Raw genomic sequence first — 115,343 nt, forward strand, 5'->3', positions numbered from 1 at the left:
TCAACGCCAGCGTGAAGCAGAGGCAGAAGCTCAACGTCAGCGTGAAGCAGAGGCAGAAGCTCAACGTCAGCGTGAAGCAGAGGCAGAAGCCCAACGCCAGCGTGAAGCAGAGGCAGAGGCCCAACGTCAGCGTGAGGCAGAGGCAGAGGCCCAACGCCAGCGTGAAGCAGAGGCAGAAGCTCAACGTCAGCGTGAGGCAGAAGCTCAACGCCAACGTGAAGCAGAGGCCCAGGCGCGTGAAGCTGAAGCAGCAAGACAGCGTCAGTTAGCGGGAGAAGCTGAAGCGGCCGCTAATGCCCAGCAGGCTCAACAAGCGGCAAATAGTTTTATCAACATTGTACGCCGCGCAGTCGAGCAAGCTTGGTTAATACCGGCGGGTGCAGGTAACTCCATGACTGCTACGATACAAGTTAGGCTCGGCCCGTCTGGCGAGGTGTTATTAACATCTGTTGTCACCTCCAGTGGCGATAGTGCATTTGACCGATCTGCTATGCAGGCTGTTGAACATGCTGCACCGTTTGGCGAGCTACGGGATTTGCCTGCGGAACAGCAGCGCAACTTACGTCAATTTAATCTGCGATTTACCCCGGGGGATGTTCGCTGATGCAAACCTTGAGCAAAGTATGGCTATTATGTGTGCTGCTTTTTATGAGCAGTTATGCAAGTGCAAACCTAACCATTGAAATAACACGTGGGAGTGACCAAGCACTACCCATAGGGATTGTGCCCTTTGAAGGTGGCGAAAATTTACCTGAAGATGTTGCACAAATTATTCACGATAACCTGGAACGGAGCGGCTACTTTTCACCGCTTGAACGCAGTGCGATGTTTGATCGGCCAAGCCAGGCAGATGACGTTGAATTTGGTACTTGGCGGTCGCTTGATGTTCGTTATTTGGTTGTCGGGCGGGCGCAACAAAGTGGAGACGGCTACCAGTTACAGTTTGAGCTGATGGATATCAGTGGCCAGCGCCGAATGATAGGTGAAACCGTCACCGCAAACGCCAACAACCTGCGTGCCGCTGCTCACTATATTAGTGATCAGATATTTGAAGAAATTACTGATATCCGCGGCGCTTTTTCAACACGCATTGCGTATGTCACCGCCCGAGGTTTAGGCGATAACATGCAGTTTGGTTTATACGTAGCGGATGCGGATGGGCGTAATAGTCGGGAAGTTTTAACCTCTGACCAGCCCATTATGTCGCCTGCATGGTCACCTGACGGTGGAAAGCTCGCTTATGTCTCTTTTGAAACCGAGCGTCCTGCGATCTATATTCAAGACGTTTCTACGGGGCAGCGAGTCCAGGCAACCTCCTTCCAAGGCATTAATGGCGCACCAGCCTGGTCTCCAGATGGTCGACGTATTGCCATGTCACTTTCGAAAGATGGCCAGCCAGAAATTTATATTTTAGATATTGCCAACCGTTCTGTAGAACGTATCACGCAAAATAGCAGCATTGACACTGAGCCAGCTTGGGCGCCCGATGGCCGTAGCCTATTATTTACCTCTGACCGTAGCGGCGGACCACAAATTTATGAGTATTCGTTAGCTAACGGAGAAGCGAAACGGGTCACGTTTACCGGCAACTACAATGCTCGCGGACGCTATTCACCTGACGGTGAGCAGATCTTTTTGATCCACCGTTCTAGCCGTGGGTACCAAGTGGCAAGACAAGATCGTGATGGTGGTCGCCTTGTTGTACTTAGTGAATCAACAAGAGATGAATCTCCTAGTGTTGCACCGAACGGTACCATGGTAATCTTCGCTACCCAGCAGGGTGGTAGTGGGGTGCTGAGTGCTGTTTCGGCTGATGGCCGGTCGTCATTTAGATTACCCGCAGCACAGGGTGAAGTACGCGATCCCGCGTGGTCACCTTTTTTAAATTAATGATGAAAAGTCGTAATTTTCTGTTTTCAGGCAAGGAGTCTGATTATGCAACTTAAGCCGTTGGCTCGCTCATTGGCAGTAGCGTTATCTATCGTAGTTATCGCTGGCTGTTCCAGCACCGGCGGAACCCAGGATGGCGACGCACATGGTAGTCAAACTGGTAGCACCACGGGGACTGGCACCTCTGGTGCTGGTACTGGTCAGTACGGTTCTACGACTGGTCTCGGCACTGGGTCTGGTGTCGGCGCGGGTCAGCAGGCTGACTCTCGTATTCCGGAAGTGCGCACCATTCATTTCGATTTTGACCGCGATACCATCAAGAGTGAGTACGAGTCGGTTGTAATGGCACATGCCCGCTATTTACGCGCCAACCCGAATTCGCGTGTTGTCCTGCATGGACACACCGATGAGCGTGGCACACGTGAATACAACATGGCTCTTGGTGAGCGTCGTGCTAACGCTGTACAGCGTTTCTTGAATATCCAAGGCGTATCACCGTCTCAAATGAGCGTTGTGAGCTATGGTGAAGAGCGTCCGGTGGCTAGCGGTCAAAGCGAAAGCGCCTACGCTCAGAACCGTCGTGTTGTCTTTAATTACTGATGGCATTGGCGCGCGCAGCGCGCCAATCCTTAATGTTCGGAGTCATCATGATTCACAGTCTCAAACGTTATTTTGAGAGGCTGTGCGGTGCGGGAGCCATAGTGCTCCCGCTGTCCGTATTGCCTTTAACAGCCTTTGGTCAGCAGCCATTAGTGCATGACTTATCATCGGGGTCAGGCGGGTTTTATCAGGAAGCTCAGCGCCATGAAGCTTCTGGTGGTAATTTAGTACTATTTAATCAGGTACAAGAACACCAGAAGGAGATTCAACAGCTACGTGGTCAAATAGAAGAGCTGCGCCATCAACTGGAACAGCTTCGCCGCCAATCGCAACAACAGTACTTGGACATTGAGGACCGCTTGATGAATAGCGGTTCCAGTCAGATTGAGCAGTCGACTCCTGCGGTGGAGCCAGAAGCTGCTGAACAGGTCGTGAATGCGCCTTCTAGCCGAAATGTGAGTGAAGATGCCCAGTCAGATTATCAAGCGGCATTTGCTCATGTGCAGGCGCGACGCTTCGGAGATGCCATTGACGCGTTTAAAGCCTTTGTCAGTGACCATCCCGATACTAGCTTAACGGCTAACGGTCACTATTGGTTAGGTGAACTCTATGCGGCTGAAGGCGAATTAAGCGCTGCAGATGAGTCGTTTAGCCGTGTTATTGAAGAGTACAGCGGTAGCAGTAAAGTACCCGATGCACTTTATAAGCTTGGGTTAGTAAAAGCGCGCCAAGGCGAAGCCGAGCGCAGCCGTGAACTCTTGGAACAAGTACGTGATGATTATCCTCAGAGCAGCGCGGCAGGGCTCGCAAACGACTTCTTGCGCCAATCTGCTGGATAGTTCCGCTTGATAATCCTGCATGATAGTCCCGTTCTAAACTTTCGTATCAAGGAAACCTCATGAGCTGTAAAATCGACTATCAGCCAGCGCCCAAGCTTTTGGAAAATCGCGTTGTGTTGGTAACCGGTGCTGGTGACGGCATTGGTCGTGCAGCGGCGCTCAGCTATGCCCATCATGGTGCTACCGTGATATTGCTTGGCCGCACTATTGCAAAGCTCGAACGTGTTTATGATGAAATTGAAGCGGCAGGTGGGCCTCAACCCGCCATTTTTCCGCTTAACTTTGAGGGTGCAACCCTAAAAGATTTTCATGATATGGCGGAAACACTGGATAAGGAGTTCGGTCGTTTAGACGGGTTACTGCATAACGCTGGACTATTGGGGCGTATAACACCTTTTGAGCAATACAACCCAGAGCTCTGGGAGCAAGTCATGCAAGTCAACATCAATGGGCCGATTTGGATGACCCAAGCCTTGCTGCCACTGCTTCAGCAGTCTGACGACGCATCTGTTATTTTTACGTCATCAAGCGTCGGGCGTAAAGGACGGGCTTATTGGGGAGCATACTCAGTCTCAAAGTTTGCAACTGAGGGCTTCGTTGAAGTGCTGGCCGACGAGCTTGAAAACCAACCCAATGTTCGCATTAACACGTTAAATCCTGGTGCCACCCGCACTCAGATGCGCCGCTCGGCTTACCCAGGCGAAGATCCTTCTACACTGCGTACACCGGAAGATATCATGCCAACTTATTTGTGGCTGATGGGGCCAGATAGTAAAGGCACCAGTGGTCAAAAGCTTGACGCTCAGCCACCGCGTGCCTAAAACACGCTAGTTTTGAATACTGCCCCCTGTCCATTCAAACTCGTATAAACTCTGACGCTGAGATGCTCTAACTGCCTCTTGAAGATTTCATAACGTTGACTATCAATGAAATTCAGTTAGGGCATCGACTAATTCGCCACATGTTTCAAACCAAATGTCAGCTGGCCATTGTTGATAATCTTCTTCTTCACTCATGTATCCATAGCCCACCGCGATAGCGGTCATGCCTGCCGCTTTAGCCGCCTCAATATCCCTAATGTGATCGCCAATGTACCAGCACGCTTCTGGTGCCACCCCCAAACGACGTGCGGCCTCCCAGAGTGGCTCCGGTGCCGGCTTTTTTACTGCTAAATCATCGGCACATAACAGCGCCCCTGGCGTGAGTGCTAGTGCATCCAATAACGGGAGCGTGTAGCGTCTTGGCTTATTCGTGACGATTCCCCACGCACGTGCCTCTGAATGCCAGCGTGACAACCATTGATCAAGTGGCTCAAACACGCGGCTATGAACAGCGACGGCCTGCTCATAAGCATCTAACAAATACTGCCGAGCAGTATCATGCTCTAAAGAGCCACTTGGGAGACCAAGCGCCAGCGTTACTAAAGCGCTACCTCCGTTGGACACTTGACCACGAATCTGTTCGTAGGGCAGCGATGTTAGCCCATGACGCCGCCTAAGCGCATTAGTGGCTTCGGCAAGATCAGGTGCTGTATCTACCAGCGTTCCATCTAAATCAAACAACACTGCTTCAGGTATTGAATTCGGCATTTACTGGTTCACCTTACGGCAGTACATCATGTAGTTAACTGAGACATCGTCAGCCACTAGCCGGTATCGGCGGGTCAATGGGTTATAGGTAAGCCCTGTTTGTTCATGAATCTCTAGATCTGCGTTTCTTGCCCAATTTGCCATTTCAGAAGGGCGAATGAACTTTGCATAATCATGGGTGCCACGCGGGAGTAACCGGAGTACGTACTCAGCGCCAAGAATCGCAAATGCATAGGATTTAGGTGTGCGATTCAGGGTAGAAAAAAATACGTAGCCACCTGGGCGGACTAACGCACTGCAAGCACGAATCACCGAGGCAGGGTCGGGCACATGCTCCAACATTTCCATGCATGTCACGACATCATAGTGCCCTGGCTGTTCGGCAGCTAAAGCTTCTACACTCACACAACGATAATCAACCTGAATACCACTTTCCTCGGCATGCAAACGGGCAACGCCAAGCGGTGCCTCACCAAGGTCTATCCCAGTCACGTGAGCACCGCGATGTGCCATCGACTCGCTTAATATACCGCCGCCACAACCAACATCTAAGACCCGCTTACCTGCCAATCCTGATCGAGCATCAATAAAGTCAAGACGCAGCGGATTGATCTCATGAAGCGGCTTAAACTCGCTGTCTGGATCCCACCAGCGGCTAGCAAGTGCTTCAAATTTAGCAACTTCCGCAGCGTCAACGTTGTCGTGAATGGGATGAGTGGTGCTATCCTGAGGTATTGCTTGCATGCTTTGACTCCCATTGTCGGTAAGTTGACGTAATGTTGACATTTTGCGCTTGGTTGATGACATGCATTTTCCGAAGTCGTGCAACGTGGCATCCAACCAGCTATTACGCATATGTCATTCTAACCACTCCTGGAGCGGAGCGCATGGAAAGGAATTCAATATGATCTTTAACCTCCTCTTTTCGCGACTTTTATTCTCTCAGGGAGCCTGATGAATGCGAGTGTTACTTCATGGTAGTGAACTCAGTGCTGCCACTGCTGCCGCAGCGTTAGCATGGGTGGGGCATCAAGTGGATTGGTTGTTGCACGAAAGCGCGCCATGGTCTGTGCTTTCAAATGCAGATTGGTTACGCCGTGAACCGGAGTTGATGACCTATATTGAACAAGCGCTAGCCAGTGGAACACTCCAAATTATAGAGACATATGAGCATCTCAACCCACCGGATGTGGTGTGGCTGGCACTATCGCCTGACCAGCGCCAGTCGGCTAATGCGCTACTTGAAACATCTATGTTTCAACATCACCATGGCGCTGTGTTGATCAATAACTCTACTTTCCCCGTGGGTGAGACGGAGCGACTGCATGCGCTTATGGGGCAACAACATAGCAGCGTTGCACTACCTGACACGCTAGAAGAGGGGCGTGCTTGGACAACCTTTACTCGACCTTCGCGCTGGCTGTTAGGCTGCGATGATGAGGTAGGAGAGCAAGTAGCTAGAGAATTATTGAGGGCCTTCAATCGACGTAACGATGTTTTCCAACAAATGCCTCGCAGGGCCGCTGAGCTTACTAAACTTTCCATCAATGGCATGTTGGCAACACGTATCAGTTATATGAATGAAATAGCAGGGCTTGCTGACACGCTGGGCGTCGACGTTGAGCATGTGCGCCAAGGAATGGGAGCCGACAGCCGGATTGGCTATGAGTATCTATATCCTGGGTGTGGCTTCGGTGGGCCAAACTTTTCTCGCGACCTGATGCGTTTAGCAGACGTTCAATCCGCCAGCGGTCGCAATTCTGCACTGCTTGAGCAAGTGATGGATATCAATGAGCAGAAAAAAGAAACGCTGTTTAGAAAATTGTGGACGTTCTTTGAAGGCGACTTGGCAGGTAGAACTATTGCCATTTGGGGAGCTGCGTTTAAACCGGGGACTGCGCGAATTGATCATGCTCCGGTATTAACGCTGTTGGAAGCATTATGGGCGCAAGGCGTTAATATCAACCTGCATGATCCTGCAGCCACCCCAGCACTTCATGCAGCTGTTGGAGATCGAGATGACCTGACAACGTTTACATGCGACCCTTACCAGGCATGTGAGGGTGCTGACGCGCTAATGCTGGTAACAGAATGGAAATCTTATTGGAACCCAGACTGGCATCGACTCGCTTCGCTGTTAAGCGCTAAATTAGTATTAGACGGACGAAACATCTACGATCCGGCATTCGTAGCTAGCTGTGGTTTACGATACAGGGGGATCGGACGTCGCGCCGACCCGACAACGCATTGAGGAAAAATCATGCCCAACACCACTGCGACTCCCCGCATTGTACCTGATGTGGGTCAGAGCATGACCGCACAACATCTGCGTCATCGCAAAGGGCCTAAATTATGGCCTTTATGGATAGTTTTGATGCTGGTTATCATTCTGCTTGGTGCTGCAGCGGTAGGCCTTTGGTATGAAAGAGAGCGCTTGTTAAGTGAATTTAATCGGGTGAGCGGCGAAGTTTCCAACCTTCATGCAAGAATTGACTCAGGCAGTACAGATGCACAGGATGCGATAACTCTTGTACAAGCGCAAATGGCGACGCTTTTTCAAGAGCAGGAGCATCTCGCCGTTTCCGTAACTAACACTCGTGAAGAGTTGTACGGGCTATTAACCGCTAATGAGGAACTTGTCACCACCGATTCGCTTAGCGGTTTTGCTGAGACTATTAAGCAGCTGGAAGATCAGGCAGCACTTCGGGATAGGCAGTTAGCCGCGATAAGATCATCGCTTGATTCGCTTGAACAAACGGGATTATCCGGCAGGCAAAATCTAGCAGAAGAGGTTACCAACCTCGACGAAATGATGGCACAACGTTTATCTTCTATTACTAGTCAATTAGACCGTATCACCCAGCTTGAAAATGCGAGCACCGAATTGGAAACAAAAGTTACAGCTTGGCAAGAAGAAGTCGATCAACGTTTCATTGAGGTAAACTCAACCATCGACAATCTTAGCGATGTAGACTCTTCTGTTACGCAAGAAACCTTAGAGACACTAGAAGAGCAGTTGGCGCAACGTATCGGCACATTAGAAAGCGATATCCGGCAAGTCCGACAAGCCCAACTAGCCTTTAGTGCGCAGATGGAAATGCTCCGACAGTAAGTCTGGAAGCATTGTAATCGGTAACAAAGCTACCGAGTCGCTGATTTGGTTAGGGATGAACTTGATGGAAAGACAACGGCGATGGCCCATAGCTAAAAAAGCGGCATGTAGTGTGGCATTGCCACTCCTCGTATTGGCGGCCAACCCTGCGTGGGCGTTAAACGCCTCAATCAGCGGCGTTAGCGACGAAGTAGAGGATAATATTGATGCTTACTTACAAACGATTGACGAAGAGCTATACACAGATGTTCGTTTAGAGGGGAAAATACGTTTACGCACCCAAGAAGCGATGAGGGTATATGGTTATTACGAGCCCAAGATTACCGTCGATCTGCAGCAGACCCCTATAGAGTTGCGTATCACTCCAGGCCCTCAAGTTAAAATTGACGTTCTTTCTATCAATATTGAAGGCGAAGCTAAGGATGATCCGCCATTTCAGGCTGCGTTAGATAGGTTTCCATTACGGGAAGGGGATGCTCTTCGGCACGCCCCCTGGGATCGGTTACGAAATCAATTCTCGGGGTTGGCGCTTGAGCGTGGTTATTTTGATTGGGGCTTTACGGATCGACGGATGGAAGTCAGACCCTATCTGGAAAGCGCACGCCTCTACATGGACTTCAATAGTGGTCCCCGCTACCAGTTTGGCAATACTTCCATCACTGGGAGTCATATTGAGCCAGACCGGTTGCGGAAAATGCAAACATTTGAAGCAGGTGAGTCTTATCTCGCTGAATCTTTGGCTCTTTATAACCAGCGCCTGGCAGAAACAGGCTGGTTTAGTTCGGTATCAGTTCGTCCAAGGCTTGATACTGCCCAAGAGCTAACGATGTCGCCACCCACCGGCGGATCTCCTTGGTGGGATGAGGCAACGGCGTCTCAGCCACAGCGTCCTCGACTTTCCAGCGCTGCATTTGCAAGTGCGCTTAGTATTAGCAAAGGCGATGATACGACCCTACCTATCGACGTAAATGTTGAACCTGCTGATCGCCACCAGTTTGAAGTTGGTATCGGCTTCGCGACAGATGTAGGTCCGCGTATGCGGTTTGGCTGGAACCAGCCATGGATTAACCGTTTTGGTCATAGCTTGGAACATGACCTGTATATTTCGGCACCCGACCAGCGTTTTACGGGCACTTACAATATTCCGTTAGATGATCCCCTACGCGATAGCTATCGTCTGCAGTATGGCGTGCGTAACCTGGATGATGGCGATACACGGTCGTTAGAAGCCACGGTAGAAATCGCTCGTCGCTGGGAATTTGAAAACCGCTGGGTGCAAACGCTTTATTTCCGCACCACATATGAAGACTTTACTCAAGGCGGTGTATCAGATCAGGTTCTGCTTTATTATCCAGGCATACAATGGTCTCGCACGCGTACACGCCCTCAGCGCTTTCCGTTGTGGGGGGATCGCCAGCAGCTCTCGATCGAGTACTCTGACACCATATGGGGCTCTGATGCTCAGTTCGCGCGGTTAACAGGCGACACCGAGTGGATTCGAACCATTGGAGATGACAATCGATTTTTGGCAAGACTGAGTGTTGGCGCCATCGAAACAGACGATTTTGATAAGCTGCCTCCGTCATTGCGCTTTTTCGCAGGTGGTGACCGAAGTGTGCGCGGCTATTCCTTTGAAAGCCTATCACCTAGAAATGCAGAAGGTCGTTTGCGGGGTGGCCAGCAAATGCTCACCTCAACATTAGAGTACCAGCGCCGAGTATCCGGCGACTGGTGGGGTGCGACGTTTGTAGACAGTGGCGATGCGTTTGACAACTGGGGCCCTGAAGACTTAAAAACCGGCGCTGGGGTAGGGGTGCGCTGGGTTTCTCCCGTCGGCCCTATCCGTTTAGACGTTGCGCACCCCTTTGATCATGAAGACGATTGGCGGCTGCACTTTTCCATCGGACCGGAATTCTAGGAGAGCATCTTGGCTAAGGTTGAAAAATCGGCACCCTCCAAGCGAATAATGCTCTCATCAAAACACCGCATTGGGTTGTTTTTGTGGAGCTTAGTTAGGCTAGTTATTGTGCTGCCCCTTTGGTTATTTGGGCTGGTGGCACTACTACTTGGTGTTGCACTTTCTCCCTGGGGAACAGGTTTGCTGTTCTCTCAAGGAGAGCAGAGAGGATATTTTACTTACGAGCATCAAGAAGGCGCTTTGCTTGATAGCTTCGCCTTGCAAGGGTTTAATCTGGTGATGGGCGAAACGCGCATCAACATTGACAATGTTGAGCTAGCTTGGGCTGAGGATTGCCTGTTATCAGGCCGGCTTTGCCTTGATAAGTTTCATGTGGCAGGCGCTGACATACAGCTGGGCAGTGGCTCTGAAGAAGAGCAAGCGCCTTCCGAACCCACTGAGCAAACTAGAGTAAAGCTCCCATTCCCAATTGAGCTGCGTTCAATTGAGCTAAATGATATTCAGTTACAGCTAGCTGATGGAACGCGTGTCGCGTGGGATGCATTTTCAACCTCCATTGCAGCTGAGCAACATCAGGTCAATATCGCACCTACTACGCTGTTGAGACCAACACTTTATTTACCACCTTCCCCAGGTATCCAACTAACGGAAGGGGTCCAGACGCCGCTACTTGCAGAGAGTATTGACGGTGCCGTTTTGGCGACGCAAGCCGCCATAGAAGACCATGAGCAGGCTGTCGAAACGTTAGCAGAGCGGGAGCGAATTGAGCTACCTGAAATAATGCTCCCTATTGATATTGAGCTTGCATCTTTGACGGTAACTGATTTCTCCGTGTCTGGAGCCGTTGATTATGAGGTGGAGCGCTTGGCGCTAGTCGCTAGTGCTCATGAGAATCAGGTCTCCGTTAGCTCACTAGAGCTACTAACACCTGACGCCCATGCAAGCTTATCGGCCAATGCCACGTTGTCAGGTGGTTATCCCTTAGATGCACGACTAACGTCAACCTTGTTTCTACCCGAGATTTTCCCTGAACTAAGCGGCGAAGAAGTCGTGCTTGAACTGTCGGGGTCCCTTGATGATTTATCCGCTAACCTCGAGGCCACAGGTGTTGTCAATGCAAGGCTTAGTGGCCGAGTCGATGCACTAGCGCCAACCTTGCCTTTCGAGGTGCAGCTACAAAGTGATCGTCTGCAATGGCCATTAACCCAGCCACAAAGCGACGATCAAGTAGCCGAAGAGCCCTATATCGCTGAAGGCCTTGATGCCACCGTTAGCGGAAGCCTGGAAGCGTATGAAATAACGCTTGCACTGAATGCCCAGGGGCCACAAGTGCCCTCAACAGATGTGTATCTAAGTGGTGAAGGCGATCTCTCATCGTTTCGCTGGACACCTCTCACGCTGAACATTGAGGAGAGTTCGTTGCGCAGTGAAGGTGAAATCAATTGGGATTCTCCTTTACAAGTTAATACGACGATACGACTGGATCAATTCGACCCTTCACACTTTGTCGATGAGCTCAATGGCAGCCTGAACGGCGATATCACACTTAATGTGCAGCAAACTGGTGACTTGTGGGAAATCAGTCTTCCGACGCTAGCCATTGATGGCGAGCTTCAGGAGTACCCGCTCACGCTGCAGGCATCGCTAGATGCCAACAGTGAGCTTGAAGTTGATATTCAAGAGCTGCTTTTCACCCAGGGAGATAATCGTCTAACAGCTTCTGGGCAAGTCAGTGAGCAAGCAATGTCACTGGATGCAGAGATTGCTCTGCGTCAACTACAAACTCTGCATCCAGACTTAGCAGGCACGTTAACAGGGGATATTCTTGCCAGAGGGAGTCTTGAACATCCCAATATAGCGGCAGATCTAACAGGCAGTAATCTGCGTTTTGCTGATAACCGTATTGAGTCACTGACATTGGTTAGTAATGTCGAGGGAATCGAAGACCCCTTGTTAGAGATTGAACTTGCCTTAGCGCAAGTAAACGCAGGGGGTCAGGCGTTTTCTAATATCGCGCTAGAGTTAGATGGGCGGTTATCGCAACATGTACTTTCCGTTAGTGCCGACGGCGAAGCTAACAACATGCTGCGCCGTGCGCTTATATCTCTAGACGGGCGCTTTGACCAGCAGGCTCAGCAGTATCAGGGGCAGTTGACACCCCTGGAAATAGATTCTGAATTTGGCAACGTGCGCCTAGAATCACCATTAGATCTTCGCTATAACCTTGCTAATGGACAAGCACAGCTCTCACCGTTTTGCTTGCGACGTGAAGAAGGAGGGGTTGTTTGTTCCGACGAGCCAATCTCAGCGTCGTCGGAGCAGGGCAGCGCTGCCCTTAGTATCAGAGAAGTACCGATGGAAGCCCTAGAGCCTCTATTACCCGAGGAGTGGAGCTTTGAGGGTGACACTACTGCCGATATTGTGGCAGCGTGGCGTCAAGGAGGCGCGCAGTGGCAAGCAGATGTTCAACTGCTAAGCGAGCTGGCGATTACGGCGATTAACGATTTTGGTCAACCAGTAGAGCTACCGACCATTCGCTTAAACACACAGTTGGAAGCCAACCAGGCGCAAGCGGATGCGGATGTAGTACTGTCGTTTGATGATGCCGGAGAACTAGCGCTGAATCTCACCATCGATGACCCCCTCGGACGCGGCGGCCTAAACGGTGAATTGCGAGCACAGCAACTCACTTTATCACCCTATCGGCCGCTGGTAGTAGATATGGACCGCTTAGAGGGTGACGTGAGTGGTAACGTTCAAATAACCGGCACGACAAATCAGCCAGACTTGCAGGGACAGCTCGCGCTTCGCAACCTACGCATTCATGGCCCTGATATTCCCATCGATATCCAAGATGGACAGCTCATCGTTGGTTTTGACGGCGAACAAGGCAATATCGATGGCTTTATTGGTGCTGAACGTGGTCGGTTGAATATCACAGGCGATGCTTACTGGCCCACAGATGATGACTGGCGAATTGGTGTGGATCTCAACGCAACTCAAGACCCATTATTGATTGTTCTACCTCAATTTGGGCGCCTGGAAGCAGCGCCCGATATTCGCGTTCGCATAACACCAGAGCGCTTACAAGTGCGTGGCAATGTTGATATCCCATGGGCACGTTTAAGCGTGGGTGACTTGCCTGCCTCTGCGGTTAGTCCCAGCAGTGATGAAATCATCATTACCGAACGTGATGATCGTGAAGCGGAAAGGCTGGCTCAGCAACGAGCAGCCTCTGGAGAGCCAAGCGCTGCAGATGAGCTAGCACAGTCAGGAATGGCGCTTGATGTGCTGATTACCTTAACGCTGGGTAGAGATATGCAAATCTCCGCTTATGGCCTTCATTCAGGCTTAGGGGGAACGCTAGAAATTCGACAAGACAGTGGGGCACTTCAACTATTTGGCGATGTCAATCTGGTAGACGGTCGCTTTCAAGCCTTTGCCCAGGATCTGTTGATTCGTCGTGGCCAGTTAATCTTTAGCGGCCCGCCAGGACTTCCAGTGCTCGATTTCGAAGCGATACGTAATCCCGACATCACCGAAGATGAGGTGATTGCAGGTCTTCGGGTGAGTGGCAATGCAGAAGAGCCCAATGTGGTGATTTTTTCTGAGCCCGCCATGAACGAGACACGAGCACTTTCGTATCTTTTGCGGGGACGAGCACCCGATGCTGATGGTGGAGGAATCGACAGTGCGCTGGCCACAGCATTAATTGGGATGTCGTTAGGACGAACGGGAGGAGCCGTTGGCTCTATTGGCGAAGCGTTTGGCATCAGCGATTTAACCCTTGATACAACAGGTGCCGGTGATGATAGCCAAGTCGCGTTGAGCGGACAGCTAACCGATGACCTTCGTATTAGCTATGGTGTCGGGATTTTCTCACCTATTGCAGAGCTTACTCTGCGTTACACGCTGTGGCGTAACTTATACGTACAGGCAGTGTCAGGCGCCAGCCAAGCAGTTGACTTAATTTATACGTTTAGCCGATCTGGTGATCCTACTATTTACCCAGCTCAATAAGAGAGCGTTATGACACTATTTTCTAAAGCCATATCTGGCCGTGAAGCGCCTATTGATACCAGTCACACGCACGCCGTGACTAACCATTCACTTCACCCTCCTTTTCCTGCAGGGTGTGAAGAGATCGTACTAGCCATGGGTTGTTTCTGGGGAGTCGAGCGCCTGTTCTGGCAAGAGCCAGGCGTCTACGTAACTGCCGCTGGGTATGCAGGCGGACACACACCGAACCCCACCTATCAAGAAACCTGTACGGGCGATACCGGCCACACAGAAGTTGTCAGGGTCGTTTATGATCCAAGCCAAATACCATTAGAACGCTTATTAAAGATTTTTTGGGAGCAGCACGATCCTACCCAAGGAAACCGTCAAGGTAACGACGTAGGCAGCCAGTATCGTTCGGCAATTTTCACTACAACGGATGCACAGCTGATCGCTGCTGAAAGGAGTGCCGATGCCTATCAGCAGGCGCTCGACAAAGCAGGCAAAGGCGCCATCACCACAGAAATTAAGCCGCTAGAAGCTTTCTACTATGCCGAGGCTTATCACCAGCAATATTTGCATAAAAACCCCAATGGTTATTGTGGGTTAAAAGGTATAGGTGTTACTTGTCCTATCGGTCAGCGTTAATAATGGCGCGACTAAACAAACCCATTAGGTTAATCACATGTCACAGCGTTCTAAACATCAACGGCTGACACGCTCTGCCTGCGCCTTGATCATTTCTGGCGCGTTTTGTGTATGGGCAGTCGCTGAAGACACAACTCCACCGATGCCTCAATCGGTTGAAGAGACGCCCTTTGCAAGTGAGCGAGAGGCCGTTATGTGGCGTCAGGATGAGCTGAAAGACTTAGAACGTTTAGTGCGACAGCTTCGCTTTGATCTGGTTAATAACCGCGATGCCCGAGGTGCCGCCCCACGCTTAGCGGAGTTGAAAGAGCGAGCGACACAAACTCATTTTTTACCTGCCTTTATTAGTGGAACCCACGGACGCGGCTCGGATGCCCGCCCACAAATATGGGATGAATGGGATGAGTTTGCCGCCGGTTTCACCGACCTTGAACAAAAAGTCGAGGCACTCATTGAGGCGGCAGAGCAAGAGGACTATCGAGCTGCGACACAGATGTTATCCGAGGTTGGCCTAAGCTGTCGCAGCTGTCATCGCGCCTACCGATACGACTAGAATGAGCAGGCGCAAGTCACATCAGTCCCCTTGTTGAAGGCAATCAATACGGTAAAGCGTTTCGACCTGCTCTAATCCAGTAATGGTGCAGTTCAGGTCCTTAACGCGGCCATCATCTAACCCGTAGACCCACCCATGCACTGAAATATTTTGTCCTCGTTGCCAAGCACGTTGCAATATTTTGGTCCGGCACAAGCTGTTAACCTGCGCTTTGACATTCAGTTCGCACATACGGTTTATTTGATCTTCCATAGGAAGATGCTTAAGCGAATCACGGTGATGGTTGTATTGTTCGCGAACAGAGTGAAGCCAATAATCTACAACACCGCATTCGCCACCTGTCATGGCAGCCTTGATACCACCACAGCCGTAATGCCCCACAATCATTACGTGGCTGACCTTGAGCACATCCACTGCAAACTGAACAACGGATAATGCGTTCATGTCGGTATGGTGGAGTAGGTTAGCGACGTTACGGTGTACAAAGACTTCGCCCGGTGGAAGGGCGATGATCTGATTGGCGGGGACGCGGCTATCTGAACACCCAATCCATAAATAGTCTGGATTCTGCTGGTTAGAAAGGCGTTTAAAGTACTCCGGGTCTTCCTCACACATACGCTCAGCCCAGGCTCGGTTATTATCCAGAAGCGTCGCAATTGAATTTGACATTGAATCTCCGTAACTGGTTAGGGGCAGGTTGGTCCAAGATGTAAAAAACCAGGGCACACTGAAGGGGAGTTTTTAACCTTCTCAGAATGTAAGGTCAATCTTTGTGCTTAGTCCCATTAACGCTAAGCACACGCAGTTGTTCGGGATAGGAGCCAAACATGGCCGCAAAATTGGAATATGAGTTCGATCTATTAGTAATAGGCGCGGGATCAGGTGGCGTACGCACCGCAAGAATGGCAGCTGCAGCTGGAGCTAGGGTCGCCGTAGCAGAAGACCGCTACCTGGGAGGAACCTGCGTCAACGTAGGATGCGTCCCTAAAAAACTGTACTCCTATGCTGCCCATTTTCACGACAGCTTTGATGATGCCGTTGGCTTTGGCTGGTCTCTACCAGGCCCAGCAACGTTTGACTGGTCGGTATTACGCGATAACAAAACCAGTGAAATTAAGCGCCTGAATAGCATATACCAGCGCATGTTAAATGAGGCTGGTGTCACGCTGTTTAATGCACGTGCAACGCTGAAGGATGCCCATACGGTCTGCTTAACGTCAGCAGAAGGCGATACCCAGGTCACGGCACAAAAAATTCTACTCGCGACGGGGGGGTGGCCATGGGTGCCTGATTTCCCAGGCAGCGAATATGCGCTTACCTCAAATCAAATATTTGATCTAGAAACATTTCCTGAGCGCTTCTTGGTCTTGGGCGGCGGCTACATTGCAGTTGAGTTTGCGAGTATTTTTAACGGCCTGGGTAGCGAAACGCACTTAATTTACCGTGGTGACCTGTTGCTAAAAGGGTTTGATGAAGAAGTACGTGCATTTACCCGTGATGAAATGAGCAAAAAAGGCGTCAACCTCCATTTTAATACCAATGTCGAGCGCATCGAACCAAATGGTTCTGCCTTCAATGTACATCTAACCAGTGGCGATATACTGGAGGTAGATGCCGTTCTTGCAGCAACAGGTCGCAATGCCAACACTCAAGGCCTCGGCCTTGAAATGCTGGGGATCCATCTTGAAAACGATGGCAAGGTGCTGGTGAACGAGCATTATGAAACGTCGTTGCCTTCGATTTTAGCACTGGGTGATTTAACTAAAGGACCAGAGCTTACGCCGGTTGCTTTGGCTGAAGCGATGCAGTTAGTAGATATCCACTTTAATAAAGCAGCACCGAGACCGCTGGATTACAGCACCATTCCTACTGCTGTTTTTTGTCATCCTAATATCGGCACCGTTGGGCTCTCAGAGGAGGCCGCCAGAAAAGCTTTTGCCAACATTCGTGTTTATCGTGCCGACTTCAAAGCCATGAAGCACACGCTTTCTGGCAGCCAAGAACGCACGTTAATGAAGCTTATTGTAGACGACGCGACTGACGTAGTCGTGGGTGCCCACATGGTGGGCGACGAAGCAGGTGAGCTAATACAAGGTATTGCAATTGCCGTTAGAGCTGGGCTTACAAAACAAGATTTCGATCGCACAATAGGCATTCATCCAACGGGTGCTGAGGAGTTTGTGACCATGAGGACACCTACTCGCAGTTAATGACATAAATTTCATATTTCAAGGCGAGCACTGGCTCGCCTTTTTTTATCTCTCGTCTATGTGAGATTGATCTAAACTATTCAAACAGCCCCATTTTATAGGCGCTTATCAGCAAGCCAAGCTCTTTCGATAACCTAAAATTATGGAAGTAACCCTAATGAATAATATGGTTTTTGAATTGCTCATAATCAGCTGTTATAATGACCACCAAATTCGCTACAGCGAAGCATAAACATGAGTACGCCAATAGCACCATTTACCCCCTCGGCAGAGTTAGCTCGGCCAACCGTCGCAGATGCTGTTGTGGGGCATGCATCTACACCGTTGTTTATTCGTAAACCCAATGCAGATGATGGCTGGGGCGTCTATGAGTTAGTTAAAGCGTGCCCACCTCTTGATGTTAACTCAGCTTATGCCTATTTGTTGCTAGCAACACAGTTTCGTGACACCTGTGCAGTTGCTACCAATGAAGAGGGCGAAATTGTCGGTTTTGTATCTGGCTATGTGAAAGATAATGCACCGGATACCTATTTTCTCTGGCAAGTTGCAGTCGGTGAAAAAGCTCGCGGTACGGGGTTGGCTCGCCGCCTAGTCGAAGCCATCATGTCACGGCCTGAGCTTGATGACGTACATCATCTGGAAACCACTATTACCCCAGATAATTTAGCGTCGTGGGGATTGTTTCGTCGTCTTGCTGCCCGCTGGCAAGCCCCCCTTAATAGCCGTGAATATTTCTCTACGGAACAGCTCGGTGGAGAGCACGATCCAGAAAACCTAGTTCGTATAGGTCCATTTCAAACAGACAGCATGTAATAAAGCTCACCGGCTATTGCCAGCATGACCCTTGCTCTCAATATGTTGGCTTACGGTTTTTTAATTTCTGCTGTTTCCGCCAGTTTGTCACACGCTTGGCTCAATGATCAAAAAGGAGGTCGCGAATGCAGACCCAAACGCTTGAACGCATGGAATCCAATGTACGTACCTATTCACGTTCATTCCCTGTCGTTTTTACCAAAGCTCAGAATGCTCGCCTAACGGATGAAAATGGTCGTGAGTACATTGATTTCTTAGCCGGTGCAGGCACTCTCAATTACGGTCATAACAACCCCCATCTCAAGCAAGCAATGATCGACTACTTGGCCACAGATGGTATTGTTCATGGCCTTGACATGTGGACCGCAGCAAAGCGCGATTATCTAGAAACCCTAGAAGAGGTTATCTTCAAACCGCGCGGTTTAGACTACAAGGTGCATCTGCCTGGCCCAACAGGGACGAACGCAGTAGAAGCGGCCATCCGTTTGGCCCGTGTTGCTAAAGGTCGCCATAACATTGTGACCTTTACCAACGGCTTCCACGGCGTCACCATGGGAGCACTGGCTACCACGGGTAACCGTAAGTTCCGTGAAGCGACCGGTGGCATTCCCACACAGGGCGCAAGCTTTTTACCCTTTGATGGTTATATGGGTGAGCACGCGGACACGCTGGATTACTTCGAAAAATTACTTAACGACAAATCTGGCGGCCTTGACATTCCCGCGGGTGTTATTGTGGAAACCGTGCAAGGCGAGGGCGGTATTAACGTGGCAGGCATTGAATGGCTCAAGCGTTTAGAGAGTATCTGTCACGCCCATGATATCTTGTTGATTATCGACGACATTCAAGCGGGCTGTGGCCGAACAGGTAAGTTCTTCAGCTTCGAGCACGCGGGCATTACACCTGACATCGTGACCAACTCAAAATCTCTTTCTGGGTTTGGGTTACCATTTGCCCATGTACTGATGCGCCCTGAGCTTGATAAGTGGAAGCCTGGCCAGTACAACGGCACGTTCCGTGGTTTCAGCCTAGCAATGGTGACGGCCACGGCTGCACTCAAAAAATATTGGTCAAACGATGTTTTTGAACGTGATGTTCAGCGCAAAGCGCGTATTGTAGAAGAGCGTTTCCAAAAGCTAGCAGCCTTGCTCAGTGAGCATGGTATGCCTGCCACCGAACGTGGGCGTGGTCTCATGCGTGGCATTGATGTTGTCTCTGGCGATATTGCTGACAAGATTACTAGTAAAGCGTTTGAGCACGGCCTTATTATCGAGACCAGTGGCCAAGATGGCGAAGTAGTGAAGTGCCTATGCCCACTGACCATTAGTGATGAAGACTTGCTGGAAGCGCTGGATATTCTAGAAGCCTCAGTCAATGCTGTTATCCAAGCGTGATTTAGGGTTAGGCTGCTTTCGTAGTCGTTTTAGTGAGTAGCATCGATTCAGTCCTGGGCCGCTTGGTAATTAAACCAAGCGCCTCATAATGGAGCACTTCTATGATCGTTCGGAATATTGATGAAGCACGCAAAACAGACCGTCTAGTAACAGCGGAGAACGGTAACTGGGATAGTACGCGCTTGGTGCTGGCCAATGACGGCGGAAACTTCTCGTTCCATATCACACGCATCTTTGAAGGTACCGAGACACATATTCATTATAAGCACCACTATGAATCCGTTTACTGCATCGAAGGCGAGGGAGAAGTAGAAACGCTCGCAGACGGCAAAATCTGGCCAATTAAGCCAGGCGACATCTACATCCTGGATCAGCATGATGAACACCTATTGCGCGCCCATAAAACCATGCATTTAGCGTGCGTGTTTACGCCACCCATCACTGGCACCGAAGTACACCAGGAAGACGGCTCTTACGCACCTGCTAGTGGGTAATAAGCCCAACGTTAGCTTTTTCTGATAAAACAGCCTGCTTGATAAAGCAGGCTGTTTTTTTATAGAAGGCTGCCTTTGTCGTTCACGAATCAACTTGCTCGAAAACTAAGGTTATTTCACCTAGAGTAAGGCCAAATTTACGCATCGCGGTACGATTGATCAAACGGCCATCGGGTTGCAAATACATCCAGTCATCCATGGTGAAGCGGATAGTGCGACCGCTTACCTCGATATCAAGCGGGTAGCGCATATGGAAGGCGTGCCCATACTGACGAGCATCTACTTGGCCCTCAACATCATTGGCAGTGCCAACCCAATGGTGGTCGTCAACGCGCTCGAACATCCATACTCGATGATCTGCCTCGCCGTCCGCAAACAAAAAGGTTTCATCAAGCGTTAGCGTATTATTTTTATAAGTACCTACAATATCGACCGTAAAACGGCGCTGCACTTCGCCAGAGTAATCTTGCACCATGCCCCAGGCGCGAGTATTACCAGTGAAGTACTCAGCGATATCTAAACGCGGCGTTGTGTCGGCATAATCTTCAACCTCGACATTGGCACATCCCACTAGCACAAACAGGGCAGTGATTAATAAGAGTTTACGCATATTGATCATTAGATATTTCCTACATAGCGAATAAAAATCGTATAGCTATTGTAGGAGAATTTTTCTTGGTACAGTACTCATTTACAGGAAATCTTCATAACCACGTGGGTTCGCATAATATATATTATGTTAAATCAAATGGAGCGGTGATAGGTGCGCCTGTAAAGCTTCTAGTTGACCTCACTGTCATCTTTGAGTGGAAAACAAGTATCCAAAAAATGGAGTTGATCCCTCACCAATTCTTGGAAGCCACTCCCCTGATAGGCACCAAAATGATCGATATCATACGTCTTGACCGTTGCCTGCTCCCCAATTCGTGCTGCCGCTTGATAACCAGACTTGCGTGGCGTGATCTCATCAAATAGACATAGCTGCAGTAACACTGGGCAGCGAATGCGGGCAATTCGCCGAATAGGACGATAACATCCTAGTGAAAGAAGGATTCCAGGAGAGATTGTATTGACGAAATGATCTGGGGCTATCGAGTGGAAGCTATCGAGCGCTCCTGGCGTCGTCATAGCCGCTAAACTGCTTGGTTTACCCACCATCGGGATGAGTAATGGATCCCGTGCAAACCACCCGCGAGCCAAATCCCACAGGCCTGTTTTTGCGACCTCAAAACCCTGCAAGAGACCTTTACTTCGCCACAGCGAGCGTACCGAGGCAAACCCATCAATGATAGGGTTAGAAGCAATGACGGCTGCAATATCGCTTCGCTCAGTAGCTATTGATAGTGCATGAGCGCTGGACAGAGCAGCCCCCCACAGCACCAGTGGGACGCTTGGCTCAAGCTTTTGGGCATAGGTTAAGGCAGCTCTCCAATCAGTCAGTTGATACTGAATGGATGTAAACTGGCGTGGTTTGCCGTTAGATTGGCCAAAAAAGCGGTAGTCAAATGCCAGCACTTTTATGCCTGACTGCGCTAAGCGCTCAGCGAAGCTGGCTAAACCAGAATCTACAGTGCCGCCCAAGTCAGGTGCCATCACCAGCATGGCGCGGACTTGCCCTTCCGGAGGCGAAAAGAGACTGCCTCGACATACCGTACCCGCGCTAACAAAAGCAGCATCGGATATCGTTACGCATGAGGACTCGGCCTTTAAAACATCCCTATCCCTTCCTTGAGGAAAAACCAACGTCAGGGCCATGGTTATGCCTCCGTGAATCATATATATACTAGTATCTCGGTTCGTCGCTCTTGGCCGAATCCTATGGAACTAGCAGCAATATGCTTATTAATAGAAAGTTACAGGGATAAACTATTGTCAAAGAGTAGTGCTTCTTATGTTGCTCTTCAAGCGTTAGCATGTCGGCGTCCTCGTTATTAAGAGGCAAGAGTGACTTTTGGCTCGTCAAGTTCAGTATTATCTAGCTGGTAGACAGCGTCTTTTAGCCCCATAGGCTTGCCCAGCTGGCTCATCTCCAGTATTCCCCTTTTGGTCTGCTTCATTGAAGTAGCAAGTTCAGGTGATGCCTGCATGGCATGTGCTAAAGACTCAAGCGACAACGGCTCACTGCCTCGCTGCATGCTTGTTTTACTGGTTAGGCGCCGAACGGCGAACCTTCTGTACTCAGCCCAGCAAATAAATGTGAGCAATAGGCTGCCCGACATCAGAGGCAGCAACATCAGCACCCCCTTTGCTGTCGGCAATGCTGATAATGATAGAGCGAGGCTCAAGCTATTGAGTTGGAGCCATTTAGTGATAAGAACAGCGAAAGGATACAGTAGATAGCCGTATCCGAGCCAAGCGCATAACGTAAAGAAGCTATAACCAAGCATGATAGCTGTGCTTTGGCGGTGTGGCAGCGTAATAATAGTGTTCATTCTTTATACCCCCGATCCGTACTAGTCCACGTCGCGAATTTTCCACGTCGACGAAAGAGTGTTTTCGGAAACGCCACTAATGTTGTGAGCATGCTGAGAAGCCAATAAACAATTGGGTACCAAATCAACCAATAGTAATGACGACCCACTTTAGGCTCGTAACGCGAGTCAATGAGCAAACTGACACAGAACTGCGTCAGGCAGATAAGTGCAAGTAGCAAACCGTAGGAGCGAGGGTAAGGCCCCTTTAACGTCCACTCCTCTGGCAATATACCGAACAGACCGACGCCCCATAGCAGCAAAAGGCTGACCATGACATAGGCCCATATCACACTGACCAGATACTCTAGATATAGTGGCCACATACGCAATTGCGTGGGACGAATAATCCGACGAAAATAGCGCAGCACCACTTCAGTACCACCTTGGGCCCAACGTAGACGCTGCTTCCAGAGCCCTTTAAGTGTCTCAGGCATTAAGATGTAACAGAGTGCATGAGGCTCATAGTAGAGTCTCCACTTGGCCATCTGCAGACGCCAGCTAACATCGATATCCTCAGTCATCATATCGGTAGCCCAATAATCAATTTCATGAAGGGCTTGTTTACGAAAAGCACAGATCACGCCAGAAATGGTGAACAGTCGACCATAGGCCTGCTGAGCGCGCTTAATCATGCCAATGATTGAAGAGAACTCCCCCACCTGTAGCTTGCCAAGCAAGGTAGAGCGGTTGCGGATACGTGGATTGCCTGTTACTGCACCGATGCGAGGATTTTCAAGCAACGGGGCTACCAACCAAGCAACTGCATCGGGATGCAATAGTGCATCACCATCAATACATACAAGATATTCCGAGCGGGCCGCCAAGGCCCCCATACGTAGCGCGTTCGCTTTGCCAAGATTTCGGTCCAGGTGCACGGCACGGACTTGATCATGTTTCTCGGATAACCGATCTAAATACTCAGCTGTGTCGTCAGCACTGCCATCGTTGATCAGCAAGATCTCAAACATCGGGTAGTGTTGCAGTAATAGTGTCTCCACTACTTCTTCGATATTGTCGCCCTCATTGTGGCAAGGCACTAAGATCGATACCAAGGGCTGGTTCTTAAGCAAGGGAGGCGAATCTACGCCTGGAGAATGCCTCTCGTTGCGCCAATAATAGTAAAGCCCCCCTCCCATCCAAAAGATGGCCATGACCGCAGGATAGAGAAAGGTAAATGCCTGCATGGACTTGATCGCGTCGCTGATCATGGACCTAATCCTTTAGGTAGGGGAAATTGTTTCTAGAGATCACCTGTCGAATGCTAGAGAGTGGTGGCATATCGAGAATGAAATCATCAGGATAGTACCCAAAATGACGCACCCCCTTGGTTTCTAGAAAGCGCAATAACTCGGGCAACTTATCACCAGGAACTCGGCTTCCCGAACGCCAATCGACTGTCTGCAGTTGGAAGATTGTCTTATCCATTGCCCCCGGGTGACGACGCACGGCATCCGCTAGCTCTTCCAGCCACTGTTTCGGGGCGTCACTGCCCTCGAACCAAGGCATCGCCATTAATGCGGTGTAGTCATAAGCCGACACGAACTGATCAATATCCTGAGCAAACCAGGCGCGACTCTCCGGCTCTAGTACTGGCATAGAGTAAAGGTTACGCGATGTTTTTAACGTGGATCGATTACGCTCTGCAGAGCGTTTTAGTTCTAAGGTAAAATCAACCAGGTATTGACTGCGCGCCTCAGAATTACCGGGGTAGAGTTCGGGAAGTTCCGTCTCGCGCAGCATCGCATCATCATGGAAATGCAACCCACTTAACCAGCTGGCGGCCGCAAGATCCTCGTAAATCTCACTAATAATGCGCCGCGCTTCAGGGTTAGTTGGATCAAGCCTGAATACCTCGCCTGGTTCGGGATTGGGTAGCGCTAACGCCTTACGTTGATCCAGATCCGGTAGTTGCCAGGCCAGCACAGGCATCCAGGCAAAAACCTGAACACCTGCACGTGTATAGAGTTGCCATGCCACGCGGCTAAAAAGATCGGCACGCATGGGTAAATGCCGATTGGGAAAATACACGGCGTCAGCGGCGTCATCACCATCTGGATCGGCAAACGCTTGTAAAAAAACGTAATCAGGTTTGAGGTCATGCATACGGCTTACCAGAGCGTCTAGGTTCCGTTGCTGCTGCTCTGGATCCTCGTCATAAACATAATCAAGGTCGAGCTGAACCATCCGACGAACAGGAGGAGTTGGTGGTATCCGTATAGTATCCACCAGGTCGGCTAGCGTCGGATTATCGAAAATCAGATAACGGTCTAGTCCTAATAACGGCATCCCCACCTGCAGCGGCTGGGGTGGGTTTTGCAGGCCGAAGGTGATCGGCATGCCCGCGCGCACGGACATCTCGTCACCAACCTGGTTGTAAGCGCCATAAGGCCACACCATCGCGCGCGGCGCGGTGCCGGTGTGTTCTTCGATCAACTCAACACTACGCGTTAGGTCATCAAGTACCCGTTGTTGATAGCTCTCATCGCTTTCATACTGGCCATCTTGCTCGTTATATTTACGGGTGACCGCCGCTGCCATGGTATTGCCTTGAGGATTACCCAGCACTCCGTGATGCAGGTTATGGGAGTGGGAGGCAATTTCTACCAATCCAGAGTCGCTCATTTCACGAATCTGCTCCCAGGTGACAAACTCCTCTGCTGTCAGTTGCTCAGAACCGTACTGCACCTGAATCTGTGGGTTCTCTATCCAGCTGGTAACCACCGCCACGATAGCGGGATAGTTATAAGCCTTAAGGAGTGGAAAAAGTTTCGTGTAGGTGCTTTTCAACCCATCATCAAACGTCAGCAATACTGGGTTCTCGGGTAGCTCCTCCCTTCCCTCACTAGCCGCGATTACTTGATCAAGACTAATGACGTTGAACTCGCTCTCTCGAAGCCAATCAAAATGAGCAACTAGCCGCTCAGTGCTAACGGCGTAGGGATCTGCATCACCACTGTCAGCGACTTGGTCACGGATGTCGTGATAAGCAAAAATGGTTAGCATAGGCTGCTCAGCAGCGTTCGCCACCGAAAGAGCCCCCGCCAACACGGTGCCAGCCATAAGCATTATATTCATCACGCAATGGGCGATCTTATCCATAATCGTTACTCTCCCCAGGTAATACCAATATCAAAGCTAAGCTGAGTCTCACGGTTGCCATCGTAAACAGGCCGTGACCAGGAAAGGCCGTACTTGAGGTCTCGCCCATTACCGACTGCCCAGCGGTGATGATACGAAAGGCTCGGAATCCAGCGAGTGCCAAATTCCTGCTGCCAGGACTGGCCAACGCTGGCACCAACGTCTTGGATGAAGGAGTGTTCGTAATGGCGCCAGTTGCGTACTTCCCAGAGCGCTCCAAGCTCCCAGGAGGCGCTGGCCTCGGGGTTGTAATAGGGGACATCGAGATCGCTGGCTTGCCCCGCGTAGAGTCCGGCATTCAGACCAAGTGCATGGTCGGGGTTATCAATCACTCGTTGCCATCCATTCAGCGATAGACTTTCTCGATGGTTGCCGTCTGAATAGTCCAACTGTGTAATGGACGCTTGGTAGCTATGACGCTCATTTGGTGACCAGCTAAGCCCAACCAGGGCCTGATCGGCGGTTATCCCCGACGAGCGTGCCTGCAATGAGCCATCGCGGCTATGCGTGGCGTAGCGTGCTCTGGCATCCACGGTTTCATTGACCCGCCAGCTTAGCTCGGCCATTACGGAGGTGTTACGAGCGAAGTCATCGACACTGCGTTCTAGACGAGTTTCTAGTGATAATCGATCATAAGCGTAACGAAGTCCCACTCCTCCACGAGTGTCATGGACACGCTCCTCGCGAAATTCACTAAAATGTTCACTTCCTAGGATTCCCAGTCGCCAGCGATCATCCAGCACAGGAGACCACGCGGAAAATTGATGGTGCTGCTCATCAAAACCTGCTGGCGAGTCCACATCGTTCGGTGCTTCACTACGCCCTGCATAAGCTGAAGCGCTAACCTGCCAGCCAGTGCGGGTCTGCCAATTTTGTTGCATCTTTTCGACGCGCGGCGAGTCGGGTGCCAATAGCACCGCTTGTGCCATCGCTTCGCGGGCATCGCCCAAACGTTGTTGATTAGCCAGAGCATCAACCTGGCCGATCCAACCATCCACGAGACGTGGGTCAAGACGCGTCGCAACCTGAAAGCGCGTCAATGCTTGCTCATCCCAGCCACGCTGAAGATAGACGCTGCCCAGATTAGCCTGTAACCCCGCATTGCGAGGAGCAATCTTCGCCATGGCTTCAAGAGCTTCTTGAGCCCCTGGTTGATCGCCTGTATAGCCGCGGATCATTGCCAATGTCGCGTCTAGGAAATAACGGTTCCAGTTGCTGTGTGGCTGCTGAGCATTGTCCTCCCACAGCCACGCACGTTGCTGTTCGGCCTCAACCTCAAGGAGCTCAATTGCTTCTCGCCAGCGCCCCGATTCTAAATAGGCATAGGCGCGTATTATGTGGTCATTGGCCACTGCAGCACCGGATTCGGCTACCTGCTCCATTAGCGCAGCAGCTTCTTGCGGTTTTTTAGTGGAGAGCAACGAGTCCCCAATAATGCGCATAACATAAGGCGGTAGCTCGATATCTTCTGCTTCTAGCTGGCGAAAGATAGCGACAACTTCCTCGTGGCGCTGCATCCCATTAAGAATGTAAATGTTGTCAAAGCGTTGCCGTAAAGGGACTTCACCCTCTTGCTGGGCTAGGAATGTGTCTTGTGCCATTAAGGCACGCTGCATATCATCCTTAGATGACTGAGAACTTAAATTCGGTAGTGTTCCCCACACTGCGAGTCGCGCGATGTAATCCTGCTCAAAACCACTCGCCTCGTCGGCGTTAAAGAGGTCTGGACGGCGCTGGTAGTAATGCCAAGCCAAACCAGCACTGCCTTGCAGTGACAAGGTGATGGTGCGCTCGCGATATGCAGTGTCATTGGTTGGGTCTATGCGCAGGGCGCGCTCATAGAGCGCAAGTGCCGAGAGCCATTGATGTTCACGGCGCTCGGCGACAGCTTGGTCAAACAATTCCTCCAAATGCGGAGTATTGTTTGCCATGGTGTCCTCCGAGGTAAAAAACACCAAGCCACATGTCAGAGCAACGGCTCCGACACTCCTGGCTAAAAAGCCTTTTCCTTGTAGAGTTACATCCATTTGTACAGTCACATCCGAGTGAATTGGATTAGCCCTTCCTTGTGGGCCCTATATTTGGATTAGCCCTTCCTTATGGGCCTCATATTTGGATTAGCCCTTCCTTGTGAGCCTCATATAATGTTCATGGAAATTAAGAGCTCATTAGTACTGGCTTCTTAGTCAAAATCTTATGCAAGATGTTTTGTGCCTACTAATTAAGCAACTGCACATACTTTAGTTTACATTAAGCTAATTACCTTGATTTTTATAATGAACAATGGTTAAGGGGTTGTCGCTAATACGGCGGCTGCCTTCTAGGGCAACGGTGCCACGACTCTGAATTGGGAATATGGTCAATTAGAAGGTCGCAACGCCTGCCCAATGGACATGTTTTACAAGATCCCGACTCAACGCCTGAGCGAGAAAGGGTTAATCCGCCTAGATTGTCATCGAGTCATGGCGAACTTCCCCCCTTAAGCCTACAATCTCTGCGGCTCTAATACTGGGTCCAAGCTGTCCAAGATCTGTGGCAATGTGCTGATCGACAAATTTTGTGCGGCTCGCAAATAGGTATGACTATAAAATGGAACATATAAAGACGCATAATATAACGTTCAGATTGGACAGCGTGCCGCCTTTCTCCTTATCATTCATTGTCTTATTGCTTGAGGATATCCCTTGTTATGCGCCCAGGTGTATTGTGGCTTATGGTCGGTTTGTCGCTTTCATTTGCCGGCTGTGCCGTCACGCAGCCAGAATCAAATGAACCGCCGCCGTTAAGCGAAGCGTCGTTCAACAGTCGTATCCTTGAGCTTGAAACGTCTCTCGCTCAGCAGTGCGGGGACGCATCCATTTTTTATGAACAGCAACGCAATCAACAGCAAGCATTAACGGCAGATATCCGCGAAGTAGGCAGCTTACTTCGCCGCCTGCGTCAAGACGTAGCCAGTTTAGAGGCACGCGATAAAGACCCTGTGATCATTCGCGAAGAGTGCGAAGTGAACGAGGTTCAGGACAGCAAAACGCTACTCGGACGTAGCGAATGGATTGGTTTGCCTAGCATTGGTACCTACTTAAAAGCTAGGGTTGATTCTGGGGCAAACACTTCCTCGCTCTCTGCGTCTGAAATTACCCGCTTTGAGCGTGATGGCGAAAACTGGGTACGCTTCAAATTGGCACTAAATGACGATGACGTGGTCGTAGATCGCGTGCGGAACGAATGGATTGAGGCGCCCATTATTCGTCGAGTGCGTATTGTCCAAGCATCGGGCGAAGAGTCTCGTCCTGTCATTTCACTATTAATGACCCTCGGCCCTATCCGTGACAACGTTGAGTTCACGCTTAACGACCGTACCCACCTAGATTACCCAGTACTATTGGGTCGGCGTTTTATGATGGATATTGCGACAATCGACGTTGCTCAGACCTACCTTCATCAGCGGCCGGAATTTCCAGGTGGTGAACCTGCTGACCAAGCCGCTGACGATGAAGCGGTAGACCAAGACGATACTGAAGATTAATAGTTCTCCCCTGCCGCTTTACGTTGAAAGGAATCACCATGTCACGGTTGCCGTTTTATTTCATTGTCGGTTTATTACTAATAGTCGGGATTGCCGCCAGTGTTCAAAGGCACATACAGTTTGAAATCCCCTGGATACCAGGCGAGCAGCGTCAAGTGTGGGAGATCGAAGCGGTCATAAGCTTTAATGCCCAAAACGGCCCTGTGCAGGTTGACTTAGCCCTCCCTTCTCACCAAGCCGGTTATCGCGTGTTGACAGAAAACACAGCATCATCTGGCTATGGTTTGGCATATCAAGCCGATGAGTGGGGACGGCAAGCGCAATGGACGATACGTAATGCCGCTGGCAGTCAGCAGCTCTACTATTCGGTGCAAATGCTGGTCTCTCCAGATGCACGCTCTCCAGTCCAAACACCACCTGACCTGAATTCCGTGACACCCTGGGAAAGCCCTTACGACACCGCGGCAAATCAATTAATTGAGCGCGCCTGGTCGCGCAGTGCTAACAATGCAACATTTGCTAGAGAGCTCATCGTTGATATTAATGGCGAACGCCAGGGAGAAAACGCACGCTTACTATTAACCCAGGCACAACCATCAGCGCTGATTGTCCGCCTTCTCAATCAAGCGGGCGTTCATGCACGAGAAGTCAGCGGCTTGTTGTTGGAGGATGGCCGACGGCGGCAGACACTCAGCAGCTGGATTCAGGTATTCGACGAATCCGCTGAGACATGGACACTATTTAACCCTGCCACCGGCGAGCAGGGAAAACCCGACAACCTTCTACTTTGGGAAACGGGTGGTCGCGCCGTACTGGAGGTTCAGGGCGGCACCAACTCGCGCGTCACGTTTTCAATGTTGACGCACTACCAGCCTGCGTCAGCCGCGGTTCGCAATCATTACTCAGACGACACACTGCTCAACTTCTCTATCCATAGCCTTCCTTTAGAAGAGCAGGCACTGTTCCAAACCATTCTACTTATCCCTATTGGCGCGTTAGTCGTGGTTTTCTTACGGGTACTCGTAGGCATTAAAACCTCGGGCACCTTTATGCCCGTCCTGATTGCCTTGGCATTTATTCAAACGACGTTGCTCACTGGTTTGATCGGCTTTCTGTTAATCGTGGCGATGGGCTTGATTATCCGCAACTACCTTTCCTACCTTAATTTACTGCTGGTAGCGAGGGTGTCTGCCGTCATTATTACGGTCATTGCGATTATCTCGATTTTCACTGTGCTGGCTTACCGGATGGGACTAAGCGCGGGGTTAACCGTTACCTTCTTCCCAATGATCATATTAGCGTGGACAATTGAGCGGATGTCGATTCTTTGGGAAGAGGAAGGCCCTAAGGAAGTATTAATCCAGGGAGGTGGTAGCCTGCTAACGGCAGTATTAGCCTTCCTTGCGATGAATAATCCCTGGGTTCGCCACATCACATTTAACTTCCTTGGCGTCCAGTTCATTCTAATGGCTTTGATTTTATTGCTGGGTAATTATACGGGCTACCGCTTACTGGAACTTCGTCGCTTCAAGCCAATTACCGATGACGAGACGCCCTCATGAGCTGGCTGAAAAACTGGACGTGGCCTACTCGGCTTAGGGATAAGGGGATCATTGGCATGAATCGGCGCAATATTCGTTATATTGGCCGCTATAATTCACGTCGCCTATACCCGCTTGTTGATGACAAGCTAAAAACCAAGCTGCTGGCCCAGCGCTATGGCATTACCACGCCCGAGCTCATTGGCACTGTGACGACCCAGTTTGGCGTTAAACATATCGACGACATGCTAGCTGGGCATAATGGGTTTGTTATCAAGCCCGCCAAAGGGAGTGGCGGTAAAGGCATTCTCGTCATTGAAAAGGTGCAAGATGGCGCTTTTATTAAACCGAGCGGCGCACAGCAGTCAATTAGTGATATTGAACGTCACGTGTCTAACATTCTTTCAGGGCTGTACTCGTTAGGAGGGTCACCTGACGTTGCCGTCATTGAAACACTTATTAATTTCGACGAAAGCCTGATGGCTTACACCTATGAAGGCGTGCCAGATATCCGCGTTATCGTTTTCAAAGGATATCCCGTCATGGCCATGATGCGGCTTTCGACTGCTGCCTCAGATGGCAAAGCCAACCTTCACCAAGGGGCTGTCGGCGTTGGTCTAAATATTGCCACAGGCGAGGCCTTGCGCGGGGTTCAATTCGATAGGCCTTGTTACAGTCACCCAGACACGGGGCATGATTTAGCAAGCCTAGTAGTGCCCCAGTGGAACACTTTGCTCCACCTTGCCGCAGGCTGCTACGAAATGACGGGGCTTGGCTATCTGGGTACCGACATGGTACTAGACCGCCAACATGGCCCCATGCTGCTAGAACTAAATGCACGCCCCGGGCTCGCCATTCAAATGACTAACGGCGAAGGGCTTCGTCGTCGGCTTGATCTGATTGAACAACAACCCGACGGCGTTCCCGTCGCTGAGCGGGTAGCGTTTGCTCAGCACCACTTTGCCCGACAAAGCGAACTCGTAGAAACGCCTGACACCTCATTGACGACGGCGTAGACTAGGCATATCCCGTTCAACGAGAGCCCTAATGACAGAAGCTAATACGCTATTACAACAAGCAGAGTCCCAGTGTCATACCCGCGGCGTGAGGTTTACGCCTATTCGTAGGCGGGTACTGGAACTGATTGCTGAGAATGGTGGCGGACTTAAAGCGTATGATCTGCTAGACCAATTGTCGACTGAGCATGCTGCTGCACGCCCTCCTACGGTCTATCGAGCACTCGATTTTCTTATCGAACAGGGCTTAGTGCATCGTATTGAATCTCAAAACGCGTACGTGGCCTGCGCGTGCCCAGAGCATGTGCACGGTTTTCAGCTATTGATTTGTCGCCATTGCGGTTATGTGGAAGAGCTGCATCTTGACGAAATTAGCCATCAGCTAGCCGCCCTTGCCAAGCGCCAAGGATTTAACGTCGAGCGCCAAACGATAGAGCTTCAAGGCTTGTGCCAAAACTGTCGACCTGCGAGTAATAAGTAATGTCCCGCTTTAACCAATTAGCCCCACGCGACCTATTCAAGGCCTTAGAATCGGCCAACCCTTCCGACACCTTACCCAATTTGGAAACATTGCTAGACGCGGTGCATTTTAATAAGGACGGCCTACTTCCTGCCATTGCCCAGCAGTTTGATTCGGGCGAAGTATTAATGATGGCATGGATGAACCGCGAAGCGCTCGAAGAAACGCTAACAACGCAGCGTGTTTGCTACTACTCCCGCTCACGCCAAAAGCTCTGGCGCAAAGGTGAAACCTCTGGCCAACAACAGCAGCTGAAAACCGCCGCTCTCGACTGTGACGGCGATACACTGCTACTCCAGGTCGACCAAACGGGGCCCGCCTGCCATACGGGTCGGCGCAGTTGCTTTTATGTATCGCTCAGCAGTGAGCATGCCACTATTACGAGCGAACCGCTTATCGACCCTGCGACGCTCTACGGAAAGAAATAGTGCTACGCCTGCTAACCTCAGCAAAGCGCGGGGCTTCGAAAGCACTTGCCATGGTGATGATTGGCTTTATCAAAGTGTATCAATACACCATTAGCCCCCTACTGGGGCCACGCTGCCGGTTCTGGCCTAGCTGCTCTTCCTATACCGTTGAAGCCATCCAGGTGCATGGCCCTATCAAAGGTGGCTGGATGGCAATAAAGCGCATTATAAGATGCCATCCAGGCAGCGCTGGTGGTATCGACCCAGTACCCGGCGGTAGAAGCGAGCAGCTATGCAAGGAAGATCCTGACCTAACAATGCCGCCGCACTCAAAGTGCGATCATCGACACTGAGGTGTTATGAGTCTTGTTTTGCGATCTGATAGATGCGCTCTAACATGGCATTAAGGCCGTTGCTTCGCGTAGGAGATAAGTGCTTATCCAAGCCTAACTCCTGTAGAAAATGCGGCTCAGTATGCATAATCTCATCTGCGGTGCGCTCACTATATATTCTCAGCAGTAGCGCAATTAACCCTGAAACGATGGCTGCATCCGAGGTTGCCTTGAAGATCAGCTTGTCGCCCTCCTCTTGATGCCACATCCACACGTTGGATTGGCAGCCTTGAATCTTAAACTCCTCGGTTCGCCGCTCCTCTGGAAAGTCAGGCAATTGCTTCCCCATATCGATGATGTATTGATAACGATCCATCCAGTTATCAAATATTTCAAACTCTTCGACCAGCTCTTGCTGGGCCAGCTCAGCGCTTGAAGTTGCCATGGCGTTTCCTTTGGGTTGGTGTCTCAATATCATGCCCATTATAACGGGTCAGCAGGTGTTTTTGGGTCTGTTTTCAAGCGGTGGCGCTGTTGTTCATGATGCCACTCGTTATCTTCTGTATGTAAATAGCGGCTAGTCGTATCCAGCTTAGAGTGACGGGCACTTTCGGCCAAGTAGCGAAGGCTTACTCCTGACTGAGCCTGATGAGTGATCGCCGTATGCCGCAGCCAATGGGGTGTTGCACGTCGCAGCGCACCCACATAGGCAGGCTTGCCGTTTTGCGCCTCTAACGCATCAGCCGCTTCGCTAAATACGCCTTTAATAAGCCGATAAAGCTGGTTATCACTAATTCCGCGGCGCTTATCTAACGCTCGAATAAGGGGGGTAGACTCGTGGTAACTGGGCAGTCCCTTTAGCTCAAGCGCTTGTCGCCATTCGATTAAGCATTCAAGCATGTCGTCAGGAGCCGGAATACGCGCAAGCTTACTCCCCTTGCCGACCACCACCCACCACCAGCGCCCCTCTGTTTCCTGGAAATCACCCATCTGCGCGCTGGCCATTTCACTAATACGTGGCGCTAACAAATAAGCAAAGCTAACTATAAACCGTCGCCGCGCATGCTCGTAAGCATCTCGCTCACTAGCTATCTTGGCTGGCGCATTCAGCCACTGCCAAAACCACCCCCAAAGATCACGCTCTAAATAGCGCTCAATGGTTGGAGCCTGGTTACTCAGCCGCCTAGCCTTGTCGCGCATAAGCACAAATGGGTTGCGGTCCACCCACCCCGCTTCCACTAGCCAGCTATATAAGCCTTGCAGAATGATCAGACTTTGCCGTCGACTTGCTGGCGAAAGCCCGCCACGAAAAGGTCGCCATTGCGAATGATGGCGAGGCTTACTTACCCCCACCCACTGTTCAGCTGGCTGCGGGTCCTCCAAAAAAGCCTCGTATTGACGCAGCATTTCACGATTCATATCGCATAACGACTGGTTATGGCTGGACAACCAAAGCAGCAGGCGCTCTGCCTCCCTGCGGTAACTTTTCAATGTCTGAGGGCTGTCCTGATACTCCCGGAGCCACGCAGCCACAGCCTCGACGTCGTTTTTTGCATCAATTAACTGGGCGTCAATTCGCGGAGTATCGAGCAGGGAAAACATAGGCAGCAAACCAGGCCAATTCTCCCTTTCTAGGCCTTTGCTTGCTGGCTCTTGCAACTTTGCCACCTCTCCGAGCATCTCTATACCCCCCATATTCATTACATGCTTTTCAATGAGTCAAGTGTGGCGTTATCAGCGCTAAAATTCAAGATTATGGCAGTAATCTTGAATTTATCGCTGGCGATGTAAATAATATTACGTTTTATGTATTACGTAATATTGTAATTTTTCCGAAACCCTATGAAAATAGCGTTATCAATCTGACAGGGATAAGCGCCATGGCTCGCAGCGGGATTCAATACAGTGATGTTCAACAAGCAATCGATACGCTGCTAACCCGCGGCGATACGCCCAGCGTGCAACGCATTCGCGAAGTGCTGGGAACGGGCAGCTTCACAACCATCAGCGAGCACTTCCGCATATGGCGTATCGAACGCGAGCAAAATCGCGACGTTCCACCGCCCAAGGGCGTACCAGAAGCCATCGTCAATGCAGCCAGCGAGTTGTGGCGGGAAGCCCAGGAAATCGCCAATCAAACGTTGATCCATTACCGCGAAGATGCCAATCGGCAGGTAGAAAGCGCCCAGCAGGAAGCCGCCGAAGCGCTTCAGCAGGCAGCGAATGCGGAGCAACGAGAGAGCGCCCTTGCTGAGCATTTGCGGCATACAGAACAACGCCTGGAAACACTGAATCGCGAGCTCGCTGCCAGCCAAGCCAACGAACATCAATGGCAACAGCAGGCAGAGCAAGCCATTCATGACGCCAAGCAGTATCAGCAACGGCTTACCAAGGCTGAGCATGATATAGCCGTGCTGAAAGAGCGCTTTGCTGAGGAACAGCAACAACGACAAGCCACATGGGAACAGCGATTAGCTCAGGAAGAGCAGCGTAACGAAGCAGCAGAAGGAAAGCTGATGGCGCTGCTAGATACACTTAGACAAGAGCGCGCCCAAGAAGAAAAAGCACTGCAGAGGCGTCTGCAACAGATGGAGCAACGGTCAGACAGCTTGGCGAAAGAGCTTCAGCTAAAAAAAGAGACACTGCAGCACTACCAGTTAGACAACAGTAGCTTGCAACAGCGCATTGATGAACTTGAGCGCATCAACGTATCGCTCCAGGAGCAGCAATCCAGCCTACAAAGTGAGCTTGATAAGGCTTATCAAGCGCAAGAGCGGCACCACCAAGCGGCTCTTAAGGATGAAAACTGGCAACAACAGCTTTGGCAACGAATGGAAGCTCTTCAGGCGCAGTTAACCGCCCTGCCCGAAACGCTTTCCTCCCAAGAAAAAGACGACAGCTTGCCCAGCGAGTGATTCATCACTCATAAAAAAAGCCCAGCAGAACTCTGCTGGGCTTTTCGAAGCGAACACGGTGCACTGATAGTTCGTTAGCGGTAATAAGCGTTCGTCGTATCGGTGTGATCCGTTACGTCACGGATACCGGCCAGCTCAGGAATGCGCTCCATCAGCGTTTTCTCAACGCCGTCTTTAAGCGTTAGATCTACCGCTGCGCAGCCTTGGCAACCGCCGCCAAACGCAAGAATTGCCACCCTGTCTTCGGTAAGCTCCACCAGCTTGATTTCACCACCGTGGGCCGCCAGCCCTGGGTTAATCTCGCTGTAAAGCGTGTAGTTAATGCGATCTTCCAGCGGGCTATCCGCGTTAACTTTAGGCATTTTCGCATTAGGCGCCTTGATAGTTAACTGACCGCCCATACGATCCGCGTTAAAATCAACAACGGCTTCATCTAAGAACGCTAGGCTGTTTTTATCGAGAAATACGTTAATTTTTTCAAGTTCGAGCTTAACGTCGGTCGGCTCTTCTTCTCCCGGGCGGCAATACGCTAAGCACGTTTCTGCGTAAGGCGTACCGGGCTGAGTGATGAAAATACGTACTGCAATACCCTCAACGTTCTGCTTTTCCAGCAGTTCAGCAAGATATTCCTGAGCACTGTCAGTAATATCAATACCTTGAGTATCAGTTTCGGTAGTCGTGGTCATAAGGGATGCTATCCTCCCGTGGTAGTGGCGCAGCCACTTCACATGTCATTTATCACTATTTCATTGACGGCTATGGTAAGCAAAACTGCTCGTCGGCACAATCCCGACTATTTTAGTAGGCTATTGCCTATGTACATGAACGCACTTCATTAAGATACTGCAATAACTTCACGCCCTTACTTGCTGCCCTATGGTGTGCCCTTTGTTATGATAGTCGCCGCTCACACTATGACGACGACTATAAAAATATCCTTTTCGACTGAGACGCTGGAGATTCCCCCCTGCCATGGCTGCTAGTGATTTGACTGCCACCCTTACCCAACGCCTTGCCCAACGCATCCTGATTCTGGATGGCGGCATGGGTACCATGTTGCAGAACGCCGAACTCAGCGAGGACGATTTTCGTAGTGACCGCTTTCGTGACTGGCCGTCGGACCTTAAGGGTAATAATGACTTATTAGCACTTACCTGTCCGGACTTGGTAGCACGTATTCACCGCGACTATCTGGAAGCTGGCGCGGATATTATCGAAACCAATACGTTTAACAGCACGCGTCTTTCCCAGTCAGACTATGGCATGGAAGATTTGGTGCCTGAGCTGAATCGCGAGTCGGCACGTTTGGCACGTAATGTCTGTGATGCTGTGGCTGCTGAAACCAATATCCCGCGGTATGTCGCTGGGGTACTTGGGCCAACCTCTCGCACCGCGTCTCTGTCGCCGGATGTCAACGACCCTTCTAAGCGCAATGTTACCTTTGACGAGCTTCGCGAGAACTACTACGAAGCTGCTAGTGCGTTAATCGAAGGCGGTGCCGATCTTATTATGATCGAGACTATCTTCGACACGCTGAATGCCAAAGCCGCTATCTATGCGCTTGAAGAACTGTTTGACGATTTAGGCACACGGTTACCGGTGATGATTTCCGGTACGATCACCGATGCGTCAGGCCGCACGCTTTCTGGCCAAACCACCGAGGCTTTCTGGAACTCTGTTCGCCACGCTCAGCCGCTCTCAGTTGGTTTGAACTGTGCCCTAGGTGCGGAAGAGCTGCGCCCGTACATCGAAGAACTTTCCACTAAAGCCGATACCTTTGTCTCTGCGCACCCTAATGCGGGTCTGCCCAATGAGTTTGGTGAGTATGACCAAACCCCAGAGGAAATGGCAGCTATTGTCAGTGAATTCGCGGAAAGTGGACTGGTCAATATTATTGGTGGCTGCTGTGGCTCAACCCCCGAGCATATTCAAGCCATCGCTGAGGCTGTCAGCTCAATGGCGCCCCGCAAAGTGGCCAAGCGCAGTCATGCGTGTCGTTTGTCTGGCTTAGAACCCTTCAATATTGAAGCCGACGCTCTGTTCGTCAACGTAGGTGAACGAACTAACGTGACAGGCTCGGCGCGCTTTAAGCGGTTAATCGTCGAAGAAGATTTCACTACCGCACTGGAAGTCGCGCTGGAACAGGTCGAAAATGGCGCACAAATTATCGACATCAACATGGATGAAGGCATGTTGGAGTCTCAGGAAGCGATGGTTCGCTTCCTGAATTTAATCGCAGGCGAACCTGATATCGCTCGCGTCCCGATCATGATTGACTCCTCTAAGTGGGAGATCATTGAAGCAGGCCTAAAGTGCGTTCAAGGCAAAGCGGTTGTGAACTCAATCTCGCTGAAAGAAGGCGAAGCCGCGTTCCGTGAACAAGCCACCAAATGTCGCCGCTTTGGCGCCGCTATCGTGGTCATGGCGTTTGATGAAGAAGGCCAGGCGGATACCTTCGCCCGCAAAACTGAAATATGTGAGCGCGCCTATCGCTTGCTGGTCGATGACATCGGCTTCCCTGCCGAAGATATTATTTTTGACCCTAATATCTTTGCCATCGCTACCGGCATAGACGAGCACAATAACTACGCCGTCGATTTCATTGAGGCCACCCAGTGGATTCGTGAACACCTGCCCCACGCGATGATTTCCGGCGGCGTGTCGAACGTCTCGTTTTCATTTCGGGGCAATAATCCGGTACGTGAAGCTATTCACTCGGTTTTCCTCTACCACGCCATTCGCGCGGGCCTCAGTATGGGTATCGTCAATGCGGGCCAATTGGCGGTTTATGATGACCTACCCGCCGAGCTGCGTGATGCCGTAGAAGACGTCGTGCTTAACCGTCGTAGCGATGGCACCGAGCGACTGCTTGACCTTGCCGACAAGTACAAGGGCGATGGTAGCGGCGCTACCAAAAAAGAAGATCTGGAGTGGCGCAGCTGGCCGGTTAATAAGCGTATCGAGCACGCATTGGTTAAAGGTATAACTGCGTATATAGAAGATGACACCGAACAGGCACGCGCCGAGGCCGCTAGGCCCATCGAGGTCATTGAAGGCCCGTTAATGGATGGCATGAACGTGGTCGGCGACCTGTTTGGCGCGGGAAAAATGTTCCTTCCCCAGGTGGTTAAGTCGGCTCGCGTCATGAAGCAGGCAGTTGCCTACCTGATACCCTATATCGAAGCGGAAAAAAGCGAAGAGACCAAGGCCAAAGGCAAGATCGTAATGGCCACGGTCAAAGGCGATGTTCACGACATCGGTAAAAACATTGTTGGCGTAGTGCTGCAGTGTAATAACTATGAAGTCATCGACCTTGGCGTGATGGTACCCACTGAAAAAATTCTCCAGGCCGCTCAAGACCATAATGCTGACATCATTGGACTTTCTGGACTGATTACCCCATCGCTTGATGAAATGGTGCATGTTGCTAAAGAAATGAAGCGCCGAGGTATGAACTTGCCGTTGTTGATTGGTGGTGCAACCACCTCCAAAGCTCATACAGCGGTAAAAATTGAGCCACAATACGATCACCCAGTGATTTATGTGACCGATGCCTCTCGGGCGGTTGGTGTTGCGGGGCGCTTACTAGCACCGAACCTCAAACAAGCCTATGTTACCGAGATTCGTGAAGAGTACGAAAAAGTACGCGAGCGTAATGCCAAACGCCGCCCTAAAGCGGCAGACCTGGATTACACCCAAGCCCGCAAACGGCGCTTCCGTACGGATTGGAACAGCCTCACCCCGGTTAAGCCTCAGGTGCTGGGCCTCAAAACCTTCGACAACTACGATCTTGAAGAGCTGGTAGAGCGGATCGATTGGACACCGTTCTTTATGAGCTGGCAACTCGCTGGCAAGTACCCCAAAATTCTTGAAGATGAAGTGGTTGGGGACGCTGCACGCAATTTGTTTGCCGATGCCCAGGTGATGCTGCGTAAGCTGATCGACGAAAAACGCGTACAGGCGCGTGGCGTTATTGGTCTGTGGCCCGCTAACAGCGTTGATGACGATGTCATTGAAGTGTATGCCGATGAAAGCCGTACCGAGGTCGTTGAGCGCTTGCACCACATTCGCCAGCAAACTACCAAGGGGCGTGACGGTATTTGCTATAGCCTGGCGGATTTTATTGCGCCCAAAGAAAGCGGCAAAGCCGACTGGATTGGCGGCTTTGCGGTCACCACTGGCCATGGCGTTGACGAGCTCTCCAAAGCCTATGAAGCAGCCGGCGATGATTACAACGCTATCATGGTGCAAGCATTAACCGACCGTTTGGCAGAAGCGTTTGCCGAGCGCATGCACGAGCGTGTGCGTAAAGAGTTCTGGGGCTATGTACCGGAAGAAACACTGGATAATGACGCGCTAATTGCTGAGAAATATCAGGGTATCCGCCCTGCTCCTGGCTACCCAGCCTGTCCTGACCATACCGAAAAGGCCACGCTGTTCCGGCTGCTTGATGCGACAGAAAACACCGGCTTGGCGCTGACCGAAAACTTTGCCATGTGGCCTGCGGCAGCAGTGTCTGGCTGGTACTTCGCACACCCCCAGTCAAAATACTTCTCCACTGGCAAAATCACTCGGGATCAAGTGGAAGCAATTGCACAGCGTAAGCAGATGCCGTTAGTGGAAATGGAGCGCTGGCTATCTCCGGTGCTCTCTTACGACCCTAGCTAATGTCGCCTGTGGTACGCCGCCAAGGTAAGGTTATGCGCTTAGCCCTACCCATCATGCTGGGCATGCTCTCACAGAGCATGCTCAACCTGATTGACGCTGCGCTAGTTAGCCATTTAGGCCAAGAGGCACTAGCAGGCGTTGGTATCGGTGGTTATGCCATGTTTATGATGACAGCGCTTGTCTTTGGCCTCTCCTCCAGCGTCCAGTCGCAAACCTCTCAAGACCTAGGCGCAGAACACTTTCCACTAACACGCTCACTTCACTCGGGTTTAATCCTCGCGGTTATCGTTGGCATTCCACTATCGTGCCTCGCGTGGTGGCAGGCTCCCTGGTTAATACAGTTCATTGCTCCAGCAGATGACGTGACGGCCATTGCCGCGGAGTATTTCCGCTGGCGCGTGATGTCGTTAACGGCTATCGCTCTGACACTTTGCTTTCGAGGTTACTGGAACGGACGGCAACATACGCACCTTTACCTGCGCATTATCGTGATTGTGCATGTGTTTAACGTGATCGCCAGCGCGGGACTAATTTACGGCATTGGCGGCCTTCCGGCACTGGGTGTCAGTGGCGCGGGTATTGGCACGACACTGTCTCTACTGCTGGGGCTAGTGATTTGGGCAGGTGTCACCTACAAAGCCCATGCACTTGCCCGACAGAAGCAGACGTTTCGCTCACTACAAACGACGCTATTTCTTGCCTTTCCCCACTCAATGCAACAAGTGTGGTTTGCCGCCGGTTATGTGGTGCTGTTTTGGCTATTAGGTAAGATGGGCACAGAGAGTGTCGCTGTCGGTCATGTGTTAGTGAATTTGTCATTACTGCTTATTTTACCTGGGGTCGGGGTTGGCGTTGCGGTGATGAGCCTGGTGGGTGAAGCATTAGGGCGAGATGATCAACAGGCAGCACACCGCTGGGGGATCGATGCGATAACCGTTGCAGGCGTGCTGCTAACAGTGTTAGCGCTACCTATGCTGCTGTTCCCTGCTGCTGTTCTAGCTATTTTCTTTGAAGATCCTTCACTCATTCAGCTGGGCACTCTACCGTTACAAATTACTGGCCTTATGATTGTGCTGGATGCTGCCGCCCTTGTCCTCGCCCAGGCATTGATGGGTGCTGGTGCCCAGCGAACTGTAATGCTGCTTACCTTGAGTATGCAGTGGTTAGTATTTCTACCGCTGGCCTGGTGGGTAGGCATTGAAATGGAGTATGGGCTACTCGGTGTGTGGCTAGTGCAGCTCTTTTACCGCATGCTCAATTCCAGCAGTTTCTTATGGGTTTGGCAGCGTCGACGCTGGCTAGCTCAAGCGCTATGACTTATAAACCTCAAATACCATTTAGCGATAAAAAGATAATTATATATTCTTTTGTAGAATATGACGCCCGCGTTAAGGTGACGGCACATTACCGTCCGTCTCGACGTGACCATTTCGCTTTTAGCAGGATCGTGCCACATGTACCGTTATGATATTCACGACCAAACGTTGGTTGACGAGCGCGTTGCTCAGTTTCGTGACCAAATGGACCGCTACCGTGCCGGGCGTTTGGGAGAAGAAGAATTCCGTCCGCTGCGACTCCAAAACGGCCTGTATATTCAGAAGCATGCGCCAATGCTGCGGATTGCCATTCCTTACGGCATGCTGGCGGGCGAGCAGCTTCGCGCGCTAGCGGATATTACCCGCCGCTATGACCGTGGCTATGGCCATTTCACGACTCGACAAAACTTGCAGCTGAACTGGCCAGCGTTAGAAGACGTGCCCGATATTTTGGCCGACTTGGCTAAAGTACAAATGCACGCGATTCAAACCAGCGGCAACTGTATCCGTAATACTACCAGTGACCAGTTTGCCGGTATCGCGGGGGATGAAGTGGAAGACCCACGCCCTTGGTGTGAGTTAATTCGCCAGTGGTCTACCTTGCACCCTGAGTTCGCCTATCTACCGCGCAAATTTAAAATTGCCGTCAGTGGTGCAGCACAGGATCGCGCGGCTATCCAAGTGCATGATATCGGCCTACGGCTTTGGCACAACGAAGACGGTGAAGTGCGCATTAAAGTACTGGCAGGTGGTGGTCTTGGCCGCACCCCGATGATTGGCGACGTGGTGCGTGAAGACCTCCCCTGGCAGCACCTGTTAACGTATCTGGAAGCGTGTGTTCGCGTTTATAACCAGTTTGGTCGCCGCGACAACAAGTTTAAAGCGCGTATTAAAATACTCGTCAAAGCGCTGGGCATTGAAGAGTTCCGTCGTCGCGTTGACGAAGAATGGGCGCATCTTAAAGATGGTCCGCAAACACTCAACCAAGCAGCGGTTGATGCGGCCAAGTTACACTTCCCCGAGCCGGAGCGTCGCCCAGTCACGGAAAGCGCCATCGCCGACTTCGAACAGCTGCGCAGCGAAAATCGCAGCCTAGCTCGTTTTGTGACAAATAACGTCACCGATCACAAAGTTCCGGGCTATAAAGCCGTAACTCTCTCGCTTAAGCGCCGCGAACACGCGCCTGGTGACGTCACTGCAGACCAGATGGAAGCAGTAGCTAACTTGGCAGACCGTTATAGCTTCGGTGAAGTACGCGTCACTCACGAGCAGAATCTGGTGCTGTCTGACGTTCCTGTCGATGAGTTGGAAGCGCTCTGGAAAGAGCTCGACGCACTGGGCATGGCCAACCCCACGGTGGGTACGCTGAACGACATTATCTGCTGCCCTGGCGGCGACTATTGTGGCTTGGCCAACGCGGTCTCCATCCCCATCGCCCAAGCACTACAGGAGCGGTTTGAGGACCTGGATTTCCTATACGACCTCGGCCCACTGGATCTCAACATCTCAGGTTGCATGAACGCTTGCGGGCACCACCATGTTGGTCACATCGGTATATTAGGCGTCGATAAAAAAGGCGAAGAGTATTACCAAATCTCGATTGGCGGTAACTCAACTGACGATGCGTCACTAGGTAAAATTCTTGGGCCCTCTTTCTACCGTGAAGACGTGCCGGACGTTGTCGATAAAGTACTTCAAGTCTATGTGGCCGAACGTCACGAAGACGAGCGATTCCTCGACACCTACCGCCGTATTGGCTTAAAACCCTTTAAGGAGCGTGTTTATGCCCAGCAATGACACTCAAACTGACGTGGTTGAGCTTACGCCGGTGCATGTCGACCACTTGATCGCTGATGGTGAGCTGGCAGCGGAAAATGCTTGGTGCGTGTCCTATGACACAGAAGCGCTTCCTGAACAGCGTCCCGCCTTTGTGCCGTTGGTACTGTGGCAAGCGAATCAAGACGATGCCGAACTAGCGCCGCTGCTCTCCAGCGATACCGAGTTGACCTCTGAACTTGGCCAGCAGCTAAGTAGCACCAGTGCCATTGCTATTGATTTCCCAGCCTTTACGGATGGACGTGGCTATACCCTGGCTCGCCTACTTCGCGAACGCTACGGCTATACGGGTGAAGTACGTGCAGTCGGTGATGTTTTGGTCGACCAGCTGGATTACATGCGCCGCTGTGGCTTTACCGCCATGGCCTTGCGTGATGATCAGCACCCCGACGATGCTCTTCGTGCGCTCAATGCATTCAGCGTTCGTTACCAAACGGATGTTGAACAGCGACAAGCATTGTTCGAACGCCGCCTAGCGGACAGCAAGCAGTAACCACCGCAAATACAATAGAAACAGTAATAAAAGCAGAAAGGGCAGCTTATTGGCTGCCCTTTTGCTTGATAACGCATGGCGTGTTACCCGCGACGTTTTTGCTGGCGTTCACGGTTGTTAGACTTGGCTCGATCACTTTTACGCAACATGACCCAGGTAGCGCCAAGGCCACCTTCGGAAGACTGCGCGGAGACATAAGCTTGTACTTCTTCAAACTGGCTAAGCCACTTAGCCAGGTAGGAGCGCAGGACATTCGCAGGGCTATCTATTTCGCGACCTCTCCCATGCACAATGAGCACAGAGCGAAGGTCATGGGCATAAGCGTCTTGAATAAACGGGAACAGCATTCTGCGGCACTCTGCCAAGGGCCGCCGTAACAGATGTAATTGCGCCTGCACACTGTAGCCACCGTGCTTCAGCTTATCGACCACGCCTTGTTGAATACCCTCACGGCGGTATTCCATCGGATCAAAGGGTGGCAACAGATCAACAAAATCATCGGATAAGAAATTACGCTCTTCCAACCGCTCCTCAGCACTTTCACGGCGAGCTAGCTGAGCCTCTGTTGGCCGCTGACGCTGGGTGCCTGTATCTGCGCGGTTATGCTTGGGTAGCGGCTTTACATCGCCAACCAACGCACTGAAATCCATCTCATCACGAAGTGATTGATTCATAACAGGCTCCTCCGATAGGGTCTAATGCCTAAGCGTAGAGTGCTTATCCTAGCAAACCCATCGACATTGCTTAAGACTTGTTTTCATTAACCTCTAACGCCACGCTGATACAGACATCATGAAAGGAGTGGGCATGGTTTGGTTAAAACGTTTTATCGCGTGTAGCACAGTACTAATGATCGCTGTGGCTGGCTGGCTCTGGCTGACGATGCTGAGCCCATGGTTTTACGAACGCCCCTCCCACTTGCCGAGCATTGAAGAGCGTACCCACGGTGTCTTCGTGTACGGCACGCTACGCTACTCCCCCGTACGCTGGGTAGTCATGGGCAGCTCAGGCAACCCGCAAGCAGCACGGCTCGAGGGGTTTACAAAAGAAGGCCTGGATCTGGCTCCCGATCCCAATAGCCATGTAGAAGGCTTGCGGTTAGAAGTGACCGCTGATCAGTTATTGCGGTTGGACCGCTATGAGCGCCTAGGCGTTCGCTATGAGCGGGTCAAGCAAACACTGACTGACGGTTCAACGGCATGGGTTTACCTGCGTCTGCCAACGCTGGGGCAATTGCTCAACACCTCTCCTGCCCAACAAGTAGCTCTGGTAACATACACAGGCAACATGTAGTGCCTTCTTTTAGTCCTTACCTCTAGGATATCTCATGAGTGATTCCACGCCGTTTGTTCTGATTCTCTATTATTCGCGCTCCGGAGCCACGGCGGATATGGCACGCCACATAGCGGCAGGTGTCGAGAGCGTACCCGGCATAGAAGCACGCCTACGCACCGTGCCCCCCGTTTCTACCACCTGTGAAGCTGTTGACCCAGAGATTCCGGAAGAAGGCGCGGTATATGTAGATCTAGATGATTTACGCCACTGTAGCGCGTTGGCATTGGGCAGTCCTACGCGTTTTGGCAATATGGCCGCGCCACTTAAATATTTTTTAGATACCACCAGCAGCTTATGGATGAATGGCGCGTTAATTGATAAGCCTGCCTGTGCCTTTACGTCCACTTCAAGCCTTCACGGTGGGCAAGAGAGCACATTGTTAACCATGCTGATTCCACTACTGCACCACGGTATGGTTTACGCAGGGATTCCCTATAATGAAACCGCTCTGCTCGCTACCCAGGCTGGCGGCACTCCCTATGGGGCTAGCCATGTCGCTGGCGCACGTAGCGACCGCCCGGTTAATGAACACGAGCGAGAACTGTGTCTTGCTCAAGGAAAACGGTTGGCTAGGCTGGCGCGAGCACTACATAAAATGCGCCAGGAGGAAATGGTATGAGGCAGTGGTTAGATGGTCTTGAGACTCGACATGGACTGGATAAGCTCACACAGCAAGCCAGGCAATTGGTGCTCGTAAGCTTTGTTATTTTGCTGCTATTGGTTATCTACCGCGGCTTTTTTATTCAGGGTGAGACCTTTAACTGGCGTCCAGTGGTCGCGTTTGTACTGCCGCTCTTGCTCTTCCTGCCATCCATCATTGGCCAACGAGCCAGAGGCCATGCTTGGTTAGCATTTGTCAGCTTGCTCTACTTTACCCAAGGCGTCATGCTTGCCACCTTGCCCGGCCAAGGCATGCGCGGTGTGTTGGAGGCTGTTATATCGCTGGCGCTATTCACTGGCTGCATGGCGTACGCACGTTTTCGCAGTCGTCAACAGCGCCAAGGGTAAGCTAGCTCCCTGTTCTAATAGTGATACTAATAGGGATAAAACCATAACCACCCACAAATGCCCGCCGCTATCAGTAAGGCACCTAACGCATAGCGCTTTCGCGAGCCATGATGGCTAGCGCTAATGTCTACCGGCAAGCTCGAAAAGCGTTTAGTGCCAGTCAACATGGCTGGCACTATGCCCTCTCCTAGCAGTGTATGAACAACGACGCCCAGCATATGTAGCGCAATAAGTATCAGCAACAGATCACTGTTCAACGCATGAAGACTCGCTATTTCACGGCTGAACTCTCTTCCAAACAGGCCATATAGTGGTCCTTGAAAGAATATATCATCACTCATAAATAGCCCGCTGATTGCTTGAAAGCCGAGCGATGCTAACAGCAGTACCACCATCCAACCGCCTAGCGGGTTATGGCTTGCATAGTGTGGAGCACGACGCTGCAGCAGCGCTTTTGCATAAGCAGCAGTAACTTTGGGATCATACAGGAACGTACTAAAGCGAGCGTAGGATGCGCCTACGACTCCCCATATGGTCCGAAATACAAGAAGACCTATGATGATGTAGCCTGCTTGCGCATGGACATCAACAGGAAATAAAAACGGTGCACCGCTCGTTTTGGTGGTGTAAAACGATACCGCCACCGCCACAAGCAGGAACCAGTGAAATACGCGTACAAATACATCCCAAACAGCTAGCTGATGTTGACTACTCTGCATTACGGTGCCCTTTATCATCCATTCATGCATTTTCTCATTTCTTCAATGTTTCTGACAGAACGCAATACAGAACGTGCTCCACGCGTTATACAATTAAGTAACTTTATTACCTATAGCGCCATAAGCGTCTCGCTTGGGCTTGTAGAAAGCGCTTTTGGATGGCGCTTAAGGACAGGACTTGAGCTTTGCTAGCAGACCAGCGAACATGATCAAAATTTAAAGGGAGCAGTATTCAATGACACGCAACATAGCCGATATTAGGCGCGATTATGAAGGTGGACGTCTTGACGAATCCCAAACACCGGATGACCCATTCGTGCTATTTGATGAGTGGTTTAGCCTAGCCCTTGAGAAAGAGGGGGAAGATGGCAACGCAATGACGCTATCTACTGTGGATAGCCAAGGCCGCCCTCATGGCCGCATTGTACTACTGAAAGGGTTTGACGAGCGCGGCATGGTGTTCTTCACCAATTATCACAGCCACAAAGGTAGCGAGCTGAGTAACGTACCTTTTGCTGCTATTACCTTTTGGTGGCCTACTTTAGGGCGTCAGGTACGTATTGAAGGGCCTGTCGAACAGGTAACGCATGCAGAGTCTGACGAATACTTCTCAAGTCGCCCCCGTGGCAGCCAGCTAGGTGCATGGATTGCCACACAGAGTGTAGTAATACCAGATCGCAACTGGATAGAGGAACGTCAAAAGCGCTTTGAGCAAGCGTATGAAGGGCAGGAAATCAAACGCCCACTGCACTGGGGAGGATATCGAATCACCCCAGAGATGATAGAGTTCTGGCAAGGTCAACCTAGTCGCCTACATGACCGCCTTCGTTTTGAGCGTCGTGAAGGTGGAGAATGGAGCCGATTCCGCCTCGCACCGTAGTTCCATTACTGTAGCGCTGAACCCAAGTGGGGCCTGTATCGTTTAGATACAGGCCTGTTTTTGTGGCGGCTATTGGCCCTACTAATCCGGCTGGCTCTCAAGGCGGTGACGCTGCCATTCACTTTCGGGCTCGTTCAGACGCAATACGGCATCAACCACCTGCTCTTCCATGTTGTAACGACACCTAAAACCTAAATGCTTCATCAAGGCGCGCATGGGATGGTTATCCACCATGATCTTGCCGATCATTTCAAGAGTGCCAATGTTGGTGCAGTAATCGATCATCTTTTTCATCAACAAACTGCCAATGCCTAACCCCTGAAGATCATCGCGAATAATCACAGAGAACTCTGTCCGGATATTGTCAGGATCGTTCCATACTCGTACGACACCCAGCATCTCTTTACTACCATCATCATGCTGATGCTCGGCGATAAAGGCCATTTGTCGATCGTAATTAATATGCGAAAGAATCGATAAATCCCGCTGGGTGAGGCTAGATTTGTTGTGGAAGTATCGAAAACGAATACTCTCCTCTGATAGCTGGCGGTGAAAGGTTGTGATGAGTGGTGCATCTTCGGCCCTGATGGGGCGAACCTCTACCCGCCAGCCATTCTTGAGTGTTACCCATTCACGCAACTCTTCGGGATAAGGCATGATGGCAAAACGCGCTGGTGTGCCTAAGTCCATCGCAAAATCCACCGCTAACATCCCATCGCGATTTAACAACAACGGGTTAAGCTCCAGCCCTCTCAAGTCACCCAGGTCAGACGCCATTTGAGACAACTTGACCAGAAGCTGGCAAAGCCGCTGAATATCCCGCTCGGGATCAGCTGAGTGCTCACGTATCAATGAGGCCGCATGGGTTCTACCCACCACATCTGCCGCCAGACTCATATTGAGTGGTGGCAAGGCGATCTGACGATCCGCCAGTACGTTCACTTTGTAGCCGCCTATCCCAAAAACGATGAGCGGGCCGAACACAGGATCACGCGTGATACCTGCGCAAATCTGCATTGAATGCTTGCCTCGCTGCATGGGCTGCAGGCAGTACTCACGGATCGCATACTCAGGAAACTTCTCACGTACCTTATCACCTAGCTGCCGAATGCCTTCGGCAATTTGTTCTGGGGTTTCTAGATCCTGAAGCAGCCCAGCGGAAATTTTATGAGGGTGCTTGCGGTACCGGTAAGGCCGGCAGTTGCCTTCGTGGATGACTTTCAGCGCTTTAGGACCTGGAAAGTGGTCCGCCATCGCTAACGCCTCTTCAGGGCTCGCTAGATAGATACTGGGGGCGGCAGGAATGCCATAGGCTTCCAGCACTTGAGCTGTTTCAGAATGGGTCAGCGTTTGCCTACCCTGGCTCTTGGCATTTTTAATCAGCGCGCGGCATTCAGCGCGTATCTCAGGGCTTGTAGAAAACGGCAGACTAGGCGGTATTTCGTGCAACAGTGCTTGCACACGCTGATAGTCCACCATATGCATAAACGCTTTCACCGCCTTCTCAGGAGATGTATAAGTGGGAATACCCGCCAGGTTACAAACGTGCCTAGCACTCAAGGCTTCTTTCAATCCCATCCAGCTAGTGAGCAAATTACGCTTGAAGGTTTTTCGGTGATCAATCAGCGCCTGGGCGGTAGCCAGCGAAGGGGCTAAGCGAGTCGGTGCGTGAACGACAAGGACGGCATCGACATTCGGATCAGCAGTGACAATTTTCAACGCCTCAACAAAACGCTCTGGCGTTGCGTTGCCTCCCAAATCCACTGGATTTTCACCTGGCTTGCTCATGTCCACCTGGCTTTTATGCAACACACGTTGCGTCTCTTCAGTAAACTCCGCCAGTTTACCGCCAGCGCTAATCAGTTTGTCGATCGCTAGCATGGCAGGCCCTAAGCCATTGGAGACAATCGCCAATCGATCACCGCGAAGAGGCTTCATTCGCGATAAGGTTTCAAGAGCATCCAGCAGTTCATCATAATCATTAACGCGAACGACACCAGCACGGGCAAAGGCTGCGTCAAACACCACGTCACGATTAGCAATACCTGGGGTGGGTGCCATACCCGAAATATCTGACTGCGGCGTACGCCCACTCTTAATGGCGACGACAAGACGGTTACGCGACGCATCGCGCACGGAGGTCATAAAATGCTGAGCATCCATCACACGCTCAAGGTGCAGCAGAATAGCTTGCGCTGGCGAAAACTGATTCACATAGTCAATCAAATCTGGCAGCAGCACATCGACACTGTCACCCACTGTAATCAAGTGTGAAAAGCCAACATCTCGACCAGCGGCCCAATCAATCATGGCATTTGCCAACATGCCCGACTGGCCCAGATAGGCCACCTTACCCGCTTGTACTGGCTGACTGGCATAGGAAGCATTCAATTTCTTGCCTGGTACAATCAGCCCCATGCACTCTGGCCCTAACACTCTAATGCCCGACTCTCTGGCTGACTGCAGCATTCGCTGCCTAATAGAGCCCTTATTGCCAGTTTCACGATCAAGATAAGCACCACCGGAAAGCACCAGAGCAGCCTTAACGCCAAATTGGCCAAGTTTTCTAATAAGGCTAGGTACACCATCGATAGGAGAGCAAATAACCGCTAGATCAGGTACTTCTGGTAAATCATTAACGCTGCGAACACAGTCAACGCCAAATACCGTGTCATAACCTCTTAAGTTAACCGCCCATAGCTTTCCTCTAAAGCCACCCTCTTGAAGGTTATTAAGCACCAAACCACCGAGCGACGCTGGTTTTTCAGAGGCACCGAACACCGCCAATGTGCGCGGTTCGAAAAAATGATGCAAAAAGCGTGTGCTCACGTATGCGTCTCCTCTGAAATTCATCACCGCGGTGTACGACTTATTGACACTGTCCCGCAAGCGTCCGAGACGATTAAGGTAGCCTTATTATCATCGGAGCGCTTGCATGATCACTGCCTACCTTACCCACCCAGACTGCGCATTGCACCATATGGGGCCTGAACACCCTGAAAACCCACAGCGGCTTGAGGCTATTCGTGCGCGCCTATCCCTTGCTGGCCTCCTTCAACAAACCATGCAGGCTGATGCTAAAGAGGCCTGTGATGAGGCGCTCGCTAGAGTACACCCAATAAGACATATTAATGCATTGCAGAAGTGTGTGCCTAAGGAAGGCATCGTAACGCTTGATAGCGATACCATGATGAATCCTGATAGCTTAAAAGCCGCGCGAGTTGCCGCCGGAGCCGTGATCCGCGGGGTCGATCAAGTCTTCAAACGACAGGCTGACAACGTTTTTTGTGCAGTGCGACCGCCTGGGCACCATGCCGAAGCAGCCGACGCGATGGGATTTTGCTTTTATAACAATATTGCCGTGGGCGCCGCTCATGCTAAAGCGAAGTATGGTGCTAAGCGCATTGCGATACTCGACTTCGATGTTCACCAGTGCAACGGCACTATCGATATCTTCAAGAACGATCCTGAGGTGCTAATTTGCACCAGTTTCCAGTATCCATTTTACCCGTGGCGCTATTTACGCAGTGAATGGCAAAATGTGGTGAATACGCCGCTGGAAGTAGGTACTGACAGCACTGAATTTAGGCGCATTATCGAGCGACAGTGGCTCCCTGCTCTGCACGCCTTTAAACCTGATTTAGTCATGCTATCTGCCGGTTTTGATGCCCACCGCGACGATCCCATGGGTGATGTTTGCCTGGAGGATGAAGATTTTTACTGGGTGACGCACTTAGCAATGGAGATTGCGGCTCTCTATGCAGAAAACCGCGTGGTTTCAGTACTCGAGGGGGGATATAACCCAAAAACACTCGCTAGCGGTGCAGAGGCTCACTTAAAAGCGTTGCTGGGCCTGCCCTTTACGGATGTTCCGTGACCGAGGTCAACATCCACTGCGAGCAGTGTCGCTAGCGGCTTTGATACTGCACGACTGTAGTGCTCGACGATTGTGATAACATGCGGTTTTATTGACGTTTACTCACGTGATTTTTATGACCGCTACTACTGAAGAGCATGCTGCGCTGCGCATTGCCTCGGGGCGCAAGCCCTTTGTTGAACCATTACGTTTGGGTGAACGCTTAAAACAGATTCGCCTGGCAAACCAGTGGACACTGGAAGACGTTAGCCAGCGCACGGGCTTGGCACGCTCAACGCTTTCCAAGATCGAAAACGACCAAGTGTCGCCTACCTTTAGCGTCGTTCAAAAACTGATTACCGGACTGAACATCGACCTGCCTCAACTATTTACGCCGCCCAAGCGTGAGCGCTATACCATGGGGCGTAGAGACCTTACCCGCAAAGGCAAAGGCCAGCTGCACCCTACTCCCACGTATGAGCATGAGCTACTCGGGCATCAACTTGCCCAAAAGCGCATGATCCCGTTTAAAACCATTGTAAGAGCACGCAGTTTTGATGAGTATCAACAGTGGGTACGCCATGACGGTGAGGAGTTTCTGATGATCTTGCAGGGCGATATCATGCTCTATACGGAGTTTTATGCACCACTGGTGTTAGCCGAAGGCGATAGTATTTATTTCGATAGTGATATGGGCCACGCGTTGGTATCTACCAGCCCTGAAGATGCCGTCGTGCTTTCCGTTTGCACTCGGGGAGACCTCGTCTAGCTGCAGCTATAAACAGTTAGTAGGTTTGGGCAACCCTGCTATACGTGCAATGCGTTTAGGTGGGCTGCCTGGAAACAGCGACATTAAATATATCGAGCGCCCTTTTTCATCTCCCAGTGCTTGCTGGGTTGCTTTCACCAAAGGGCGCATAGCGGGTGCCATTTCATAGCGGGCATAAAAATCACGTACCACCTGAATAATTTCCCAGTGCTGATCTGTGAGGGTTAACCCTTCTTCTTCGGCAAGTAAACTAGCAACCTCAACATCCCACTGCTCCTGTTTAACCAGGTATCCTTCAGGGTCGAGTTTAATATTTTTCGGGAAATCAAGATAACGGTATAATGTTTGGTCATTCATATCAGTACCAAGAAATGATGCGTTCATTTTGTTCAGTTAACTCAACAAAACCATCCATCTCGACCAGGGGCAGGCCTTTTACATTTGCAAGTGAGTAGACGCCTCTAGAGACAGCATCCTCGGCCAATAAAAAAACAGCAGCTGAACTGACAGTCCAACCCTGCCAGTCAGGGTAAAGCACTGCTTGAACGGCATCTTCGATGAGCAATACCGTATCATCGGCACTCAGCGCTAAAAGAAGCTGTTTTGCCGCATCACTATGGGGCGGTTTGTTCAGAATATGTAGCATCTAGACCCCCCTATTAAAAATTGAGTACAGACGCGTAGCGCTGGAATAGGCTAGGCAGCTCTGACGTCGGTATGACGGTAACGCCTTCAACAAGTTGATCCGAGGTGATATTGAACGCTTGCAGCGTCTCTGCCGGCACCAACAGATTTTCAATATCGTACATTTCCAACATATCGATGGTAGGCAACGTGGCTTTTTGGCCCGGTGCGCCCACCGTTTGCTCTTTGAGGAGTGCTAACACCCCTTGCCCTAAAAACAACAGACTAACGGAGCCCCCAAAAGCAGCGGTGACTAAGGCAACGTCTAACCCTTCCCGTAACTGATTCGAACTGTAGGGTGCATGGCGAATAACAACGAGGCGTTCATTTTCTCTAGTCATTCGTGGCTCCTAGGCAAACGTCATAAAGCGATCACAGCGCTGCTGCAGTTCAAGCAACTGCCCCAAGCCTGTTAGCTCAAAAGGAGCTTCAATATTGAAATTTACCAAACCATGTCGCTTTGCTTCTAGCTCGCTCATCAAGCCACGGCGTAATGCGGCCGCAATACATACATCTAACGCAACATTGTGCTGTTGGTGTAGCTCAATCCATGCCTCGCGCATATTGAGCTCATCTTGTGGGGGGGTCATCAAGCTGGACGCATTATGAACGCCATCCTGATAGAAAAAAATGCCGGCAATACGATGTCCTTTACTTAGCACCGCACTTGCGAACCGCAGCGCAGAATGTGGAGCAGCACTACTGTAAGGTGCCCCCATGATCAATAAACCATACTCCATCACGTTATCTCGTACACTGTTGCCATAAAAAAACAGACCCTACCAAGTAGGGCCTGTTATGAAGTGTGCTACCGGTTTGATCAGTCGTTGCTCATAATACCTAGTATCGAGAGGAGGCTGATGAACAGGTTGTAGATAGACACATAGAGAGTAACGGTTGCGAGGATGTAATTAGTCTCTCCAGCCCGGTGAATAATTTCACTGGTTTGGTAGAGAATAGCTGCTGATGCAAACAGTACAAAGCCAGCGGAAACCATCAATGACAGCGCTGGGATGTTAAAGATCAGCCCGGCCACCATGGCCAAAATCAGCACAATGGCACCCGCCATTAGGAAGTTACCTAAAAAGCTGAAGTCTTTCTTGGTGGTTAATGCAACCGCAGAGAGGCCAATAAAGGTTAGGCCAGTCATTGCCAGGGCGTTCATGATCAAGGCACCACCATTAGGCAGTGTCAGGTACGCCGAAATAATCGGGCCAAGGGTGAAGCCCATAAACCCAGTGAAGGCGAATGTGGTCAACAAACCAGTGGCTGAGTTAGCGGTTTTATGTACCAAGAACATCAAGCCATAGGCACCAATGAAGAACACGAATATGTTCATCCGTTGGATGCCAAGTGCCATAGACGCACCAGCCATGACGGCAGAAAAAAGCAGCGTCATTGCTAGTAGCGCGTAGGTGTTACGCAATACTTTGTTGGCGCTTACGCTGCTGACCGCACTGTGATCCTGCGTTCTTACCGTGTTTGAATCGTTAAAAGCCATGAATCTATGCTCCCTAATGATAATACTAACAACGGACTAGGATGCCGTTACCAAGTTCCAGACGCAAGTATTTGTCTTCCACGCAAGCAGTAATTTTTCAGGTGTCGTCGTCTCTTGAGTTGATGATGCTTAACATTGTACATCCAATGAGACATCGAAAGGCGCTATAAAATTCCCACGTCCCTCACCAATTCACCACTACGTCAGGTCAGATTCAATCACTTTTATGCCATCCATTGGCGGTTTAACTATGAATGGGAGCCAGGTAGATCATCGCCCTCTTCTTCTTTGTTCGGCGCGAGCTGGGTTGAAGTAATCTGGCGAGCATCCTGAGCATTATAGAATCGAGCATCAATGGCACTCAGTACCGCCAACTGCGCAAATAGAACTGCAAAACAGATAACAAGGCCTTTTAACATGCTCGGACGTCCTTAGTAGGCTAACAACTTTTTCGTTGTAAACGAATAATAGTCCTCATCGGACAGAAAGCAACGGGCTACGAAAAAAATTTATCGGCTCTAGACTGGTACCTTAGTGGCGTTCAATGGGAAACTCTTCAGTATCTATATCACCTTGCTGAGAATCGTTGTAGCGAGCGCCAGCCACCTGTTCAGGCAACATCATACCGTTGAGCTGAGTCACCGTTGCATCGTCTAACACAATCGTTTCAGCCAGTAAGTTCTCTCGTAGATGCGCCACTGAGCAGGTGCCCGGAATGGGAACGATATGACGGCCCTGAGCTTTTAACCATGCCAGCGCCAGCTGAGCTGATGACATCCCTAAGCGGGCAGCATGAGCGTTAAAGTCTGCCAGCAAGGACAGATTATGAGGTAGATTTTCTTTGCTAAACCGTGGCATTCCAGCACGCATATCGCCAGATGCCCATAGCGTATTTTCTTGCACTGAACCGGTCAAAAAACCACGCCCTAGCGGGCTAAACGCCACCAAGGCTATATCAAGCTCAGCACACGCCTGCTTCAAGGCAATCTCCGGATTACGTGTCCAAAGTGAGTACTCTGACTGTACCGCCGCCACTGAGTATTCAGCGTTACCTTTACGAAGTGTCTCTGCCGATATCTCAGATAAACCAACCGCGCCAATTTTGCCTTCATCTACAAGCCGGCCAAGAGCCCCCACACTCTCTTGAATAGGAACGTTGCGATCTAGGCGGTGCAGATAGTAGATATCCAGATGATCCGTTTTCAGTCGTGCCAGGCTTTCCTCGCACTGGCGGCGCAGCGTGTTAGGGCGACCATTGATCACGCGTTTCCCCGTTTCTGCATCTAATGCCATTCCACACTTACTGGCGAGAAACAGTTGGCGTCTTTTTGTCTTTAAAGCGAGCCCCAACAGCCGCTCATTTGCTGTTCCACCATAGAGAGTCGCCGTATCAAAATGGCGGTATCCCATGTCGAAAGCTTCTTCCAGAACCCGAAGCGCCTCTGTTTCTGGCACATGCTGTCCATAGCCATTGGAAAGGTTCATGCATCCCAAACCAATACGAGGAGAAGAGACATCGTTTAATCGGTCGAAAAACGCGGACATAGCAACCTCTGAGTCATTGACGTTAATTATGATATTGGTGCTTCGGCGTTATCCAGAACTCTCGCTGGAAACCTGCGACTGCAGCCAGTCAGGCAACCGGTGTTCAAGGTAATAACGTGGCCGCCAAGGAGAACCCGCGATAAACCCTACGTGGCCACCCGAAGCATGAAGCTCCAAAGTGACATGACTTGGCAGGGTTTCAGCATTTGGAACGCTATGCGGAAAGATAAAGGGATCATCTTGCGCATGCACAATGAGCGTTGGAATACGAAGATGCTCGACAAAATAAGCACTACTGCAGCGACGGTAATAGTCATCGGCGCTTTCAAAACCATGCAGTGGCGCCGTAACGCGGCCATCGAAATCCCAAAACGTCTTCATACCTTCCAACGTTTCAAGCGCCGCTAGACGCGCCAGCTCCTCGCAACGCCCTTGGCGTACAAATGCACGCTGTTTACGTTCAACATAGCGGCGCAGATCACCCAGGAAACGTGTCTGGTAAATTTTGGAAAAACCTTTGCTGATTCGATCCGCGCAGTGGTCTAGCCGAAACGGTACCGATACAGCTACCGCCGCCCTCAGTGGTGTGTTACTGCCCTCTTCGCCCAAATACTTGAGCAGCACATTGCCGCCCAGTGAGTAGCCAACCGTAGTAAAGGTGGTGGTTGGGTAGCGTGACGTTAGTTGATTAACCACCATCTGCCAAGTCCTCACTCGCCCCAGAGTGGTACCCTCTGGCACGCTGGTTTGGCTCACCAGAGCAGCCACGCCAATTCACTGCCACACTGTGCCAGCCACGCGCCGCTAACGCCTGTTGTTGTCCCAGAATATACAGTGACGACGAACTGCCGGTTAAGCCATGAAGCAGTAGCACGCAGTATGCAAGCTTCCCCTCAGGGCCATACCAATCTACGTCGATAAAATCACCGTCTTGAAGCGTCATCCGCTCCCGTCGACGATGTAATCGGGGCGACCTGCGAAATAGCGGGCTGTAGAGCGTTTGCAAATGCCCGCCGGGCAACCAGCGTGAAGATCGAAATGAAGACGTGGATGAAAACATAAGAAGAAAAGTGCCAGCAAAAAAACAGCTGGTTAGCTTAGCAAACTTCGTTAGCAGATGAGCTTACAACTGAAAAAGCTCGCCTAGAGAAGGTGAGCCTTACTTGCATCGTTCACACTGGGTTATTCAAGGCACTTTCCGGTACGTAGATGAGCATACGGATTTCACCCATTTGCACATTCGTAATCGGATTCTGCGAATTGAGAAGATGCGACAATACGCCATGCGCCTCTGAATGACTTTCAACTTACGTCTTACAGCGGATTCAACTACTATTAATAATTAAAGAAATATAACCATAGCATTCAAGAATATAATTCCTGCAGAGAAAGCTGATTTTCAATATTTTCATGTCTCACGATCTAGGAGGTCGCCATGGAATTGGATCCCCTGTTGCTTTCAAGGCTACAGTTCGCGTTTGTCGTCTCATTTCATGCTATTTTTCCGGTGTTTACCATCGGGCTGGCTTCCTATATCGCGCTGCTGCATGGCCTGTTTTACAAAACGGAAAACCCCGCTTGGGATCGCTTGGCACTTTTCTGGACGAAAGTGTTTGCCGTTGTGTTTGGCATGGGCGTGGTCTCTGGCATTGTCATGTCGTTTCAGTTCGGTACCAACTGGAGCAATTTTGCCTACGCGACGTCCAACTTTTTAGGTCCTGTCCTCAGCTATGAAGTAGTAACGGCCTTTTTCTTGGAAGCTGCTTTTCTGGGCGTACTACTCTTCGGGCGTAACAAGGTGCCGGAGGGGGTTCACTTATTTGCAGCCATTATGGTTGCCGTGGGTACATTCATTTCCTCGTTCTGGATACTTTCCGCCAATAGCTGGATGCAGACGCCAGCGGGCTTTGAAGTCATCGACGGTCGTTTCCACATTACCTCTTGGATGGCAGCCCTTTTTAACCCCTCCTTCTGGTATCGCTTCGTACACATGGGAATGGCGTCGTTCCTTACCGGTGGTTTTGTTGTGGCTGGCGTCAGTGCCTGGTTCTTGCTACGCAACCGGGATGTTGAAGCCAACAAAAAAGCACTGTCTATGTGTTTGTGGTTATTGTTGGTCTTAGCACCAGCCCAAGCCGTTGTAGGCGACTTTCATGGTTTGAATACATTAGAGCATCAGCCAACTAAAGTAGCGGCGATGGAGGGTAACTGGGAAACACAGTCCAGTGTCCCACTGTTGCTATTTGCGTTACCCGACCAGGAAGCCCAGACCAACCGTTTTGAAATTGGTATCCCACACCTTGCTAGCCTGATCCTGACGCATAGTCTGGATGGCGAAGTCCCTGGTCTAAACGCGGTTCCCGCTGAAGAGCAGCCGCCTGTTATCGTGGTATTTTGGGCATTTCGCGTTATGGTCGGCATCGGGTTATTAATGATTGCTGTCTCGTTGGTTGGATTGCTGTTACGCCGTCACGAACGTATCTACCACAACACGCTATTTCTAAAAACATTAACTATCATGATTGGCGCTCCCTTCCTGGCCGTTCTGGCGGGCTGGATTGTCACCGAGTCTGGTCGCGCCCCTTGGCTGGTATATGGTGTCATGACCCATGCAGAAGGACTCACCCCCTCTCTCACCGGTGGCATGGCACTGTTTACCTTGATTGGCTATATCGCTGTTTACAGCGTGGTGTTTTTGACCGGTATTTATTATCTCAGCCGAGTGGTACGCAACGGTATGAAGGAATCGCCCGCAGAGGTAGAAGGTGAAGTTGGACGTCCGAAGCGGCCTTTTTCAGCGGCACAAACCCCCTTCGATGACGACCTGGAAGGAGCAAACTCATGAGCATTGATCTCTCGCTGGTCTGGGCCGTCATTATCGGCTTTGGCGTCATTATGTACGTTTTAATGGACGGCTTTGATCTAGGGCTGGGTATTTTGTTTCCCTTTGCACCCGATGAAGAGTCCCGAGATGTCATGATGAACTCTGTTGCCCCCGTGTGGGATGGCAACGAAACATGGCTGGTTCTCGGTGGCGCAGGCCTGCTCGGGGCTTTCCCACTCGTCTATTCCGTGTTTTTGCCGGCGCTTTACATTGGCGTGTTTCTAATGCTGGCTGGCTTGATTTTTCGTGGTATCTCATTTGAGTTTCGCTTTAAGTCAAAGAGAAACCGCCGCTGGTGGAATCGTGCGTTCTGTTGGGGCTCCGCTATTGCTGCCTTCGCGCAAGGTGCCGTGGTGGGTGCCTATATCCAGGGGTTCGCCGTCGAAGATTTTCGCTACGTAGGCGGTGCGTTTGATTGGCTAACGCCCTTCACGATAATCACGGGCCTCGGACTGATGGCTGGCTACGCACTGCTTGGCTCTACTTGGTTGATTTTGAAGTCAGAGGGCTATGTGCAGCAGTGGGCCTATCGCATAACACCAAAATTGCTCTTAGCTGTGCTGATGGTATTCGGCATTGTCAGCCTTTGGACGCCCATCATAAGCCCTGAAGTTTTGGAACGCTGGCTAAACAATATTCACATTATTGGTATCTTCCCGCTTCTCGCTTTGGCGTGCGCAGGCGTTCTTTACCGGTCGGTAAAACGTCAGAAAGATGGCTTACCGTTTGTCGCCACGCTGGGCCTATTTATCTTCACCTATCTAGGTCTCATCGCCAGCAAATGGCCTGTTATCGTACCACCCAACTATACAATCTGGGATGCCGCTTCTGCACCTGAGTCGCAGCTGTTCCTGCTCATTGGTGTGCTGTTTATCATTCCTATTGTATTGGCATATACCGCCTGGACCTACTGGGTATTTCGCGGCAAAGTAAAGGTTGGCGAAGGCTATCATTAACGCTGCCAACGCCCACTATTAACGAAAAGAGTGCCTCTAGGGCACTCTTTTTTATTCAGTATCTTTAAGTGTCTTTACAGATACATCAAACGCCTCGGCAGTCCAGGCTGACAGTGACGATGGGTCGGTGACACCTTTTGCATGGCCAACAATGTTGCCAAATGAACGGCGCTTGGTTTTCAGCATCTCCAGGCCCCAGGGGATTTTTGTTGCCATATTGGCAATCGACTTCGCGGTCAGTTTGGGGGGCGCAGACAAACCGTTTTTCAAATCTTTATGGCGTTGCCCCAACACCTGTAAATCAACGGTGACAACGATAGCAGAGCATTTAGCCGCTTTGGCACGCTCAAACAGGCGCCGCATAAAATCATCATCTTTCAAGGTATACACTTGAAACCAAAAGGGCTGGGTAGTGTGCTCCGCAACATCCTCAATCGAGCAAATCGACATCGTCGACAGTGTAAACGGCACGCCAAATTTTTCTGCTGCTCTTGCCGCCTTAATTTCACCATCTGCCGACTGCATGCCGGTGAGTCCAACAGGAGCCAAAGCAACCGGCATAGCTACCTGCTCACCAATCATCATGCTACGGATAGAGCGGCCTGACATATCGACCGCAACGCGCTGTTTTAGATGAATATGCTGGAAATCACTCGTGTTTTCGCGAAAGGTTTGCTCTGTCCAGCTGCCCGACTCAGCGTAGTCATAGAACATTTTTGGCGTACGACGCACGTAATGGCGACGCAGATCTTCAATGTTGGTATAAACCAGCATATTACATCCTCAACAGTTATAGTTCTCATTCAGAACTAGAGCGCCCCCGAACTATAGTGTTCTTCTGTATCGTGCAAGTAAACGTTATACCGTCACAGGGGCTGAAACAGGCTCAGCAGCCTCGCCTGTTACTGCTTTTAATGCCTGACTGACCTCACTGATACATTTTTCGTGGGTGTCATATACCGCACCATACTTTTTGAAAAGTGGGATTACGCCCATGATAAAAGCAGCAACCAGTACCAAGATCGCAACAGCATCTGAGCTAAGCATAAAAGGCAAAAATAAGGCCATGATCAAAAAGCTGATGAATACAGCGACAGCACCAAGCGCCAGCGCCCCGATGATGTACCAGCCACTTGGGTTATGACTGAGGCTGAATCTATCAGCAATTTCCCTAGCTGTCGCAAGAGAATAACCACGCTGGGTATTATGATTATGCACATAGGCCATCGCCATCTTTCGCTGGTCAGCTGCCACAACAATACTAAGCTGATTGCCTTCGCGCAGCTTGATCTCTTGATCATTGAGCATGATGGGCATTTCCACCCCATCTTCACGCTTTACCCAAACTTCCCGCGTGTGTGTGGTACTACTGCTAATATGAATAGGCCGTATCACCGGAGTAGAAGACTCAACGGGCACGTAAGACCCACCCCCACCGCCACGAACATGAAGCTCTGACTTCTCATCAATGGACAAGATTTCTCCACGAATGATTTTCATTTCAATGCTACGCTGACCCCTCGTAATGGTCGACATAAATCCATCCAAGCTAGTTTTAATAAAAAGTGCTGGGCATCACTACCAACTGGCACCACAAATTAATAATAGCTTGAATTGTAAATTAAAATTAACAATGAAAACACTCTGCACATTTGTATTATCGCGATTTTTAAACGAAAAAATCATTCAAACATACGTATGGATATAAGCATTTGGTCATGAGCAATATCGGGTCAGTAGAACGGGAGAACACCTGCGTGGCTATATCGCGCTACCTGAAGAATTAAACGATGTGAACGTAAAGTCTCTGGCGGATAACGTCTCTTACTGCTAGCCTGATAAGTAGATAAATAATCTTATATGTATGATATTTCTAAGCAATTTAGGGTCAGTAAAGATTTGTTTAAATGATTACACTGCTCATTACTATGTAGAGTTTGCACTCAAAAAAACTAGAATTAGTGCCTTAACCTGGGCAAATAAAAACTACTCCACATATGCAGGTATTTCAGATGAACTCCCTCGCCCAGCACCAGAACCCTTCAGCTAATATCATCCGTTCGCTGCTGAAGCATACAAACGAGCTGTCCGTTTACTCCAAGGACATGCCCTACGCCTTAACAGCCGAGGTTATAGAACTAGATCTGAGTAATGGGCATATGGTATTGGGAATCGAATACGCAGGATTGGATATCGAGCGTTATTTTTCCCATGGCAGCGTAAGCTTCGACCTAGAGGCACTGAAAGGCGCTCACACCATGGAGCGTGAAACCTATAGCCTGAGCAACGTCGCTGCCAAGCTGCAGAAGTCGGACAGCACACATTATCGTCTGAGGTGCCAGCTTCCAGAATCGGTGTTTGTCCAAGAAAATAGAGGCGCGGTTCGCATCCCCTTCATCCTGGGTATGCTAGCCCGCGTCAGCCTGGAAGTTTACTCAAATAATCTTAATGTGCCGGGTCGATTGCGTAATCTGTCAGTCGGCGGCTGCATGGTTGATATCGACCTGGCGGACAGCATAGCGATCAGTGTCAACCAGAAGATTCCTGGGGTGTCTCTCGAATTTCCCAATGGGGAGAGCTTTTTTGCCGAGGGCAAAATCTGTCATATGCGCCCTTTTGGTAACCATGGTTATGCTGCGGTGGGCGTTCAGTTCATCAACCTGTCGACGTCACAAACCGAAACCTTATTTCAGTTCGTTAATGAGTCCGAGAGAGAAGCGGCCTACCGGACGGGATCCAACGATAAGCTGACGTATCACTCTGCCCTTTTCATTCCGGGCCTCAAAGAGAAGAAAATTTTGCAGAGAGAAGCCCAAGAGCGTGAAAAGCGAGGACGCCAGCCACCAATGGAACGTGGTGTGATGGATGTCGCCCACCAGCTCCAGGTAGCGCTGATGTATATGAAAAATCGCGACGTGTTCCCTAGCGAGATTTTATACGATTGCGTTGATACGCTTCGCTATCTTGTCGAGCAGGATCGCAAAGCGTTTCTGTATGCTCTGGCGTTCCTCCGAGAAGAGCCGGACTGGGTCAGACATGCCGTTCAGGTCACAGGCCTGCTGGCTGACTTACTATTGTCCCGCGACCCGCACGACCCCCAGGTGCGTGAAGCGATGCTGGGTGCTTTGCTCCATACTGTTGGCAAGCCCCTGCTAGTATGCGAAGCATTGCCGTCACTCAAGGTAAATATGAATCCTGATCAGAAAAAAATTCTGAGTGGTCATGTAACAACGCTGCGCGAGAAGCTAAAGAAATTAGCCTGGGAACCAAGCCCTACCTGCCGCGATGTAATTGAAAATGCGAACGAACGCCTAGATGGCTCTGGCTACCCTGCTGGGAAACACGGTCAGCAGATATCGAAGCTAATTCGGCTGTTAGCGGTCATCAAAGTGGTCAACAAGCTCTTACATTCGCGTAATGGGGAACCAGCGCACCCACCCCTTGATGCCTACCGCATTGTCAGTAATGCAGACACCGCCTATGACAAAACAGTCTTAGTCGAGTATATCCAAGTGTACGGCCTTTACCCGATTGGCTGCTTGGCCAAATACTCGGGCAGCTTTCTGGCCTGGGTCATGGATGTGGACGCCAAAGGCATGCCGAACCAGGTTCACATTGTCAAGAACCTGCGCTTCCCAGAGACCAACATCAGTAGTGTTATCTCCCAAAGCGACATATCCCAGATTGGTAAGCTAGAGGGTATCGTTAACCCTTTGGATTACGGGGTGAAGGTACTCAAAATTTAGAGGGAGAGCTCGTTGGTCGTGCCCACGAAAGCTACTCGGTGAACGTCAGTATCTGTTCCAACAGATCACGCTTGCGCGGCAACAAGCTCACTTCTAACCCTAGCGGCCGGAATACGCGGTTCTTCACCTCTAAAGTGACATTATTTTTATCTCCTTCCAGATCCGACAAGGTTCGACGACTAATGCCAACCAAGGCGGCATAGCGGGTCTGGTTCAGACCCAGCACATCACGACGCAGCGCACGCAACAGCTCTCCATCGGTGATTTCCCCCGCATAGAAGCGTTTCAATAGCACCACCAATGCCTCTTCGCGATCATCAGAATAGCGTCGTTTCATAGCAACCCCCAGCGTTTGAGTCGGGTATTAACAGTGCGTAGGCCAACTGCAGGCATATCAAGAATTCGGCTAGGAACCCCACGGGCAGCCAGACGCTCATCGACCCCTTCTAGTCTCAATGACAGCGCACGCAGCTCCTCCATTACTCGCTGTGGTTCGACGATATCTGCCAGCGTGTCAGCAATCGCAGGCCAATCGTACTCCCCGCCCACTTCCAGAGGCGCCCCCCATTGCGTCGTTCGCGTCACGCCTTCGGGGTCAGCCTTCATTGGCGCAAAATCATATACAGGGGCAAGCGCAATACCTTCGGGGCGCTTTAACAACGCCGTATTACGGCCATGATTATCAGAATTACCGAAGGCGATATTCAGCAAGTCACGCTTAATCCACTCCAGAACAAACACGTCGCTCTCGAACACGGCGCCTTGTTCTTGCACGCGATACTGAGCTTCCAGCAAGTTAATCAGCTGGCGAATTGTGTCACCGTGATGCAGAAAGCTGCCTGGCGCGGCCCCGACCAAGGAGTAGACCGACTCCAGGCCATAGCGGACCCAGCTGCCGTCAAGGTACTGCATATCGAAACGAGGCAACCACAGCGACGGGTAACGTTCACCTTCTACCAAACGCATCCGCTCAGTATCAATCGTGGTGACACCCAACGACGCAAGTTCCTGATAGTAGTGATATTCAGCGCGCAAGATGTCGCAATCGTCAGCTGAGCGTTTACCGCGCGGAAATTTCACCAACATCGGCAGGTCAGGTCGGTGATTTTCATCCTGCCAGGTATCGATCCAGACGTGGTCGTCGTTCGTCAATCTGAGCAGTAATTTTGGCGCTTCACCACCAGCGCCAGTGGCACCACCACTGGCCGCCCCCATCTGCTGGGCATACTCTAGAAAGTCCACCTGACGCTCTACAACGCTTTGCACAGGAAAGCGCCGCTCCTCTAAGACTTTCTTTGCGGAGAGATCAGGCACCGACTCTTTGACACGCAAGTTGCCGACCGGCGCGATAGTGCCACGCGCCAGTAATTCCGCATCCTGATGCCCAACTGGCAAATCGTGAAGCCCTAGATAATCCACCCAGAAGCGGCGGCTAGCCCCCGCTGGCATAATGTCTTCCAAGAAGCCGAACCAGTGTGGCGACTCATGGGTCAGCATTAACTCGATCGGTAACTGCATACTGCAGGCGTGCAGGTCGTCTTGAAATAACCACTCAACGGCATAGTCAGTCGTATAGCGCAGCCGAGACGCCCCCCGCGTACCCTGTTCAGGGTGAGGCAACGACAATTCAGCCGCATCATGCCAAGCTTGATCAAAATGAACCTGTATCGTCAATTTCAAGAGGCACCTATATCGAAAGCTACTGATGTGCAGTAAAGCACTCAAAAAATCCTGAATGAGTGAATTATGAGCAGTTTATCGCACACAATGATACACATGAAGAACTAATGAGCATTATAGCTCACAATTTCTTTTCCCCCACGAGTGCCGAGGTGGAGCCTAACGTGAATATTACCCATTTAGAGCATGTCTTTGTCGCGCTGCTGATTCAAATAGTCCTGCTTCCTTTTGCGAACGCGAGAGTAACCGGAGCCATTGCAGTTGCGATCTTATTAGGTCGTGAGATTGCGCAGCATGAATACAGGCTAGGAATTCAACGGGGCTGGGAATGGGGGGAAACATTACCGGTAGGCATGTTTGAAGGTGTCTGGCGTGGCTGGACGCTTGATTCCGTGCTAGACGTTCTGCTCCCCGCCCTGGCATGCACAATCGTCGCCACTGCGATCAAGGTCATAAAAGCGAAACGGAGAAACTAATTCCGCAATAGGTCTTCACTGAGAACAGGCAACCAAGAGGTGGTTGAACATACTCAGACACAATCTGGACACAGTGAAAGACCGGTGCAGTTAATAGAAGGCTTGCTTGGCAGGAAACGTAGAGTCTAGAAACGAAAAAAGCCCCTGACGAATCAGGGGCTTTTCGAGATAATTGGCGGAGGGACAGGGATTCGAACCCTGGATAGGCTATTAACCTATGCCGGTTTTCAAGACCGGTGCATTCAACCGCTCTGCCATCCCTCCGGCTTATGGGTGCGTATAATAACAGCTTTTCCTTGGAAGTCAACGCCTTTCAAGTTGTTTAGTAAAGTCTTAAACCAACGCGAGTGATGTTACCCCCTTCCATATCACTCACTACCCAGTGTATGCCGTGCCAGTCAACATCGTCACCTACAACAGGGTGGCCACCAACACGAAGCGAGACAAATTCTGCGAGGGTCATGTCTTGCTCACCTGGGCTTAGAGTTAATCCGTAGGCTTGGGCGATATCCTGCATCTGTGCGGTACCATCCAGCGTAAAGGTACCGAAGAACGCGCGTTCTTGTTTAAGCTTCGCATCTCCATTGAACAGGCGGTTAAGCGCAACAAGATCTTCGGTGCGGCCAATCACACAAATCACATCACCCAATTTCAGTCGTGTGCTCCCTTTGGGGTGGAGCATGGTGTGGTTACGAAATAGTGCCGAGATCAGTGCCCCTGAAGGGAAACGCAACAGCCGAATGGGTACGTCTTCAAGGTCTTCGTTTTCAACCACATAGACAAACATCTCAAAATCGTTCTCGGGTAATATGCCAAGCGGCCCTCGCCGGTTGGGTGTCGTGCCGATGGGAACCTCAACTTTTAGCCACCGAGCCATCAAAGTTAACGAGCCACCTTGAATAAGCAGCGACATCAGCACCACCGCGAACGCAATATTGAAGTAGAGCGATGCATTCTCTACGCCACCAATAAAAGGGAAAATGGCCAATACAATAGGTACCGCGCCCCGCAAACCCACCCAGGCAATAAAGATGGTTTCGCGCCAGCGAAACTTAAAAAACGGCTTGATGGTAATGAGCACCGCCAGTGGCCGCGCCACAAAAATGAGCGCTAGTGCAACAAGGCTCGCAGGGAGTGCCACGTCCCATAGCTGGCTTGGAGTAACAAGTAAGCCCAACACCAGGAACAAGCCAATCTGACTCAGCCACGCTAACCCATCGTGTACCGGAAGGATAAAGTTAAGGTGACGCCCTGGCTGGTTACCAATCATCAGCCCGGCTAAGTAAATCGCCAGGAAGCCGCTGCCGCCTAATACGCTGGTTAGCCCAAACACGCTGAACCCAAGCGCCAGCGCCAACATGGCGTATAGCCCAGGCGCTAAGTCTAACCAGCGTAGCAACTTAGCACTTAGCCAACCGCCCCCAAGGCCAACAATGATACCGATGCCAAATTGGGAAACAAAAAACAGCAATGTTTCTGAGGTGCCGCCAATGTCACCCACCAGCAACTCAACCAACATCAGAGTGAGAAAAATAGCCATCGGGTCGTTGGTACCCGACTCAATTTCTAACGTGGCACCAACCCGCTCGTTAAGGTTGACCCCGCGGCCACTGAGCATTGAAAAGACGGCGGCGGCATCGGTAGAGCCGACAATAGCTCCTACCAACAAGCCCTGTACCAGGGTGAGGTCAAACACCCACATGGCAATAACGCCAACAATCGCACTGGTGATGAAGACACCGAAGGTGGCCAGTGAGAGCGCTGGCCTGAAGCCGACACGAAAGGTTTTAAGACGAGTACGCAGGCCACCATCGAGGAGAATCATGGCAAGCGCTAGATGACCAATGGTGAACGCCATCGTGTAGTCATCAAACTCTAACCCTAGCAGCCCTTCTTCCCCCGCCAGCATGCCAAGGGCTAAAAAAATCAGCAGTATTGGCAAGCCAACCATTGATGACAGGCGACTCGCCAGTATGCTGAGCGCCATCAGGGAACCGCCTACTAAAAAGAACGTGTAAATTGCGTCCATGTGTCTCCGTCCACCATCAATGCCGTTCTATTATTACATGCCCCCGCTTAATTTACTGAGCTTGTTGGGCGCATCATGACTAGGGGCTAGCCAGGTGCTTCTCCTCACAGCTAAACTCCGCCGTCATACCATCTGGAGTTAAGGTTATGTTGAACGCTTTTTTGCGTGCTCGTTCATTAGTATCGCTCACATTGTTTGTTTTTTTATTATTTTTAATTTCAGCTAGTTATGCAGACGATGACAGCGAAACAGTTAGCAACAATGAGCCGCTTGTGCTGGAAAGCGACGTCAAGCTCCCCACAGGCTTGTGGCCAACCGTTGAGCACGAATTACCAGAGGAAGCGCCCGAAGAGGCCCCTAGCATGGCGCTTACGCCTCCACCACCGCTAGATCCGCCGCCCTTAAAACAACTGTCTCTGATGCTCGATTGGTACATCAGCCCTCAACACGCCGCGTTGATTGTCGCGAAGCAGCGTGGCCTATTCGCAGCCCAAGGACTTGAGCTTGACGTATTAACCCCGGCTGATCCATCCATTGCGATTAAGTTACTCGCTGCAGGCGAAGTCGATCTCGCATTGACACGTCAGCCGCTACTGCACTTACACGCCCACGATGGCGCCTCAGTTACACGCATTGGCACTCTGGTTGAGACGCCTCTCAACGCAGTGATTGTGGCAGGCAATGCCCCACCAAATGACACGCCCCATCAGCTTGCCGATTTGCATTACGGCTTTTCCACTCGCGAAGGCAGAGATGTATTAATTGAACAGCTGCTCCCTAACTCCGTGCGCCAAATTGATGATTTCACCCCACCAGAGAGTGTTCATTTTGACGCGGCCAGCGCCTTGCGAGAAGGCCGGGTTGATGCAATTGCTGATGGTTTTTTTCACACCCTGCCTCAACAGCTAGCTGCCGATGGCGTTATCACTCATACCGTGCGTTACCACGATATCGACATGCCCCGCCATGATGGGCTGATTTTATTGGCCAACAGCGATGCAATGTCTCGGCGCGCGGCGACCTGGTCACGGGTATTAATTGCGCTAGAAGAAGCCAGCAACTGGATTATTGAAAACCCTGAAGCGGCGTGGTCGCTACTCATCAGCGCCCACCCAATCCTCGACAATAGCGTTAATGAGCGCGCCTGGGGTGACCTATTACGACGCATTGCGATTAGCCCAGCAGCACTGGATGCCCGACGTTACGCGGCATTTGAAAGCTATCTGCGAGAGTCGGGCATTACCGAAACAGTGCTGCCTGTCTCTCGTTTAGCCGTTAACCCTCATACACTGATTGATAAATCGCGGGAATAAATAATTTACAGGCATCGTATGACAGTTGAGTTAGCCCTATAAGTAAGCCCTAAAAAACGCCGGAGCATCATGAGCGACACGCCGTTAATTTTTATTGATGTCGAGACCACAGGCACCCGCGCAACACGTGACCGCATTACCGAAATTGCTGCATTAAAGGTAGTGAACGGTCACGTAACGGATCGTTGGATCAGTATGATTAATCCCGGCACCTGCGTGCCCTCCCACATCAGCCAGCTCACCGGCATTTATGATGACATGCTGATCGATGCCCCCGCTTTCGCCACCATTGCGCACGCGTTGCGCGAATGGCTGGGTGATGCCTGCCTTGTCGCCCACAACGCGCGCTTTGACGCCAGCTTTCTGCGTAATGAATTTAAGCGCATAGACATGACTTACCAACCGCGGCTTCTCTGCACCCTGCGCTTGTCACGGCGTTTGATGCCTGAGCTGCCCAAGCACAACCTGAGCGCCTTGTTAGCACACTTCAGCCTTCAACGTTTGCGCCAGCACCGTGCAGAAGATGATGCCGCGGCACTTTGGCAACTGTGGCAGGCTTGGCAGCGTCAATATGACGAGGCTACCTGGCAGGCAGCCCTTGCTGATGAACAGCGCCATAGAAGCCTACCTGCCCACTTAAGCAGCAAACAGCTAGCGGGGCTGCCCGCTTCACCCGGTGTTTATCTGTTTTATGGCCATAACCGCCTACCGCTTTATGTGGGCAAAAGCATCAATTTGCGCAGTCGTGTGCTGGGCCACTTTCAGCGCGACCACCAAGATGACAAAGAGATGCGCCTTGCCCAACAAATACAGCATATTGAGTGGGAAGAAACGGCTGGCGACCTAAGCGCCCAGCTTAGAGAAGCCCAGCTGGTCAAAGAGCTAATGCCGATTATGAACCGTCAACTACGCCGTCAAGGCCAGTTAAAAACCTGGTATTGGCCATCAGGTCAGCGCTATCCCACCTTGGTAAGCGGCAGTGTCATTAGCCAGCCGCAGCTGGGTAAGCTTTTTGGGCTGTTTCACAGCGCCAAACAGGCAAAAGACACATTGCGCAGCATTGCTGAAGCACACCAGCTTTGCCCCCAAGTACTCGGCCTGGAAAAAGGAACAGGACGCTGTTTTGCCAATCAGCTAGGCAAGTGCCGAGGCGTTTGTTGTGGGAAAGAGCCTATGGATGCTCATACTCAACGCGCCCAGCAGGCGCTGGCCACATTGCAAGTCAGTTCATGGCCCTGGCAGGGGCGGATCATTATCCGTGAGAAAAGCCGTAAAAACGGCCCGACCAGCCATCATGTGGTCGATCACTGGTGCTATTTAGGCTGCGCCACGACCAAACAGCGCGCCCTGGGATTGAAGGGAGATGCCCCCAAATTTGATGTGGATACCTATCGTATCCTCAACCGCTTTTTACGTGAGCCTGAGCGGCATAACCTCACGGTGTCGCCGCTCTAGCATTACCATCCACCCACTCAACCAGCGCCCACTACGACTGTGCGGCAATGAACGCATCAATGGCTTGCTGAAACGCCTCCGGTTGGTCAGCGTGAAGCCAGTGTCCGGCGTTTTTAAGCGTCACGATCCTGGCTTTGGGCAACACCTCGCGTAGCGCTGGCAGCATGTCATCGGCAACGTAGTTCGAGTCAGCCCCTTTAAGCACCAGCGTCGGCCCATCAAAAGCACGATCACCATCGGGCTTACCAATAATCGTCTCGTAACCACGTTGAATTTCATCCAACCCAACGCGCACCTCCATCTCACCTTGCTCATTGCGCACTAAATTAGTGGCCAAAAACAACCGCGTGGGGCGAAAGTCAACGTGCTCAGCCAATAAGGCATCTGCTTCACGACGGTTAGTGGGTTTACCCGCCCTTACCCGTTCAAGTGCTGCAAATACATCGTCATGACCATGCTGATAAGCAACCGGAGCGATATCCGCTACCATTAGCGACGCACAACGCTCAGGAGTCTGACACGCTAGCGTAATAGCCACTTTCCCCCCCATAGAGTGGCCTAAAATATGGGCCCGCTCGACCCCAAGCTTATCAAGTGCTACCAGCACGTCTTGGCTCATGGCGGTATAACTCATACCTTCCACATGCGGCGAGCGGCCATGGTTGCGGAGATCAACGGCTATGACACGCCGACGACGCTGCCATACCTTTAAGTGCGAGCGCCAGTTATCGGCACTACCTAGCAAGCCATGGATCACAACCAGGGGGAGCTGGTCGTCGCTGCACGTCTCGGCAGGTAAATCGATGACATGCAGATCAACACTGGTAGATTCAGTCATGCTGGCTCCTTAGCCGTTATACTCAGCCGTTATACGGTTCGAGGTGATGTGTCGGCTTGTCCTGTCCACACCACCAAACGACGCGTTAACCACGCTAGCAGAAGGCCGTATAGAGGTAGGAAGAACAGCAAGCTGATGCCTAACTTAATGACATAATCGACAGCGGCAATCTCTACCCAGTGCTCCGCCATAAAGGCATCTGGGCTGTTATAAAAGGCAGCCGAGAAGAAGGTGAAGGTGTCCGCTAAATTACCTAATACCGTAGAACAAACTGGAGCAACCCACCAAGCCCATTGGCGCAGTCGATCAAACACTTGCACATCTAGCAGCTGCCCCAACACGTAGGCAAGAAAACTGGCTAGGGCAATACGGGCGACAAATAAATTCCACTCACCTAATGCCTCTATACCCGCGAAGCTACCGCGCGGGAAAACCACCGACACGACATAGGAAACCACCAAGGCAGGAAACATAACGCGCAAAATAATCGTACGCGCAGGCCCCTTACCAAACAACCGAACGGTTAAATCAGTCGCCAGGAAGATAAATGGAAAGCTAAACGCCCCCCACGTTGTATGAAACCCAAATAAGGTAAACGGAAGCTGAACCAGGTAGTTACTGGCAGCAATTATACCAATATGAAACGCGACCATTACCAGAAGGCAACGGCGGTGCTGTGTGTCGGTGAGTGCAAACATGCAGGTTGGCCTTTTTTTGCAAGTCCGAGGGGTTAGGGAACCCTCATAAAAGCGCGGTTAACGCTACTGGGCCGCGCATTATACGCCTTCCGTATCGTAATTAAAGTCGCCCTCCTGCCTGGGCGACTTTATTCACCGCGAACGCCACAATGATTTAACTTAATCGTCTAGCGATTTAGCTTGGTCAGCCGCCCCAATAGAGCGCTCGCGCATCGCTGCATGCACATCTTCAAGACTAGTCGGGTCATCGATGGTTGAGGGAATACCGAAGGATTTACCGTCAGCAATATTACGTAGCAACTTACGCAATATTTTACCTGAGCGGGTTTTCGGCAACCGGTTCACCACCAACACCTGCTTAAAGCAAGCAATCGGCCCAATATGCTCGCGAACACGGTTAATTAACTCCTCCTCCAGCGTTACCTCGTCGCCATCGAAGCCATCTTTGGTGATTACCAACCCGATGGGCAGCTGACCTTTCAGCTCGTCGTGAATACCAATGACGGCACACTCTGCCACCGCTGGGTGTGCGCCGACGATTTCTTCCATTTCACCGGTAGAGAGGCGATGTCCGGCGACGTTGATCACGTCATCGGTTCTGCCCATGATGAATAAATAGCCATCTTCATCGAAATAGCCACCATCACCGGTGAGGTAATAGCCCGGGAAAGCGGCCATATAAGCGCTATGAAAACGCTGGGGATCACGCCAAATACCGGTTAGGCACCCCGGAGGTAGCGGCTGCTTTATCACCACACTGCCTTGCTGCATCGCGGGGGTTTCTTCGCCATCGCGATCTAAAATTTGCACGTTAAATCCAGGCACAGGAAATGTCGCAGAGCCCGCTTTTGTTTCAGCAGGTTCAATGCCAGGCAAGTTAGCCGCAATGGGCCAGCCAGTTTCTGTTTGCCACCAGTGATCAATCACCGGTACATCCAGCAGGTCATCAAGCCAATGAAACGTCGGTGGGTCTAAGCGTTCCCCCGCTACGTACAGATGCTTAAGGCTGCTAATGTCATAGTTCGACAGCAGCTTGGCATCTGGGTCTTCTTTTTTGATCGCCCGAAAGGCGGTCGGCGCAGTGAAAAAGCTTTTCACTTTGTACTCTTCAATCAGTCGCCAAAAGCTGCCTGCATCTGGCGTTCTCACTGGTTTACCTTCGTACACTATCGTTGTGCACCCTCTCAACAACGGTGCATACACGATATAGGAATGCCCTACCACCCACCCCACATCCGAAGCGGTTAACATCACATCGCCTGGATTCAACGCATAAATAGCATCCATTGAGTAAGCCAGTGCAACAGCATAGCCGCCGGTATCGCGCATAACCCCCTTGGGCTTACCCGTCGTTCCAGAGGTGTAGAGCACGTAAAGTGGATCTGTTCCTTTAACCGGAACGCAGTCAGCAAAGGGAGCACCTGCCACCAGCGACTGCCAGTCGTGATCTCCTTCTTTGAGTTCTGCGCGGTGCGCCTCACGCTGAAAAACAACGCAAGCATCCGGTTTGAAACTGCTTTGAGAAATGGCTTGATCTACAATCGGCTTGTAAGGCAACACTTTATCGACTTCGACACCGCAGGAAGCGGCAATGACTACTTTGGGTTCCGCATCCTCAATGCGCACAGCAAGCTCGTGGGGAGCAAATCCCCCAAAAACCACCGAATGAACGGCGCCTAGCCGGGCGCAGGCATACATGGCAATCAATGCCTCCGGCACCATCGGCATGTAAATGACCACTCGGTCACCTTTCGTCACGCCTAAACGTGCAAGACCGCCTGCAAAATGGGCAACGCGATCACGCAACTCTTGATAAGTGATGGTTTGCTTGGACTGGGTAACCGGCGAATCCCAGAAAATGGCAGGCTGCTCTCCGCGCCCCTGCTTCACATGATAGTCGATTGCCGCGTAACAGATATTTAGTTCGCCATCACTAAACCAACGTGCATGTTGTTGATCATCATACGAAAGAATCGTCGAAGGAGGCGTGTACCAAGGGATACGCGCGGCCTGCTCGGCCCAGAAGGTTTCGGGGTGTTCGACGGACTGCTGATAGATGTTCTGATATAGGCTCATGGTGAGCTTGCCTTTATGGTGTCAAAGAAATTTATAAATTGTTGACACTCTATAAAGTAATAGCGCTTTTCACCCTCATACTATGGGATAAATCTCGACTAAAGCGGTATGCAGCCCGCAACATTGTCGACAAAGCCAAGCCAAAAACTACCATTGATAGAGCGTTAAACCAGTATTTGGACAAAGCCCGCTAAATTAAAGATCATTCAATAAACTGATCCTCGCGACGCGACGATGCCTAAATAACCTATAACAACGCTGTCATAACAGTGAAGGCAAGGAGATCCCCATGTCTGCTTCTACTAGCGCCGCTGCCCGCCTGCTGGAACATAACTGCCACGCCATTGAGGCAGGTACAAACCTGCTGAAAGCGCTGGCAAACGAAAAACGCTTACAGATACTCTGTCTATTAGCTGAGAAAGAGCTTTCCGTAACCCAAATTAACCAGCAATTGGAACTTAGCCAGTCCGCTCTTTCTCAGCACCTTGCTATTCTGCGCCGTGATCAGCTAGTGGACACTCGACGCGAATCGCAAACTATCTACTATTCATTAAGCAGTGATAGCGCCAAAGCAATTATTGACACTCTGGCGAACCATTACACCACCTAACCGACTAACGACGCTGCCAGCCGGCCGCCTCAACTAAGCCAAGCCCTTTGATAACGGCTTGCTCGATACCCGCCGACACGGCCAAGCCTACTTTACGGCTAAGGGTTTTCGGCGGTTCAAGCTTAACGTGGTACACCTGTGCTGAAGCCATGCGCTCTACCAGATACGCTTCACTGGTGCCTACGCTGTCCGTCAGCTTCTTCTCTAGCGCTTCACTACCGTACCAAATTTCACCCGTCGCTAATTCATCAATGTCCATGTCAGGACGATGCTGCGAGACGTACTCTTTAAACAAACGGTGGGTGTTTTCCAGATCATCAATGAATTTTTCACGACCTTCTTCGGTATTTTCCCCCAGCACGGTTAGCGTGCGTTTGTATTTACCTGCCGTCAGTAGCTCAACATCGATATCGTTGCGCTTTAGCAAGCGATGAATATTGGGCACTTGAGCAACAACTCCAATAGAGCCAATGACGGCAAATGGCGCCGCCTTAATGTGGTTCGCCGTGCACGCCATCATATAGCCACCACTCGCCGCTACCTTGTCGATACACACGGTTGTGTTTAACCCGGCAGCTTGAAGGCGATCTAGCTGCGCTGCCGCTAAACCATAGGAATGAACCAGCCCACCTGCCGACTCTAGCCGCACGACAACTTCATCTTCAGCCGACGCCACGTCAATAATGGCAGAGACCTCCTGGGCAAACTGCTCGGTTTGCGAGGCTTTCAGGTCACCATGAAAATCCAACACCCACACCTTCTGCGCGTTCTGAAGCTCCCCCTTGCCTTGCTTAGCCGCTTTTTGTTTGGCCTTTTCCTCTTGGCGAAACGCTTTTACCAGCTTTTTCCGGGCTCCAGGTGACGTCGTATTAACCCGCAGCCTACGGTTTCTCAGGCGGCGCTCATCGTTTATCGATTCAATATGCAGTTTCAGACCATCGTCGCTGCTCTCTTTACTGCGCACCACTAGCAGTAAAACGCCTCCCACAATGACCATCACGAGAATTGTCTGAAGCAAAAACGTGCCCATCTCAGCAATCCATTCACCCATGTGTGCTCTCCTTACTGTGTTCCTGAATTCAGGTTTAAACGTTTAAGTTGCTTAGCTTTTTTGCTTTGCGGCCCGTATATGAAACGTGGATCACCAATGAAGCTTGATTAAAACAATTGTTTGAAATAGTCTCACCCATAGCAGTGAATTATTCACCTACCGCCTTTTTACACAAACCTGATCAACAACCTAACCGTACTTGGAAATTTATTATGTCATCGAACACGCTAGAAAAGTTGCAGTCTCGCTTTGACCCAGACGCCGCAGCAGGCATGAATGAAGTGTTTCAATTCCACTTTTCAGATGCGGGAAACCACTATTTAGACATTCAGGATGGAACCCTGAATGTCCATGAAGGTGAGCACGATGACCCTTCTGTTAGCTTGAGTATGAGCACTGATACGCTGAAAGGCATCATGAGTGGCGATGTCAACGGCATGACAGCTTTTATGACGGGTAAGCTAAAAGCAACGGGTAACGTCATGCTGGCCACCAAACTGACCAGCCTGTTCCCTAACAAATAGTATCGCTTGTTGCGCATTTTTAGGCTAACGCCAACGGGCAAGATGCGTTTCAATAAGCTCTCGTGAAATAGAGTATGGCGGCGGCAGCGAGGGTAGCTGCCGCGGCGAAAACCATGCGGCATCGCTAATTTCCACACCATCAATATGAATGCGGCGCGTCGTCGCTTCAGCAAAAAAACCAAACATTAGCGAATGTGGAAATGGCCACGCTTGGCTTTGATGGTAACGCAAATTTTTCACATGCACGCCCACTTCCTCGTATACCTCACGATGCACGGCTTCTTCTGCAGACTCACCAGGCTCAATAAAGCCCGCCAGGGTCGAGTATCGGCCAGGCGGAAAACGCGGGCTTCGAGCCAACAGCATCGCTTCACCACTGGTCACCAGCGTGATGATGCAGGGCGAAATACGCGGGTAATTACGATGCCCACAGGCATGACAGTGCATGGCAAATTCAGCTTCAAGCTTCGTTGCTTTCTCGCCACAGCGACCACAGAAACGATGATTTTCCAGCCAAGCACCTACCTGCAGTGCCGTAGAAAGTAGACTGAACCACGAAGCAGGCAGCTCTCCTAACCACTGGCGACCATCAATCCAACTCTCCTCTGGCTTACTCTCCACTGAGAGCGCTACTGGCTCGTCATTCCAATAGCACAACGGCTGCATCCGCTCATCCCAGGGCTGAGTCGGCTGTAACGGCGTTAACTCATCGCTATCAGCCAGCGGTGCTGGCGCCAAGTGGCTGCGGGACACACGGATAACTCGACCTTCTCGTGCATGATGGGGTATTTCACGTCTAAGCATCGGTACGATTACCTTCAGACCGGTCACCCTCAAACCAACGTAACTGATGTGCTTGGCATTTCGCCTGGTGTGCTGCGCGCTCCTCGGCACTTGGCTGAACCACCCTCAGCTGGCCTGGGGTTAGCGACAAACGCTGCACTGACAAACCCTCGCTTGCTTGATTATTTTGCTGTTTACCAGAGGACGCGTCCGAATCAAGCGTCAGTGCTGTTTGTCCACCGGTCATGGCCAGATAGACATCCGCCAAGATTTCAGCGTCAAGTAATGCGCCGTGGAGTACGCGATGACCATTATCAATATCATAGCGTTTGCAAAGCGCATCGAGATTATTACGCTGGCCCGGGTGTATTTCACGCGCCATTACCAGCGTATCAAGAATGCGGCAATGCTCTCGGACAGGGCCTAACACTGGCGATTTACGATGCCGGTTTAGCATTGTCAGCTCGTGATCAATAAACCCCACATCGAAAGGGGCGTTATGAATCACTAGCTCGGCGCCGTCTATAAATGCCCAAAAGTCATCCGCGATATCGGCAAATACTGGCTCATTAGCCACCTTTGCATTGTCGATCCCGTGAACAGCCACCACCTCAGCATCAATGTGTCGCTCAGGATTGATATATTGATGATAGGAGCGACCCGTAAAACGCCGGTTGATCATTTCGACAGCACCAATCTCAACTAATCGATGACCATCTTTAGGATCTATACCGGTCGTTTCCGTATCCAAGATTACTTGGCGCATGCTGCTCTCCTATCGTGCTCATCAATGGCTTCGTTCGCTAAGGCATCAGCGCGCTCATTACCAGGATGGCCGCTATGCCCTTTTACCCAATGCCACTCGACTTGGTGACGCTGAGTCTCTTCATGGAGGGTTTTCCAAAGTTCCGCGTTTTTTACGGGCTGTTTGGCAGCCGTTTTCCAGCCACGCTTGATCCAATTATGAATCCACTGGGTAATTCCTTGGCGTACATATTGTGAGTCAGTCCAAAGCGCCACCTCACAAGGTTTATTCAGCGTACGCAATGCCATAATCGCCGCCATTAATTCCATGCGATTATTGGTCGTCTCGTCCTCATAACCTTTTAACTCTTTTTCATGCTGCCCACTTAAGAGCAACACTCCCCACCCTCCTGGACCAGGGTTTCCTCGACAGGCTCCATCGGTATACACCGTGACACGGGGCAACCCGTCGACTATTTGCTTACTCACTTTCACTATCCTTCTTTAGACGGCTTTGTCCTGACGAGTAACGCGCAGAGGCACCGGATCGTGTGGCACCAAGGGAAGAGGTCGATGCTGGGGCACGTAGCCCGAACTTTAAGCGCTCGACCGGGGCATGGCGCTGACGGCGCTGCGCCTGAATCATGTAGCTTTCGCCCAAGGGCAAATTATGCCTGCGTCCCAACGCTTCCCAGCGCTCGCCGCAGGTAGTACTCATTGGCCCTCGAAAACAGCAATAGTCTACGCGTTCTACTTCAAAATCGACAAATGCCAGCCAGTCGCGCAGCCGGTTCACTGTTCGCCACTGTCCACACCAAGGAAACTGGGCCTTTTGCTTACGCCAACGCTGAGTGAGGCCATTGAGGCCAATAGGGTTAAAGCCAAAAAGCACTAACACACCGGTATCCGACAATACTCGAGTGGCTTCTTGCAGCGTATGGTGAGCCTCTGGCAAGTGCTCTAACCAATGGTGAATAACCACAGCGTCGAGACAACGATCGGGCAACGCAAACTGATCTGGCGGGCACACCAACGAAGAATCAGACATGGCCATCGCTCTGTTCGGTGACCAGTGAATGACGTGTGGTATCGCTGACATCGTCATTAAAGCTGGCCCCATACTCATCTCTAGGCTGTGCCGCCCTTTTCGCCCCTCAACAACAGGCCCCAGGCACGCGCGCTGGGTTTCCCATAGCGAACGGCCTGCCTCTGTTCGCCAGTAGGCCTGACCCTCTTCCATACGCTGGGCAAAGCTGGTAGCCATTGGTGAATTTGACATGAACAGCGCTTCCCTCCAGAGTAACGTGTTTTTAACATCTTGTGTGTCAGCGACTGCCGTACCTGCAAGCATCATTTCGAACTTAAAGGATCTCGCCCATGATGAGCGTGACACCGATTCCCGCACTAAGCGACAACTACATTTGGCTCTTAAGACAAGACACAAGTCAAAGTGTTTGCGTAGTGGACCCCGGCGAAGCGGCGCCCGTGATTGAACTTCTGGAGCGTGAATCCTTAACACTAGACACAATTATCATCACCCATCATCACCACGATCATACCGGCGGGCTGTCCGAGCTAGTTAAACGCTATTCACCAAGAGTGGTTGGGCCAGCCAACACGGCCATTGAAGGAATAAACGAGCCCGTAGAGCATGGTGATGAAGTACGCATTATGGGTCGCTTGTTCAGCGTCATCGCTACCCCCGGACACACCCTAGACCACGTGAGCTACTTCACTCCTGGCATTCCACCGCTTCTGTTTTGCGGTGATACAATGTTTTGCGGCGGATGTGGCCGGCTGTTTGAGGGCACACCTGAACAAATGCAGGTATCGCTTCAAACATTGGCGGAACTTCCTGAAGATACGCTGGTCTTTGCAGCGCATGAATATACGCAGGCAAATCTTATATTTGCACGTGCTGCAGACCCTGACAATGAAGATGTAAGGTACGCATTGCAGGAGTGTGAAAAGGCTAGGGCACTTAACCGGCCGACATTACCCAGCACGATAGGACGCGAGCTGAAAATCAACCCCTATCTCCGCGTGGGCACCAATAGCGTGCGCCAAGCCGTTGGAAACCAAGGGGCGAATGATAACGACCTCGCTACGTTTACCACTCTACGAGAGTGGAAGAACCGTTTTTAAAAACGCTATCGAATAGAAACGAACTGACTATGACTTATCGAACGATTCGCCAGCGCTTATTATTGAGCGCTGGCAGTACGGTTGTTATGAGCCTTTTTTTAGCCGCAGCGGCCAGCTCTCAAGCATCAACAAACGATGCGAACCACGTCAATGCAGCTGCTGACACTGCACGTGCATCGGCCAAACCGACCCCGCTTTCTCAGTCTCATCACTACTTCTGGGATGCACTAGATTTAGAGCCCCAGGATGCTTGGAGCTCACTGCGCGCCAGCTTTCAATGGCAAGATAAAAACCTGTCACCTGACGCTCAGGCACGCGTAGACAAGTGGATTGAACACTACCGCTCCAGCCCGGAAAACATTGCGGCAATCACCGAGCGCGCAACTCCTTGGCTTGCCTGGATCAGCCAACAAATCAACGAGCGTGGCTTGCCAGGTGAAATTGCTCTGATTCCGTTTGTTGAGAGCTCATTTGATCCAAGCGCGCGCAGCCACCGTGGTGCCGCTGGGTTGTGGCAGTTTATGCCCGGCACAGGGGATGCACTAGGCTTGGTTCGCAACAGTGACTACGATGGTCGACTAGATGTAGTAACGTCTACTGAGGCAGCGCTCGACTATCTAGAGATGCAGGCTGAAGAGTGGTATGAAGGCGATCTAATGCTGTCATTAGCAGCCTATAATGCGGGCGCTGGTACCGTTAATCGTGCCCAGCGACAAGCGCAGAGCCAAGGACTTTCAGGCGATTATTGGGCACTATCACTACCCAATGAAACCATGCAATATGTTCCCAAACTAAAAGCCATTGCGACGATCATTAACGATCCAGAGCAGTATGGTGTCAGCCTGCCAGAGATCCATCCTGAACCCGCTTTCGCTAAGGTTCAGCTAGCCCAACCGGTTAGCCTTACCCAAGCATCTCAATTACTCAACGTTAGCCAATCTGCCCTATCCGAGCTAAACCCAGGTCTGCTCAATGGTAGCCTTGACCCACGTAGTGCACAGACATTATTGGTGCCTGAAGAAGTTGATACCCAGGTGTTAGCTCAGCTGTCGCAACCCAGTGATACCACCCTTGCGTCTTCTGCTACCCAGGATACTCATCGCGTTGAAAGTGGCGATAGCTTATCGGCGATAGCCGCGCGTTATAATGTCAATCAACAAGATTTGATCAGGTGGAATGCTATCGAGCGTCCTGAATCACTTCAGCCAGGCCAGCTGCTAACCCTTACTGAACGTTAAGATGTAACGTTGAGATAGCTGGAGGCTAACGGGCTTTGTTATCTGGGGTTGCTCAGGATTTGCTACTTAGGCTTTGTTACTTGGGCTTTATTATATAGTCTTTGTTACTACAGGAAGTTATCAATGCCGCCCTGCACGTTGTTTGCCAAGACGCTACTATTTACCTGCAGCCTGCTATTTTGTGTGTCGCTACTTGCGGACAACACGCAGCAATACAGCGCAAAACCAGTTGAAACAGTGCACGGACTATCACTTTATGATAGCCCCGAGCTGCCCGATGGCTTTCCCTACTTCCCTCATGTCAACCCTCTCGCACCCAAGGGCGGCACTATTACCCACACTGCGGTGGGAGGTAGTTTCGACTCGACGAACCCCTTTATTATTCGCGGCACACCGGTCACCGGCATTTCGAGAATTTATGACAGTTTGATGGCCAGCAACCCAGGCGAACCCTTTAGCCTTTATGGCTTGCTCGCTCACGGCGTTCGGCTAGATCCCAATCGAGAATGGATAGAGTTTGACCTTCGCCCCGAGGCGCGTTTTCAAGACGGCGAACCGGTCACCGCCTATGATGTAGTATTTTCGCTAAACTTGCTGCGCGAAGAAGGCAACCCTTTTTACGCGAGCTACTACTCAGGCGTAGAGAAAGTAACCGCCTTAAACGAGCACCAAGTACGCTTTGATTTCAACGATACGGAATCACGGGAACTGCCGTTAATCGTGGCACAGCTGCCCATCCTTCCGCGCCATTACTGGGAGCCGCGTGACTTCACTGCTCCAACGCTTAACGCGCATCCCGGGTCCGGGCCTTACCGCATCAGCGAGGTAGATCCAGGACGACGTATTGTCTACCAACGTGATGAGAACTACTGGGGCAAAGACCTTCCGGTCAATATTGGACGCTATAATATTGATCGCATCGTGTATGAGTACTACCGAGATCGCGATATTGCATGGGAAGCGTTTAAAGCGGGCCTCACCGATTTCAGGACTGACGCTCGGGCTGCCACATGGGCTATTGGCTACGACTTCCCTGCCTACCGAGATGGCTTGGTTAAACGGCTTACTGTGCCTGACGTCAACCCCTCTATGATGCAGGCATTTGTCTTCAATCTGCGCAAAGAAAAATTTCAGGATCCGCGCGTCCGCGAAGCATTGAGCCTTGCGTTCGACTTCCCGTGGCTGAATACCAATATTTTTTATGACGCCTACCGAAGAACCGAAAGCTTCTTTCAAAACTCGGACATGGAGGCCGTAGGACTACCATCAGAAGCAGAGCTTGAACTACTGGAACCCTTCCGAGACGAACTGCTCGCCTCTCATCATTCAGAGCGGCTGTTTACCGACCCTTTGCCGATTGACCACCCGACAGATCTGCGTGAGCGGCTTCGGCTCGCGCTCGATCTGTTACGGGAAGCAGGCTATGAAGTCGAAAACGGCACGCTGATTAATCAAGAAACCGGCCAACCCCTTAGTGTGGAAGTGTTGCTATACGATTCAGGTTTGGAGCGGGTTGTACAACCCATGCTACGCAACATGGCTCGCTTGGGCGTGCAAACATCGTTGCGTATTGTAGATATTAACCAGTTCCTAAACCGGCAGCGCAGCTACGATTACGACATGGTTATCAGCCACTTCCCCCAATCAAATAATCCCGGCAATGAACAGCGAGACTTCTGGACCAGCGCCGCCGCTGAAGCCCCCCAGAGCCGAAACCGCATGGCGCTTGCACATCCTGCCGTTGATGAACTTGTCGAACAGCTTATTCGTGCTGGTGATCGTGAAACGCTAGACACTACCGCCCAGGCGCTTGATCGAGTGCTGCGCTGGGGGTTCTATGTTATTCCTCATTACCATTCCGGCGAAACGCGAATCGCCGTATGGGACAAGTTTGGCTACCCAGAGCCCTTCCCCAAGTACGCGATGGACTTAGATGCTTGGTGGGTAGATACCGAACGTGAAGCAGCATTGCAGCGTCGTAACCGCCGTCGCTGAACCTGTTTAAGGAGTTCTCTGTGGCTCGTTATACCCTACGCCGACTGCTGCTAATGATACCGACCCTGTTCGGCATCATGCTGCTTAATTTCATGATTGTTCAAGCTGCACCCGGAGGGCCCATTGACCAAATGCTGGCCCGCTTTGAGGGTGCCGATGCGATGGCGAGCACACGCTTGGATATGGGCGGTGCTGATGTGCAGGTCAGCGATGATTCCCGGGGGGCTCGTGGGATCGATCCGCGTTTTATCGAGCAACTAGAGCAACAATTCGGCTTTGATAAACCGGCCCATGAACGCTTTATTGGCATGATGACGGACTACCTTACCTTCGATTTTGGCACCAGCTTTTTTCGAGACCGTCCTGTGATTGAGCTGATGATTGAGCGATTGCCGGTATCTATTTCACTTGGGCTATGGACCACGCTGCTGGTTTACCTCATTTCTATTCCCTTAGGAATTCGCAAAGCCGTGCGCCATGGATCGCGCTTTGATGTCTGGTCGTCAGGGCTGGTAATTGTTGGCTATGCAATCCCCGGCTTTTTATTCGCTATTCTTCTGATCGTTGTGTTCGCGGGAGGCACTTATTTAGACTGGTTCCCGCTGCGAGGCTTAACCTCACCCGACTTTGACGAATTAACAACCTGGGGAAAAATTAAAGACTATTTTTGGCATATCACCTTACCAGTATTGGCGGCTGCTATTGGCAGCTTCGCTACACTTACAATGCTGACCAAAAACAGTTTCCTAGATGAAATACACAAACAGTACGTGCTAACAGCAAGAGCCAAAGGCGCTGATGAACAGCGGATACTGTATGGTCACGTTTTTCGCAACGCCATGTTGATTATTATTGCGGGTCTACCATCTGCCTTGATTGGCATCTTTTTTACCGGTGCGCTGCTGATCGAGGTGATTTTCTCTCTGGATGGGCTTGGCTTACTTGGCTTTGAGGCGGTCATGCAGCGAGATTACCCAGTTATTTTTGGAACGCTGTTTTTGTATACCGTGATCGGCCTGCTGCTGAAACTGATATCTGACTTGACCTATGTGTGGGTTGATCCCCGCATTGACTTTGCTTCGAGGGAGTCGTGAACATGCTTTTTTTAACATCACGCCTCTCTCCCATTACATTGCGTCGTCTAGCCGCCTTCAAAGCGAATCGACGAGCTCGAGTTTCGCTGTGGTTATTCAGCGTACTGTTTATTACCAGCTTGTTCGCTGAACTGATCGCCAACGACAAACCCATCGTGATGCAATACGACGGGCAGTGGTATATCCCCTTACTGGTGGATTATCCAGAAACTGAGTTTGGTGGTTTTCTACCGACACGCACTGACTACTTAGATCCTTTTATTCAGCAGCAAATCAGCGATAACGGCTGGGCACTCTGGCCGATTATTCCCTTCTCCTACCAAACGCTCGATATGCAAATGACCCAGCCTTCCCCTGCACCACCGGATAGCCGTCACTGGCTGGGCACTGATGACCAGGGACGAGATGTCTTGGCACGGGTCATTTATGGATTCCGGCTTTCCGTGGCATTTGCTTTGGTATTAACCACCGGCTCTCTAGTGTTAGGTGTATTTGTTGGCGGTATACAGGGCTACTTTGGAGGCAAAGTGGATTTGATTGGGCAGCGGGTAACTGAAATCTGGTCAGGGCTACCGGTGCTGTTTCTGCTGATTATATTGGCTAGCTTTGTTCAGCCGGGTTTTTGGTGGCTATTGGGAATTATGCTGCTATTTTCCTGGCTGGGGTTGGTCGATATTGTACGTGCTGAGTTTTTACGTGCACGCAATCTGGAGTATGTCCGTGCTGCCAAGGCCATGGGACTCCCCTCGCGGTTAATTATGTGGCGGCATGTTCTACCTAACGCCATGGTAGCCACCCTGACTTTTATCCCCTTCCTATTCACAGGTGCCATTGGCACCCTCACCGCGCTGGACTTTTTAGGCTTTGGGCTTCCACCTGGTGCGCCCTCACTTGGTGAACTCGCAGCGCAGGGAAAAAACAACCTGCACGCCCCATGGTTGGGTATCACCGCCTTTATGACCCTAGCCATTATGCTCTCACTGCTGGTGTTTATTGGTGAAGGGCTGCGTGATGCCTTCGACCCGCGACATGTGAAGCAGCATCAATCACCTGCCCAGGAAACCAAGCATGCCTAATCCAGCAACCAATGCCAGGCCACTATTGCGCCTCAACGAGTTCACGGTTGCCTTTGATGGCAAGGTGGTTGTCGATAGGCTTTCGCTCATCGTCAATGCCGGTGAAACACTCGCTATTGTCGGTGAATCCGGCTCAGGCAAGTCTGTCTCAGCGTTGGGTGCCATTGACCTGCTGCCAAGCAACGCAACCGTCAGCGGAGAACGCTGGCTGGAAGAGACAAACCTTGACCAGCTTGCCAAAGGCGACTGGAACAGTGTGCGCGGCAATCGCGTGGGGTTTATCTTTCAGGAACCGATGACCTCGCTGAATCCGCTGCACCGTATCGGCAAGCAAATTGGTGAAACCTTACGCTTACACCAGGGGCTTAGCGGACAGGCGGCACGCACCAGAGCTAAAGCATTACTAGAGCAAGTTAAGCTGCCACGACCCGATGAATTATTGGATGCATGGCCTCACCAGCTATCAGGAGGCCAGCGCCAGCGGGTAATGATCGCCATGGCCATTGCCAACAATCCCGCACTTCTGATTGCCGATGAGCCCACTACCGCCCTCGATGTGACAGTGCAACAAGACATCCTGGCGCTACTGAAAGAGCTACGTGATCATTACGGGATGGGCGTTCTATTCATCAGCCATGATTTAAATTTAGTCCGCCGCCACGCTGATCGCGTGTGCGTGATGTATCAAGGAAAAGTACAAGAAGCGGGAAGCATTGCTGATGTCTTTCACAACCCCCAAAGCGATTACACCAAAGCACTTTTGGCGGCAGAACCGGAAGGCCGGCCTGCTGCGCCTACTGACACCACGCCATTACTGACGGCACGCAAGCTGAGTGTCAGCTTTAAACGCCCTAAAAGCGGCCTTTTTAAACGCCAGCCGCCCGCTTTTGAAGCGTTAAAAGCCACTGACTTGAGCATCGCGCCTGGCGAAACACTGGGCATTGTTGGAGAGTCTGGTTCAGGCAAGACCACCCTTGCCTCGGCGATCATGCGTTTGGTGCCTAGCCTGGGAGACGTCACGCTAGGTGATGCGACGTTAAGCCAGCTCACAGGCGATGCACTACGTCGCCAACGGCATCGACTTCAAATGGTCTTCCAGGATCCTTACGGTGCACTCTCGCCGCGCATGCCCGTCTTTGACATTATCAGCGAAGGCTTGTGCTTCCATTACCCCAAGCTTACGCCCGAGGAAATCACCAAGCGGGTGCATCAAACGCTGCTGGAAGTCGGTTTACCTGAAAGCTGCGCTGCCCGCTATCCCCATGAGTTTTCTGGTGGTCAGCGCCAGCGTATTGCCGTGGCGCGAGCTATTATTTTAGAACCTGAACTGCTAGTACTCGATGAACCCACCTCCGCACTTGACCGAACCGTACAAAAACAGCTGGTGACACTGCTGCGTGAGCTTCAGGCACGCCGCCAATTAAGCTACCTATTCATTAGCCATGACCTTGCTGTCGTTCGTGCTATGGCGCATCGAGTGATGGTGTTAAAAGACGGAGAGGTTGTCGAACAAGGGGATTGTCTTGAGGTACTGTCCACCCCTCAACATAGCTATACCAAAGCGCTAATAGAAGCTGCTCATTTGCACTGATTCTATGTCTGCACTGACCTTATGTTTGCACTGACCCTGTGATTAACATTGACGCTAGCCGCGGCACTGTTGGTCGGTGAGTGCAAATATAAACCAAAGCAAGATAACGGTATAAATTTCAGTCTAAACGTAGCTCTACCCCGATAAGACAGTGGTACGCCTTATCGGGTATGAAATCGATCAACGCTGAGGCTACTTAAGGTTAGAAGCTGGCGACCTCGCTGGGCGTTAGCTCTCGCCACTCGCCCGGTGCTAAATCATCCGGTAATGCGACGCCACCAATTGAGTGGCGATGTAGCGAATTCACGTGATTACCTAAGGCGACAAACATGCGCTTCACCTGATGGTAACGCCCCTCGGTAATGGTCAGTTCAGCTTGCAAGGGGGTAATAAAGCGCAGCGTAGCGGGCTGGGTGGGTGTCTCTTCACCGTCTAGCATAATACCTTCCGCCGCCTGATTAACTGCCCACTGCGCAGCCTCACCCTCCATGGGCTCTGCCAACTGTGCGATATAGACCTTGGCACAGCGATGGCGTGGGGAGGTGACACGGTGAGACCACTGACCATCATCGGTGAGCAATAGCAAACCAGTGGTATCGACATCGAGCCGCCCTACTGGCTGCAGTCGCTCCGCTTTGGGGAGGTCAATTAAGTCAACAACACGCGGGTAAAGCCCGCGTCGAGCAGTACACTCAACATCCACTGGCTTATGCATCATCAGGTAACGCAGCCCGACTAGCACCAGCGTTTCCCCATTAAGTTTTACCTCATCTTGCTGGGTATCAACGTGAATAGATGACTGCTTAATTGGCTCGCCGTTGAGGGTTACCTCACCATTTTTCAGCGCACGCTTTGCCAGGCTGCGCGTTAACGGGGTTGTTTCACTAAGAAAGCGATCAAGGCGCATTATTGGCCCACTCCTGGCAGCAGCTTAAAGCGGTCGGCATCTTGCCAGGCAGGAAATTTTTCACGAAAAGCATCTAGGTCCGTTTTATCTAGCGTCCCCGTTTCAATAAACGAGGCATTTGCGGGATGGTCGATCAGCGGTTCCCCTTTGAAATCGACCAGCATGGAATCGCCACTATAGGCGAGCCCTTTGGCATCTTCACCGACGCGATTTACGCCTACAACGTAGGCTAGGTTTTCCACCGCGCGCGCCTGTAAAAGCGTACGCCATGGGTGCCGCCGGGGTGCAGGCCAGTTGGCCACACACAGCGCCGCATCATACTCGAAATGTTCGCCCTCTGCTGGCTGTTGGCGCATCCATACTGGAAAGCGCAAGTCGTAACAAACGCTTAGCAACAGTTTGAAGCCCTTTAGCTCAACAATTTGGCGGTTGTTTCCCATACCATAACGTTCATGCTCACCGGCCATGCGAAACAAGTGCCGCTTGTCGTAATGACGTAGCGTTCCATCCGGCATCGCCCATATCATACGGTTGAAGTACTCGCCTTGATCAACAATTGCCACGCTGCCAGTCATGGTACAACCACGCGCAGTAGCCTGGTCTTGTAACCATGCAACACTTTGGCTTTCTGCCATTGGCTGAGCCATTTCCCGTGAATTCATAGTAAAGCCGGTAGCAAACATTTCTGGCAATACAATCAGGTCGGTATCGCGACTATCTAAATCACCTAGTAATTTTTCGAGATGCGCGTGGTTAGCCTGGGGGTCTTCCCAGCGTAAATCGCACTGCACCAAACTCGTTTTCAGTTGGCTCATGCCACGTCTCCTTTGCATCAGTGTGTTCGTCGTTTATGTGCTAGATTAGCATTTTAAATTAATGAGGCTGCTATGCTTTCATCCACACCAAAGGATCCTGAAGCAGTCAAAGGCGTCATGTTCGGTTTAACTGCCTACACCATGTGGGGCTGTTTTCCGCTATTTTTCGCCCTGTTTGACGGCGTTCCTGCCTTTGAAGTGCTAACTCACCGGATTTTGTGGTCGTGCCTATTTTTGGTGGGCTTAATCAGCCTTCTACGCCGATGGCAGCCGGTGGTCGCAGCACTTGTCGAGCCTAAACGCTTGGGGCGCGTACTCGCCTGCGCTTTATTGATTGCCTTTAACTGGGGTCTTTATATCTACGCTGTCGAAAGCAAACAGGTATTGCAAGCCAGTTTAGGCTACTTCTTGACCCCATTGGTCAACGTGGCATTGGGAGTGCTGGTGCTGCGAGAAGTCATGACGCGTCTTCAGTTGGTTGCCCTTGGCTTAGCGAGTTTAGCGATTGCGATACAGTTCGTCATGCTGGGAGAGTTACCCTGGATTAGTCTGTTGCTGGCACTTAGTTTTGGTAGCTATGGACTGTTTCGCAAACAAGTCCCCCTTGATGGGCTATCGGGCTTGTTTGTAGAAACGCTACTACTGCTTCCTTTGGCATTAATGGCGCTTACTTGGCTAAATTGGCAGGGCGAATCTCACTTTATCCATAATGTACCAATGAGCGCATTATTAGTGGTGAGCGGCGTGCTAACGGCACTGCCGCTGATGGCTTTTGCTGGGGCCGCACGACGCTTACGGCTGGCCACGCTGGGGTTTCTGATGTACATCAACCCCAGTATTCAATTCCTAATTGCGATAGCCATTTTTGGGGAGCCACTGGGTATTATCCAACTAGCTACGTTTATCATGATTTGGACTGGCTTAGCGCTCTACTCCTGGTCCTCTTGGCAATCACGCCCGCGCCAAACGGCGACTCTTTGAGACGGATACCGCTTGTTTCTCAAGGGTCACAACCGTGGTATGAGTCGCTTTTTCGGGCTGATAGCCAACGCGAAAGCCTCCCCAGTGCCTACCATTAATATAAATGGGTACTGAAAGATCATGCATGATTTCGCCAGTGTCACGCTTATAAGTTTGCAGCAGCAAAGGGCTCTCATGAGCACCACAACGGCTACCCGTTGGGTCGCTGAAAATACGCTTACTACGGCAGTACGCTAAATCATGATCATAGTCGCCGGTGGGCTCACGACTAACGGCAGCATTATGAGTGGGAACATAGCCGTTGCGGTCACAGGCAATGGCATAACTCAATCCATGCTCAGTAAGCAAAGGTTCTTGAAGGCTAGGCAGCTGTTGGTCAGTGAACGTATCAAAACCGGTGTGATAAAGCGGTGGCCGTGTTCCTGGCATGGTCACGTAATCAGGCTGGAAAAGAGCTGTTTCTGACAACTCCCCGCTGGCTATCGCTTTTTCAAACAGTTTCCCAATGCGATCGGCAGCTTGGCGAGCTGCGCTAAACACATGCTGATGACGACCTTGCAGACGCTGCTGCGCCAGCTCGCCATCAACCCCTTCGGCGGCTTCCATCAACGCGCGTGCCTGTTGGGCTAAATCACGCATATCGCAATTGCCTTCATCTACATCATCTTCAAGCTGACGTAAGCTCTCGGCAACTGTCTGGCTATGTGCTTTAGTGCTTTCCATTGCTTCTGCGACGCTGGTAATTTCCTGCTCAACTTGGTCGAACTGCCCCGTCATGGTGGCTAGGCTACTGCCTACTTGCTGCATCCCCTGAGAACGCTCACGGATACGATTCATAAGCGTCCCCATGGTGCCAACAACACTCTGGCCGCTTTGATGCATATCTTTTACAAGCTCATCGACATTTTGAGTCGCCGTCGATGTTTTGAGTGCCAGATTTCGCACCTCTCCCGCGACAACCGCGAACCCCCGTCCATGCTCTCCCGCTCGCGCAGCTTCAATTGAAGCATTGAGTGACAACAGGTGGGTTTGTTCAGCAATATCTTCAATCATTGAGGTGACATTACGTACGCGCTCGATTTTATCGTTTAATGCGGTCAGCATATCGAGCGCCTGATTAGAGCGTTCGGCAACATCGCTCATATCATTGATGATATCGGCCAACTCAGCATGATTTTGGTGGCTTGCCTTGCGGGCGCTTTCAGCAAGTGAAGCAACCTGTGAAGCACTGACGCTTACCTGCATAATGGCCGCATTAATGGCACTCATACTCGACGAGGCATCACTGGCCATGGTTTCCTGCTTGGTAAGTCGCTGAGCCATAAGGTCGGCATAATGTGACACTTCTGCCGAGGCAATGGCCGTGCTGCTTGCGCGGTTCATTAGCCGATAAGCCATCGCCCGAAGAGAACCGTAGTCACGAATTGCTTTTACGCCGTTAATGCCTCGTATCAAACGGCTCTGATCCGCTGCATATACTTTATTAAGGGCATTGAGTATCAAGGTCGCTCCTGCCAAGGTAGCGAGAAGCAGTGAGATATAAGGAAGTGCACCAGGTTGAGACACCATCCAGGCAGAAACGCCTAGTACTGCCAGAGGTACTAACAGCCGAAGTAGTTGCATGTAGGGGATACTCTTTTTATTTGGCGTTATTGAGCAGTGGGTCAAGATTGATCAAAAGAGCCAAAAGCCACTTTCACGCCAGCTTAACGGGTTATCCTAATGAATGAAGTAGCACTTTGGGGGGAGAACCACTATTTGTTTGAAAGTAAAGCACCATTGGCCACACAACGCGGTAAACTGGCCGTTTAAGACAGACGGGTTGATGGAAAGGATGAGGCTAACGCCAGGAGCTTATGTTTAAGCGCTATTTCCCAATTCTGACATGGCTGCCCCATTATCATAAGCGTCTATTGGGCGCTGATGTACTGGCTGGATTAATCGTGACGGTGATGGTTATCCCGCAGTCGCTGGCCTACGCCCTACTGGCGGGATTACCTGCCGTCGTTGGTTTGTATGCCAGCATTTTGCCGCAGCTAATGTATACCTTGTTAGGTACCAGCCGAACCCTGGCCGTGGGGCCAGTGGCGATCATTGCATTAATGACCGGCGCAGCACTCTCGTCGGTCGCCGCTCCCGGCAGCCCTGACTACCTGCAAGCGGCGTTGGTGCTTTCGCTGCTATCTGGGGGCATATTGGTAGCCATGGGCGCGTTGAGAATGGGCTTTTTTAGCAATTTCTTAAGCCACCCCGTTATTTCTGGCTTTTTAACAGCCTCGGGGATTCTTATTGCGGTCAGTCAGCTGGGTAGCCTGATGGGCGTCTCAAGCAGTGGTTTTACTCTGGTAGAGCGTGTCATGACGCTACTGCCTAACTTATCCTCTTTTAATCCCTACACCGTGGTTATTGGTGCTGGCACGCTGTTTTTTCTTGTCGCAATGCGGCGCTACGGTAAAAAGAGCCTGCGCGCTATCGGCTTACCAACGCCCTTTGCGGACTTAATCACCAAGGCAGGCCCCGTCTTTGCGGTAGTTGTCACCACGCTTGCCACCTGGCACTGGCAACTGGCTGACGACGGTGTTGCCGTTGTTGGTACTATTCCAAGTGGCCTACCAGCGTTGAGCTTTCCATGGGTAGATGCATCACTGTGGCGAGCGCTACTAATACCAGCGCTGTTAATTAGTTTAGTCGGGTTTGTTGAGTCAGTATCTATGGGGCAAATGCTAGCGGCAAAACGGCGCCAACGTATTTCACCTAACCAAGAGTTGATTGGTTTGGGCACAGCCAATCTCGCAGCAGGGTTTACCAGCGGCATGCCCGTTACCGGCGGCCTCTCGCGTACCGTTATTAACTATGACGCGGGTGCACAAACGCCTGCCGCTGGCGCTTTTGCAGCATTAGGGATTGCACTGGTGACAATGGCCTTTACCGGCTGGCTTTTTTACTTACCAATCGCCACACTGGCCGCAACCATTACCGTGTCTATTCTGACACTGGTGGATATTCCCATGCTCAGGCAAACGTGGCACTACTCCCGCAGTGACTTTGCCGCCATGGCCGTGACGATTCTGTTGACACTGGTTGAAGGAATAGAGGCCGGCATTATTGGTGGTGTCGTGCTTTCTATCGCACTATTTTTATATCGCACCAGCCGACCTCATAGCGCCCTAGTAGGCCGTGTGCCAGATACAGAGCATTTTCGTAACATAGAGCGTCACGACGTGGAAACAGTGAGCCATGCAGCACTTCTGCGCATTGATGAGAGCCTCTATTTCGCCAATGCTCGTTACTTGGAAGATACCGTTTACAACTTAGTGGCCAGCCGCCCTGAGCTAGAGCATGTGGTGCTGATTTGTTCAGCCGTAAACTTGATTGATGCGTCCGCACTGGAGAGCCTTGATGCTATCAATGCTCGCTTAAAAGATTCCGATGTGAAGCTACACTTAGCGGAGGTGAAGGGACCAGTGATGGATCAGCTCAAAAAGAGTGATTTCCTGGATGCACTGACTGGGCGTGTTTTTCTAAGCACTTACGCGGCGTGGAGAGAGTTTTCAAAAGCGGGCTAATTCAGCTTTAACTAACGCTCGTTTGAATGCATCATTACAACTTCGCTGTATCGTCTCAAACGACAAGGAGCACGGATGCAAAGCGAGTGGATAACGCAAGAAAGTGGCCACGTGTCACTTCACGGCGAGTGGACGCTTCGTTATTACCGTGACATCAAGGGTACGTTGCGCCAGCTGGGTAGTATTTCATCAAGCAACAGGCTGACGCTGAGCGGCTTTAAACGACTAGATACCGCAGGTGCGACGCTTATCGTTGAGCTTATTGGCGTCAAAAAGGCCAAACAGGTGTCCGAATGGGCGGCTGATCTGCCTAAAGAACAGCTGGCGTTACTGGTGCGCATTGCAGAAGCAATGGAAGAACCTCTCGATGTAGCGCCTGCCTCCCCACATCGTGTTACCGATGCACTAGCCACCGTTGGCCAACAGGTAGCTGCATTATGGGAACAACAGCGCCAGCTGCTTGGCTTTGTGGGATTAGTTTTGGCGACGCTGTTTTCTTTACTATTTCGCCCTCACCGTTGGCGAATCACCGCAACGGTGGCTCATGTTCAACAGAGCGGACTGAATGCCGTCCCTATTGTTGCTCTACTGACCTTCATGGTGGGTGCAGTTGTCGCCTTTCTAGGAGCTACGGTCCTAAAAGACTTCGGCGCCACGATATACACCATTGACCTAGTTGCCTTTTCATTTCTACGCGAATTTGGCGTGTTATTGGCGGCTATTTTACTAGCAGGCCGAACAGCGAGTGCCTTTACCGCACAGTTAGGTGCCATGAAGTCCAATGAAGAGATTGATGCTTTGCAAGCACAAGGTCTGGATCCCATTGAGCTGCTGGTTCTTCCCCGTGTTATGGCCATGTTGATCAGCCTGCCGCTGCTAGCTTTCGTAGGTATGCTAAGCGGCTTAGTAGGGGGTGCCATGGTGGCAACGCTATCGCTGGATATTTCCATCACCCAGTTTATAGCGACGCTGCAAAAAGATGTTTCCGTTACTCATTTTCTGGTAGGCCTTAGTAAAGCGCCCGTATTTGCTTTTGTGATTGCTGTTATTGGTTGCCTTGAGGGTTTCAAGGTGAGCGGTAGCGCGCAATCCGTTGGTGCTCATACCACTTCTAGCGTCGTGCAATCGATTTTTATGGTGATTCTGATCGATGCCCTGGCCGCCCTATTCTTTATGGAGATGGGATGGTGACGACAACGCACTCTCAATCTGAACAACACGATCAGCCCGTCATCCAGGTTCAAGGGCTAGTCAATAGCTTTGGTCCTGTTGTTGTCCATGAAGCCCTCGACTTAACCTTAAAACGCGGGGAAATTCTTGGTGTCGTGGGCGGCTCGGGAACCGGCAAGTCCGTACTGCTACGCAGCATTGTTGGTTTGAAGCGCCCAAATGGCGGCACTATCGATGTGCTGGGCTCTCGCCTTAACGAGTTAAATGAACAGCAACGTAGCCAAGTCGAACGCCGTTTTGGCGTATTGTTCCAACGTGGAGCCTTATTTAGCTCACTGAATTTACAGGAGAATGTCGCCCTGCCGTTGATTGAGCACGCTAAGCTACCCAGAGAGGACGCTGAATATCTTGCGCGTATCAAACTTTCGCTCGTTGGGCTACCAGCTAAAGCAGCGCTGCAGTTTCCAGAATCGCTCTCAGGCGGCATGGTGAAGCGTGCAGCCCTGGCCCGCGCCCTCGCGCTTGATCCGGATATTTTGTTTCTGGATGAACCTACGGCAGGCCTTGACCCTATCGGCGCTGCGGCATTCGATCAGCTACTGGTGACACTGCGTGATGCGCTGGGGTTTAGCGTTTTTTTGGTCACCCACGATCTTGACACGCTTTACGCCGCCTGCGACCGAGTTGCGGTACTTTCGCAAAAGCGGGTATTGGTAACTGACACCCTTGAAAATGTCGCTAAAACCGACGACGCATGGGTTCAGGAATACTTTAACGGCCCCCGTGGACGTGCTGCTAAACATTCTGTCGCCTCAACGATTAGCAAGGAGTAACCGCACATATGGAAACGCGCGCGCACCATATTTTGATCGGCCTATTTACCCTATTAACAGCGGTGGCGGCACTCTTATTTGCACTTTGGATGAACTACGCATCTGGAGAGCGTGACTACCAACCCTATCGCATCCTATTTGAACGTAGCGTTAGTGGTTTATCCGTGGGTAGTAGAGTGAAATATAATGGTATCGAGGTCGGTGATGTCACCGATCTGGTGCTTAACCCCGATGACCCCCGCCAGGTAATCGTGAGCATTCAGGTCGACCAAAGTGCACCAATTAAAACAGATACTCGCGCCAAGCTAGCGTTCGCCAGCATTACAGGAAGTATGTCGGTGCAATTGTATGGTGGCACGCCCGATAGTCCACGCCTCTTAGATCAAACCAGTGATGATGTTCCGTTTATTCTCGCTGACCCTTCCCCCATTGCCACCCTGTTTGATGAAGGGGAGACAATGATCCAAAACATCAACTCCATTTTGCAAAACGTTAATGAATTATTTGACGATAGCAACCGCGAGCAAGCAGGCAATATTCTCACGAATATTGTAAAAATCACTGACATGATCGCCTCACAACAAAGCGCACTCGACGAAAACATGATGCTGTTTGGTGACGTATCGCGCCAAGCAACAGCAACACTTGAAAGTATCGATACGCTTACCCAGGAAGCCAGTCAACTGCTGCAGCAGGACGGTAAGCAAGTTATGCGCAGCGCTGAAAGTGCCAGTCGCAGTGTCGCAAGCGCCGCCCAACGTATGGAGCAGTTAATCAACGATAATGCGGCGGCCGTGGATGGCACGCTGCAAGGTGCACAAGATATCGCCCCCGCGATATCGGCACTTCGCTCAACCCTGACCAATCTTGATCGAATTACTCGCCAGCTCGAAGAGAGCCCGGCAGACTTTTTCCTAGGCCGCGACAAGGTAGAGGAGTTCCGCCCATGAACCTGCGCCCCACACTTGCCCTAACGGCTATCGCCCTTTTATTGGGAGCGGGTTGCACCATACTGCCTCAAGGTGAACCCGCAACACTCTATCGCCTACCCGCGTCGACTCAGTCACCGACATCCCTTGCTTCTGCCCCCCTTCCCTTACGTCTGGGCGTAGCAGCTCCTGAAGCGGGTCACTTGCTGGGAAGCAACCGCATTGTGGTATACCCAGAACGCAATGTGGTTAATGTATACGAAGGTGCTCGCTGGTATGACGATGCCCCCGACTTACTGCAAACACGTTTAATTTCAGGGCTTCAGCAGTTCCAGCTATTTGCCAACGTGGGCAGCGACCGTTTACCCAGCGATGTGGTGTTGCTCAGCGAACTGCGCCATTTTCAGAGTGAATATGACAACATTCCCCCCAGCGTTAACGTGCAGCTAGACGTTCAGTTGGTCGGTGCGCAGAGTCGTAAGCCGATAACCGCTAACAGCTTTGCTACCCGAGTACAGGCAAGCAGTGTCGATATCCCAGATGTCGTCGATGCGTTCGGTCGCGCCAGCGATGCGCTCACCGAGCAGTTGGCTGCGTGGCTGGAAGGGCAAGCAAGCGACTTATAGGCCGCTTAAAGAGGTAAGTCAGGAACCCACTACTTTGCTGATTTGCTGTTTTCTCAGGTAATCACGGGGGTCTTTAGGATAGTAGTGCTCTGGCTGGCGCTCTAGGTGGGTAAAAAATCGCGTGTCTTTGTACGGCATTTTCATAAACCCAGAGACACCCAAGCCCTCTATCTGGTTAACAGAGGCCAGCACACGAGACAGTAGCGCCCGAAACTCTGGCTCCCGACTGGGATCAAGCAGCCGATAGTAACTATGAATTTTGAGGTGTTTGGGCAGCGCCTCAAAAATAATCATGCCCGTATGATGAATTTCATTAAGTCGCTGCAAAAGCTGCATAATGGTATCTGGCAATACCAATAGCTCTTCTGGGTCGGGGCCATCTTCAAAATAGCTATGCTGCCGCGTGCGATCCTCCATTTCTGGCACCACACTCAGCTCGTAATCAATGGTCGTGCTAGGCTCACATAAAAAGGAGTCCTCCACACTTGCGCGTTCTAAGTGCAGCGTTTGACGCGCATTAAATAAGCAGCTTTTGAACACCCCCTGGCGATGAATAGCACGTGCTAAATGCACCATATTATTGACCGCTTGAATAAACGCCGGTTTTAACGCTGGGTCATACAGGTTAAGCGATGAATCGATATACACGCCCTCCCGCTCCCAACGAACGGCTAAGCCACCAACAACTGGATATTTTCCCAAACGGCTAACCGATGCTAGAAAGGCTTTTTCAGTCTCACCCATGCCCTGCATAAATTGCTTGTAATAGCGATCTAGCTGCACATCATTAACATCATTCAGTGTCTCTTCGGCGTTGGCTTCACGCAGAAAAGCCTTCCGTGAGCTGTACACAACTGTGTCAATTTCTTGACGCTCGGGGCGCCCCCATACCGGCACCAGCGGCACTTGTGGTACGACAGGTAAATCTAACATCACCAACTTCGCCATACGGGGCATCGCCTGTAAAAAATGATCGCCCGCTTTGCGTCGTACATGAGGGTCAGGGTCCAACATGCCATCCAGCGTTCGGGCAAACTCCAGCGGTAATCCTAAGGAACTCGCCGGAATCGCACGATGCCCAAAACGGCAAGATTGCGCGGATGCCAATGCATACAGCGTGCCCGCTGCTCCTTGCTCGTCGAAACGAGGCGATGATAGCGCCCCATTCAGCTGATCTTCGCCAATAAAGTACACATCGCCCAATCGCGCGTTGGTTTGCTGCAGATTATCGGACATCAGCTCCATCACATTTGCCCCAACAAACTGTAGCTTTTCATCTAATTGAGCAAACACAGACGAGCCCCAGTCAATCAGTGCAATGGACTCGGTCTCGGGGTCAAATACAAGGTTGGAAGGTTTGATATCACCATGCACAACAGGGCGCGCATTGGGCCCTGACTCTCGGCGTAGCGTCAGCAGAATATCAGCTAACTGGTCAGCAATATGGACCACTAACCGTGGGGAAAGACGCCCTTCTTCAAGCGAGACCTGTTCTAGGTTCCAGCCCGGCGCACGCTCCATCACCAGAATCGACTGCCCTCGGGAGCGCTGATAAGCCACCAGCTTCGGAATACGTGGATGGGAAACCTGATCGAGCATAAACGCCTCTTCTTCAAGGCGCTCTTGTAAATGTGTGGGCAGCGTAATACGTGAAAACTTGAAGACATAATGGGTCGGTGTGCCTTGGTGTGGCGCACTTCCCGCAAACACAAAGCCATAGGCACCTTTACCGATCAGCTCAATCCCCGTGTAGCCTAGCTGGGCAAGTTGCGCCTGGCACAGCGCTACCCAGTCTTTAAGCTTACGGGCATCGTGATGGCTCAGCAGATATACCGACTGCTCTTCTGGTATATAGAACTGCTGAAGCGGTGCCTGAGACATTTCTCATTCCTTATTAGCCAACCCTAGCCCAAGTGCAGCAACATGGTTTCAGGCGCTTCTAGAAAGCCTTTCCAGGCATTGCAGAAGCGGGCAATGGTACCGCCATCAATAAAGCGGTGATCCCCCGCCCAGGTAATGGTCATGATCGCCCGTCGCTGAACTTCACCCTGCTCGTCAAAGCGGGGTAACCACTGAGTTTTACCGATGGCGACGATGGCGGCTTCCGGCGCGTTAATGATAGGCGCTGCATACGTTCCACCCAGTGCACCAATGTTAGAGATACTGATGGTGCCACCTTTGAGATCAGCCTGGTCGACACGCCCTTCGCGCGCCGCTATGGTTAATCGCCCTACTTCACGGGCAATGTCTAGTAACGTTAGACGCTCAACACTTTTCACATTGGGCACTAACAGACCTGCTTTACTATCCACTGCCATACCAATATTGCAATGAGGATAATAGTGCAGTTCATTTGCTTCCGCGTTTAGCTGGGCGTTGATAATCGGTGCCTCAGCAACGGCTAGCGCCATCGCTTTCATAAAGAATGGCATCAACGTTAATCGCTCACCTTGAGCCTCTACCCGCGGTTTTAGGCGCTCACGCAGCGCCAGCAGCTCAGTGACATCAATCTCTTCGCCATAGTGAAAATGCGGGATGGAGCTGGCTGACTCCACCATTTTTTTCGCCATCACTGCACGCACACCGCGGAGCGGCTCAACCCGTGGCGACTCAGCACCTTGCGTTGCTGGCATGGCTGGTGTGGCGGTATGAACCGAGGCGGTAACAGGCTGTTTTAGGTGCGCCAGCACGTCTTCCTTAAGCACTCGACCTTCTTTACCACTGCCTGCAATGTCCGTTAATTCAAGCTGATGCTCACGGACAAGACGGCGCACGGCTGGGCTGGCTGGCACCTTACCACGGCTCGCTCCCGTAGTAGCGTTAGTCGCCACGGGGGTTGGCTCCGCCGGTGTCCCAGTGGCTGAGTTAGCCACCGCTGACGACTGAGATTCGCTGTTGGGGGGCGTCGCGTCCGGTTCTGCTGTTTCATTTTCTGCCTGGTAGGCATACAGCGCTGCGTGAACCTTGGCAATTTGCCCCTGGGCAACATACAGTTTGGTCACAACGCCAGCTTCAGGAGCAGTAATTTCAACCAGCGCTTTGTCGGTCATGACCTCAACAATTGGCTGATCTTCTTCGATACGATCGCCTTCCGCGACACGCCACTCCACCACTTCGCACTCGACAATACCTTCGCCGATATCCGGCAGCATAAAATCGCTCATTGTTCTTCTCCCTGGCGCTAAAAGTTAACGCTTTCGCGAATCGCTTCAAAAATTTTCAGGTGATCGGGCAGATACTCTTTTTCCAGCACTAGCGGGAAAGGCGTATCCAACCCCGTTACCCGAGTAATCGGCGATTCCAGATAGAGAAAACAACGCTCTTGAATAGTCGCAGCGATCTCACCCGCAAAGCCACCCGTTAACGGTGCTTCGTGACTAACGACCAGACGCCCTGTTTTGAGGACAGACTCCGCAACGGTATCTGCATCCCAAGGCAGTAGCGTACGCAGGTCGATGACTTCACAGGCAATACCTTGCTCTTCCGCAAGCTCGACAGCTTTACCAATCACTTCCATTTGCGCACCCCAACCCACCAGGGTGATATCAGTCCCTTCTTTAACCACCTCGGCCTCACCGATCGGTAGTTGGTAATCCTCTTGGGGTACATCACCCACCGAAGCCCGATAGAGCCGCTTAGGCTCCAGGAACAGCACTGGGTCTGGATCGCGAATTGCGGCCAGTAACAAGCCTTTGGCTTGATACGGGTTACGCGGCACGACCACTTTTAAGCCTGGCGTGTGCGTAAAGTAAGCTTCTGGCGACTGCGAGTGATAAAGGCCACCCGCAATACCGCCGCCATAGGGCGTTCGGATGGTTAAACCACCGACATTGAATAAATCCCCCGAGCGATAGCGGAACTTCGCAGATTCGTTAACAATTTGGTCAAAGGCGGGGAAGATGTAGTCAGCAAACTGTATTTCAGCAACCGGTACCGAGCCTTGGGCAGCCAGCCCATTGGCAAAGCCAATGATGCCTTGCTCTACCAGCGGCGTGTTAAAGCAGCGTGCTTTACCATACTTTTCCTGTAAATGGCTGGTGGCACGGAAAACACCGCCAAAAACACCCACATCTTCACCAAAACAGGTCACCTTTTCATCTTCAGCCATGGCGATATCAAGCGCATTGTTGATCGCCTGGAGCATGTTCATAGTGGGCATATTACTCCTCCCCCTGGGAGTCTGTGGACGTGTTCACCTCAAGGTCTAGCGACCGCGCGCCACGCGGGTATGCCTCTGGGTAACGGCGAATGTGGCGCTTGAGCGTGTCGTATTGACGCTGTAGCTCTGGGGTTATATCGGCATAGACATCGGTAATCAGCGAATCCAAAGGGGGCGGTGAGCGCTTTTCTGCCCTTTTCATGGTCTCCAACACTTCACGACGCAGCGTTTCCTGCTGACTAGCTTCTTCCTCGTCACTCCACCAGCCTTTTTTAGTTAGCCACTTTTGCATACGCAGTATGGGGTCTTTTAAGCGCCATGCTTCTTCCTCACTTTTGGCCCGGTAGCCAGAAGGATCATCAGAAGAAGAGTGGGCAGCAAGCCGGTAAGACATCGCTTCAATTAACACCGGCTGATTTTGGTCAACGGCAATTTTGCGGGCTTGGCGTGTCGCTTCAAAGACCGCCAGTGCATCGTTACCGTCGACACGTATAACGTGCATATGGTAGCCAAAGGCTCTGGGGGCAATACCATCGGCGGCAAACTGCTCAGTGGATGGCGTAGAAATAGCATAACCGTTGTTACGGCAGAAAAAGATTACCGGCACTTGATGCACCGACGCCATATTCAGCGCTGCATGGAAGTCACCTTCAGACGCGGCCCCCTCGCCGAAAAATGTCAGCGTGCAGTGCCCATCAGCGGCTAACTTTTGGCCATAAGCATAGCCAGTTGCCTGGGGAATCTGCGTTGCAAGCGGGGAGGAAATGGTCATGTAGTGCAGCTTACGTGAGCCATAGTGAATCGGCATTTGACGGCCTTTGCCATAGTCCAGCTCGTTGCCGAACAGCTGATTCATAAACTCATCGATGGAGAATCCGCGATACATTAATGCGCCTTGTTCGCGGTATTGCGCCATGATCATATCGGCATCGTCAAGCGCAGCGGCTGCACCAACAACGGCGGCCTCTTCACCCGTGCTTTGCATATAGAAACTGAGCCGACCCTGGCGTTGGGCGGCCATCATGCGCTCATCTAAGATACGGGTGGCCAGCATGGCTTGATAAAGCCGGCGGGCATGGTCACGTGTCAGATCTGGCTCGTTAGCCCCTTCGTAAAGCTCACCCTCGGAATCGAGCAAGCTGAACGTCGCTATCGAGAACTCGTCGCCGGTCATAAAGAGCGGCTGATGTGCATACTGTGTCATCTTTATTATCCTTGTATTACCCCTTTTGAGGGCAGTGTTGTTGGTGTTGACCATTTTTGCCAGTGGATTTATCTAGCATAGGCCAAGCACGTCGAGGTTCGTGTAACCTCGATCAACGCAACACAAGGACAGTAACGCAGTACGCTACTTTTAGGGATACAACTTAAGACGAAGAGAGACGCAGATCGAGCCGCTGTTGCAACGCATCGAATAGGCTATCCACGGCCAAGGCAAGCAAGGCAATTAGCAGTGCACCTTGCAGAACGTAGGCCATATTGCCATTCACAATGCCCGCGATGATGGGATCCCCCAGGTTGCTGGCGCCTACTGTCGCTCCCAATGCGGCCGTTGCGATATTAATCGTCACCGAGGTACGAACGCCGGCCAAAATCACTGGGGTCGCTAGCGGCAGCTCAACACGGCGTAATACCTGCCAGGGTGTCATCCCCATGGCTAGCGCTGCCTGTTTGATACTGGCATCAACATCCTTTAGTCCTGCTAGGGTGTTACGTACAATGGGCAGCAGGCCGTAGAGCAGCAATGCGACGATAATGGGCAATGTGCCGAAGCCTAAAACGGGCACCGCCAACGCCAATACAGCGACTGGCGGGAAGGTTTGGCCCAGCGAGGCAACTTGGCCAACGAGCGGTAAAAAATCGCGCCCCCACTGACGCGTGACGGCAATACCCGCGAGTACGCCCAGGCTTATCGTCACAATGGCGGCCACCCCAACTACGAATACGTGTCTACCCAACAACGTGTAAAACTCTGCACGCGAATAAATCACTTGTCGTGCATTGGGCTCAACCCAACGAAAGATAGCGTCTAAATATGGCATACCTAGTACGCTGATTAGCAATAATAGCGCCCAACAGGCCGGCCGCATCCACTGCGGTTTAACGCCTACTTGCTGGCTGCGATGCACGCTACTACGCATCACGGTGACTTACCTTATCAACCCGAGCCTCTTTCACTATCTTACGCAGTGACAGCTCACCAATGGGCATATCCTGCTGGTCGACAACGGTGAGCCTATCGCAGTGGTCACGTAGCATCATGGAAAGCGCCTGGCGTAACGAGAAATCAGCAGGAATCCTCGCTTGGGCAGGCAGTGACTGACCGAGCGATGTCATGTGATCTTTCACACGTGTCAGTGCTGCCTGTTTTAGGCCACGCTCTAACCCACCCAGTAGCGACTCAACAAACGGATCGTTAGGATGCTGAAGCAGCGCCAGCGGCGTTCCCTGCTGAACAATGCGCCCTTCTCGCATAACGACTAAATGATCAGCAAGTTTGAGCGCCTCATCCATATCGTGGGTCACGAAGACCACCGTTTTATGTAGCCGAGCCTGCAACTTTGCTAGCTCGTCTTGAAGCTTTTCTCGGGTAATGGGATCTAGCGCACCAAAGGGCTCATCCATTAGCAAAATATCGGGGTCTGCCGCCAGTGCTCTGGCAACACCGACACGCTGTGCCTGGCCACCAGAAAGTTGATGCGGATATTTATGGGCAAACTCCTCTACGGGCAGGCCCAATAAATGCATCAGCTCATTGACTCGCGTTGTCACATCATTCGATGACCACTTGAGTAGACGCGGCACTAGGCCAATATTGCGTGCCACCGTCCAGTGCGGAAACAACCCTGTACTTTGGATGACATACCCGATACGGCGGCGCAGTTTAACCGGGTTATATTGCTCGACCAGCTGTCCATCAAGGATGATGTCACCGCTGCTGTGTGCAATCAGACGATTGATCATGCGCAGCGTGGTGGATTTGCCACAGCCAGACGACCCCACCAGTGCGCAGAACTTTCCTTTCGCAACATGCAAGGATATGTCGTCGACCGCTGTATCTTCTCCAAAGCGCTTCGACACATGGGAAAGCTCTATCATTAATGTCCTCCGGGGCGTAGCACGTCGGCTAATGCCCCCAAACTAGCATCTACAATAAGTGCCAAGACCAAAATAGGCAGCGCGCCAAGTAGCACCATGTCCATGGCCGCTTGGCCCAATCCTTGAAAAATAAACGTGCCTAGCCCACCTGCCCCAATCAACGCGGCAACTGCCGTTAATCCAATGGCTTGCACGGTCGTGATCCGCACACCTTCTAACAGTATCGGCAGCGCCAAGGGAAACCTTACTTGCCAAAAGCGCTGGCTTGCGCGCATTCCCATTGCCTTGGCGGCTTCTAAGGTATCTGGACTCACCTCTTCCAGCGCAATATACGTATTGCGCACCATAGGAAGTAGGCTGTAAGCAATCAGCGCTATTAGTGCAGGCGTTGTGCCGATACCGCTCACCCCCATCTCAGCCAAGAGCGGTACATTAGCCGCCAGCCAGGCAAGCGGCGCAAGCAATAAACCGAACAGCGCTAAACTGGGAATCGTTTGTAAGAAGTTGAGCAGTGCAAACGACACTTTTTGCAGCCGCCTGTAACGCCGCATCAACATTGCCAGTATCAGACCTGCCACCACGCTAACGCTGACCGCGGTGCTAACCAGCGCTATATGCTGCACCAGGGCACGATAAAACTGTTGATCACGCGCCTGAAATTCCTGTACGAGTGCCAGGTTCTCAAGCCACTGAGACGCACAGACCAGCCACGCACCCACTACGATGCCGAGTAGCAATGTCGTCCAGAGTCGTGATAAGCCTAAGCGCAGACGCAGCTCAACTAAACACAACATAAGTAAGAAGAGCACTGTCCAATACGCCGCTCCAATGCCTAAACGCGCTTGCGGTAAATCCGCAGCAATCAGCCAATGACCTGCCACCATCAGGCCAAAAGGCATTAATAGTAGTGCGAGTGTGACAATGCCTAACTGCGCATAGTAATGCGTTCGACTTGGCGCAATCGCCAAGCCGCCTATTGCAAGAAACAGTAAGGTGACAAGCAGTCCTCCTGGCCAGCCAATAGCAGCCACCAAGCCATACGACTCCCCAGCGACGATTCGATTTGGCGCGACGCTAACGGGGCTAAGCAACCACGAAGCCGCCAGCATAAAGGCACTCAAACACAACAGTACTGTGTTTGAGTGCCAGCGTTGAGCGTGAAATTTAGGTGATGGCAAGGCGTCTATCAGAGACATTAATCAGTCGCCCAAACCATCAAGATAGTCGCGCGCTACTTGGTCTGGAGAGAAACCATTCACCGCCACATCGGCGTTTAAGGTTTGCAGAGTAACGAGGTCAAGGGTTGTAAATACATCATTGAGGAGTGATTCGATTTGCGGGTAGGCCTCAAGCACGCCTGCCCGCACGACTGGCGCGGGCTGATAAACCGGCTGTACACCTTTAGAGTCCTCAAGCACCACCAAGCCGAGGGCACTGAGACCACCATCTGTTCCGTAGGTCATCGCGCTGTTTACGCCGCTCGTTTGCTGAGCAGCAGCTCGCATGGTGGCCGCCGTGTTACCGCCGGAAAGCACTAGCAATTGATCATCACTAAGCTCGAAACCATAGGCGTCTTGAAACGCCGGTAACGCCTGATCAGACTCTACAAATTCAGCGCTCGCTGCAAATTTAAACTCGCCCCCCTCCGCTAAATACGCGGCGAGGTCTTCAAGGGTTTTTAAACCGTTGGCTGTCGCCACATCTTCCCGAACACTCATGGCCCACGTATTGTTGGCACTGGCAGGCTGAAGCCATATCAGCCCTTGCTCTGCGTCACGCTCACGCACGGCCTGGTAAGCATCCTCTGCGCTATTCCAAACAGGGCTATCGGTCATGTCAAAGAAGAAAGCGCCGTTACCAGTGTACTCTGGATAAAGGTCAACCTCTCCAGCCACGAGTGCACTGCGCACAACGCTGGTGCCTCCCAACTGAAGCCGGTCTTCAGTTGGCACGCCTCCACGCTCTAGCGTTTGAATGATGAGTTCACCTAATACAGATCCTTCTGTATCAATTTTGGATGACACCACCACCGGATCATTGGCCTGAGCTGAGCTAAAAGCAATCGCTGATAGGCAGGCGACAATCATTGGTTTCATTATAAAGCGCATGTTGGTCGTCCTTTTATTTGGCGTTTTGAAAGTGTCACATCAGTATAAGCGCCAACAACGTTGACGCCAGACGCCGTGTTAACGGCATCTGGCATACTAAAAAACGTGACTGACTTTAACGACGCGCGCTCAGAGGGCTTCAATTACCCAGGTTGTCCCCTCGCGGGAATCCTTTAGGATAATGCCCATGCTCGCTAGTTCATCTCGAATAGCATCCGCCTGAGCAAAATCTTTACTCGCTTTCGCTTCCTTACGCTGCGCTATTTTTGCTTCAATTTCAGCGTCGCTAAGCGCCACCTGCTGCTGAGCCCCCTTCAAAAAGGTTGGTGGGGCTTGTTGCAGAAGCCCTAACACGTTTGCTAAGCGCTTTAACTCCGCAGCCAAATGCTGTGCTTTCTCAGGTGATTCGCTCTTAGCGCGATTGAGATCCCGCGCCAAGTCGAACAATACTGCCAACGCCTCGGGCGTATTGAAGTCATCATCCATCGCTGTCGCAAAACGTTCAGCATAGCCTGCGGTTTCACTGGTATCACTAGGGACACTCGACGACGCTTGGACGCCCTCCAAGGCCGTATAAAAACGCGTCAAGGATTTGCGCGCCTCATGGAGAGAATCCACTGAGTAGTTAATTGGGCTGCGGTAGTGGCTAGCCACTAGCAAGTAACGCACCACTTCCGGATCATGCTCAGCCAATACATCTCGAATGGTAAAAAAGTTACCCAGCGATTTTGACATCTTCTCCTGGTTAACCCTCACCGCCCCAGCATGCATCCAGGTGTTGACGTAGGTTTTGCCCGTCGCTGCCTCTGATTGAGCAATTTCGTTCTCATGATGAGGGAACGTAAGATCAGGACCACCACCATGAATATCGAAGGTATCACCTAAGCAGCACGTCGACATGGCAGAGCACTCAATATGCCATCCTGGGCGACCATCTCCCCAAGGCGAGGACCACGAAGCCTCACCAGGTTTTGCCGCTTTCCAGAGCACAAAGTCGAGCGGGTCTTCTTTATGAATATCGACCTCAACCCGTGCGCCGGAACGCATATCATCAAGCTGACGATTATTAAGCTTGCCGTAATCAGCGAACTTACGAACGCGGTAATACACATCACCATTACTCGCTGCATAGGCAAAGCCTTTTTCAATCAGCGTTTCAATCATGGTAATGATATCGTCAATATGCCCTGTCGCTCGGGGCTCAAGACTTGGCGGCAAAACGCTCAGACGCGCTTCATCCTCATGCATTGCCTGAATCATGCGCTCGGTGAGTACACTGATTGCTTCACCATTTTCTTCAGCTCGCTTGAGGATTTTATCGTCTATATCCGTGATGTTACGTACGTACGTCACATCAAAACCACGATGACGTAGATAGCGTGTAATAACATCAAAGGACACCATGACCCGCGCATGGCCAAGGTGACAGTAGTCATACACCGTCATGCCGCAGACATACATGCTGACTTTACCCGGCACCAGCGGGGTAAACGGTTCTTTGCGACGTGTCAGCGTATTATAAATGTGCATATGACGATTCCTTAGCCCTTCTGTTTGATTTTCGCCCAGCTATCTTTCAATCCAACGGTACGATTAAACACCAGTTGCCCTGGCTTGGAAGCATGGCGGTCAGCGCAAAAATAACCCACCCGCTCAAACTGGAAGCGATCTTCTGGAACAGCATCCGCCAAACTGGGCTCGCCAATAGCGTGGCACACCGCCAAGGAGTCGGGGTTCAAGTGCTCGAGGAAGTCGACATCTTTGTCACGATCCGGCTGCTCAACCGTGAACAAATTGTCATACAGGCGCACTTCCATGGGCACACCATGGGCAGCACTTACCCAGTGAATCACACCTTTCACTTTACGGCCTTCAGGATTTTTACCCAAGGTATCGAAATCTACTGAGCAGTGCAGTTCCACCACATCACCGGCATCGTTCTTAATTACGTCATCACAACGAATCACGTAGCTATTACGCAGACGAACTTCTTTGCCTGGCGCTAAACGGAAAAACTTTTTGGGCGCATCTTCCATGAAGTCGTCTTGGTCAATATACAGCTCGCGACTAAACGGCACCTTACGAACGGCCATATCGTCTCGGGCTGGGTGTCCCGGAACGTCGTAAACTTCTTCGTGATCTTCAGCAACGTTCGTCAGCACCACCTTAAGGGGTTTCAATACACACATTGCCCGGGGCGCGTTGTCCTCAAGGTCAGAACGAATCGCATGCGTTAGCATGGCAATATCAACTAAGCCACCATCGGCACGAGTAACACCAATCATCTCGCAGAACTTGCGAATGGATGCCGGCGTATAACCACGGCGACGCATCCCTGAAATGGTTGGCATACGCGGGTCGTCCCATCCATCGACAATCTGCTCGTCAACCAGCAGCTTTAGCTTGCGCTTCGAGGTCAGGGTGTAATCCAGATTAAGTCGCGCAAACTCGATTTGGCGCGGCTTAGCGGGAACTGGCAAGTTATTCAAAAACCACTCATATAGCGGGCGGTGATCTTCAAACTCAAGCGTACAGATTGAATGCGTAATGCCTTCAATGGCGTCAGACTGGCCGTGGGTAAAATCGTACGACGGGTAGATTTTCCACTTGTCGCCTGTCTGGTGGTGGCTGGCATGGCGAATCCGGTAAAGGATCGGATCGCGAAGATTGATATTGGGCGACGCCATATCAATTTTTGCTCGAAGTACCTTTTCACCTTCACCAAACTCACCGTTACGCATACGCTCAAGCAGATCGAGGTTCTCGTCAACGCTGCGCTGGCGGTAAGGGCTTGGCTTGCCCGGCGCAGTGAGTGTGCCACGATATTCGCGAATTTCATCCGGCGAAAGGTCATCGACGTAGGCTTTATCTTCGCGGATTAAGTGCTGTGCCCAGGCATAAAGCTGGTCAAAATAATCAGAGGCAAAGCGTACTGGGCCAGCCCAGTTAAAGCCTAACCAGCTCACGTCTTCCTTAATCGCATCAATATACGCCTGCTCTTCCTTTGCTGGGTTGGTGTCATCAAAACGCAGATGACACTCACCACCTAGCTGCTCCGCCAACCCAAAGTTCAGACAGATCGATTTTGCATGGCCGATATGCAAAAAGCCGTTGGGCTCGGGAGGAAAGCGCGTCACAATTTTGGTGACCTGGCCGCCCTCTATTTCGTCGCGTACTTGGTTGCGAATGAAGTTCGGCGCTGGGGTGGTCTCGTTGGTCATGTTGGTGTTGATAACCTCATGGTGGATGGCGTGCTAGGCAACCAATGCCTACGCTATTAGGGTTTGCGCTTCGCGGTGCCTAGCAAAACCGTTATTATAACGTGACGCCGATGCACAGCGCCAAGGCGAACGCCTTTATTGAACAGGAATTTATCTATGATCGTATTACAGACCAACCACGGTGACATTACTATTGCGCTTAATCACGAAAAAGCGCCTAAAAGTGCTGCAAATTTTGAACAATACGTCCGCGATGGTTTTTACGATGGTACCTTGTTCCACCGCGTTATCGACGGCTTCATGATCCAGGGTGGCGGGTTTGATCTGGACTTTAATCAAAAAGCGACTCGCGACCCTATCGAAAATGAAGCAGATAATGGTTTACAAAATACCATTGGCACACTAGCGATGGCACGTACCCAAGACCCTCACTCTGCTACTGCGCAATTTTTTATTAACGTAGGCAACAACAGCTTTTTAAATCATAGTGGCAAAAGCCTTCAAGGCTGGGGCTATGCGGTATTTGGTGAAGTCGTCGACGGCATGGACGTAGTGAATGCTATTCGTGGTGTCACTACGACCCGCCGTGGTATGCATGCTGATGTTCCCGCGGAGGATGTCATCATTGAGCGTGCCTACGTTAAAGACGCCGACTGATTATTTAGGAACTCTATGCGCACTCTGCTTGTAGCTGATATGCATCTAAGCAGCGATACCCCTGAGATTAATCAGGGGTTTTACCGCTACTTAGAGCACACCGCTAAGGGGGCTGACGCCCTGTACATTTTGGGCGACCTATTCGATGCCTGGATTGGTGACGACCTGCTCGACACACCTCACCCGCTGGCAGCTGTCGCTCGCGAGGTGATCATACGATTACGCCAACTGAGCAGCGAAGGAACCACCGTTCATTTTCTTCACGGTAACCGAGACTTTTTGATTGGTGAGCGTTTTATCAGTGAATGCCAGGCATCGTTACTACCCGAAAGCCAAGAGGTAGAGCTTCAAGGTGTACCCGCCGTCATTTTGCACGGCGATAGCCTTTGCACGAAAGATGACGCTTATATGGCATTTCGTGAACAGTCCAGGTCTCCCGAGTGGCAAGCCCAGATTCTCTCGCTTCCCCTGGAACAGAGGGTAGAGTTGGCAAAAAGCTTGCGTATGCAGTCTGGCGATGCCAATGCATCCAAGGCGGACGCAATCATGGATGTTACTCACGAGGAAGTGGTCGCGTTAATGGAGCGCTTTGGCGTGACAACCATGATTCACGGCCACACTCACCGGCCCAAGGTGCATGATTTGACGGTAGAAGATGTGCCTGCCAAACGCTTTGTGCTCGGTGACTGGGATTCCCAACACGGCTGGGATGTTATCATCGAGAGCACTCCAGATCGTCACGCGATGCCTGTACTGCGGCAATTTGCTTTAAATAGCCCACCCTAACACCGCTCTGGCGCATACAAAGCTCGCTACCAGAACTACTGCCATAAAAAAAGCCGATCATTTGATCGGCTCTTTTCTGGCGCTTCATTAACGCTTAATGTCAGCGTCGCTTCTCAGATCGTCAATCAATCCCTGAATAACAGACTGGGCACGCAGTTGCTCTGCCATTTGTGCGACAAACGACGTAACCTGTTCATCTACCTCACCAACAGAGACACGATCAAGCGCAACGATAGCAACGCCTTGTGGTAATACCACAGAACGGTAGACGCTTTCACCCTCTTCTGGGCGCGGCATACGGAACACTTCCTGCACCATTAGCTGTGGCAACGTAGCACCAGATTGACGCGTAATGTTATCTGCCTCAAGCCAGTCGACATCAGCCAACTCCCCCGCTTCCAACGCTGCAATCATCCTATCAGCCTCTTGCTGCAAGGCTTCTTGACGCTGCTGGGTAGCAACCGCACTGGCAACGTCTTCACGTACGTCGTCAAGCGCTAGCTGTGTCGGCTCGCGGTGTTCGGCAACACGCAATACGAGTCGACGGTCATCATCCAGCTCGATAACCTCGCTGTTATAACCTTCTACTAGCACATCAGTACTGAAGGCCTCATCAAGCACACCAGGTTCCGAGAGCACGCCCTCACCTTCGCCGCGAGCAAGCCAATCAGTTTGATTAAGCGTCAACCCCAGGTCATCAGCAACACTCTGCAGATCTTCGGCGGCAAAGCTTTCATCAATCAGTCGCTGGACTTGCCGATTAAAATCGTCGCCTACCTGGCGCAGCGCTAACTCCTGATGAAGCACATCGCGCTGCTCATCGAACCCAGGTGCGACCAGCTCAGTGACTTGGAGAACATGGAAAGCACTATCCATTTCCACTAGCTGAGATATTTCACCCTCACTTAGGGAAAAAGCGGCTTCATCAAAGGCATCCCCAAAGAACCCAGGGCTAATAACGCCCAAGTCACCACCCTGTTCGGCACTGGCTGTATCATCTGAATAACGCAGCGCTGTCTCAGTAAATGTCTGACCGCCATCAAGGGCCTCAAGAGCTTCATTCGCCCTTTCTTCGGCTTCTTCCCGAGTACGCTCATTACCAAAGGTGACCATAATATGAGAGACGCGACGATCTGCATTGCGATTCTGGTCACGCCAGGCATCGCGTAATGCCTGCTCATCAATCTCAACATCTTCGGCCATCACCTGACGATCTACCACGACATACTCAACACGCACTTGTTCTGGGCGTTCAAAACGCGCCTGATGTGCATCATAGTAAGTCTGCATATGTGCTTCAGTGACGTCGACATCAACCTCGACATCGCTTACATCTAGCTGAATATAACGGAAGCTTCGTTGCTGGCGCTGTAGCTCAGCGAGCCGTTCTTGTTCACTTTCAAGGCTGAAGTCACTAAACGCAAGCCCTTGCTGTAAGTGCTGGCGCTTGATATCAGCTCGAAGCTCTTCACGGAACGCCACTGGCGTATAGCCAGCACCTGCAAGGCGATTACGGAAGATCTCTGAGGAGAACCGGCCATCCTGGTCATGGAACTCAGGCAAGCCCACGATCATTTGATCAAGCTGTGCATCAGATACGTAAACACCGCCGTCTTCTGCGTATTGCGTCAGCAGCTGCTGGGTAATCAACTGATCCAGCACGTCATTACGCAGCGCACGCTCTTGCTCGGGCGGCACTTGGCCTGAGCGCAGCGCACGTTGAACCTCAAGCTCAACCTGTTGGCGCATAATGGGCTCGCCGTTAACGCTCGCCACTTCGTTTGGATCACTGCCAAATACGCTAAACAGTGATTCAACACCAAACAGTGCCATGGCAGCGACCATAACACCGATGATAATTTTGGCACCCCAGCTTCTGGAACCATCTCGAATACTTTGCAGCATGCTAGCCTCAAATTAATTCAGCTATCGATTGCCCTAGACCAAGGGTCAAAAAAACATGGGCGCATCGCGTATGCGATGCGCCCATTAGCTTACATTAAACGCGAGCCAATTAATTGACGGCGTCTTTCAGCGCTTTACCGGCTTTAAAGCTGGGAACTTTTGCAGCGCTGATTTCGATGGGCTGGCCCGTTTGTGGGTTGCGGCCAGTACGCGCAGCACGCTCTTTAATGGCGAAAGTCCCAAAACCAACCAATGAAACACTTTCGCCCTTTTTGAGGCTATCGGTGACAGACTCGACCATTGCATCCAATGCGCGGGTTGCCGCTGCTTTAGGAATATCAGCAGACGCGGCAATAGCTTCAATCAGCTCGGACTTATTCACACTTCACCCCTTAACTGTTTCAAAAAATGTCTCAGAACGGCACTGCCACTGTAAAGTACAATCACAAAGCATAGCTGCGTTTTATAGCAATGCATTGAAACATCTGTCAAGCAACAGTGCCGCGAAATACCCGTAACTCAAGGCTTTGGGCAAACTTATTAAGTAATGTTAAAACTCAACAGAGCATTAACGCTTAATGAGTACTTGCTACAGCGCTTGTGCTAAAAGATTGATCATTACCTTTTAGCGAAGCACTTTTTTCAACTTGGTCGCTGTGTAGCGCTACGGCTAGCACATCATCAATCCACCGCACGGGACGAATATCAAGAGCCCCTTTAATATTTTCCGGCACTTCCTTGAGATCACGACGGTTTTCTTCAGGAATTAAGACTGTCTTTATACCACCGCGACGAGCTGCCAGCAATTTCTCCTTTAAACCGCCGATAGGCATTACTTCACCACGCAGGTTAACCTCACCCGTCATGGCAACATCACAACGCACAGGACGCTGAGTATAGGCAGATACAATGGCAGTTACCATGGCAATACCGGCACTAGGCCCATCTTTTGGTGTCGCACCCTCCGGCACGTGAATATGCAGATCCTCGTTTTCGAACCGCTGAGGATCAATGCCATACTCACTCGCACGCGCCTTAACGACCGTTTGAGCAGCACTGACCGACTCTTTCATGACATCGCCTAGTGAGCCAGTTTTGTTGATCCGCCCTTTACCCGGCGTCACCACCGACTCAATATTTAGCAGCTCGCCACCCACCGACGTCCATGCAAGCCCCGTCACACGACCGACCTGGTCTTCCTGCTCGGCTAGCCCATAGCTGTAGCGGCGCACCCCCGAATAAGCTTCGATCTCTTCAGAAGTAATAAGCTGCTGAGCTTGCAGTTGGCTGCCCTGCTGGTCATTGGAGACTCGCTCAGCCTCTAAACGCTCTCGAAGCACCTTACGGCATACCTTGGCGATCTGGCGCTCAAGCTCTCTCACCCCAGCTTCACGGGTGTAGTAACGCACCAGCTCTAACAAGGCATCGTCGCTAAGCGCCAATTCCTCTGTTTTCAAGCCATTCGCTTCCTGCTGCTTAGGCAGTAAATAGCGCTTTGCAATTGCTAGCTTTTCATCTTCGGTATAACCCGGCAAGCGAATTATTTCCATACGATCCAGTAACGGACCAGGAATATTCATCGAGTTCGCGGTGCAGATAAACAGCGTTTCTGACAGATCGTAATCCAGCTCCAGGTAGTGATCACTAAAGCTGTTGTTCTGCTCGGGATCAAGCACCTCAAGGAGCGCTGACGCCGGGTCACCGCGGTGATCCATACCGAGTTTATCGACTTCATCCAATAAAAACAGCGGATTCTTGACACCAGCACGACTCATTCGCTGCATCAACTTACCCGGCAACGAACCTATATAGGTGCGGCGATGCCCTCTGATTTCAGACTCATCACGAACACCACCCAACGCCAGGCGAACATACTTACGATTAGTCGCGCGCGCAATAGACTGCCCTAACGAGGTCTTACCTACCCCAGGAGGACCCACTAGGCACAAAACAGGCCCCTTCATTTTCCGCACGCGCTTCTGCACTGCTAAATATTCCAGAATGCGTGCTTTGACTTCTTCTAGGCCGTAATGGTCTTCGT

Annotated in this window: 107 protein-coding genes and 1 tRNA gene (2 of these 108 running past the window's edge); 54 read left to right on the forward strand and 54 right to left on the reverse strand. The window is 51.3% G+C overall.

The features are described 5' to 3' along the window. The 5 genes in view from tolA to HZS79_RS02855 are tightly spaced (at most 59 nt apart) and all read left to right on the forward strand, a layout consistent with a single transcriptional unit that may run on beyond the window. On the forward strand, window positions 1-604 hold the 3' end of the coding sequence (gene tolA, locus HZS79_RS02835) for a cell envelope integrity protein TolA (protein WP_179926983.1). Its footprint begins 695 nt before the window's first position; 604 of the gene's 1,299 nt are visible here — the last part of the coding sequence; its start codon lies beyond the left edge, outside the window; it ends in the stop codon at window positions 602-604. After that, window positions 604-1,890 carry a Tol-Pal system beta propeller repeat protein TolB gene (gene tolB / locus HZS79_RS02840; protein ID WP_162217358.1) on the forward strand — a complete coding sequence of 429 codons (1,287 nt, stop codon included), beginning with the start codon at window positions 604-606 and terminating at the stop codon, window positions 1,888-1,890. The genes tolA and tolB overlap by 1 nt, the downstream gene beginning before the upstream one ends. Window positions 1,891-1,935: 45 nt before the next feature. Continuing rightward, window positions 1,936-2,490 carry a peptidoglycan-associated lipoprotein Pal gene (gene pal / locus HZS79_RS02845; protein ID WP_162217357.1) on the forward strand — a complete coding sequence of 185 codons (555 nt, stop codon included), beginning with the start codon at window positions 1,936-1,938 and terminating at the stop codon, window positions 2,488-2,490. Window positions 2,491-2,537: 47 nt separating this feature from the next. Then, complete coding sequence (ybgF, locus tag HZS79_RS02850; RefSeq protein WP_162217356.1) at window positions 2,538-3,329, forward strand: tol-pal system protein YbgF; 792 nt, start codon at window positions 2,538-2,540, stop codon at window positions 3,327-3,329. A 59-nt stretch (window positions 3,330-3,388) separates the two neighbouring features. After that, the gene (locus HZS79_RS02855) at window positions 3,389-4,150 is read left to right on the forward strand and encodes a YciK family oxidoreductase (protein ID WP_162217355.1); all 762 of its coding nucleotides are present in this window, start codon (window positions 3,389-3,391) and stop codon (window positions 4,148-4,150) included. 102 nt (window positions 4,151-4,252) lie between these two features. On the opposite strand, the gene HZS79_RS02860 is transcribed toward HZS79_RS02855, so the two are convergent. Then, window positions 4,253-4,918, reverse strand: coding sequence for an HAD-IA family hydrolase (locus HZS79_RS02860; protein WP_179926984.1), 666 nt, complete (start codon window positions 4,916-4,918; stop codon window positions 4,253-4,255). Continuing rightward, entirely contained in the window at window positions 4,919-5,662 is a 744-nt protein-coding gene (gene ubiG / locus HZS79_RS02865) for a bifunctional 2-polyprenyl-6-hydroxyphenol methylase/3-demethylubiquinol 3-O-methyltransferase UbiG (protein WP_179926985.1), read from the reverse strand. Window positions 5,663-5,876: 214 nt separating this feature from the next. Here ubiG and HZS79_RS02870 point away from each other — a divergent pair, with 214 nt between their 5' ends. From HZS79_RS02870 to HZS79_RS02895, 6 genes are all read left to right on the forward strand, one after another. Then, window positions 5,877-7,169, forward strand: a complete 1,293-nt coding sequence (locus tag HZS79_RS02870) for a nucleotide sugar dehydrogenase (protein WP_179926986.1) — start codon at window positions 5,877-5,879, stop codon at window positions 7,167-7,169. Between the two features lie 9 nt (window positions 7,170-7,178). After that, window positions 7,179-8,030 (forward strand): coiled-coil domain-containing protein, encoded by an 852-nt coding sequence (locus HZS79_RS02875; protein WP_162217351.1) that lies wholly within the window; start codon window positions 7,179-7,181, stop codon window positions 8,028-8,030. 64 nt (window positions 8,031-8,094) lie between these two features. Further along, window positions 8,095-9,948 carry an autotransporter assembly complex protein TamA gene (gene tamA / locus HZS79_RS02880; RefSeq protein WP_162217350.1) on the forward strand — a complete coding sequence of 618 codons (1,854 nt, stop codon included), beginning with the start codon at window positions 8,095-8,097 and terminating at the stop codon, window positions 9,946-9,948. A 48-nt stretch (window positions 9,949-9,996) separates the two neighbouring features. Beyond that, window positions 9,997-13,968: an autotransporter assembly complex protein TamB gene (gene tamB / locus HZS79_RS02885; RefSeq protein WP_179927056.1), complete on the forward strand. Its 3,972-nt coding sequence runs from the start codon at window positions 9,997-9,999 to the stop codon at window positions 13,966-13,968. Window positions 13,969-13,977: 9 nt separating this feature from the next. Then, the gene (gene msrA / locus HZS79_RS02890; RefSeq protein WP_162217349.1) at window positions 13,978-14,595 is read left to right on the forward strand and encodes a peptide-methionine (S)-S-oxide reductase MsrA; all 618 of its coding nucleotides are present in this window, start codon (window positions 13,978-13,980) and stop codon (window positions 14,593-14,595) included. Window positions 14,596-14,632: 37 nt separating this feature from the next. Beyond that, window positions 14,633-15,148: a cytochrome c gene (locus HZS79_RS02895; protein ID WP_179926987.1), complete on the forward strand. Its 516-nt coding sequence runs from the start codon at window positions 14,633-14,635 to the stop codon at window positions 15,146-15,148. Window positions 15,149-15,169: 21 nt separating this feature from the next. On the opposite strand, the gene can is transcribed toward HZS79_RS02895, so the two are convergent. Next, window positions 15,170-15,817: a carbonate dehydratase gene (gene can / locus HZS79_RS02900; RefSeq protein WP_162217347.1), complete on the reverse strand. Its 648-nt coding sequence runs from the start codon at window positions 15,815-15,817 to the stop codon at window positions 15,170-15,172. Window positions 15,818-15,975: 158 nt separating this feature from the next. Here can and gorA point away from each other — a divergent pair, with 158 nt between their 5' ends. From gorA to HZS79_RS02920, 4 genes are all read left to right on the forward strand, one after another. Beyond that, a complete protein-coding gene (gorA, locus tag HZS79_RS02905) occupies window positions 15,976-17,358 on the forward strand; it encodes a glutathione-disulfide reductase (RefSeq protein ID WP_179926988.1) in 1,383 nt (460 codons plus the stop codon). 234 nt (window positions 17,359-17,592) lie between these two features. Next, a complete protein-coding gene (gene ectA / locus HZS79_RS02910) occupies window positions 17,593-18,171 on the forward strand; it encodes a diaminobutyrate acetyltransferase (RefSeq protein ID WP_162217345.1) in 579 nt (192 codons plus the stop codon). 125 nt (window positions 18,172-18,296) lie between these two features. Continuing rightward, window positions 18,297-19,565: a diaminobutyrate--2-oxoglutarate transaminase gene (gene ectB, locus HZS79_RS02915; protein ID WP_179926989.1), complete on the forward strand. Its 1,269-nt coding sequence runs from the start codon at window positions 18,297-18,299 to the stop codon at window positions 19,563-19,565. Window positions 19,566-19,666: 101 nt separating this feature from the next. Next, window positions 19,667-20,059, forward strand: a complete 393-nt coding sequence (locus tag HZS79_RS02920) for an ectoine synthase (RefSeq protein ID WP_179926990.1) — start codon at window positions 19,667-19,669, stop codon at window positions 20,057-20,059. A gap of 82 nt (window positions 20,060-20,141) precedes the next feature. Here the strand turns inward: HZS79_RS02920 and HZS79_RS02925 are convergent, their stop codons facing one another. The 6 genes from HZS79_RS02925 to HZS79_RS02950 all read right to left on the reverse strand — a co-directional run bounded on the left by HZS79_RS02925 (window position 20,142) and on the right by HZS79_RS02950 (window position 27,602). Next, window positions 20,142-20,678 carry a DUF3833 domain-containing protein gene (locus tag HZS79_RS02925; RefSeq protein WP_162217342.1) on the reverse strand — a complete coding sequence of 179 codons (537 nt, stop codon included), beginning with the start codon at window positions 20,676-20,678 and terminating at the stop codon, window positions 20,142-20,144. A 161-nt stretch (window positions 20,679-20,839) separates the two neighbouring features. Continuing rightward, window positions 20,840-21,814, reverse strand: a complete 975-nt coding sequence (locus tag HZS79_RS02930) for an alpha/beta hydrolase (RefSeq protein ID WP_162217341.1) — start codon at window positions 21,812-21,814, stop codon at window positions 20,840-20,842. A 176-nt stretch (window positions 21,815-21,990) separates the two neighbouring features. Beyond that, the gene (pgaD, locus tag HZS79_RS02935; RefSeq protein WP_179926991.1) at window positions 21,991-22,491 is read right to left on the reverse strand and encodes a poly-beta-1,6-N-acetyl-D-glucosamine biosynthesis protein PgaD; all 501 of its coding nucleotides are present in this window, start codon (window positions 22,489-22,491) and stop codon (window positions 21,991-21,993) included. Then, entirely contained in the window at window positions 22,488-23,741 is a 1,254-nt protein-coding gene (gene pgaC / locus HZS79_RS02940) for a poly-beta-1,6-N-acetyl-D-glucosamine synthase (protein WP_162217339.1), read from the reverse strand. Before pgaC ends, pgaD begins: the two co-directional genes overlap by 4 nt. A gap of 4 nt (window positions 23,742-23,745) precedes the next feature. Beyond that, window positions 23,746-25,632: a poly-beta-1,6-N-acetyl-D-glucosamine N-deacetylase PgaB gene (gene pgaB, locus HZS79_RS02945; RefSeq protein WP_179926992.1), complete on the reverse strand. Its 1,887-nt coding sequence runs from the start codon at window positions 25,630-25,632 to the stop codon at window positions 23,746-23,748. 5 nt (window positions 25,633-25,637) lie between these two features. Next, on the reverse strand, window positions 25,638-27,602 hold the full coding sequence (locus tag HZS79_RS02950; protein WP_179926993.1) for a PgaA family protein: 1,965 nt from the start codon (window positions 27,600-27,602) through the stop codon (window positions 25,638-25,640). 758 nt (window positions 27,603-28,360) lie between these two features. Here HZS79_RS02950 and HZS79_RS02955 point away from each other — a divergent pair. The 6 genes from HZS79_RS02955 to yidD are packed head-to-tail and all read left to right on the forward strand — an operon-like array spanning window position 28,361 to window position 33,034. Then, on the forward strand, window positions 28,361-29,197 hold the full coding sequence (locus tag HZS79_RS02955) for an ATP-dependent zinc protease family protein (protein WP_162217337.1): 837 nt from the start codon (window positions 28,361-28,363) through the stop codon (window positions 29,195-29,197). Between the two features lie 38 nt (window positions 29,198-29,235). Next, window positions 29,236-30,759, forward strand: coding sequence for an inactive transglutaminase family protein (locus HZS79_RS02960; protein ID WP_162217336.1), 1,524 nt, complete (start codon window positions 29,236-29,238; stop codon window positions 30,757-30,759). Then, a complete protein-coding gene (locus tag HZS79_RS02965) occupies window positions 30,756-31,754 on the forward strand; it encodes an alpha-L-glutamate ligase-like protein (RefSeq protein ID WP_162217335.1) in 999 nt (332 codons plus the stop codon). Before HZS79_RS02960 ends, HZS79_RS02965 begins: the two co-directional genes overlap by 4 nt. Window positions 31,755-31,785: 31 nt before the next feature. Continuing rightward, on the forward strand, window positions 31,786-32,235 hold the full coding sequence (locus HZS79_RS02970; protein ID WP_179926994.1) for a transcriptional repressor: 450 nt from the start codon (window positions 31,786-31,788) through the stop codon (window positions 32,233-32,235). Further along, the gene (gene hisI, locus HZS79_RS02975; protein WP_162217333.1) at window positions 32,235-32,702 is read left to right on the forward strand and encodes a phosphoribosyl-AMP cyclohydrolase; all 468 of its coding nucleotides are present in this window, start codon (window positions 32,235-32,237) and stop codon (window positions 32,700-32,702) included. The genes HZS79_RS02970 and hisI overlap by 1 nt, the downstream gene beginning before the upstream one ends. Next, window positions 32,702-33,034, forward strand: a complete 333-nt coding sequence (yidD, locus tag HZS79_RS02980; protein ID WP_179926995.1) for a membrane protein insertion efficiency factor YidD — start codon at window positions 32,702-32,704, stop codon at window positions 33,032-33,034. The genes hisI and yidD overlap by 1 nt, the downstream gene beginning before the upstream one ends. A 4-nt stretch (window positions 33,035-33,038) precedes the next feature. On the opposite strand, the gene HZS79_RS02985 is transcribed toward yidD, so the two are convergent. Both HZS79_RS02985 and HZS79_RS02990 read right to left on the reverse strand, forming a co-directional pair. Next, window positions 33,039-33,458 (reverse strand): SufE family protein, encoded by a 420-nt coding sequence (locus HZS79_RS02985; protein ID WP_179926996.1) that lies wholly within the window; start codon window positions 33,456-33,458, stop codon window positions 33,039-33,041. Window positions 33,459-33,496: 38 nt separating this feature from the next. Next, window positions 33,497-34,615 (reverse strand): tyrosine-type recombinase/integrase, encoded by a 1,119-nt coding sequence (locus HZS79_RS02990; RefSeq protein WP_246311398.1) that lies wholly within the window; start codon window positions 34,613-34,615, stop codon window positions 33,497-33,499. A 278-nt stretch (window positions 34,616-34,893) separates the two neighbouring features. Between HZS79_RS02990 and HZS79_RS02995 the strand changes: the two genes are divergently transcribed. Further along, on the forward strand, window positions 34,894-35,928 hold the full coding sequence (locus tag HZS79_RS02995) for a DNA-binding protein (RefSeq protein WP_162217329.1): 1,035 nt from the start codon (window positions 34,894-34,896) through the stop codon (window positions 35,926-35,928). Between the two features lie 74 nt (window positions 35,929-36,002). On the opposite strand, the gene nfuA is transcribed toward HZS79_RS02995, so the two are convergent. Next, window positions 36,003-36,614 (reverse strand): Fe-S biogenesis protein NfuA, encoded by a 612-nt coding sequence (nfuA, locus tag HZS79_RS03000; RefSeq protein WP_162217328.1) that lies wholly within the window; start codon window positions 36,612-36,614, stop codon window positions 36,003-36,005. Between the two features lie 286 nt (window positions 36,615-36,900). On the opposite strand from nfuA, the gene metH reads away from it, so the two are divergent. The 4 genes from metH to HZS79_RS03020 all read left to right on the forward strand — a co-directional run bounded on the left by metH (window position 36,901) and on the right by HZS79_RS03020 (window position 44,241). After that, window positions 36,901-40,596, forward strand: a complete 3,696-nt coding sequence (metH, locus tag HZS79_RS03005) for a methionine synthase (protein ID WP_179926998.1) — start codon at window positions 36,901-36,903, stop codon at window positions 40,594-40,596. Beyond that, a complete protein-coding gene (locus HZS79_RS03010; RefSeq protein WP_162217326.1) occupies window positions 40,596-41,912 on the forward strand; it encodes an MATE family efflux transporter in 1,317 nt (438 codons plus the stop codon). The genes metH and HZS79_RS03010 overlap by 1 nt, the downstream gene beginning before the upstream one ends. 138 nt (window positions 41,913-42,050) lie before the next feature. Then, complete coding sequence (locus HZS79_RS03015) at window positions 42,051-43,709, forward strand: nitrite/sulfite reductase (protein WP_179926999.1); 1,659 nt, start codon at window positions 42,051-42,053, stop codon at window positions 43,707-43,709. Then, entirely contained in the window at window positions 43,696-44,241 is a 546-nt protein-coding gene (locus tag HZS79_RS03020; RefSeq protein WP_162217324.1) for a DUF934 domain-containing protein, read from the forward strand. Before HZS79_RS03015 ends, HZS79_RS03020 begins: the two co-directional genes overlap by 14 nt. A gap of 83 nt (window positions 44,242-44,324) precedes the next feature. Here the strand turns inward: HZS79_RS03020 and smrA are convergent, their stop codons facing one another. Beyond that, entirely contained in the window at window positions 44,325-44,915 is a 591-nt protein-coding gene (smrA, locus tag HZS79_RS03025) for a DNA endonuclease SmrA (RefSeq protein ID WP_162217323.1), read from the reverse strand. A 133-nt stretch (window positions 44,916-45,048) separates the two neighbouring features. Between smrA and HZS79_RS03030 the strand changes: the two genes are divergently transcribed. From HZS79_RS03030 to HZS79_RS03040, 3 genes are read left to right on the forward strand one after another with little or no spacing between them, the layout of a single operon-like run. Continuing rightward, window positions 45,049-45,534: a gamma-glutamylcyclotransferase family protein gene (locus tag HZS79_RS03030; RefSeq protein ID WP_179927000.1), complete on the forward strand. Its 486-nt coding sequence runs from the start codon at window positions 45,049-45,051 to the stop codon at window positions 45,532-45,534. 34 nt (window positions 45,535-45,568) lie between these two features. Then, entirely contained in the window at window positions 45,569-46,195 is a 627-nt protein-coding gene (gene wrbA / locus HZS79_RS03035) for an NAD(P)H:quinone oxidoreductase (protein WP_162217321.1), read from the forward strand. Then, on the forward strand, window positions 46,192-46,584 hold the full coding sequence (locus HZS79_RS03040) for a DUF2069 domain-containing protein (protein WP_179927001.1): 393 nt from the start codon (window positions 46,192-46,194) through the stop codon (window positions 46,582-46,584). The genes wrbA and HZS79_RS03040 overlap by 4 nt, the downstream gene beginning before the upstream one ends. Before the next feature lie 26 nt (window positions 46,585-46,610). On the opposite strand, the gene HZS79_RS03045 is transcribed toward HZS79_RS03040, so the two are convergent. After that, entirely contained in the window at window positions 46,611-47,303 is a 693-nt protein-coding gene (locus HZS79_RS03045; RefSeq protein WP_179927002.1) for a cytochrome b/b6 domain-containing protein, read from the reverse strand. 235 nt (window positions 47,304-47,538) lie between these two features. Here HZS79_RS03045 and pdxH point away from each other — a divergent pair, with 235 nt between their 5' ends. After that, window positions 47,539-48,183: a pyridoxamine 5'-phosphate oxidase gene (gene pdxH / locus HZS79_RS03050; RefSeq protein ID WP_162217318.1), complete on the forward strand. Its 645-nt coding sequence runs from the start codon at window positions 47,539-47,541 to the stop codon at window positions 48,181-48,183. Window positions 48,184-48,264: 81 nt separating this feature from the next. Here pdxH and HZS79_RS03055 read toward each other — a convergent pair whose 3' ends face one another. Next, window positions 48,265-51,012: a GNAT family N-acetyltransferase gene (locus tag HZS79_RS03055; protein WP_179927003.1), complete on the reverse strand. Its 2,748-nt coding sequence runs from the start codon at window positions 51,010-51,012 to the stop codon at window positions 48,265-48,267. 106 nt (window positions 51,013-51,118) lie between these two features. Between HZS79_RS03055 and HZS79_RS03060 the strand changes: the two genes are divergently transcribed. Next, a complete protein-coding gene (locus HZS79_RS03060; protein ID WP_162217316.1) occupies window positions 51,119-52,060 on the forward strand; it encodes a histone deacetylase family protein in 942 nt (313 codons plus the stop codon). A gap of 115 nt (window positions 52,061-52,175) precedes the next feature. Further along, entirely contained in the window at window positions 52,176-52,808 is a 633-nt protein-coding gene (locus tag HZS79_RS03065; RefSeq protein ID WP_162217315.1) for a helix-turn-helix domain-containing protein, read from the forward strand. A 6-nt stretch (window positions 52,809-52,814) separates the two neighbouring features. On the opposite strand, the gene HZS79_RS03070 is transcribed toward HZS79_RS03065, so the two are convergent. The 9 genes from HZS79_RS03070 to HZS79_RS16775 form a co-directional block, all read right to left on the reverse strand. After that, window positions 52,815-53,165 (reverse strand): TusE/DsrC/DsvC family sulfur relay protein, encoded by a 351-nt coding sequence (locus HZS79_RS03070; protein WP_162217314.1) that lies wholly within the window; start codon window positions 53,163-53,165, stop codon window positions 52,815-52,817. Between the two features lies 1 nt (window position 53,166). Continuing rightward, the gene (tusB, locus tag HZS79_RS03075) at window positions 53,167-53,454 is read right to left on the reverse strand and encodes a sulfurtransferase complex subunit TusB (protein ID WP_162217313.1); all 288 of its coding nucleotides are present in this window, start codon (window positions 53,452-53,454) and stop codon (window positions 53,167-53,169) included. 13 nt (window positions 53,455-53,467) lie between these two features. Next, on the reverse strand, window positions 53,468-53,833 hold the full coding sequence (tusC, locus tag HZS79_RS03080) for a sulfurtransferase complex subunit TusC (RefSeq protein WP_162217312.1): 366 nt from the start codon (window positions 53,831-53,833) through the stop codon (window positions 53,468-53,470). Between the two features lie 9 nt (window positions 53,834-53,842). Then, window positions 53,843-54,232 carry a sulfurtransferase complex subunit TusD gene (gene tusD, locus HZS79_RS03085; protein ID WP_179927004.1) on the reverse strand — a complete coding sequence of 130 codons (390 nt, stop codon included), beginning with the start codon at window positions 54,230-54,232 and terminating at the stop codon, window positions 53,843-53,845. A gap of 80 nt (window positions 54,233-54,312) precedes the next feature. Continuing rightward, entirely contained in the window at window positions 54,313-54,993 is a 681-nt protein-coding gene (locus HZS79_RS03090) for a Bax inhibitor-1/YccA family protein (protein ID WP_162217310.1), read from the reverse strand. Window positions 54,994-55,241: 248 nt separating this feature from the next. After that, complete coding sequence (locus HZS79_RS03095; RefSeq protein WP_179927005.1) at window positions 55,242-55,412, reverse strand: hypothetical protein; 171 nt, start codon at window positions 55,410-55,412, stop codon at window positions 55,242-55,244. Between the two features lie 112 nt (window positions 55,413-55,524). After that, entirely contained in the window at window positions 55,525-56,538 is a 1,014-nt protein-coding gene (locus HZS79_RS03100) for an aldo/keto reductase (protein ID WP_179927006.1), read from the reverse strand. Between the two features lie 48 nt (window positions 56,539-56,586). After that, window positions 56,587-57,237 carry a YheT family hydrolase gene (locus HZS79_RS16770; protein ID WP_246311386.1) on the reverse strand — a complete coding sequence of 217 codons (651 nt, stop codon included), beginning with the start codon at window positions 57,235-57,237 and terminating at the stop codon, window positions 56,587-56,589. Then, window positions 57,227-57,481 carry an alpha/beta fold hydrolase gene (locus tag HZS79_RS16775; RefSeq protein ID WP_246311387.1) on the reverse strand — a complete coding sequence of 85 codons (255 nt, stop codon included), beginning with the start codon at window positions 57,479-57,481 and terminating at the stop codon, window positions 57,227-57,229. The genes HZS79_RS16770 and HZS79_RS16775 overlap by 11 nt, the downstream gene beginning before the upstream one ends. Window positions 57,482-57,973: 492 nt before the next feature. On the opposite strand from HZS79_RS16775, the gene HZS79_RS03110 reads away from it, so the two are divergent. Together HZS79_RS03110 and cydB are read left to right on the forward strand one after the other, a co-directional pair. Next, complete coding sequence (locus HZS79_RS03110) at window positions 57,974-59,383, forward strand: cytochrome ubiquinol oxidase subunit I (RefSeq protein WP_179927007.1); 1,410 nt, start codon at window positions 57,974-57,976, stop codon at window positions 59,381-59,383. Then, window positions 59,380-60,378, forward strand: coding sequence for a cytochrome d ubiquinol oxidase subunit II (gene cydB, locus HZS79_RS03115; RefSeq protein WP_162217306.1), 999 nt, complete (start codon window positions 59,380-59,382; stop codon window positions 60,376-60,378). The genes HZS79_RS03110 and cydB overlap by 4 nt, the downstream gene beginning before the upstream one ends. Window positions 60,379-60,429: 51 nt before the next feature. Here cydB and HZS79_RS03120 read toward each other — a convergent pair whose 3' ends face one another. Together HZS79_RS03120 and HZS79_RS03125 are read right to left on the reverse strand one after the other, a co-directional pair. Further along, the gene (locus tag HZS79_RS03120; RefSeq protein ID WP_281373446.1) at window positions 60,430-61,152 is read right to left on the reverse strand and encodes an alpha-hydroxy acid oxidase; all 723 of its coding nucleotides are present in this window, start codon (window positions 61,150-61,152) and stop codon (window positions 60,430-60,432) included. Window positions 61,153-61,236: 84 nt separating this feature from the next. Then, window positions 61,237-61,914, reverse strand: coding sequence for a hypothetical protein (locus tag HZS79_RS03125; protein ID WP_179927008.1), 678 nt, complete (start codon window positions 61,912-61,914; stop codon window positions 61,237-61,239). A gap of 476 nt (window positions 61,915-62,390) precedes the next feature. Between HZS79_RS03125 and HZS79_RS03130 the strand changes: the two genes are divergently transcribed. Beyond that, window positions 62,391-64,124, forward strand: coding sequence for an HD domain-containing phosphohydrolase (locus HZS79_RS03130; RefSeq protein WP_179927009.1), 1,734 nt, complete (start codon window positions 62,391-62,393; stop codon window positions 64,122-64,124). Window positions 64,125-64,155: 31 nt separating this feature from the next. Here HZS79_RS03130 and HZS79_RS03135 read toward each other — a convergent pair whose 3' ends face one another. Both HZS79_RS03135 and HZS79_RS03140 read right to left on the reverse strand, forming a co-directional pair. Then, a complete protein-coding gene (locus HZS79_RS03135) occupies window positions 64,156-64,461 on the reverse strand; it encodes a helix-turn-helix domain-containing protein (RefSeq protein ID WP_162217302.1) in 306 nt (101 codons plus the stop codon). Continuing rightward, the gene (locus tag HZS79_RS03140) at window positions 64,458-65,804 is read right to left on the reverse strand and encodes a HipA domain-containing protein (RefSeq protein ID WP_179927010.1); all 1,347 of its coding nucleotides are present in this window, start codon (window positions 65,802-65,804) and stop codon (window positions 64,458-64,460) included. The genes HZS79_RS03135 and HZS79_RS03140 overlap by 4 nt, the downstream gene beginning before the upstream one ends. A 164-nt stretch (window positions 65,805-65,968) precedes the next feature. Here HZS79_RS03140 and HZS79_RS03145 point away from each other — a divergent pair, with 164 nt between their 5' ends. Then, the gene (locus HZS79_RS03145) at window positions 65,969-66,280 is read left to right on the forward strand and encodes a hypothetical protein (protein WP_162217301.1); all 312 of its coding nucleotides are present in this window, start codon (window positions 65,969-65,971) and stop codon (window positions 66,278-66,280) included. Window positions 66,281-66,453: 173 nt separating this feature from the next. Here HZS79_RS03145 and HZS79_RS03150 read toward each other — a convergent pair. Then, a tRNA-Ser gene (locus HZS79_RS03150) sits at window positions 66,454-66,544 on the reverse strand. A 58-nt stretch (window positions 66,545-66,602) separates the two neighbouring features. Further along, on the reverse strand, window positions 66,603-68,309 hold the full coding sequence (locus HZS79_RS03155) for a potassium/proton antiporter (RefSeq protein WP_162217279.1): 1,707 nt from the start codon (window positions 68,307-68,309) through the stop codon (window positions 66,603-66,605). 146 nt (window positions 68,310-68,455) lie between these two features. Between HZS79_RS03155 and HZS79_RS03160 the strand changes: the two genes are divergently transcribed. After that, window positions 68,456-69,622 carry an ABC transporter substrate-binding protein gene (locus tag HZS79_RS03160; protein WP_162217278.1) on the forward strand — a complete coding sequence of 389 codons (1,167 nt, stop codon included), beginning with the start codon at window positions 68,456-68,458 and terminating at the stop codon, window positions 69,620-69,622. Between the two features lie 69 nt (window positions 69,623-69,691). Next, the gene (locus HZS79_RS03165) at window positions 69,692-71,077 is read left to right on the forward strand and encodes an exonuclease domain-containing protein (RefSeq protein ID WP_179927011.1); all 1,386 of its coding nucleotides are present in this window, start codon (window positions 69,692-69,694) and stop codon (window positions 71,075-71,077) included. Window positions 71,078-71,108: 31 nt separating this feature from the next. On the opposite strand, the gene HZS79_RS03170 is transcribed toward HZS79_RS03165, so the two are convergent. The 3 genes from HZS79_RS03170 to HZS79_RS03180 all read right to left on the reverse strand — a co-directional run bounded on the left by HZS79_RS03170 (window position 71,109) and on the right by HZS79_RS03180 (window position 74,689). Continuing rightward, entirely contained in the window at window positions 71,109-71,915 is an 807-nt protein-coding gene (locus HZS79_RS03170) for an alpha/beta fold hydrolase (protein WP_179927012.1), read from the reverse strand. 29 nt (window positions 71,916-71,944) lie between these two features. Beyond that, on the reverse strand, window positions 71,945-72,613 hold the full coding sequence (locus HZS79_RS03175; protein ID WP_179927013.1) for a 7-cyano-7-deazaguanine/7-aminomethyl-7-deazaguanine transporter: 669 nt from the start codon (window positions 72,611-72,613) through the stop codon (window positions 71,945-71,947). 159 nt (window positions 72,614-72,772) lie between these two features. Then, window positions 72,773-74,689 (reverse strand): propionyl-CoA synthetase, encoded by a 1,917-nt coding sequence (locus HZS79_RS03180; protein ID WP_179927014.1) that lies wholly within the window; start codon window positions 74,687-74,689, stop codon window positions 72,773-72,775. A gap of 289 nt (window positions 74,690-74,978) precedes the next feature. Here HZS79_RS03180 and HZS79_RS03185 point away from each other — a divergent pair, with 289 nt between their 5' ends. Then, window positions 74,979-75,299, forward strand: coding sequence for an ArsR/SmtB family transcription factor (locus tag HZS79_RS03185; protein ID WP_162217273.1), 321 nt, complete (start codon window positions 74,979-74,981; stop codon window positions 75,297-75,299). A gap of 4 nt (window positions 75,300-75,303) precedes the next feature. Here the strand turns inward: HZS79_RS03185 and sohB are convergent, their stop codons facing one another. Then, on the reverse strand, window positions 75,304-76,350 hold the full coding sequence (gene sohB, locus HZS79_RS03190; RefSeq protein WP_162217272.1) for a protease SohB: 1,047 nt from the start codon (window positions 76,348-76,350) through the stop codon (window positions 75,304-75,306). 212 nt (window positions 76,351-76,562) lie between these two features. Between sohB and HZS79_RS03195 the strand changes: the two genes are divergently transcribed. Then, window positions 76,563-76,874 (forward strand): SCP2 sterol-binding domain-containing protein, encoded by a 312-nt coding sequence (locus tag HZS79_RS03195; protein WP_162217271.1) that lies wholly within the window; start codon window positions 76,563-76,565, stop codon window positions 76,872-76,874. 24 nt (window positions 76,875-76,898) lie between these two features. Here HZS79_RS03195 and nudC read toward each other — a convergent pair whose 3' ends face one another. The 4 genes from nudC to HZS79_RS03215 are packed head-to-tail and all read right to left on the reverse strand — an operon-like array spanning window position 76,899 to window position 79,680. Beyond that, window positions 76,899-77,678, reverse strand: coding sequence for an NAD(+) diphosphatase (nudC, locus tag HZS79_RS03200; RefSeq protein ID WP_162217270.1), 780 nt, complete (start codon window positions 77,676-77,678; stop codon window positions 76,899-76,901). Continuing rightward, window positions 77,671-78,423: a DNA polymerase III subunit epsilon gene (dnaQ, locus tag HZS79_RS03205; protein WP_162217269.1), complete on the reverse strand. Its 753-nt coding sequence runs from the start codon at window positions 78,421-78,423 to the stop codon at window positions 77,671-77,673. Before dnaQ ends, nudC begins: the two co-directional genes overlap by 8 nt. After that, complete coding sequence (rnhA, locus tag HZS79_RS03210) at window positions 78,411-78,890, reverse strand: ribonuclease HI (protein WP_162217268.1); 480 nt, start codon at window positions 78,888-78,890, stop codon at window positions 78,411-78,413. The genes dnaQ and rnhA overlap by 13 nt, the downstream gene beginning before the upstream one ends. Further along, a complete protein-coding gene (locus tag HZS79_RS03215) occupies window positions 78,883-79,680 on the reverse strand; it encodes a class I SAM-dependent methyltransferase (protein ID WP_162217267.1) in 798 nt (265 codons plus the stop codon). The genes rnhA and HZS79_RS03215 overlap by 8 nt, the downstream gene beginning before the upstream one ends. Window positions 79,681-79,778: 98 nt before the next feature. Here HZS79_RS03215 and gloB point away from each other — a divergent pair, with 98 nt between their 5' ends. From gloB to HZS79_RS03245, 6 genes are all read left to right on the forward strand, one after another. After that, window positions 79,779-80,546 carry a hydroxyacylglutathione hydrolase gene (gloB, locus tag HZS79_RS03220; RefSeq protein ID WP_162217266.1) on the forward strand — a complete coding sequence of 256 codons (768 nt, stop codon included), beginning with the start codon at window positions 79,779-79,781 and terminating at the stop codon, window positions 80,544-80,546. Window positions 80,547-80,575: 29 nt separating this feature from the next. Further along, window positions 80,576-81,784 carry a transglycosylase SLT domain-containing protein gene (locus tag HZS79_RS03225; RefSeq protein WP_162217265.1) on the forward strand — a complete coding sequence of 403 codons (1,209 nt, stop codon included), beginning with the start codon at window positions 80,576-80,578 and terminating at the stop codon, window positions 81,782-81,784. A 123-nt stretch (window positions 81,785-81,907) separates the two neighbouring features. After that, complete coding sequence (locus tag HZS79_RS03230) at window positions 81,908-83,779, forward strand: extracellular solute-binding protein (protein ID WP_179927015.1); 1,872 nt, start codon at window positions 81,908-81,910, stop codon at window positions 83,777-83,779. A gap of 20 nt (window positions 83,780-83,799) precedes the next feature. After that, entirely contained in the window at window positions 83,800-84,873 is a 1,074-nt protein-coding gene (locus HZS79_RS03235; RefSeq protein WP_162217263.1) for a microcin C ABC transporter permease YejB, read from the forward strand. 2 nt (window positions 84,874-84,875) lie between these two features. Beyond that, window positions 84,876-85,949 carry an ABC transporter permease gene (locus tag HZS79_RS03240; protein WP_162217262.1) on the forward strand — a complete coding sequence of 358 codons (1,074 nt, stop codon included), beginning with the start codon at window positions 84,876-84,878 and terminating at the stop codon, window positions 85,947-85,949. After that, the gene (locus tag HZS79_RS03245) at window positions 85,942-87,540 is read left to right on the forward strand and encodes an ABC transporter ATP-binding protein (RefSeq protein WP_162217261.1); all 1,599 of its coding nucleotides are present in this window, start codon (window positions 85,942-85,944) and stop codon (window positions 87,538-87,540) included. Before HZS79_RS03240 ends, HZS79_RS03245 begins: the two co-directional genes overlap by 8 nt. A gap of 202 nt (window positions 87,541-87,742) precedes the next feature. On the opposite strand, the gene HZS79_RS03250 is transcribed toward HZS79_RS03245, so the two are convergent. After that, on the reverse strand, window positions 87,743-88,447 hold the full coding sequence (locus HZS79_RS03250) for a pseudouridine synthase (RefSeq protein ID WP_162217260.1): 705 nt from the start codon (window positions 88,445-88,447) through the stop codon (window positions 87,743-87,745). Then, complete coding sequence (locus HZS79_RS03255; RefSeq protein ID WP_162217259.1) at window positions 88,447-89,262, reverse strand: amidohydrolase; 816 nt, start codon at window positions 89,260-89,262, stop codon at window positions 88,447-88,449. Before HZS79_RS03255 ends, HZS79_RS03250 begins: the two co-directional genes overlap by 1 nt. 72 nt (window positions 89,263-89,334) lie before the next feature. Between HZS79_RS03255 and rarD the strand changes: the two genes are divergently transcribed. Further along, window positions 89,335-90,243 carry an EamA family transporter RarD gene (gene rarD, locus HZS79_RS03260; RefSeq protein WP_179927016.1) on the forward strand — a complete coding sequence of 303 codons (909 nt, stop codon included), beginning with the start codon at window positions 89,335-89,337 and terminating at the stop codon, window positions 90,241-90,243. On the opposite strand, the gene HZS79_RS03265 is transcribed toward rarD, so the two are convergent. Continuing rightward, entirely contained in the window at window positions 90,214-91,866 is a 1,653-nt protein-coding gene (locus HZS79_RS03265; RefSeq protein ID WP_162217257.1) for a methyl-accepting chemotaxis protein, read from the reverse strand. The genes rarD and HZS79_RS03265 overlap by 30 nt on opposite strands. 233 nt (window positions 91,867-92,099) lie before the next feature. Between HZS79_RS03265 and HZS79_RS03270 the strand changes: the two genes are divergently transcribed. The 5 genes from HZS79_RS03270 (at window position 92,100) to HZS79_RS03290 (ending at window position 97,367) form a co-directional block, all read left to right on the forward strand. Beyond that, window positions 92,100-93,809, forward strand: coding sequence for a SulP family inorganic anion transporter (locus HZS79_RS03270; protein WP_162217256.1), 1,710 nt, complete (start codon window positions 92,100-92,102; stop codon window positions 93,807-93,809). Between the two features lie 75 nt (window positions 93,810-93,884). Then, window positions 93,885-95,000, forward strand: a complete 1,116-nt coding sequence (locus HZS79_RS03275; protein ID WP_162217255.1) for an MlaE family ABC transporter permease — start codon at window positions 93,885-93,887, stop codon at window positions 94,998-95,000. Next, entirely contained in the window at window positions 94,994-95,812 is an 819-nt protein-coding gene (locus HZS79_RS03280) for an ABC transporter ATP-binding protein (protein ID WP_162217254.1), read from the forward strand. The genes HZS79_RS03275 and HZS79_RS03280 overlap by 7 nt, the downstream gene beginning before the upstream one ends. Window positions 95,813-95,820: 8 nt before the next feature. Continuing rightward, window positions 95,821-96,762 carry an MlaD family protein gene (locus tag HZS79_RS03285; protein WP_162217253.1) on the forward strand — a complete coding sequence of 314 codons (942 nt, stop codon included), beginning with the start codon at window positions 95,821-95,823 and terminating at the stop codon, window positions 96,760-96,762. Continuing rightward, a complete protein-coding gene (locus tag HZS79_RS03290) occupies window positions 96,759-97,367 on the forward strand; it encodes an ABC-type transport auxiliary lipoprotein family protein (protein ID WP_179927017.1) in 609 nt (202 codons plus the stop codon). The genes HZS79_RS03285 and HZS79_RS03290 overlap by 4 nt, the downstream gene beginning before the upstream one ends. Window positions 97,368-97,385: 18 nt before the next feature. On the opposite strand, the gene HZS79_RS03295 is transcribed toward HZS79_RS03290, so the two are convergent. The 10 genes from HZS79_RS03295 to HZS79_RS03340 all read right to left on the reverse strand — a co-directional run bounded on the left by HZS79_RS03295 (window position 97,386) and on the right by HZS79_RS03340 (window position 109,954). Then, window positions 97,386-99,248 (reverse strand): protein kinase domain-containing protein, encoded by a 1,863-nt coding sequence (locus tag HZS79_RS03295; RefSeq protein WP_179927018.1) that lies wholly within the window; start codon window positions 99,246-99,248, stop codon window positions 97,386-97,388. Window positions 99,249-99,271: 23 nt separating this feature from the next. Continuing rightward, window positions 99,272-100,531, reverse strand: a complete 1,260-nt coding sequence (locus HZS79_RS03300) for a 2-oxo acid dehydrogenase subunit E2 (protein WP_179927019.1) — start codon at window positions 100,529-100,531, stop codon at window positions 99,272-99,274. Between the two features lie 17 nt (window positions 100,532-100,548). Then, window positions 100,549-101,526, reverse strand: a complete 978-nt coding sequence (locus tag HZS79_RS03305) for an alpha-ketoacid dehydrogenase subunit beta (RefSeq protein ID WP_162217249.1) — start codon at window positions 101,524-101,526, stop codon at window positions 100,549-100,551. Between the two features lies 1 nt (window position 101,527). Further along, entirely contained in the window at window positions 101,528-102,730 is a 1,203-nt protein-coding gene (locus tag HZS79_RS03310; RefSeq protein WP_179927020.1) for a thiamine pyrophosphate-dependent dehydrogenase E1 component subunit alpha, read from the reverse strand. 163 nt (window positions 102,731-102,893) lie between these two features. Further along, the gene (locus HZS79_RS03315; protein WP_371829561.1) at window positions 102,894-103,616 is read right to left on the reverse strand and encodes an ABC transporter permease; all 723 of its coding nucleotides are present in this window, start codon (window positions 103,614-103,616) and stop codon (window positions 102,894-102,896) included. A gap of 43 nt (window positions 103,617-103,659) precedes the next feature. Next, window positions 103,660-104,625 carry an ABC transporter ATP-binding protein gene (locus HZS79_RS03320; RefSeq protein WP_162217247.1) on the reverse strand — a complete coding sequence of 322 codons (966 nt, stop codon included), beginning with the start codon at window positions 104,623-104,625 and terminating at the stop codon, window positions 103,660-103,662. Next, window positions 104,625-105,821 carry an ABC transporter permease gene (locus HZS79_RS03325; RefSeq protein WP_179927021.1) on the reverse strand — a complete coding sequence of 399 codons (1,197 nt, stop codon included), beginning with the start codon at window positions 105,819-105,821 and terminating at the stop codon, window positions 104,625-104,627. Before HZS79_RS03325 ends, HZS79_RS03320 begins: the two co-directional genes overlap by 1 nt. Window positions 105,822-105,824: 3 nt before the next feature. Further along, window positions 105,825-106,733 carry a glycine betaine ABC transporter substrate-binding protein OsmF gene (osmF, locus tag HZS79_RS03330; protein WP_162217245.1) on the reverse strand — a complete coding sequence of 303 codons (909 nt, stop codon included), beginning with the start codon at window positions 106,731-106,733 and terminating at the stop codon, window positions 105,825-105,827. A 129-nt stretch (window positions 106,734-106,862) separates the two neighbouring features. After that, window positions 106,863-108,263, reverse strand: coding sequence for a cysteine--tRNA ligase (gene cysS, locus HZS79_RS03335; RefSeq protein ID WP_162217244.1), 1,401 nt, complete (start codon window positions 108,261-108,263; stop codon window positions 106,863-106,865). A gap of 11 nt (window positions 108,264-108,274) precedes the next feature. After that, on the reverse strand, window positions 108,275-109,954 hold the full coding sequence (locus tag HZS79_RS03340; protein ID WP_179927022.1) for a glutamine--tRNA ligase/YqeY domain fusion protein: 1,680 nt from the start codon (window positions 109,952-109,954) through the stop codon (window positions 108,275-108,277). A 156-nt stretch (window positions 109,955-110,110) separates the two neighbouring features. Between HZS79_RS03340 and HZS79_RS03345 the strand changes: the two genes are divergently transcribed. Beyond that, on the forward strand, window positions 110,111-110,611 hold the full coding sequence (locus tag HZS79_RS03345; protein WP_162217242.1) for a peptidylprolyl isomerase: 501 nt from the start codon (window positions 110,111-110,113) through the stop codon (window positions 110,609-110,611). A 15-nt stretch (window positions 110,612-110,626) separates the two neighbouring features. Next, window positions 110,627-111,397, forward strand: coding sequence for a UDP-2,3-diacylglucosamine diphosphatase (locus HZS79_RS03350; RefSeq protein WP_179927023.1), 771 nt, complete (start codon window positions 110,627-110,629; stop codon window positions 111,395-111,397). A gap of 87 nt (window positions 111,398-111,484) precedes the next feature. On the opposite strand, the gene HZS79_RS03355 is transcribed toward HZS79_RS03350, so the two are convergent. The 3 genes from HZS79_RS03355 to lon all read right to left on the reverse strand — a co-directional run. After that, window positions 111,485-113,302: a SurA N-terminal domain-containing protein gene (locus HZS79_RS03355; protein WP_162217240.1), complete on the reverse strand. Its 1,818-nt coding sequence runs from the start codon at window positions 113,300-113,302 to the stop codon at window positions 111,485-111,487. Window positions 113,303-113,411: 109 nt separating this feature from the next. Beyond that, entirely contained in the window at window positions 113,412-113,684 is a 273-nt protein-coding gene (hbs, locus tag HZS79_RS03360; RefSeq protein ID WP_009724302.1) for a non-specific DNA-binding protein Hbs, read from the reverse strand. 193 nt (window positions 113,685-113,877) lie between these two features. Continuing rightward, window positions 113,878-115,343, reverse strand: partial view of an endopeptidase La gene (gene lon / locus HZS79_RS03365; RefSeq protein WP_162217239.1) — the 3' portion only. The gene runs 964 nt beyond the window's last position; the window shows 1,466 of its 2,430 coding nt (coding positions 965-2,430); the start codon falls outside the window, past its right edge — the gene reads right to left on this strand; it ends in the stop codon at window positions 113,878-113,880.

The sequence above is a fragment of the Vreelandella zhaodongensis genome, assembly GCF_013415115.1.
In the GTDB taxonomy this organism is placed as follows: Bacteria; Pseudomonadota; Gammaproteobacteria; order Pseudomonadales; family Halomonadaceae; genus Vreelandella; species Vreelandella zhaodongensis.

Coding starts and splice junctions, on each gene's coding strand:
- tolB (WP_162217358.1), top strand. CDS start 604: ATGCAAACCTTGAGCAAAGTATGGCTATTATGTGTGCTGCTTTTTATG.
- pal (WP_162217357.1), top strand. CDS start 1,936: ATGCAACTTAAGCCGTTGGCTCGCTCATTGGCAGTAGCGTTATCTATC.
- ybgF (WP_162217356.1), top strand. CDS start 2,538: ATGATTCACAGTCTCAAACGTTATTTTGAGAGGCTGTGCGGTGCGGGA.
- HZS79_RS02855 (WP_162217355.1), top strand. CDS start 3,389: ATGAGCTGTAAAATCGACTATCAGCCAGCGCCCAAGCTTTTGGAAAAT.
- HZS79_RS02860 (WP_179926984.1), bottom strand. CDS start 4,918: ATGCCGAATTCAATACCTGAAGCAGTGTTGTTTGATTTAGATGGAACG.
- ubiG (WP_179926985.1), bottom strand. CDS start 5,662: ATGCAAGCAATACCTCAGGATAGCACCACTCATCCCATTCACGACAAC.
- HZS79_RS02870 (WP_179926986.1), top strand. CDS start 5,877: ATGCGAGTGTTACTTCATGGTAGTGAACTCAGTGCTGCCACTGCTGCC.
- HZS79_RS02875 (WP_162217351.1), top strand. CDS start 7,179: ATGCCCAACACCACTGCGACTCCCCGCATTGTACCTGATGTGGGTCAG.
- tamA (WP_162217350.1), top strand. CDS start 8,095: ATGGAAAGACAACGGCGATGGCCCATAGCTAAAAAAGCGGCATGTAGT.
- tamB (WP_179927056.1), top strand. CDS start 9,997: ATGCTCTCATCAAAACACCGCATTGGGTTGTTTTTGTGGAGCTTAGTT.
- msrA (WP_162217349.1), top strand. CDS start 13,978: ATGACACTATTTTCTAAAGCCATATCTGGCCGTGAAGCGCCTATTGAT.
- HZS79_RS02895 (WP_179926987.1), top strand. CDS start 14,633: ATGTCACAGCGTTCTAAACATCAACGGCTGACACGCTCTGCCTGCGCC.
- can (WP_162217347.1), bottom strand. CDS start 15,817: ATGTCAAATTCAATTGCGACGCTTCTGGATAATAACCGAGCCTGGGCT.
- gorA (WP_179926988.1), top strand. CDS start 15,976: ATGGCCGCAAAATTGGAATATGAGTTCGATCTATTAGTAATAGGCGCG.
- ectA (WP_162217345.1), top strand. CDS start 17,593: ATGAGTACGCCAATAGCACCATTTACCCCCTCGGCAGAGTTAGCTCGG.
- ectB (WP_179926989.1), top strand. CDS start 18,297: ATGCAGACCCAAACGCTTGAACGCATGGAATCCAATGTACGTACCTAT.
- HZS79_RS02920 (WP_179926990.1), top strand. CDS start 19,667: ATGATCGTTCGGAATATTGATGAAGCACGCAAAACAGACCGTCTAGTA.
- HZS79_RS02925 (WP_162217342.1), bottom strand. CDS start 20,678: ATGATCAATATGCGTAAACTCTTATTAATCACTGCCCTGTTTGTGCTA.
- HZS79_RS02930 (WP_162217341.1), bottom strand. CDS start 21,814: ATGGCCCTGACGTTGGTTTTTCCTCAAGGAAGGGATAGGGATGTTTTA.
- pgaD (WP_179926991.1), bottom strand. CDS start 22,491: ATGAACACTATTATTACGCTGCCACACCGCCAAAGCACAGCTATCATG.
- pgaC (WP_162217339.1), bottom strand. CDS start 23,741: ATGATCAGCGACGCGATCAAGTCCATGCAGGCATTTACCTTTCTCTAT.
- pgaB (WP_179926992.1), bottom strand. CDS start 25,632: ATGGATAAGATCGCCCATTGCGTGATGAATATAATGCTTATGGCTGGC.
- HZS79_RS02950 (WP_179926993.1), bottom strand. CDS start 27,602: ATGGCAAACAATACTCCGCATTTGGAGGAATTGTTTGACCAAGCTGTC.
- HZS79_RS02955 (WP_162217337.1), top strand. CDS start 28,361: ATGCGCCCAGGTGTATTGTGGCTTATGGTCGGTTTGTCGCTTTCATTT.
- HZS79_RS02960 (WP_162217336.1), top strand. CDS start 29,236: ATGTCACGGTTGCCGTTTTATTTCATTGTCGGTTTATTACTAATAGTC.
- HZS79_RS02965 (WP_162217335.1), top strand. CDS start 30,756: ATGAGCTGGCTGAAAAACTGGACGTGGCCTACTCGGCTTAGGGATAAG.
- HZS79_RS02970 (WP_179926994.1), top strand. CDS start 31,786: ATGACAGAAGCTAATACGCTATTACAACAAGCAGAGTCCCAGTGTCAT.
- hisI (WP_162217333.1), top strand. CDS start 32,235: ATGTCCCGCTTTAACCAATTAGCCCCACGCGACCTATTCAAGGCCTTA.
- HZS79_RS02985 (WP_179926996.1), bottom strand. CDS start 33,458: ATGGCAACTTCAAGCGCTGAGCTGGCCCAGCAAGAGCTGGTCGAAGAG.
- HZS79_RS02990 (WP_246311398.1), bottom strand. CDS start 34,615: ATGTTTTCCCTGCTCGATACTCCGCGAATTGACGCCCAGTTAATTGAT.
- HZS79_RS02995 (WP_162217329.1), top strand. CDS start 34,894: ATGGCTCGCAGCGGGATTCAATACAGTGATGTTCAACAAGCAATCGAT.
- nfuA (WP_162217328.1), bottom strand. CDS start 36,614: ATGACCACGACTACCGAAACTGATACTCAAGGTATTGATATTACTGAC.
- metH (WP_179926998.1), top strand. CDS start 36,901: ATGGCTGCTAGTGATTTGACTGCCACCCTTACCCAACGCCTTGCCCAA.
- HZS79_RS03010 (WP_162217326.1), top strand. CDS start 40,596: ATGTCGCCTGTGGTACGCCGCCAAGGTAAGGTTATGCGCTTAGCCCTA.
- HZS79_RS03015 (WP_179926999.1), top strand. CDS start 42,051: ATGTACCGTTATGATATTCACGACCAAACGTTGGTTGACGAGCGCGTT.
- HZS79_RS03020 (WP_162217324.1), top strand. CDS start 43,696: ATGCCCAGCAATGACACTCAAACTGACGTGGTTGAGCTTACGCCGGTG.
- smrA (WP_162217323.1), bottom strand. CDS start 44,915: ATGAATCAATCACTTCGTGATGAGATGGATTTCAGTGCGTTGGTTGGC.
- HZS79_RS03030 (WP_179927000.1), top strand. CDS start 45,049: ATGGTTTGGTTAAAACGTTTTATCGCGTGTAGCACAGTACTAATGATC.
- wrbA (WP_162217321.1), top strand. CDS start 45,569: ATGAGTGATTCCACGCCGTTTGTTCTGATTCTCTATTATTCGCGCTCC.
- HZS79_RS03040 (WP_179927001.1), top strand. CDS start 46,192: ATGAGGCAGTGGTTAGATGGTCTTGAGACTCGACATGGACTGGATAAG.
- HZS79_RS03045 (WP_179927002.1), bottom strand. CDS start 47,303: ATGCAGAGTAGTCAACATCAGCTAGCTGTTTGGGATGTATTTGTACGC.
- pdxH (WP_162217318.1), top strand. CDS start 47,539: ATGACACGCAACATAGCCGATATTAGGCGCGATTATGAAGGTGGACGT.
- HZS79_RS03060 (WP_162217316.1), top strand. CDS start 51,119: ATGATCACTGCCTACCTTACCCACCCAGACTGCGCATTGCACCATATG.
- HZS79_RS03065 (WP_162217315.1), top strand. CDS start 52,176: ATGACCGCTACTACTGAAGAGCATGCTGCGCTGCGCATTGCCTCGGGG.
- HZS79_RS03070 (WP_162217314.1), bottom strand. CDS start 53,165: ATGAATGACCAAACATTATACCGTTATCTTGATTTCCCGAAAAATATT.
- tusB (WP_162217313.1), bottom strand. CDS start 53,454: ATGCTACATATTCTGAACAAACCGCCCCATAGTGATGCGGCAAAACAG.
- tusC (WP_162217312.1), bottom strand. CDS start 53,833: ATGACTAGAGAAAATGAACGCCTCGTTGTTATTCGCCATGCACCCTAC.
- tusD (WP_179927004.1), bottom strand. CDS start 54,232: ATGGAGTATGGTTTATTGATCATGGGGGCACCTTACAGTAGTGCTGCT.
- HZS79_RS03090 (WP_162217310.1), bottom strand. CDS start 54,993: ATGGCTTTTAACGATTCAAACACGGTAAGAACGCAGGATCACAGTGCG.
- HZS79_RS03095 (WP_179927005.1), bottom strand. CDS start 55,412: ATGTTAAAAGGCCTTGTTATCTGTTTTGCAGTTCTATTTGCGCAGTTG.
- HZS79_RS03100 (WP_179927006.1), bottom strand. CDS start 56,538: ATGTCCGCGTTTTTCGACCGATTAAACGATGTCTCTTCTCCTCGTATT.
- HZS79_RS16770 (WP_246311386.1), bottom strand. CDS start 57,237: ATGGTGGTTAATCAACTAACGTCACGCTACCCAACCACCACCTTTACT.
- HZS79_RS16775 (WP_246311387.1), bottom strand. CDS start 57,481: ATGACGCTTCAAGACGGTGATTTTATCGACGTAGATTGGTATGGCCCT.
- HZS79_RS03110 (WP_179927007.1), top strand. CDS start 57,974: ATGGAATTGGATCCCCTGTTGCTTTCAAGGCTACAGTTCGCGTTTGTC.
- cydB (WP_162217306.1), top strand. CDS start 59,380: ATGAGCATTGATCTCTCGCTGGTCTGGGCCGTCATTATCGGCTTTGGC.
- HZS79_RS03120 (WP_281373446.1), bottom strand. CDS start 61,152: ATGCTGGTTTATACCAACATTGAAGATCTGCGTCGCCATTACGTGCGT.
- HZS79_RS03125 (WP_179927008.1), bottom strand. CDS start 61,914: ATGTCGACCATTACGAGGGGTCAGCGTAGCATTGAAATGAAAATCATT.
- HZS79_RS03130 (WP_179927009.1), top strand. CDS start 62,391: ATGAACTCCCTCGCCCAGCACCAGAACCCTTCAGCTAATATCATCCGT.
- HZS79_RS03135 (WP_162217302.1), bottom strand. CDS start 64,461: ATGAAACGACGCTATTCTGATGATCGCGAAGAGGCATTGGTGGTGCTA.
- HZS79_RS03155 (WP_162217279.1), bottom strand. CDS start 68,309: ATGGACGCAATTTACACGTTCTTTTTAGTAGGCGGTTCCCTGATGGCG.
- HZS79_RS03160 (WP_162217278.1), top strand. CDS start 68,456: ATGTTGAACGCTTTTTTGCGTGCTCGTTCATTAGTATCGCTCACATTG.
- HZS79_RS03165 (WP_179927011.1), top strand. CDS start 69,692: ATGAGCGACACGCCGTTAATTTTTATTGATGTCGAGACCACAGGCACC.
- HZS79_RS03170 (WP_179927012.1), bottom strand. CDS start 71,915: ATGACTGAATCTACCAGTGTTGATCTGCATGTCATCGATTTACCTGCC.
- HZS79_RS03175 (WP_179927013.1), bottom strand. CDS start 72,613: ATGTTTGCACTCACCGACACACAGCACCGCCGTTGCCTTCTGGTAATG.
- HZS79_RS03180 (WP_179927014.1), bottom strand. CDS start 74,689: ATGAGCCTATATCAGAACATCTATCAGCAGTCCGTCGAACACCCCGAA.
- HZS79_RS03185 (WP_162217273.1), top strand. CDS start 74,979: ATGTCTGCTTCTACTAGCGCCGCTGCCCGCCTGCTGGAACATAACTGC.
- sohB (WP_162217272.1), bottom strand. CDS start 76,350: ATGGGTGAATGGATTGCTGAGATGGGCACGTTTTTGCTTCAGACAATT.
- HZS79_RS03195 (WP_162217271.1), top strand. CDS start 76,563: ATGTCATCGAACACGCTAGAAAAGTTGCAGTCTCGCTTTGACCCAGAC.
- nudC (WP_162217270.1), bottom strand. CDS start 77,678: ATGCTTAGACGTGAAATACCCCATCATGCACGAGAAGGTCGAGTTATC.
- dnaQ (WP_162217269.1), bottom strand. CDS start 78,423: ATGCGCCAAGTAATCTTGGATACGGAAACGACCGGTATAGATCCTAAA.
- HZS79_RS03215 (WP_162217267.1), bottom strand. CDS start 79,680: ATGTCAAATTCACCAATGGCTACCAGCTTTGCCCAGCGTATGGAAGAG.
- gloB (WP_162217266.1), top strand. CDS start 79,779: ATGATGAGCGTGACACCGATTCCCGCACTAAGCGACAACTACATTTGG.
- HZS79_RS03225 (WP_162217265.1), top strand. CDS start 80,576: ATGACTTATCGAACGATTCGCCAGCGCTTATTATTGAGCGCTGGCAGT.
- HZS79_RS03230 (WP_179927015.1), top strand. CDS start 81,908: ATGCCGCCCTGCACGTTGTTTGCCAAGACGCTACTATTTACCTGCAGC.
- HZS79_RS03240 (WP_162217262.1), top strand. CDS start 84,876: ATGCTTTTTTTAACATCACGCCTCTCTCCCATTACATTGCGTCGTCTA.
- HZS79_RS03245 (WP_162217261.1), top strand. CDS start 85,942: ATGCCTAATCCAGCAACCAATGCCAGGCCACTATTGCGCCTCAACGAG.
- HZS79_RS03250 (WP_162217260.1), bottom strand. CDS start 88,447: ATGCGCCTTGATCGCTTTCTTAGTGAAACAACCCCGTTAACGCGCAGC.
- HZS79_RS03255 (WP_162217259.1), bottom strand. CDS start 89,262: ATGAGCCAACTGAAAACGAGTTTGGTGCAGTGCGATTTACGCTGGGAA.
- rarD (WP_179927016.1), top strand. CDS start 89,335: ATGCTTTCATCCACACCAAAGGATCCTGAAGCAGTCAAAGGCGTCATG.
- HZS79_RS03265 (WP_162217257.1), bottom strand. CDS start 91,866: ATGCAACTACTTCGGCTGTTAGTACCTCTGGCAGTACTAGGCGTTTCT.
- HZS79_RS03270 (WP_162217256.1), top strand. CDS start 92,100: ATGTTTAAGCGCTATTTCCCAATTCTGACATGGCTGCCCCATTATCAT.
- HZS79_RS03275 (WP_162217255.1), top strand. CDS start 93,885: ATGCAAAGCGAGTGGATAACGCAAGAAAGTGGCCACGTGTCACTTCAC.
- HZS79_RS03280 (WP_162217254.1), top strand. CDS start 94,994: ATGGTGACGACAACGCACTCTCAATCTGAACAACACGATCAGCCCGTC.
- HZS79_RS03285 (WP_162217253.1), top strand. CDS start 95,821: ATGGAAACGCGCGCGCACCATATTTTGATCGGCCTATTTACCCTATTA.
- HZS79_RS03290 (WP_179927017.1), top strand. CDS start 96,759: ATGAACCTGCGCCCCACACTTGCCCTAACGGCTATCGCCCTTTTATTG.
- HZS79_RS03295 (WP_179927018.1), bottom strand. CDS start 99,248: ATGTCTCAGGCACCGCTTCAGCAGTTCTATATACCAGAAGAGCAGTCG.
- HZS79_RS03300 (WP_179927019.1), bottom strand. CDS start 100,531: ATGAGCGATTTTATGCTGCCGGATATCGGCGAAGGTATTGTCGAGTGC.
- HZS79_RS03305 (WP_162217249.1), bottom strand. CDS start 101,526: ATGCCCACTATGAACATGCTCCAGGCGATCAACAATGCGCTTGATATC.
- HZS79_RS03310 (WP_179927020.1), bottom strand. CDS start 102,730: ATGACACAGTATGCACATCAGCCGCTCTTTATGACCGGCGACGAGTTC.
- HZS79_RS03315 (WP_371829561.1), bottom strand. CDS start 103,616: ATGCGGCCGGCCTGTTGGGCGCTATTATTGCTAATCAGCGTACTAGGT.
- HZS79_RS03320 (WP_162217247.1), bottom strand. CDS start 104,625: ATGATAGAGCTTTCCCATGTGTCGAAGCGCTTTGGAGAAGATACAGCG.
- HZS79_RS03325 (WP_179927021.1), bottom strand. CDS start 105,821: ATGTCTCTGATAGACGCCTTGCCATCACCTAAATTTCACGCTCAACGC.
- osmF (WP_162217245.1), bottom strand. CDS start 106,733: ATGCGCTTTATAATGAAACCAATGATTGTCGCCTGCCTATCAGCGATT.
- cysS (WP_162217244.1), bottom strand. CDS start 108,263: ATGCACATTTATAATACGCTGACACGTCGCAAAGAACCGTTTACCCCG.
- HZS79_RS03340 (WP_179927022.1), bottom strand. CDS start 109,954: ATGACCAACGAGACCACCCCAGCGCCGAACTTCATTCGCAACCAAGTA.
- HZS79_RS03345 (WP_162217242.1), top strand. CDS start 110,111: ATGATCGTATTACAGACCAACCACGGTGACATTACTATTGCGCTTAAT.
- HZS79_RS03350 (WP_179927023.1), top strand. CDS start 110,627: ATGCGCACTCTGCTTGTAGCTGATATGCATCTAAGCAGCGATACCCCT.
- HZS79_RS03355 (WP_162217240.1), bottom strand. CDS start 113,302: ATGCTGCAAAGTATTCGAGATGGTTCCAGAAGCTGGGGTGCCAAAATT.